This is a genomic window from Insolitispirillum peregrinum, assembly GCF_900156605.1.
In the GTDB taxonomy this organism is placed as follows: domain Bacteria; phylum Pseudomonadota; class Alphaproteobacteria; order Rhodospirillales; family Rhodospirillaceae; genus Insolitispirillum; species Insolitispirillum peregrinum.
In genome coordinates, this window is the sequence record NZ_FTOA01000001.1 from 1 (window position 1) to 115,343 (window position 115,343).

The 115,343-nt window shown below is 61.9% G+C and carries 96 protein-coding genes and 1 tRNA gene; 34 read left to right on the forward strand and 63 right to left on the reverse strand.

What is annotated here, in order from left to right; translation table 11 throughout:
• Positions 1-92: 92 nt before the first annotated feature.
• Positions 93-1,445, reverse strand: a complete 1,353-nt coding sequence (locus BW995_RS00005) for a lactate permease LctP family transporter (protein ID WP_084194453.1) — start codon at positions 1,443-1,445, stop codon at positions 93-95.
• A 618-nt stretch (positions 1,446-2,063) separates the two neighbouring features.
• On the opposite strand from BW995_RS00005, the gene BW995_RS00010 reads away from it, so the two are divergent.
• The 5 genes from BW995_RS00010 (at position 2,064) to BW995_RS00030 (ending at position 8,495) form a co-directional block, all read left to right on the forward strand.
• Positions 2,064-2,669 carry an FCD domain-containing protein gene (locus BW995_RS00010; protein ID WP_084194454.1) on the forward strand — a complete coding sequence of 202 codons (606 nt, stop codon included), beginning with the start codon at positions 2,064-2,066 and terminating at the stop codon, positions 2,667-2,669.
• A gap of 139 nt (positions 2,670-2,808) precedes the next feature.
• The gene (locus BW995_RS00015; protein ID WP_076397873.1) at positions 2,809-3,561 is read left to right on the forward strand and encodes a (Fe-S)-binding protein; all 753 of its coding nucleotides are present in this window, start codon (positions 2,809-2,811) and stop codon (positions 3,559-3,561) included.
• Positions 3,558-4,979 (forward strand): LutB/LldF family L-lactate oxidation iron-sulfur protein, encoded by a 1,422-nt coding sequence (locus BW995_RS00020; protein ID WP_076397875.1) that lies wholly within the window; start codon positions 3,558-3,560, stop codon positions 4,977-4,979. The genes BW995_RS00015 and BW995_RS00020 overlap by 4 nt, the downstream gene beginning before the upstream one ends.
• Complete coding sequence (locus tag BW995_RS00025) at positions 4,972-5,631, forward strand: LutC/YkgG family protein (protein ID WP_076397876.1); 660 nt, start codon at positions 4,972-4,974, stop codon at positions 5,629-5,631. Before BW995_RS00020 ends, BW995_RS00025 begins: the two co-directional genes overlap by 8 nt.
• A gap of 74 nt (positions 5,632-5,705) precedes the next feature.
• Positions 5,706-8,495 carry an FAD-binding and (Fe-S)-binding domain-containing protein gene (locus BW995_RS00030; RefSeq protein ID WP_076397878.1) on the forward strand — a complete coding sequence of 930 codons (2,790 nt, stop codon included), beginning with the start codon at positions 5,706-5,708 and terminating at the stop codon, positions 8,493-8,495.
• Between the two features lie 39 nt (positions 8,496-8,534).
• Here BW995_RS00030 and BW995_RS00035 read toward each other — a convergent pair whose 3' ends face one another.
• The 6 genes from BW995_RS00035 to BW995_RS00060 are packed head-to-tail and all read right to left on the reverse strand — an operon-like array spanning position 8,535 to position 13,691.
• A complete protein-coding gene (locus tag BW995_RS00035; protein WP_076397879.1) occupies positions 8,535-9,188 on the reverse strand; it encodes an HAD family hydrolase in 654 nt (217 codons plus the stop codon).
• A complete protein-coding gene (locus BW995_RS00040) occupies positions 9,189-10,187 on the reverse strand; it encodes an ABC transporter ATP-binding protein (RefSeq protein ID WP_076397881.1) in 999 nt (332 codons plus the stop codon).
• Positions 10,187-10,972 carry an ABC transporter permease gene (locus BW995_RS00045; protein ID WP_076397883.1) on the reverse strand — a complete coding sequence of 262 codons (786 nt, stop codon included), beginning with the start codon at positions 10,970-10,972 and terminating at the stop codon, positions 10,187-10,189. The genes BW995_RS00040 and BW995_RS00045 overlap by 1 nt, the downstream gene beginning before the upstream one ends.
• The gene (locus tag BW995_RS00050; RefSeq protein WP_076397885.1) at positions 10,962-11,822 is read right to left on the reverse strand and encodes an ABC transporter permease; all 861 of its coding nucleotides are present in this window, start codon (positions 11,820-11,822) and stop codon (positions 10,962-10,964) included. Before BW995_RS00050 ends, BW995_RS00045 begins: the two co-directional genes overlap by 11 nt.
• Entirely contained in the window at positions 11,819-12,628 is an 810-nt protein-coding gene (locus BW995_RS00055) for an alkaline phosphatase family protein (RefSeq protein ID WP_076397887.1), read from the reverse strand. Before BW995_RS00055 ends, BW995_RS00050 begins: the two co-directional genes overlap by 4 nt.
• Before the next feature lie 13 nt (positions 12,629-12,641).
• Positions 12,642-13,691: an ABC transporter substrate-binding protein gene (locus BW995_RS00060; protein ID WP_076397888.1), complete on the reverse strand. Its 1,050-nt coding sequence runs from the start codon at positions 13,689-13,691 to the stop codon at positions 12,642-12,644.
• Between the two features lie 212 nt (positions 13,692-13,903).
• Here BW995_RS00060 and BW995_RS00065 point away from each other — a divergent pair, with 212 nt between their 5' ends.
• A complete protein-coding gene (locus BW995_RS00065) occupies positions 13,904-14,650 on the forward strand; it encodes a UTRA domain-containing protein (protein ID WP_076397890.1) in 747 nt (248 codons plus the stop codon).
• Positions 14,651-14,709: 59 nt separating this feature from the next.
• Positions 14,710-16,080, forward strand: coding sequence for a TrpB-like pyridoxal phosphate-dependent enzyme (locus tag BW995_RS00070; RefSeq protein ID WP_076397891.1), 1,371 nt, complete (start codon positions 14,710-14,712; stop codon positions 16,078-16,080).
• 131 nt (positions 16,081-16,211) lie between these two features.
• Here the strand turns inward: BW995_RS00070 and BW995_RS20345 are convergent, their stop codons facing one another.
• On the reverse strand, positions 16,212-17,273 hold the full coding sequence (locus BW995_RS20345) for a hypothetical protein (RefSeq protein ID WP_139332697.1): 1,062 nt from the start codon (positions 17,271-17,273) through the stop codon (positions 16,212-16,214).
• A gap of 408 nt (positions 17,274-17,681) precedes the next feature.
• Between BW995_RS20345 and BW995_RS00080 the strand changes: the two genes are divergently transcribed.
• Together BW995_RS00080 and BW995_RS00085 are read left to right on the forward strand one after the other, a co-directional pair.
• The gene (locus tag BW995_RS00080; RefSeq protein WP_076397893.1) at positions 17,682-17,981 is read left to right on the forward strand and encodes a type II toxin-antitoxin system TacA family antitoxin; all 300 of its coding nucleotides are present in this window, start codon (positions 17,682-17,684) and stop codon (positions 17,979-17,981) included.
• Between the two features lie 3 nt (positions 17,982-17,984).
• Complete coding sequence (locus tag BW995_RS00085; protein ID WP_076397894.1) at positions 17,985-18,494, forward strand: GNAT family N-acetyltransferase; 510 nt, start codon at positions 17,985-17,987, stop codon at positions 18,492-18,494.
• 88 nt (positions 18,495-18,582) lie between these two features.
• Here the strand turns inward: BW995_RS00085 and BW995_RS00090 are convergent, their stop codons facing one another.
• On the reverse strand, positions 18,583-22,026 hold the full coding sequence (locus BW995_RS00090; RefSeq protein WP_076397896.1) for a pyruvate carboxylase: 3,444 nt from the start codon (positions 22,024-22,026) through the stop codon (positions 18,583-18,585).
• A 201-nt stretch (positions 22,027-22,227) separates the two neighbouring features.
• Here BW995_RS00090 and BW995_RS00095 point away from each other — a divergent pair, with 201 nt between their 5' ends.
• Positions 22,228-23,004 carry an FCD domain-containing protein gene (locus BW995_RS00095; protein WP_084194456.1) on the forward strand — a complete coding sequence of 259 codons (777 nt, stop codon included), beginning with the start codon at positions 22,228-22,230 and terminating at the stop codon, positions 23,002-23,004.
• A 10-nt stretch (positions 23,005-23,014) separates the two neighbouring features.
• Here the strand turns inward: BW995_RS00095 and BW995_RS00100 are convergent, their stop codons facing one another.
• Positions 23,015-26,299 (reverse strand): YhdP family protein, encoded by a 3,285-nt coding sequence (locus BW995_RS00100; protein WP_076397897.1) that lies wholly within the window; start codon positions 26,297-26,299, stop codon positions 23,015-23,017.
• Between the two features lie 129 nt (positions 26,300-26,428).
• On the opposite strand from BW995_RS00100, the gene BW995_RS00105 reads away from it, so the two are divergent.
• A complete protein-coding gene (locus tag BW995_RS00105) occupies positions 26,429-29,473 on the forward strand; it encodes a bifunctional [glutamine synthetase] adenylyltransferase/[glutamine synthetase]-adenylyl-L-tyrosine phosphorylase (protein ID WP_245821178.1) in 3,045 nt (1,014 codons plus the stop codon).
• A gap of 14 nt (positions 29,474-29,487) precedes the next feature.
• Positions 29,488-29,955, forward strand: coding sequence for a peroxiredoxin (locus tag BW995_RS00110; RefSeq protein ID WP_076397899.1), 468 nt, complete (start codon positions 29,488-29,490; stop codon positions 29,953-29,955).
• Between the two features lie 57 nt (positions 29,956-30,012).
• Here BW995_RS00110 and BW995_RS00115 read toward each other — a convergent pair whose 3' ends face one another.
• The gene (locus BW995_RS00115) at positions 30,013-32,094 is read right to left on the reverse strand and encodes a methyl-accepting chemotaxis protein (protein WP_076397900.1); all 2,082 of its coding nucleotides are present in this window, start codon (positions 32,092-32,094) and stop codon (positions 30,013-30,015) included.
• A gap of 379 nt (positions 32,095-32,473) precedes the next feature.
• On the opposite strand from BW995_RS00115, the gene BW995_RS00120 reads away from it, so the two are divergent.
• A complete protein-coding gene (locus BW995_RS00120) occupies positions 32,474-33,457 on the forward strand; it encodes an alpha/beta hydrolase family protein (protein WP_076398848.1) in 984 nt (327 codons plus the stop codon).
• A gap of 106 nt (positions 33,458-33,563) precedes the next feature.
• Here the strand turns inward: BW995_RS00120 and BW995_RS00125 are convergent, their stop codons facing one another.
• The 7 genes from BW995_RS00125 to BW995_RS00155 form a co-directional block, all read right to left on the reverse strand.
• Positions 33,564-33,980, reverse strand: a complete 417-nt coding sequence (locus BW995_RS00125; RefSeq protein WP_076397902.1) for a PACE efflux transporter — start codon at positions 33,978-33,980, stop codon at positions 33,564-33,566.
• A gap of 77 nt (positions 33,981-34,057) precedes the next feature.
• Positions 34,058-34,133: transfer RNA gene (locus BW995_RS00130), tRNA-Phe, on the reverse strand.
• 113 nt (positions 34,134-34,246) lie between these two features.
• A complete protein-coding gene (locus BW995_RS00135; protein WP_076397904.1) occupies positions 34,247-35,995 on the reverse strand; it encodes an SLC13 family permease in 1,749 nt (582 codons plus the stop codon).
• A gap of 85 nt (positions 35,996-36,080) precedes the next feature.
• A complete protein-coding gene (locus BW995_RS00140) occupies positions 36,081-37,154 on the reverse strand; it encodes a sulfate/molybdate ABC transporter ATP-binding protein (RefSeq protein ID WP_076397905.1) in 1,074 nt (357 codons plus the stop codon).
• Positions 37,155-37,192: 38 nt separating this feature from the next.
• Positions 37,193-38,053 (reverse strand): sulfate ABC transporter permease subunit CysW, encoded by an 861-nt coding sequence (gene cysW, locus BW995_RS00145; RefSeq protein ID WP_076397907.1) that lies wholly within the window; start codon positions 38,051-38,053, stop codon positions 37,193-37,195.
• Between the two features lie 3 nt (positions 38,054-38,056).
• Positions 38,057-38,902 carry a sulfate ABC transporter permease subunit CysT gene (gene cysT / locus BW995_RS00150; RefSeq protein ID WP_076397908.1) on the reverse strand — a complete coding sequence of 282 codons (846 nt, stop codon included), beginning with the start codon at positions 38,900-38,902 and terminating at the stop codon, positions 38,057-38,059.
• A gap of 75 nt (positions 38,903-38,977) precedes the next feature.
• On the reverse strand, positions 38,978-40,006 hold the full coding sequence (locus BW995_RS00155) for a sulfate ABC transporter substrate-binding protein (protein WP_076397910.1): 1,029 nt from the start codon (positions 40,004-40,006) through the stop codon (positions 38,978-38,980).
• 229 nt (positions 40,007-40,235) lie between these two features.
• Between BW995_RS00155 and BW995_RS00160 the strand changes: the two genes are divergently transcribed.
• On the forward strand, positions 40,236-40,676 hold the full coding sequence (locus tag BW995_RS00160; protein WP_076397911.1) for an RrF2 family transcriptional regulator: 441 nt from the start codon (positions 40,236-40,238) through the stop codon (positions 40,674-40,676).
• 66 nt (positions 40,677-40,742) lie between these two features.
• Here BW995_RS00160 and BW995_RS00165 read toward each other — a convergent pair whose 3' ends face one another.
• The 5 genes from BW995_RS00165 to BW995_RS00185 form a co-directional block, all read right to left on the reverse strand.
• Positions 40,743-42,245 (reverse strand): FAD/NAD(P)-binding protein, encoded by a 1,503-nt coding sequence (locus tag BW995_RS00165; protein ID WP_076397913.1) that lies wholly within the window; start codon positions 42,243-42,245, stop codon positions 40,743-40,745.
• Positions 42,246-42,276: 31 nt separating this feature from the next.
• A complete protein-coding gene (locus tag BW995_RS00170; RefSeq protein ID WP_076397914.1) occupies positions 42,277-43,167 on the reverse strand; it encodes an ATP-binding cassette domain-containing protein in 891 nt (296 codons plus the stop codon).
• A 46-nt stretch (positions 43,168-43,213) separates the two neighbouring features.
• A complete protein-coding gene (gene ssuC, locus BW995_RS00175; protein WP_217696028.1) occupies positions 43,214-43,993 on the reverse strand; it encodes an aliphatic sulfonate ABC transporter permease SsuC in 780 nt (259 codons plus the stop codon).
• 82 nt (positions 43,994-44,075) lie between these two features.
• On the reverse strand, positions 44,076-44,948 hold the full coding sequence (locus tag BW995_RS00180) for a TauD/TfdA dioxygenase family protein (protein WP_076397916.1): 873 nt from the start codon (positions 44,946-44,948) through the stop codon (positions 44,076-44,078).
• A 52-nt stretch (positions 44,949-45,000) separates the two neighbouring features.
• Positions 45,001-45,990: a sulfonate ABC transporter substrate-binding protein gene (locus BW995_RS00185; RefSeq protein ID WP_076397917.1), complete on the reverse strand. Its 990-nt coding sequence runs from the start codon at positions 45,988-45,990 to the stop codon at positions 45,001-45,003.
• Positions 45,991-46,187: 197 nt separating this feature from the next.
• Here BW995_RS00185 and BW995_RS00190 point away from each other — a divergent pair, with 197 nt between their 5' ends.
• Positions 46,188-47,105, forward strand: a complete 918-nt coding sequence (locus BW995_RS00190; protein WP_076397919.1) for a CysB family HTH-type transcriptional regulator — start codon at positions 46,188-46,190, stop codon at positions 47,103-47,105.
• 100 nt (positions 47,106-47,205) lie between these two features.
• On the opposite strand, the gene ndk is transcribed toward BW995_RS00190, so the two are convergent.
• Positions 47,206-47,628 (reverse strand): nucleoside-diphosphate kinase, encoded by a 423-nt coding sequence (gene ndk / locus BW995_RS00195; protein ID WP_076397920.1) that lies wholly within the window; start codon positions 47,626-47,628, stop codon positions 47,206-47,208.
• Between the two features lie 251 nt (positions 47,629-47,879).
• On the opposite strand from ndk, the gene BW995_RS00200 reads away from it, so the two are divergent.
• On the forward strand, positions 47,880-49,805 hold the full coding sequence (locus tag BW995_RS00200; RefSeq protein ID WP_076397922.1) for an ABC-F family ATP-binding cassette domain-containing protein: 1,926 nt from the start codon (positions 47,880-47,882) through the stop codon (positions 49,803-49,805).
• Positions 49,806-49,849: 44 nt separating this feature from the next.
• Here BW995_RS00200 and BW995_RS00205 read toward each other — a convergent pair whose 3' ends face one another.
• The 5 genes from BW995_RS00205 to aspA form a co-directional block, all read right to left on the reverse strand.
• Complete coding sequence (locus tag BW995_RS00205) at positions 49,850-51,202, reverse strand: sigma-54-dependent transcriptional regulator (RefSeq protein ID WP_076397923.1); 1,353 nt, start codon at positions 51,200-51,202, stop codon at positions 49,850-49,852.
• Positions 51,195-53,024 (reverse strand): sensor histidine kinase, encoded by a 1,830-nt coding sequence (locus tag BW995_RS00210; protein WP_245821180.1) that lies wholly within the window; start codon positions 53,022-53,024, stop codon positions 51,195-51,197. The genes BW995_RS00205 and BW995_RS00210 overlap by 8 nt, the downstream gene beginning before the upstream one ends.
• A 28-nt stretch (positions 53,025-53,052) precedes the next feature.
• A complete protein-coding gene (locus tag BW995_RS00215; protein ID WP_217696029.1) occupies positions 53,053-53,883 on the reverse strand; it encodes a sulfite exporter TauE/SafE family protein in 831 nt (276 codons plus the stop codon).
• A 58-nt stretch (positions 53,884-53,941) separates the two neighbouring features.
• Complete coding sequence (locus BW995_RS00220; RefSeq protein WP_076397925.1) at positions 53,942-55,264, reverse strand: dicarboxylate/amino acid:cation symporter; 1,323 nt, start codon at positions 55,262-55,264, stop codon at positions 53,942-53,944.
• Positions 55,265-55,357: 93 nt separating this feature from the next.
• The gene (aspA, locus tag BW995_RS00225; protein ID WP_076397927.1) at positions 55,358-56,779 is read right to left on the reverse strand and encodes an aspartate ammonia-lyase; all 1,422 of its coding nucleotides are present in this window, start codon (positions 56,777-56,779) and stop codon (positions 55,358-55,360) included.
• A gap of 220 nt (positions 56,780-56,999) precedes the next feature.
• On the opposite strand from aspA, the gene BW995_RS00230 reads away from it, so the two are divergent.
• Positions 57,000-57,704 (forward strand): hypothetical protein, encoded by a 705-nt coding sequence (locus BW995_RS00230; protein WP_139332698.1) that lies wholly within the window; start codon positions 57,000-57,002, stop codon positions 57,702-57,704.
• 127 nt (positions 57,705-57,831) lie between these two features.
• Positions 57,832-58,521: a hypothetical protein gene (locus BW995_RS00235; RefSeq protein WP_139332699.1), complete on the forward strand. Its 690-nt coding sequence runs from the start codon at positions 57,832-57,834 to the stop codon at positions 58,519-58,521.
• A 63-nt stretch (positions 58,522-58,584) separates the two neighbouring features.
• On the opposite strand, the gene rimO is transcribed toward BW995_RS00235, so the two are convergent.
• From rimO to BW995_RS00265, 6 genes are all read right to left on the reverse strand, one after another.
• Complete coding sequence (gene rimO, locus BW995_RS00240; protein WP_076397931.1) at positions 58,585-59,937, reverse strand: 30S ribosomal protein S12 methylthiotransferase RimO; 1,353 nt, start codon at positions 59,935-59,937, stop codon at positions 58,585-58,587.
• A gap of 342 nt (positions 59,938-60,279) precedes the next feature.
• Complete coding sequence (locus BW995_RS00245) at positions 60,280-61,002, reverse strand: copper resistance protein B (RefSeq protein WP_076397933.1); 723 nt, start codon at positions 61,000-61,002, stop codon at positions 60,280-60,282.
• Positions 60,995-62,986 carry a copper resistance system multicopper oxidase gene (locus tag BW995_RS21205; RefSeq protein WP_076397935.1) on the reverse strand — a complete coding sequence of 664 codons (1,992 nt, stop codon included), beginning with the start codon at positions 62,984-62,986 and terminating at the stop codon, positions 60,995-60,997. Before BW995_RS21205 ends, BW995_RS00245 begins: the two co-directional genes overlap by 8 nt.
• 62 nt (positions 62,987-63,048) lie before the next feature.
• Entirely contained in the window at positions 63,049-63,435 is a 387-nt protein-coding gene (locus BW995_RS00255; protein WP_076397937.1) for a hypothetical protein, read from the reverse strand.
• A gap of 34 nt (positions 63,436-63,469) precedes the next feature.
• Positions 63,470-64,207 (reverse strand): class I SAM-dependent methyltransferase, encoded by a 738-nt coding sequence (locus tag BW995_RS00260; RefSeq protein ID WP_076397938.1) that lies wholly within the window; start codon positions 64,205-64,207, stop codon positions 63,470-63,472.
• Between the two features lie 58 nt (positions 64,208-64,265).
• Positions 64,266-65,126 (reverse strand): hypothetical protein, encoded by an 861-nt coding sequence (locus BW995_RS00265; RefSeq protein WP_076397940.1) that lies wholly within the window; start codon positions 65,124-65,126, stop codon positions 64,266-64,268.
• Positions 65,127-65,280: 154 nt separating this feature from the next.
• On the opposite strand from BW995_RS00265, the gene BW995_RS00270 reads away from it, so the two are divergent.
• Entirely contained in the window at positions 65,281-65,850 is a 570-nt protein-coding gene (locus BW995_RS00270; RefSeq protein ID WP_076397942.1) for a YdcF family protein, read from the forward strand.
• Positions 65,851-66,141: 291 nt separating this feature from the next.
• The gene (gene acnB, locus BW995_RS00275) at positions 66,142-68,727 is read left to right on the forward strand and encodes a bifunctional aconitate hydratase 2/2-methylisocitrate dehydratase (protein ID WP_076398852.1); all 2,586 of its coding nucleotides are present in this window, start codon (positions 66,142-66,144) and stop codon (positions 68,725-68,727) included.
• Between the two features lie 302 nt (positions 68,728-69,029).
• On the opposite strand, the gene BW995_RS00280 is transcribed toward acnB, so the two are convergent.
• The 10 genes from BW995_RS00280 to BW995_RS00325 form a co-directional block, all read right to left on the reverse strand.
• Positions 69,030-69,413 carry a DUF2023 family protein gene (locus BW995_RS00280; protein WP_076397943.1) on the reverse strand — a complete coding sequence of 128 codons (384 nt, stop codon included), beginning with the start codon at positions 69,411-69,413 and terminating at the stop codon, positions 69,030-69,032.
• On the reverse strand, positions 69,392-69,874 hold the full coding sequence (fldA, locus tag BW995_RS00285) for a flavodoxin FldA (protein WP_076397945.1): 483 nt from the start codon (positions 69,872-69,874) through the stop codon (positions 69,392-69,394). The genes BW995_RS00280 and fldA overlap by 22 nt, the downstream gene beginning before the upstream one ends.
• Positions 69,875-70,142: 268 nt before the next feature.
• Complete coding sequence (locus BW995_RS00290) at positions 70,143-70,775, reverse strand: hypothetical protein (RefSeq protein ID WP_076397947.1); 633 nt, start codon at positions 70,773-70,775, stop codon at positions 70,143-70,145.
• A gap of 262 nt (positions 70,776-71,037) precedes the next feature.
• Positions 71,038-72,090 carry an ABC transporter substrate-binding protein gene (locus BW995_RS00295; RefSeq protein WP_245821182.1) on the reverse strand — a complete coding sequence of 351 codons (1,053 nt, stop codon included), beginning with the start codon at positions 72,088-72,090 and terminating at the stop codon, positions 71,038-71,040.
• 173 nt (positions 72,091-72,263) lie between these two features.
• On the reverse strand, positions 72,264-73,397 hold the full coding sequence (locus tag BW995_RS00300) for an NAD(P)/FAD-dependent oxidoreductase (protein ID WP_076397948.1): 1,134 nt from the start codon (positions 73,395-73,397) through the stop codon (positions 72,264-72,266).
• Positions 73,394-74,779 (reverse strand): FAD/NAD(P)-dependent oxidoreductase, encoded by a 1,386-nt coding sequence (locus BW995_RS00305; RefSeq protein ID WP_076397950.1) that lies wholly within the window; start codon positions 74,777-74,779, stop codon positions 73,394-73,396. Before BW995_RS00305 ends, BW995_RS00300 begins: the two co-directional genes overlap by 4 nt.
• Positions 74,776-75,102 (reverse strand): (2Fe-2S)-binding protein, encoded by a 327-nt coding sequence (locus BW995_RS00310; protein ID WP_076397952.1) that lies wholly within the window; start codon positions 75,100-75,102, stop codon positions 74,776-74,778. The genes BW995_RS00305 and BW995_RS00310 overlap by 4 nt, the downstream gene beginning before the upstream one ends.
• A 51-nt stretch (positions 75,103-75,153) precedes the next feature.
• A complete protein-coding gene (locus tag BW995_RS00315; protein WP_076398854.1) occupies positions 75,154-75,948 on the reverse strand; it encodes an ABC transporter permease in 795 nt (264 codons plus the stop codon).
• Positions 75,949-75,953: 5 nt separating this feature from the next.
• On the reverse strand, positions 75,954-76,811 hold the full coding sequence (locus BW995_RS00320; RefSeq protein ID WP_076397953.1) for an ABC transporter permease: 858 nt from the start codon (positions 76,809-76,811) through the stop codon (positions 75,954-75,956).
• Positions 76,808-77,788, reverse strand: coding sequence for an ABC transporter ATP-binding protein (locus tag BW995_RS00325; protein ID WP_076398855.1), 981 nt, complete (start codon positions 77,786-77,788; stop codon positions 76,808-76,810). Before BW995_RS00325 ends, BW995_RS00320 begins: the two co-directional genes overlap by 4 nt.
• A 243-nt stretch (positions 77,789-78,031) precedes the next feature.
• On the opposite strand from BW995_RS00325, the gene BW995_RS00330 reads away from it, so the two are divergent.
• Positions 78,032-78,874: an IclR family transcriptional regulator gene (locus BW995_RS00330; protein WP_076397955.1), complete on the forward strand. Its 843-nt coding sequence runs from the start codon at positions 78,032-78,034 to the stop codon at positions 78,872-78,874.
• 342 nt (positions 78,875-79,216) lie between these two features.
• Here the strand turns inward: BW995_RS00330 and BW995_RS00335 are convergent, their stop codons facing one another.
• From BW995_RS00335 to speE, 4 genes are all read right to left on the reverse strand, one after another.
• Positions 79,217-80,032, reverse strand: a complete 816-nt coding sequence (locus BW995_RS00335; protein WP_084194459.1) for a universal stress protein — start codon at positions 80,030-80,032, stop codon at positions 79,217-79,219.
• Between the two features lie 445 nt (positions 80,033-80,477).
• A complete protein-coding gene (locus tag BW995_RS00340) occupies positions 80,478-81,947 on the reverse strand; it encodes a CHASE domain-containing protein (protein WP_084194460.1) in 1,470 nt (489 codons plus the stop codon).
• A gap of 251 nt (positions 81,948-82,198) precedes the next feature.
• Positions 82,199-83,386: a type III PLP-dependent enzyme gene (locus BW995_RS00350; RefSeq protein WP_076397960.1), complete on the reverse strand. Its 1,188-nt coding sequence runs from the start codon at positions 83,384-83,386 to the stop codon at positions 82,199-82,201.
• Between the two features lie 317 nt (positions 83,387-83,703).
• Positions 83,704-84,558 carry a polyamine aminopropyltransferase gene (gene speE / locus BW995_RS00355; protein ID WP_076397961.1) on the reverse strand — a complete coding sequence of 285 codons (855 nt, stop codon included), beginning with the start codon at positions 84,556-84,558 and terminating at the stop codon, positions 83,704-83,706.
• A gap of 349 nt (positions 84,559-84,907) precedes the next feature.
• Between speE and BW995_RS00360 the strand changes: the two genes are divergently transcribed.
• Together BW995_RS00360 and BW995_RS00365 are read left to right on the forward strand one after the other, a co-directional pair.
• Positions 84,908-86,677 (forward strand): DnaJ domain-containing protein, encoded by a 1,770-nt coding sequence (locus tag BW995_RS00360; protein ID WP_076397963.1) that lies wholly within the window; start codon positions 84,908-84,910, stop codon positions 86,675-86,677.
• A 435-nt stretch (positions 86,678-87,112) separates the two neighbouring features.
• Entirely contained in the window at positions 87,113-87,385 is a 273-nt protein-coding gene (locus BW995_RS00365; RefSeq protein ID WP_076397964.1) for an HU family DNA-binding protein, read from the forward strand.
• A gap of 273 nt (positions 87,386-87,658) precedes the next feature.
• Here the strand turns inward: BW995_RS00365 and BW995_RS00370 are convergent, their stop codons facing one another.
• The 4 genes from BW995_RS00370 to BW995_RS00385 are packed head-to-tail and all read right to left on the reverse strand — an operon-like array spanning position 87,659 to position 91,868.
• Positions 87,659-88,741 (reverse strand): hypothetical protein, encoded by a 1,083-nt coding sequence (locus tag BW995_RS00370; RefSeq protein ID WP_076397966.1) that lies wholly within the window; start codon positions 88,739-88,741, stop codon positions 87,659-87,661.
• A gap of 5 nt (positions 88,742-88,746) precedes the next feature.
• On the reverse strand, positions 88,747-89,874 hold the full coding sequence (locus BW995_RS00375; protein WP_076397968.1) for an NAD(P)/FAD-dependent oxidoreductase: 1,128 nt from the start codon (positions 89,872-89,874) through the stop codon (positions 88,747-88,749).
• A 56-nt stretch (positions 89,875-89,930) separates the two neighbouring features.
• On the reverse strand, positions 89,931-91,331 hold the full coding sequence (locus BW995_RS00380) for a hypothetical protein (protein WP_139332700.1): 1,401 nt from the start codon (positions 91,329-91,331) through the stop codon (positions 89,931-89,933).
• Positions 91,332-91,868, reverse strand: coding sequence for a hypothetical protein (locus BW995_RS00385; RefSeq protein ID WP_076397971.1), 537 nt, complete (start codon positions 91,866-91,868; stop codon positions 91,332-91,334). It abuts the gene before it with no gap.
• Positions 91,869-92,314: 446 nt separating this feature from the next.
• On the opposite strand from BW995_RS00385, the gene BW995_RS00390 reads away from it, so the two are divergent.
• The 6 genes from BW995_RS00390 (at position 92,315) to BW995_RS00415 (ending at position 100,626) form a co-directional block, all read left to right on the forward strand.
• Positions 92,315-94,453, forward strand: a complete 2,139-nt coding sequence (locus tag BW995_RS00390) for a molybdopterin oxidoreductase family protein (protein WP_084194550.1) — start codon at positions 92,315-92,317, stop codon at positions 94,451-94,453.
• A 23-nt stretch (positions 94,454-94,476) separates the two neighbouring features.
• The gene (locus BW995_RS00395) at positions 94,477-95,325 is read left to right on the forward strand and encodes a division plane positioning ATPase MipZ (RefSeq protein ID WP_076397972.1); all 849 of its coding nucleotides are present in this window, start codon (positions 94,477-94,479) and stop codon (positions 95,323-95,325) included.
• Between the two features lie 243 nt (positions 95,326-95,568).
• The gene (locus BW995_RS00400) at positions 95,569-96,447 is read left to right on the forward strand and encodes a UTP--glucose-1-phosphate uridylyltransferase (protein ID WP_076397974.1); all 879 of its coding nucleotides are present in this window, start codon (positions 95,569-95,571) and stop codon (positions 96,445-96,447) included.
• Between the two features lie 125 nt (positions 96,448-96,572).
• Positions 96,573-97,892: a UDP-glucose dehydrogenase family protein gene (locus BW995_RS00405; RefSeq protein WP_076397975.1), complete on the forward strand. Its 1,320-nt coding sequence runs from the start codon at positions 96,573-96,575 to the stop codon at positions 97,890-97,892.
• A gap of 84 nt (positions 97,893-97,976) precedes the next feature.
• Positions 97,977-99,614: an alpha-D-glucose phosphate-specific phosphoglucomutase gene (locus BW995_RS00410; RefSeq protein ID WP_076398858.1), complete on the forward strand. Its 1,638-nt coding sequence runs from the start codon at positions 97,977-97,979 to the stop codon at positions 99,612-99,614.
• A 163-nt stretch (positions 99,615-99,777) separates the two neighbouring features.
• Positions 99,778-100,626: a GNAT family N-acetyltransferase gene (locus BW995_RS00415; protein WP_076397977.1), complete on the forward strand. Its 849-nt coding sequence runs from the start codon at positions 99,778-99,780 to the stop codon at positions 100,624-100,626.
• An 886-nt stretch (positions 100,627-101,512) separates the two neighbouring features.
• On the opposite strand, the gene glk is transcribed toward BW995_RS00415, so the two are convergent.
• From glk to BW995_RS00430, 3 genes are all read right to left on the reverse strand, one after another.
• Positions 101,513-102,472 (reverse strand): glucokinase, encoded by a 960-nt coding sequence (glk, locus tag BW995_RS00420; protein WP_076397978.1) that lies wholly within the window; start codon positions 102,470-102,472, stop codon positions 101,513-101,515.
• Between the two features lie 150 nt (positions 102,473-102,622).
• Positions 102,623-103,474: a transglycosylase SLT domain-containing protein gene (locus BW995_RS00425; RefSeq protein WP_175616939.1), complete on the reverse strand. Its 852-nt coding sequence runs from the start codon at positions 103,472-103,474 to the stop codon at positions 102,623-102,625.
• A gap of 326 nt (positions 103,475-103,800) precedes the next feature.
• Complete coding sequence (locus BW995_RS00430; protein ID WP_076397980.1) at positions 103,801-104,862, reverse strand: IS630 family transposase; 1,062 nt, start codon at positions 104,860-104,862, stop codon at positions 103,801-103,803.
• 347 nt (positions 104,863-105,209) lie between these two features.
• Here BW995_RS00430 and BW995_RS00435 point away from each other — a divergent pair, with 347 nt between their 5' ends.
• Both BW995_RS00435 and BW995_RS00440 read left to right on the forward strand, forming a co-directional pair.
• Positions 105,210-106,337, forward strand: coding sequence for a phosphoribosyltransferase-like protein (locus tag BW995_RS00435; protein WP_076397981.1), 1,128 nt, complete (start codon positions 105,210-105,212; stop codon positions 106,335-106,337).
• A gap of 35 nt (positions 106,338-106,372) precedes the next feature.
• Complete coding sequence (locus BW995_RS00440) at positions 106,373-106,969, forward strand: NADAR family protein (protein WP_084194551.1); 597 nt, start codon at positions 106,373-106,375, stop codon at positions 106,967-106,969.
• Between the two features lie 53 nt (positions 106,970-107,022).
• Here the strand turns inward: BW995_RS00440 and BW995_RS00445 are convergent, their stop codons facing one another.
• Both BW995_RS00445 and BW995_RS21300 read right to left on the reverse strand, forming a co-directional pair.
• Complete coding sequence (locus tag BW995_RS00445; protein ID WP_281251115.1) at positions 107,023-107,508, reverse strand: IS5 family transposase; 486 nt, start codon at positions 107,506-107,508, stop codon at positions 107,023-107,025.
• Complete coding sequence (locus tag BW995_RS21300) at positions 107,415-107,645, reverse strand: transposase (protein WP_084194552.1); 231 nt, start codon at positions 107,643-107,645, stop codon at positions 107,415-107,417. Before BW995_RS21300 ends, BW995_RS00445 begins: the two co-directional genes overlap by 94 nt.
• A 166-nt stretch (positions 107,646-107,811) precedes the next feature.
• Here BW995_RS21300 and BW995_RS00455 point away from each other — a divergent pair, with 166 nt between their 5' ends.
• From BW995_RS00455 to BW995_RS00465, 3 genes are read left to right on the forward strand one after another with little or no spacing between them, the layout of a single operon-like run.
• Complete coding sequence (locus BW995_RS00455; protein ID WP_076397986.1) at positions 107,812-108,549, forward strand: DUF6134 family protein; 738 nt, start codon at positions 107,812-107,814, stop codon at positions 108,547-108,549.
• Positions 108,546-109,304, forward strand: coding sequence for an SDR family NAD(P)-dependent oxidoreductase (locus tag BW995_RS00460; protein WP_076397987.1), 759 nt, complete (start codon positions 108,546-108,548; stop codon positions 109,302-109,304). Before BW995_RS00455 ends, BW995_RS00460 begins: the two co-directional genes overlap by 4 nt.
• A gap of 5 nt (positions 109,305-109,309) precedes the next feature.
• Positions 109,310-109,744: a nuclear transport factor 2 family protein gene (locus tag BW995_RS00465; protein ID WP_245821184.1), complete on the forward strand. Its 435-nt coding sequence runs from the start codon at positions 109,310-109,312 to the stop codon at positions 109,742-109,744.
• Here BW995_RS00465 and BW995_RS00470 read toward each other — a convergent pair whose 3' ends face one another.
• The 5 genes from BW995_RS00470 to BW995_RS00490 are packed head-to-tail and all read right to left on the reverse strand — an operon-like array spanning position 109,745 to position 115,109.
• Entirely contained in the window at positions 109,745-110,290 is a 546-nt protein-coding gene (locus BW995_RS00470) for a DUF3833 domain-containing protein (protein WP_076397989.1), read from the reverse strand.
• A gap of 25 nt (positions 110,291-110,315) precedes the next feature.
• Positions 110,316-111,722, reverse strand: a complete 1,407-nt coding sequence (locus BW995_RS00475; RefSeq protein ID WP_245821186.1) for an MFS transporter — start codon at positions 111,720-111,722, stop codon at positions 110,316-110,318.
• Positions 111,691-112,920 carry an SAM-dependent methyltransferase gene (locus BW995_RS00480; protein WP_076397990.1) on the reverse strand — a complete coding sequence of 410 codons (1,230 nt, stop codon included), beginning with the start codon at positions 112,918-112,920 and terminating at the stop codon, positions 111,691-111,693. Before BW995_RS00480 ends, BW995_RS00475 begins: the two co-directional genes overlap by 32 nt.
• An 18-nt stretch (positions 112,921-112,938) precedes the next feature.
• Positions 112,939-113,733, reverse strand: coding sequence for a DUF1365 domain-containing protein (locus BW995_RS00485; RefSeq protein WP_139332702.1), 795 nt, complete (start codon positions 113,731-113,733; stop codon positions 112,939-112,941).
• Positions 113,730-115,109, reverse strand: a complete 1,380-nt coding sequence (locus BW995_RS00490) for an NAD(P)/FAD-dependent oxidoreductase (protein ID WP_245821188.1) — start codon at positions 115,107-115,109, stop codon at positions 113,730-113,732. The genes BW995_RS00485 and BW995_RS00490 overlap by 4 nt, the downstream gene beginning before the upstream one ends.
• Positions 115,110-115,343 lie beyond the last annotated feature (234 nt).

The following is a 115,343-nucleotide window of genomic DNA, read 5'->3' on the forward strand; positions in this document are numbered from 1 at the left end:
CCGCGTTCATGCCCCGCAGATCAGTGGCCGTTTGCGCCGATCCGGCCATGCAATTTGATATGTGCCATCAGTGCTATTATTTCCTAACCCCCCTAGATCCAGCCGAGGATCGGCGAGAAGAACGGGAAGGCGGCACCGGTGCCAGCCAGCAGCAGGGCGAGCGTCGAGGACAGGCCCGAGTAGTTGGCGACAAAGGCAAAGCCCAGCACGGTACCGATGGTGTAGATCGGACGCTTCAGCTCGCTGACCGTTTCGACAAAGGTCTTCAGGCCTTGCGCCGGGCTCATCTTCAGCACGACCATCGAAATCAGGGCCGACAGCAGGATGGCGGTGCCGGTGGCCGAAATCAGATCCAGCTTGTAAACGGCATCCATCGCGGTGGCTTTGGCGACAATCGGGGTGGCCTTCATCACCAGCTTGTCGAGGCCGGAAATCGGGAAGCTGATCACCGTGCTGTACAGCGCGCCGTCCTTGGCGAACAGGTCCTTGAACGGCTTCAGGCTCCAGATGGTGACGACGGCGGTCAGGATCAGGAACGGCGACCACGCCTTGATGATCTGGCCGGTACCATAGACATGCGACGACTTTTCGATGTCGCTTTCCTGGCCTTCGTTGAACCGGAAGATCCGCTTGGGCTTCCATACCTTCAGGAACAGGGTCAGGCAGACCAGGCTCAGCAGGGCCGAGGTGATGTCCGGCAGCTCGGGGCCGATGTAGTTCGAGGTAAAGAACACCCCGAAGGCAAAGCTGCCACCGGCAACCAGAATGGCCGGCCAGGTTTCACGGATACCGCGCAGGCCGTCCATGATAAAGATGATCCAGAACGGCACGAACAGCGCCAGCAGCGGCAGCTGACGCCCGGCCATCTGACCGATCTTGAAGGCGTCGATGCCGGTCACCTTGCCCGCGACGATCATCGGAATACCCATCGCACCGAACGCCACCGGGGCGGTGTTGGCAATCAGGCACAGACCGGCGGCATACAGCGGGTTGAAGCCCAGACCGACCAGCAGGGCGGCGGTGATCGCCACCGGCGCGCCGAACCCGGCAGCACCTTCGAGGAAGGCTCCGAACGAAAAGCCGACCATCAGCATCTGCAGACGCTGGTCTTCGGTGATCGACACCACCGAGGCGCGGATGATGTCGAACTGGCCGGTCTTGACGGTGATCTTGTACAGGAACACCGCCGCAACGATGATCCACGAAATCGGCCACAGGCCGTACAGGAAGCCATAGCCTGCCGACGCCAGCGCCATGCCGACCGGCATCTTGTAAAAGGCGATGGCAACTGCCAGCGAGATCAGGACGGTGATCGTCCCGGCAATGTGGCCCTTCATGCGGAAGACGGCCAAAGCAACGAAGAAGAAGATGATGGGCAGGGCGGCGATCAGCGACGACAGCCAGATATTTCCTGCCGGATCATAAATTTGCGTCCAGGGCGACATGTTTCCTCCCGATATGCGGCCTGTGCCTGCTGGTAGGGCAGTGCGGCACAGGGTTTCAGCGACGGTGTGCCAGTTTTTTCACTGGGTGCGGCGCTGACCTGGTTGCTGGTGTGCGGAGCCATGCGGAAAACTGGAACCCCCTATCCGCATCCCGCTCTGGACCATCGCGCGCTAAACCTTAATCATGCGCAACGTTCCAGACCTCTCGTTTTGCAGCGTGGCCGGAAAACCGGGATCCGGTTTGCTGGCGGTGCTGTCGGCATTGTCCGGGACCGTTGACCGGCGTGCCGGATTGACATCCTGATGACTCGCGCCTAATTTGTTTCAAATGAAACTTATTGAGCCCGAGTATGAGCCCTGCGATTTTGCTGCCGCAGTTGATGGCTCGAACTGGTGGTTCGTTGGGGGCATTCGGTTGCAGAAAAATGGCCGGAAATCGCTAATGCTCTGCCGTACCTTGATTTTCCGAAACTTTCTTACCCCTGGAGCATGTTTGGTAAAAAAAATGACCACGCTTTCGGAACGGATAACTCGATTTCCCGTATTTTGTAAACTGGAAAATAATCCGTCCCACCCCAAAATAATGTTCATGTTCGCCACAACGCACGGCTCCACACCATGCCCAATACCCCTACCGCCCCGGAATCGCTCGCGATTGCGTCCGGGACTCCCCAACAGCATCGCGAGCCTTTTGCCCGTTTGCTGCACGCCCACCCGGAAACGGCGTTCGACTATCTGGAATTCCGCCGCCTGCTGGCCGGACAGATCACCGCCTTTGCCGCCGAACGGGGCAGCGAAGAGGACATGGTGCGACTCCAGCAGCGGATGCAGGAGCTTGAGGACGCCCACAGTCTGGATGATCCGGCGCAGGAAGCCGCTGCCGATGCGGCGTTTCATCAGGCGGTCTACCAGATGGCGGGCAATGCCATCATGACCCATGTGATGGGCACCCTGTTCCACATGCTGAAGGACGGAGTCTTCTACGACCGTTCGGACCTGTACCTGCGACGCGGGGTGCGGGATGGCTTCATGCGCCAGCACCGGGCGATTTACGCCGCGATTGTGGCGCGCAACCCCGAGGCGGCGCGGGCGGCGGCGGATGCCCACATTGCCTCGACCGCCGAGGCGCTGCGCGAGGCACAGCGGGCTGATCAGCGGCGCGAAGTGTCGGTGCGGCGGATGGAAGGGCTGGCGCTGACCCAGAAACCCCGGGGAGAGGAGTAAGCCTCGACCGAGAATCCCACAAGCGAGGAATAGCCCTCCCGATCTTGGACAATTAATTTTACCACTTCACTTCTTCGGTTAAATGATTTACCCATTGATTGCGGTCCCGGTAAGAGGGCCGAGATCATGAGGAGTCGTCATGACCGCACATCAGTCGTCAGGGAAACCGGATACCGTCTACTTCTTCGGTACCTGCATCATTGACCTGTTCTATCCCCGGGCGGGCCTGGCCGGGATGGAACTGCTGAAACGGCATGGCCTGCGCGTGGTCTTCCCTCCCGGGCAAAGCTGTTGTGGCCAACCGGCGCGCAATTCCGGTTATCTGGATGAAGCGCGTGCGGTGGCCCTTCAGCAAATTGACAGCTTCCCGCAGGACTGGCCGATTGTGGTGCCGTCGGGGTCTTGTGCGGGGATGATGAAAACCCACTATCCCGACCTGTTCGAAGGCCGTCCCGAACACGCCAAAGCGGTGGCCTTCTCGCAGCGGGTCCATGAACTGACCGATTTCCTCGTCACCGTGTTGCAGGTAAAACTGGAAGACAAGGGCGAGCCGGTGAAAGTCACCTGGCACGGCTCCTGCCACTCGATGCGCGAGATGGGGGTGGTCGATCAGCCGAAGGAACTGCTGCGGCAGTTGTCCAACGTCACCCTGATCGAAAACCCGCGCGAGAAAGAATGCTGCGGCTTTGGCGGCACCTTTGCCGTGCGCCAGCCGGAAATCTCGGCGGCGATGGTCGGCGACAAAGTGGCGGCCCTCGAAGAAACCGGTGCCAGCGAAGTGCTGTCCGGGGACTGTGGCTGCCTGATGAACATCACCGGCGCGATGGACAAGGCCAAAAAGCCGATGGGTGGCCGACACATTGCCGAGTTCCTGCTGGAGCGCTGCAAATGAGCGGAGATTTCACCCAACGCGCGCCGGGGGCGCTGAACGATCCGACCCTGCGGCGGAATTTCCGCCGGGCGATGGACGGCCTGATGACCAAGCGGGCGGCCCAGTTCCAGGACACCGCAGCGTGGAATGCCCTGCGTGCCCGTGGTGCGGCTGTCAAGGCGCGGGTGGTGTCAAAGCTGCCCGAGCTGCTGGAGCAACTGGAAGCCAACTGCACCGCCAACGGCATCACCGTCCACTGGGCGGAAAGCACCGCCGAAGCCAACGCCATCGTGCTGGAGATCCTGCAGGCCGCCGGGGCCAAAAAGGTGATCAAGGGCAAGTCGATGGTGTCCGAGGAAATGGAGCTGAACCATTACCTTGGCGACCATGGCATCAAGGCGGTCGAGTCCGATCTGGGCGAATACATCATCCAGTTGGCGGGCGAAGCACCGTCGCACATCGTGATGCCCTGCATCCACAAAAACAAAAGCGAAATTGCCGCGCTGTTTGCCGAGCATATCGACGGTCTGGGCTATACCGAGGACGTTGATACGCTGACCGCCGCCGCCCGCAAGGCATTGCGCAACGAATTTGCCACCGCCGACGCCGGGATTTCCGGGGTCAACTTTGCGGTGGCCGAAACCGGCACGCTGGTGCTGGTGGAAAACGAAGGCAATGGCCGTCTGTCCACCACCCTGCCGCCGCTGCACATCGCCCTGATGGGCATTGAAAAGCTGGCCGAAACGCTGGAAGACATTCCGCCGTTGCTGTCCCTGTTGCCGCGTTCGGCCACCGGGCAGGCGATCACCACCTACGTCAACATGATCTCCAGCCCGCGCAAGCCGGGCGAAAAGGACGGACCGGAACAGGTCCATCTGGTGCTGCTCGACAGTGGGCGGTCGCGGGTTTATGCCGATGAACAGTTGCGCGATACCCTGCGCTGCATTCGCTGTGGTGCCTGCATGAACCACTGCCCGGTCTATTCGCGCGTTGGCGGTCATACCTACAAGTTCGTCTATCCCGGCCCGATTGGCAAAATCCTGACCCCGCAACTCGAGGGTCTGGATTGCGCTGGCGATCAGCCGCACGCTTCGACCCTGTGCAATGCCTGCGTCGAAGTCTGCCCGGTGAAAATCCCGATTGCCGACCTGCTGGTGCGCCTGCGCGGCGAGTCGGTGCATTCCAGCGACAGTCCGGCGGTCAAGGGTGCCGGATCGCGGCACAACTGGCGCGAGGCGCTGGTGTGGCGCGGGTGGAAATTCATGTACTCGCACCCGCTGGCCTACGCGGCGGGAGCCAAGGTTCTCAGCCGTCTGGGCAACGCCATCCCCGATAGCGCGCCGATGATCCGGGAATGGACCTCGGTGCGCAATCGCCCGAAGTTTGCTGGCAAGACCCTGCACGAACTGGTCCGTGAAGAGGGCTATGACCATGAATAACAGCGCCACCGCCCGGGCCAACATTCTGGCCCGTCTGAAAGCCGCCCCGCGCACCGCCGTTCCCGAGCGTCCCGAGTGGCAGCCGCCGGTCTATGATGCCGATGAGCGGGTGAACCGCTTTGCCAGTGTGATCGAGGCCTCCCATGCCGAGGTCTATCACACCTCCGCCGACGCCTGGCCCGCCCTGCTGGCCGAGGTGATGCAGCGCCATGGTCTGGACTCGTTGATGTACGCGCCGGGCACCGTTGATGGTCAGCAGGTGGCGACGGCATGGGGGACGCTGGAGCAGGCTCCGGCGCTGGTGCCCTATGACCGCCCGGTCGAAGAGTTGAAGGACACCTTGGTCAACGGCGTTGCCGCTGGCCTGACCGCCACCCGCGCCGCCATTGCCGAAACCGGCTCGCTGGTGCTGTGGCCGACGGCGGAAGAACCCCGCCTGATGAGCCTGTTGCCGCCGGTTCATGTCGCGGTGGTGCGGGCGGAAACGGTGGTGGATACCCTGGCGGTCCTGATGGCCTCCCAGCACTGGGCACAGCAGATGCCGACCAACGTGGTGCTGGTTTCCGGGCCGTCCAAGACCGCTGACATTGAACAAACGCTCGCCTATGGCGTGCATGGCCCGAAAGAACTCATCGTCCTGATCGTGCACTGATCCTTTCATCATAACAGCAAGAACCGTCAAACCGGCTTTCAGTGCAGCTCCTGGCCCTACCCGAGAGTCTGTCCATGAACAGTATTGCCCCAGTCCCCCGCACCCGGCGCGATTATGACGCGCTGGCGCGCGAGATGTCCGCCTTCATTCCGTCCGAACGCCTGATCCGCGACCCGTTGCGGACGCTGGCCTATGGCACGGATGCCAGTTTCTATCGGTTGATCCCGCAAATCGTGGTCAAGGCGGACAGCGAGGCGGAGGTCTTGCGGCTGCTCGATCTGTGCCGCCAGTACGACGCGCCGCTGACCTTCCGCGCCGCCGGAACCAGCCTGTCCGGGCAGGCGGTAACCGATTCCGTCCTGCTGGTGCTGGGCGATCGCTGGAACGGGGTGGTGATCGAAGACGATGGCCGCCGCATCCGCCTGCAACCCGGTGTGATCGGGGCGGAAGCCAACCGCCGTCTGGCGGCCTTTGCCCGCAAGATCGGCCCTGATCCGGCCTCGATTGACTCGGCCAAAATCGGCGGGATTGCGGCGAACAACTCGTCGGGCATGTGCTGCGGAACCTCGGACAACAGCTATAAGACGCTGCTGTCGATGCGGCTGATTCTGGCCGATGGCACGCTGGTCGATACCGGCGACGCCGCCAGCGTGGCGGCGTTCCGGGTCAGCCATGCCGACTTGCTGAGCGAGCTGGCCACTCTGGGGCGGACCACCCGCGACACCCCGGCACTGGCCGAGCGTATTCGCAGCAAGTTTGCCATCAAGAACACCACCGGCTATGGCCTGAACGCCCTGGTGGACTTTGAAGACCCGATTGACATCCTGCAACACCTGCTGATCGGGTCGGAAGGGACACTGGGCTTCATTGCCGAGATCACCTATCGCACCGTCCCCGAACACGCCCACAAGGCCAGCGCCCTGTTGCTGTTCCCCGACATTGCCGAGGCCTGCCGGGCGGTGACGCTGCTGAAGCCGTCGCCGGTGTCGGCGGTCGAGCTGATGGACCGGGCGGCGCTGAAGTCGGTGGAAGACAAGCCGGGCATGCCGCCGGAGATCATCGGTGTGGCCGATGGGGTGACCGCGCTGCTGGTGGAAACCCGCGCCGAAGACGCCGCCGGTCTGGCCGCCAACATTGCGGCGATCAAACAGGTGCTGACCGCTGTCACCACCCTGCATCCGGCCTCGTTCACCAGCAACCCGGACGAATTCGGCACGCTGTGGAAAATCCGCAAGGGGTTGTTCCCGGCGGTCGGTGCGGTGCGCAAGACCGGCACCACGGTGATCATCGAAGACGTGGCGTTCAAGATTCCCGATCTGGCGCAGGCAACCCTTGATCTTCAGGCGCTGTTCCTCAAGCACGGCTATACCGAAGCGATCATTTTCGGCCACGCGCTGGACGGCAACCTGCACTTCGTGTTCACCCAGGACTTTGGCGACCGCGCCGAGGTCGAACGCTACGCCGCCTTTATGGATGACGTCTGCGCGCTGGTGGTGGAAAAGTACGACGGCTCGCTGAAGGCCGAACACGGGACGGGCCGCAACATGGCGCCGTTCGTCGAAATGGAATGGGGCCGTGACGCCTATGCCCTGATGGTGCGGATCAAGGAATTGCTCGATCCGGCGGTGTTGCTGAATCCGGGGGTGATCCTCGACCAGAACCCGCAGGCCCACCTGCAAAACCTGAAACCGCTGCCGCCCGCCGATCCGCTGGTTGACACCTGCATCGAATGCGGGTTCTGTGAACGCATGTGCCCCTCGCACGGGCTGACCCTGTCGCCGCGCCAGCGCATCACCGGCTGGCGCGAAATCTCCCGGCAGGCGGTGAACGGCAATCCGGCGACCGAACTGCGCGCGCTGTACGACTATCAGGGCATTGATACCTGCGCCGCCTGTGGCCTGTGTTCGATGGCCTGCCCGGTGGGGATCGAAACCGGCTTGCTGACCAAGGCGTTGCGTGGGCGGAAGCTGACCGCGACCCAAAAGACCGTTGGCGGGATAGCGGCAAAGCACTTTGGCACCGCCATGGGGCTGGCGCGGGTCGGACTGACGGCGGGCCGGGTGGCCCAGTCGCTGACCGGCGGGGCATTCCCCAAACTCGGCGCCTCGCTGCCGCGTCCCGGCCATGTCCCGGCGGCGTCAACGCAGGACGGGACGCCGGTGGTCTATGTCCCCAGTTGCGCCACCCGCACCCTCGGCCCGGCGGTTGATGCGCCGGAACAGGACGCGGTACCGGACCGGATGAAAGCCCTGCTGGAAAAGGCTGGCTTCCGGGTGATCTTCCCGGCGCGGCTGGGCGATCTGTGCTGTGGGCAGTCGTTTGAAACCAAGGGGATGATGGATCTGGCGAATGCCAAGTCCTCGGAAATGGAAGCGGCGTTGCTGGCGGCCTCGGACAACGGGCGTATCCCGGTGCTGATGGATGCCTCGGCCTGCACCATGCGGCTGAAGAAGGTGCTCGACACGCGGCTGACGGTGCTGGATTCGATTGAATTCCTGCATGATCAGGTGCTGCCGCGCCTGCACGTCACCCCGCAGGCCGAGCCGGTGCTGGTGCATCTGAACTGTTCGGCCCGCCGGATGGGGCTGGATGGCAAGATGGTGGCGCTGGCCAAGGCCTGCGCCCACGAGGTGGTGGTCCCCGAAGGCGTCGGCTGCTGCGGCTTTGCCGGTGACAAGGGCTTTACCCTGCCGGCGCTGAACGACCACGCCCTGCGGCGTCTGCCCGAAAGCGTCAGCGAGCGGGCCGAAGGCGGCTATTCGTCGAACCGCACCTGCGAAATCGGCCTGTCGGACCACTCCGGCAAGCCCTATCGCTCGATTGCCTACCTGCTCGACCGGGTGTCGGTGGCAAGGAAGGGTTGATGAAACGATGGGGGGTCTGACAACAGGCCCCCCGATTGTTTACAGGCTCCAGTCCAGCGTCAGCCAGCCGTGCGCCTGCGCATGGTCGGCAAGGCGGGGGTCGGGGTTGACCACAAACGCCCGTTCGGTGGCGGTCAACAGCGGCACGTCGTTGATGCTGTCGCTGTAGCCGTGGCTACCGGCCAGTGTCTCGCCCTGCTCGGCCAGCCAGGCGTGCAGGCGGTCAACCTTGCCCTGCTGATAGGTCAGAATGCCGGTAGTGTCGCCGCTGTAACGCTCGCCGTCCTGTTCCAACTGGATGGCGAGGGCTTCGCTGACCCCCAGATGGGCGGCGATGCGCTGGACCAGATGCTCGCCGGTGGCGGAAATCACCACACAGCGCCAGCCGTCCTGTTGATAACGGGCCAGTGTCTCCCGCGCCTGCGGATAGACGATCGGGCTGATCTCCTGCGCAATGAAACGCTCAACCCATCCGTCCACCTCGTCCTGTCTGCGCCCGGCCAGCGGTTGCAGGGTAAAGCGCATGTAGTCTTCCATCTTCAGCGCGCCCTCGCGGTAGGCGCGCATCATTTCGGCTTCCTGCGGCAACATGGCGGCATCGGCCAGCCCTTCGGCGACCAGAAAGCGCAGCCACAGGGTGGCGCTGTCGCCAGCAATCAGGGTGTCATCAAGATCAAAAAGCGCCAGCGGCATTTATTGCACCTCTCGCAGGGTGTCACGGGCGATACGCAGGAACACCGCCGCGCCGTCGGCCAGCAGGGCCTCGGCGGAACGGTTCAGGCAGTCCACCGACAGGGCAACGCCCTGACAATCCACCTGATAGCGGATGACGTTGCCCAACAGTTGGTGGCTTTTGATCACCGCAGGCAGGGTGTCGGTCTCGGGGCTGGTCAACAGCTCCATCGCTTCCGGGCGCAGGGTCAGATGGCCGCGCGGGGTGATCCCCAGCAGGCTCTGGCTCTGGGCGGCGGTCAGCAGGTTGTAACTGCCCATGAAGCGGGCAACGAACTCGGTCGCTGGTTGGGTATAGACCGTCTCGGCGCTGCCTTCCTGCTCCACCCGGCCCTGATTCATCACGAAAATGCGGTCGGATAGGGTCAGGGCTTCTTCCTGATCGTGGGTGACAAAGATGGTGGTCAGCCCCAGACGGCGCTGAATGTCGCGGATTTGCTCGCGCAGGGTTTTGCGGATGCGGGCATCCAGCGCCGACAGCGGTTCATCCAGCAACAGGATGCGCGGTTCAACCACCAGCGCCCGCGCCAGGGCCACCCGCTGGCGCTGGCCGCCGGATAGCTGGTGCGGGTACTGCTGCTCGCGGCCGTCCAGCTCGACCAGCTTGACCACCGCCGCCACCTTGTCGGCAATCTCGGCGGCGGTCAGCTTTTGCATCTTCAGGCCAAAGGCGATGTTTTGCGCCGCCGTCATGTTGGGGAACAGGGCATAGGACTGGAACACCATCCCGATGCCGCGCTTTTGTGGCGCGGTGTGGGTGATGTCGCTGCCATCAACGCTGATGGTCCCCTGATCGACCCCGGTCAGGCCGGAAATACAGCGCAACAGCGTAGACTTGCCGCAGCCCGACGGACCCAGCAACGTGACGAACTCGCCCGACCGCAAGGTGAACGAGATGTCGGTAAAGATGGTGCTGCTGCCATAGCGTTTGGCGAAATTGGAGACGGTAACGACGCTCATCAGGCCCCCCGGTCGGATTTGCCCAGCCGCGCGGCGAGCCACGTCAAGGCCAGGGTAAAGGCGAAATAGCTGAGAACAACGGCGCTGGTGAAATGGCCGCTGGTCTGGCGGATGCTGTACAGATAGACCTGCAAGGTTTCATGGCGGGTGCCGACCAGAATGTTGGCGAACACGAATTCCCCCAGCAGGAACGAAAACGACAGGAACAGCGACGCCATCAGCGACTTTTTCAGGTTGGGCAAAATCACCAGCAAAAAGGCCCGGCCGGTGCTGGCCCCCAGCAGGTGGGCGGCATCCATCAGGTCGTGCAGGTTCATGGTCCCCAGGGTGTTGGCGAGTGCCCGGTACATGAACGGCAGGGCGACGGTGAAGTAACAGCCGACCAGAATCCACGGCGTGCCGACCATCGCCAGCGGCCCGTCGGCATACAGTTGCAGCAGGCCGACCGAGGACACCACCGGCGGCACGGCAAAGGGGATCAGGATCAGCAGGTTCATCCACTTGGCCAGCGACGGAAAGCGGTAAAACACCACAAAGGCCGCAGGAACGATCAGCACGGTTCCCAGCACCAGCGTGCCGATGCAGATCGCCAGCGAGTTGCCAAAGGCGGCCAGAAAGCGCGGGTCTTGCCATAGGGTCAGGTACCACGACAGGGTCAGGCCATCGGGCAGGATGGTGGCGCCCCAGCGGCTGGACAGCGAATAGAGCAGGGTCGCCGCCACCGGCAGCCCCAGCACCGCCATCAGCAGCAGGACCACCACCCGGTGATAGAGGTTAGCGCGCATGATAGGACCTCTTCAGCAGCCACTGATTGACAGCCGTCACCAGCACCATCAGCAAAACCAGCAACACCGACAGCGCGGCGGCCATATTGGGATCAAGGAACACGTTGCCTGCGACCAGACTGCCAATGCGGATGGTGACCAGATTGTAGTTGCCGGTGGTCAGCGCATAGGCGCTGGTATAGGCCCCCATGGCGTTGGCAAACAGCAGGATGAAGGTGCCGAGAATGGCCGGAGTCAGCACCGGCAGGGCCACCCGCAGCCAGTATTGCCACAGTCTGGCCCCCAGCAGGGCGGCGGCGTCCTGCCAGTCATCATCCAGCGCGTCAAAGGCCGGATAGAGCAGCAGCACGCCGAGCGGAATCTGGAAATAGGTGTACAGCAGGATCAGCCCCGAGCTGGAATAGAGGTAAAAGTCCTGCAACAGCCCGGCCTGCCGCAGCAGCAGGGTCAGGGCACCATTGGCCCCGACGATGATGATGAAGGCAAAGGCCAGCGGTACCCCGGTCAGGTTGCTGGTCATGTTGACAAAGGCCACCACCAGATCACGGAACCGCCCCGGCACCCGCCGCAGCGAGGCCGCCGCGACCAGCGACAGCAGCAGGCCGAGGATGCTCGACCACAGCGAAATCGACAGGCTGTTGGAAAAGGCCTGCAGGTAAAAGGCCGACGACAGGATTTCACGGTAATGGTCCAGACCGACCCAGCCGTCTTCGCCATACAGGCTGTGGACGGCCACCCACCACAGCGGGGCCAGACAAAACAGCGCCAGCACCACCAGCATCGGCAGCAGGAACAGGGCGGCCTGCCAGTGCCGTCGCCAGACGGACGCGGCGGGGGGAGAGGTGCTCATCGCCGGATCAGCTCCTGATTACGGGGTTTGTCGTGCGACAGGCCCAACAGATCGGCGGCCAGCCCGCACAGCTCGACCTGCCGCACCGCCACTTCGGGGGCGTGGCTGAAGGCCGATCCGAGGGTAAACAGCGGCACCTGCCGTTCTTCCGGTAAGATGCCGCCGTGGCTGCGGTCGTCGTTCATGCCGTGGTCGCTGGTGACGATCACCTGATAGCCAGCGTCCAGCCAGCCCGGCAGGTGATCGGACAGGAAAATGTCCATCCGGCGGGCGGCATTGCGGTACTGCGGGCTGTCATAGCCAGCGTGATGACCGGCATCATCGACATTCATTGAATGGATCAGCAGCAGGTCCGGGTCATGGCGCTGGCGCAGGTATTCGCCATCCAGCAACAGGTGATCATCGGGGTAGCTGTCGGCATGGTAAAAGATGCCGTGCTGGATCGGCAGCGCCGGATCATCGGTAAAGCGGTCGCGCACCGCCAGATAGGGCGAGCGGTTATAAAGCTCGCTGATCCAGTGATAGGAGGCGGCGGCGGTGGTCAGCCTGGCGGCGCGGGCCAGATGGAACAGGCTGGTCTGGGTGGACAGGCGGGTGATCTGGTTGTGGACGACGCCGCTGTCCACTGGCGGAACTCCGGTCAGCAGGCATTCGTACAGCGGGCGCGACAGCGACGGCAGGGCGGAGTTCAGGCGGTACAGGCTGGCCCGGCCAGCCTCGCACAAGCCCTGCAGGTGACCCATGCAGTCATGGGCCACCTGCCACGCCAAGCCATCAATCAGAACAAAGATGACCTTGTGCGGCATCGGGCCTGATCCTTTATTGCAGGTTGACCATCACCTGTTCCTGCCACAGGCGGGGCAGGGCCTTGGAGGTCTTTTCCCACGCCGCAAAATCCTTGATCGGGTGGACCGAGGTGTATTGCGAGGCGGGCAGCAGTTTGGCCTGCACATCGGCGGGCAGGGTGACGTTGGCGCGGATCGGGCGGGCATAGCCGCGCGCCAGATTGATCTGGCCTTCGTCGCTGAAGATGTACTCACGGGCCAGCTTGGCGGCATTCGGATGCTGGGCGTACTTGTTGATGATGGTGGTATAGCCCGCCACCACCGAGCCGTCAGAGGGGATCAGCACGGTAAAGCGCTTGGGGTCGATCTTGTCGCGATAGCTGAGCGCGTTGAAATCCCACAGCACGCCGACTTCGATTTCGCCCTTTTCCAGATTGGCGATATCGACGTTGTTCAGCGACAGGCGCTTTTGCTTGGCCAGCTCGCCAAAGAAGCCCAGCGCCGGGGTGAGGTTCTTTTCATCGCCGCCCATGGCAAAGGCCGCTGCCAGTACGCCGTTGTTGGCCTGCGAGGCGACGCCGACATCGCCCAGAGTGACGCGGTACTTGCCCTTCAGCAGCTCGGACCACGATTTCGGGGCGTCGGGAACCAGTTGGTTGTTGACGATGAAGGCGATGGTGCCAGTGTAGGCCAGCATCCAGTGACCATCGGCGTCCTTGGCCCAGTCGGGAACGTCGCCCCAGGTGGTCGGCTTGTAGGGCTGGGTGATGCCCTTTTGCACCGCAACGGCGGCAAAGGCATGGCCGACGTCACCGATATCGGCGGTGGCATTGGTCTTTTCGGCTTCGAACTTGGCGATTTCTTGCGCCGAGCTCATGTCGGTGTCCTGATGGGTCAGGCCATACTTGGAGGAAATCTGTGCCCAGGTGTCTTTCCAGTTCGCCCAGTCGTCGGGCATGCCGACGCTGTTGACGGTGCCTTCTTTTTTGGCTGACTGGATCAGGGTATCAAGGGATTCAGCATGGACTTGCAGAGCCGTCAGGCTCAGGACGCCGGCGAGAACGCCAGCCATTACCTTGTTCATGGGTCTCATCCTTTGGACTATGCCAGTTTCCCGGCCTTGGCGATCAAGAGTGAGCAGCAGGTGAACCAACAACACAAGTTACCCTTTTGTGGCACCATTTCGGGGCACCGGGAATTCTCTGGCATTCTCCCGACAGACGCGGCAGTGTGCACAAGACGGATGCTAACACCGTTTTGCCGAAAAAATAGACATAAAAATGGACTAGTCCAGAAATGACTACAGAACAGGCATTTACCCATGCGGCCCTGATCCGGCAGGCGATCGAGCAGCAGATATCCAGTGGTCTGCTGCGTCCGGGCCACAAGCTGCCGTCTGAACGCGACCTGAGCGAGCTGTTCGCCACCACCCGCATCACGCTGAAAGAGGCCTTGCAGGCCCTTGAGGCGGAAGGGAAAATCTATCGCGAGGATCGGCGCGGCTGGTTCGTGGCCCCGCCGCGTCTGCTGTACAATCCGCAGTACAAATCCCACTTCCACCAGATGGTGACCGCCCAGCAGCGACAGGTGGAAACGGCGGTGCTGTCAGCGCAAACGGTGTTGGCAACCCCGGCCCTGTGTCAGGAGCTGGAGCTACCGGCGCTGTCGCGCCTGCACGAAATCCAGCGCCTGCGCCGGATCGACGGGCGGGTGGTGCTGTTCGTCCGCCACTACCTGAAGCCGGAGATCTTCCCCGGCATTCTGGCGATGGACCTGACGCAATCGCTGACCCTGATTTACGAAACGCACTATGGCCTGAGCTATGGCCGCTCGCGCTTTGACATCATCCCGACCGCAGCCCGTGGCGAGGTGGCGCAGGCGTTGATGCTGGGCGAGGGCAGTCCGATCCTGCTGATTTCGCGCGTCAACTTTGATCAGGACGGGCGGCTCATCGACTGCGATCAGGAATACTGGCGGCATGATGCCATCCGCATTTCGATCGACAGTTCGCTTGTTACACCCCCTTTTCCCCTTGAGAAATAAGGGGTAAAACAGGGGCTTCTGATGTTCATCCTTCCCCCTATGCCCTCAGGAGCCCGCCGATGTCCGATCAAACCGTCAAATACCTGCTGCCCGAAGATCGCATGCCGAAAAGCTGGTACAACATCGCGGCTGACCTGCCGCCGATGGCACCGGTTCTGCATCCGGCGACCGGCCAGCCGGTTGGCCCGTCGGACCTCGAACCGCTGTTTCCGCGTGAAGTGATCCTGCAGGAAGTCTCCACCGAACGGGAGATCGAAATCCCCGAGCCGGTGCGGGACATCTATCGCCAGTGGCGTCCGGCGCCGCTGTTCCGTGCCCGCCGTCTGGAAAAGGCCCTCGGCACCCCGGCGCGCATTTACTACAAGTACGAAGGCGTCAGCCCGTCCGGCTCGCACAAGCCGAACTCGGCGGTGGCGCAGGCGTTCTACAACAAGGAAGCGGGTGTCAAGCGGCTGACCACCGAAACCGGCGCCGGTCAGTGGGGCTGTAGCCTGGCCTTCGCTGGCTCGTTGTTCGGGCTGGAAGTGAACATCTACATGGTCAAGGTGTCCTATCAGCAAAAGCCCTATCGCCGGGCGCTGATGGAAACCTATGGCGCGCGCTGTGTCGCCAGCCCGTCAGTGGAAACCAGCGCAGGCCGGGCGGTGCTGGAAAAGGACCCGGACTCGCGCGGGTCGCTGGGGATCGCCATTTCCGAAGCGGTCGAAATGGCCGTTCAGCGCGAAGACACCAAGTACGCACTGGGCAGCGTGCTGAATCATGTCTGCCTGCACCAGACCATCATCGGTCAGGAAGCAATGGCACAGATGGAAATGGCCGGTGACGAGCCGGACGTGGTGATCGGCTGCGCGGGTGGTGGCTCGAACTTTGCCGGGATTGCCTTCCCCTATCTGGGGCGGAACCTGCGCGAGGGCACCAAAACCCGCCTGCTGGCGGTGGAACCGGCGGCTTGCCCGACGCTGACCCGTGGGCGCTTTGCCTATGATTACGGCGATCTGGCCCACCTGACCCCGCTGTCAAAGATGTACACGCTGGGTGCCGACTTCATGCCGCCGGGCCTGCATGCCGGTGGCCTGCGCTATCACGGCATGAGCCCGCAGGTCAGTCAGGCCCGCCATCTGGGTCTGATCGAAGCCCGTTCCTATCAGCAGCTTGAGTGCTTTGAAGCGGCGGTGACTTTCGCCCGCGCCGAAGGCATCGTTCCGGCCCCGGAAAGCAGCCACGCCGTCCGCGCCGCCATCGACGAAGCCCTGCGCTGCAAGGCCGAGGGCAAGGCCGAGGTGATCCTGTTCAACCTGTCCGGCCATGGTCATTTCGACATGCAGGCCTACACCGATTTCTTTGGCGGCAAGCTGGAAGACCTGACCTACGAAGACTCCCTGCTGGCCGACAGTCTGGCCCGCCTGCCGCAGGTGAGCGAACCGGCGTAAGGCTGGTTCAAGAAAAACGGGGGAGCCGTTGATGGGCGGCTCCCCCGTTTTCGGTGGGCTGTATGCCTTTTTAGCAAAAAAGTCGCAGGTGCACACTCGTTGAGTCGGGTAGCTGCTCTTGCGTGAGCTGGTTACTGCTTTGGCCCTTCGATTTGTGGCGGAACTAAGGTTGACATCGCTAGTTGTGCTATTGATGGGGGCAAATCGCCTTGCTTCACCTTGCCATCAAGGTACTTTGCGAATTTACCACCTTCTAGATATACATTTTGTAGCCATTCTCGATAGTGCCCAAGAGATGCCAACGGGTAACACCACGACTCCTGTGGATTCGATTTTGCTTGAGGGTGATCATCCGGATAGCGATGAGCATATTTTCTGCGTATTCCAAACTCATGTTCAAGTTTATTTGCATCCCAGTATTTAGACCAATGTAATCCAATAGATATATCAACAACAAATTTTTCATCTATATTTGCACCTGCGACGATTAATTCATATATTATTGTGTGTGCCTCATTGAAGACGTGAAAATAACCCTTTGGAGCTGAGTGATAATTGAGTGCAATGCGTTCATGCCACTTGTTAAAGCGCTTACTCTGGGCTCCGCTTGGATCATAGCCGACTTGACTGTAGATGAGTTCGCGGAGTTTTGACCCGGCAAGGAGGCGAAAATTATTTCGTGCTTCGGTCTGACAGTTCACTCCTGCATCAAATGCATAGTATTCTAGTATGGAGAGGCATATTTCTGCTGGATAGCAATAGTGAACGCGCCCTTTGTGTATGACTTCGATGTGGGGATATGGAATGGAGGAACCTGACTTTTCAAGTATATCCTTGATCGCCTTGATGCGTGGCTTTATATCTAATTCGTTCCACTGGCTACTTATTGTTCCAATGTGCGCATTCTGAACTCCGCAGAGGGCTGCGAGACCACGTTGATTGAGGTATGGGGTACCGTCGGAAAGTACACCCATACCGATTTCGCCGAACTCGGCATCCACCTCAATTCCAAGGTCTAGGCTACCTTGAACTTGACTGATTTCCTTAGTGGTTGCTTTTGATGATAAGATGTTGATTCTATTTGGAGAAAGACTGATTTCCTTTGGCGCAGGCGGGCCAGCCTGAACCAGGGCCGTCGAGACCTTGTCTAGTGTCCCTTTAACCGGATTGATGATATGTTTGCCCTTGGCCATGCATGAACTCCTCCTAGTGGACGAAATGATCTGCTGTGATTGTAAATGTTGTATTTGCAAAATCCAGCATTGAAATTCTGTGTCTATTTTACCAAGTAGAAAAATATTTTACATGTTTATGCAAGGCGTTCGCATTTATGTAATGGAGTTCATGCTTCAGTGAAGTGAAAAAGCTCGGAGCTTCGTTTGTATTATTTTGCATATGTAGGTATTTTCCGAATATGGAGATGCAAAGTAGAGTACAGTGACGCCATAAGAGTGGGATGCCGTCTAAATTTGTTCGGGAATAACGCCTCACGATACTGTTTCTTTGTGCCTCTCTTATCATGACAAGGAGGGGCGCAGGATCGAGAGTGATATATTGCATTTGGCACTACAGATTGCTATCCTGTGCCCAAGGAGAGAACCATGGCCGCCACTGTCGAACGCAAGGAATATCCGATCTCGATGCGCCTGCCCGAGGCAGACGTTGCGATGATTGACCGTGCTGCGACCCTGCGCGGTCGTTCCCGCACCGAGTTTGTCCGCGACGCTGCTGTGCGCGCCGCCGAGGAGGTGGTGATGGAGCAGGGGTTGATCCGTATGAGCCCCGAGGGCTTTGCCGATTTCATGGAAGTCCTCTGCCAGCCCCCGTCGATCGTTCCCGAAATGGCGGATGTGCTCCGTCGGCCCGCTCCGTGGGAAGCCGGTTACGAGCCGAAGGGCTGATCGGTGGCTTTATCTGTTCCGGAAACCCTCACCGCAGTCCATGATGTTTCGGCATTTTCCTGCGGCAAGCCGGTGCTTGACCACTGGCTGAAAACGCGCGCCTTGTCCAATCAGCTCAAGGGGTTTACGGCGGTTATCGTTGTTCACGACGCCGGGCGGGTTGTCGGGTACTATGGACTGGCACCGACGGCGGTGGTTCCTGCTGTTTTGCCGCGCTCGATCCGCACCGGACAACCACCTGATCCTGTGCCCTGCCTGCTGCTCGGACAACTTGCGACGGATACCGCCTGGGCCGGGCAAGGAATTGGCACCGGTTTGGTGAAACATGCCCTTCAGCGGTGTGTTCTTGCTGCGCGTCTGATCGGTGGCCGGGCCTTGATGGTCAATGCTGTTGATGACGAGGCCGCCCGGTTCTGGCGGCGACGTGGCTTTATGGCCACAAAGGATGATCCGTTGATCCTGTTCCGGTCAATCGCTGATATTGCCGCGACGGTGGCGGATACTCGGTCTTGAAGCGGAACGGCCCCCATTTCTTTGATAATCAAAGAAAAATGGGGGCTTGGGGGCATTGGCCCCCAAGCGGGTGCGGGCGGCAGCCTGCCTATTCCAGCACGATCAGCAGGTCCTTCATCTCCACCGGCTGGCGGGGGGTGACGGCGATGCGCTTGACGGTTCCGGCCCGTTCGGCGCGGACGGCGGTTTCCATCTTCATCGCTTCGAGGGACAGCAACAGCTCGCCCTTTTCGACCTTCTGGCCTTCGGTGACGGCGATGCTGACCACCAGACCCGGCATCGGGGCCGGAACGTGGTCCGGGTTGCCGTCTTCGGCCTTGGGTTGGGCCGGGCGGGCCGGGGCGACGGCCTTGTCGGCAATCTGCACCGTGCGCGGCTGGCCGTTCAGTTCAAAGAACACCTTGCGGCGGCCCTGTTCGTCGGCCTCGCTGATCGCCAGCAGGCGGACGATCAGGGCTTTGCCGCGTTCCAGCTCGATGGCGACTTCTTCGCCCGGCTGCATGCCGTAGAAGAACACCGCCGTCGGCAGGGTCGAGACATCGCCATAGTCGCGCAGATGGGCGGCGAAGTCGGTGAACACCTTGGGGTACATCAGATAGGACGCCAGTTCGTCGTCGCTGATCGGGCGACCGACGGCGGCTTCGGCCTTGGCGCGCACAGCGGCCAGATCGGCGGGCGGCATGATCGCGCCCGGACGGTCGGTGAACGGCTGCACGCTTTTCAGCACCTTGGCTTGCAGGTCAGCAGGCCAGCCCCCCGGCGGCTGGCCCAGCTCGCCACGGAACAACTGCACCACTGAATCCGGGAAGGCGATTTCCTTGTCCGGGTTGGTGACATCCGACGGCGTCAGGCCGCTGGTGACCATCATCAGCGCCATGTCACCGACCACCTTCGAGGTCGGCGTCACCTTGACGATATCGCCGAACAGCTCGTTGACATCGACATAGGCGTGGGCCACCTGATCCCACTTTTCCTCGATCCCCAGCGAGCGCGCCTGTTGCCGCAGGTTGGTGTACTGACCGCCGGGCATTTCGTGCAGATAGACTTCGGCGGTACCGGACTTGATATCGGCCTCGAACGGGGCATAGGTCGCCCGCACCCGTTCCCAGTACACCGAGACGCGGTTGAGGGTTTCCTGATCCAGCCCCGGATCGCGCGGATGACCCTTCAGCGCCGCCGCCAGCGAGCCGAGCGGCGGTTGCGAGGTGGTGCCGCTCATCGCGTCCATCGCCGCATCGACCACATCAACCCCGGCATCGACCGCCGCCAGCACGCTGGCCGACGACAGGCCCGAGGTGTCGTGGGTGTGGAAGTGGATCGGAATGCCGACTTCTTCCTTCAGCGCCTTGAACAGCATCGCGGCGGCACGCGGCTTGACCAGACCGGCCATGTCCTTGACGCCCAGAATGTTGGCTCCGGCCTTTTCCAGTTGCTTGGCCAGATCAACGTAATACTTCAGGTCGTACTTTGAGCGGGCCGGGTTGCCGATGTCGCCGGTGTAGCAAATGGCCGCTTCGCACAGGGCACCGGTTTCGCGCACCGCGTCGATGGCAAAGCGCATGTTGTCGACCCAGTTCAGGCAGTCGAACACCCGGAACACGTCGATCCCGCCCTTGGCGGCGCGTTCGATGAAATAGCGCACCACGTTGTCAGGGTAGTTGGTATAGCCGACCGCATTGGCCGAGCGCAGCAGCATTTGCAGCAGCAGGTTCGGCATCGCCTGCCGCAGCCCGGCCAGCCGTTCCCACGGGTCTTCCTTCAGGAAGCGCATCGCCACGTCAAAGGTTGCCCCGCCCCAGCATTCGACCGAGAACAGGTTCGGCAGCAGGCGGGCATAGGCCGGAGCCACCGCCAGCAGGTCATGGCTGCGCACGCGGGTGGCCAGCAGTGACTGATGGGCATCGCGGAAAGTGGTGTCGGTGATCATCACCTGCGGCTGGTCGCGCAGCCAGCGCGCAAAGCCTTCGGCCCCCAGCTCGTCGAGCTTTTGCTTGGTGCCTGCCTGCGGCTCGCTGGCCGGATAGGGCAGGGGCTCGCAGACCGGCATGTGGGCCGGGTGCTTCAGACCGGCCACTTCGGGGTTGCCGTTGACCATCACCTCGCCGACGAACTTCAGCAGGCGGGTGGCGCGGTCCTTGCGGGCCTGATGGGCAAACAGCTCGGGCGTTTCGTCGATGAAGCGGGTGGTGTAGGCGCACGAGGCAAACAGCGGGTGACCAATGACCGACTCAAGGAAGGTCAGGTTGGTCGCCACCCCACGGATGCGGAATTCGCGTAGGGCGCGGTCCATGCGCTTGATCGCCTCTTCCGGCGACGGCGCCCAGGCGGTGACCTTTTCCAGCAGCGAGTCATAGTGGCGGGTGATCAGCGCGCCGGAAAAGGCGGTGCCGCCGTCCAGACGAATCCCGAAGCCGTTGGCCCCGCGATAGGCGGTGATGCGGCCATAGTCGGGGATGAAGTTGTTTGACGGGTCTTCGGTGGTGATGCGGCACTGGATGGCGTGGCCGTTCAGGCGCAGGCCGTCCTGCTGCGGGACGCCGGTTTCCGCCGAGCCGATCAGCGCGCCGCCTGCGATCTGGATCTGGGCCTTGACGATATCAATGCCGGTGACCACTTCGGTGACGGTGTGTTCGACCTGGACGCGCGGGTTGACTTCGATGAAGTAGAACAGGCCGCTGTCGGCATCCATCAGGAATTCGACCGTCCCGGCGTTCTCGTAGCGTACGGCTCGCGCCAGCCGCAGGGCGGCATCGCACAGACCCGCCCGCTGCCCGGCATCAAGGTACGGAGCGGGAGCACGTTCGACCACTTTCTGGTTGCGGCGCTGCACGGTGCAGTCGCGTTCAAACAGGTGGACCAGATTGCCCTGGCTGTCGCCCAGAATCTGCACTTCGACGTGACGGGCGCGACGGACCAGCTTTTCCAGATAGACTTCATCGTTGCCAAAGGCGGCCTTGGCTTCGCGGCGGGCGGTGGCGACCAGATCGGGCAGCGTCTCGGGGCCTTCGACCACCCGCATGCCGCGCCCGCCGCCGCCCCAACTGGCCTTCAGCATCAGCGGATAGCCGATGGCGGCGGCCATCGCCAGACACTGATCCATCTCGGCGGGCAGCGGGCCGGTGGCGGGCATCACCGGAACGTCGGCCTGTACGGCGGCCTGACGGGCGGCGACCTTGTTGCCCAGCACCCGCATCACATGCGAGCTGGGACCAACGAAAATCAGCCCGGCGGCGCGACAGGCATCGGCAAACTCGGGGTTTTCCGACAGCAGGCCATAGCCGGGATGCACCGCATCGGCACCGGTTTCCACCGCCACCCGCACGATTTCGTCAATCGACAGATAGGCTTCGATCGGGCCTTTGCCCTTGCCGATCTGATAGCTCTCATCCGCCTTGAAGCGGTGCAGGGCAAAGCGGTCTTCCTGCGAATAGACCGCCACGGTGGACATGCCCAGTTCGGTGGCGGCACGACAGATACGAATGGCAATTTCGCCGCGGTTGGCGACCAGCAGCTTGCGGATGGGCCTGGACATCTGCGAACATCTCCAAGAGAATGGACCAAAGCATGCTTGATTGGATAACTTTTTTTACCAATATTGTAAATGCAGTCATTTTAATTTTCCACCGGCCCCGGTCTAGACAAACCGGGTCGCCATACCCCATAAACCCCGTGTTGTTTTTCGGCGGGGCTTTCCCCGGTTGTCCCGTCTTTCCCAGTTGTACGGTGTGCTGTCATGACCGATCCTATCCGCCCGGCCAAACTGGCCGATACCATCGCCGATCATCTGGAGCAGTTGATTCTGGAAGGAAGCCTGCGCCCCGGCGAGCGCCTGCTGCCCGAGCGGGAACTGGCGGCCAAGTTCGATGTTTCCCGGCCATCCCTGCGCGAGGCGCTGGACAAGCTGGAACGCAAGGGGCTGGTCTATTCCGGCAAGGGCGGCGGAACGCACGTCGCCCCCCTGCTGGGAGAGGGCTTTACCACGCCGTTATCCACGGTGTTGCAACAGCATCCGGAAACCACCTTCGAGTATCTGGAATTTCGCGCCATTGTCGAGGGCTCTGCGGCCTATCTCGCCGCTTTGCGGGGGACGGATGTTGACCGCGATGTTCTCAAAGAGTGTTTCGAGCGGATGGAACAGGCCCATGGCGAGGAAGACCCGACCCACGAAGCCGACTCCGATGCCGATTTCCATCTGGCGATCTACGAGGCGTCGCACAACGTGGTGATGCTGCACATCATGCGCTCGCTGTCCGACATGCTGCGCAATGACGTGTTTTACAATCGCGCCAAGCTGTACCTGCGCAAAGGGGTGCGCGAGCTGTTGCTGGAGCAGCACCGCAACGTCTATCTGGCGATCATGAATGGCGACCCGCAGGCCGCCCGCATCGCTGCCGAGGCGCACATCAACTTTACCCGTGATGCGCTGATGGAAATCGCCCGTGCCGATGCGCGGCTGGAAGTGTCGTTGCGGCGGATTGCCCGCACCGAGATCGTCGCCGAGCGTCGCTGACGTCTCTGGATCACTCGGGAACCGGTTTATCCGGTTCCCCCATCCCGAACAGGGTCTTGAGGAACCCCGGTGCCAGTGCCGACAGGGCATTGACCGAAATGTCCGGCTCTTCGATCTTGCCGCGCACGCTGTAGGTGGCGGCAATCAGGCCGCCGCCTTCGGTAAAGCCGGACAACAGACCGCCCAGCAGGGGGATTTTGCCTACCAGACTGTTGACGGCATAGGCGGGCACGACGGTGCCGCCGACATCGACCTCATCGCGGGTCAGGTCAACGCGGCCCGAGCCGGTGATCCCCAGCGCCGCGCCGCTGGTCTGGAAGTCACGCAGCAGCAGCAGATCATCACTGAGGGTAAACGGCGCGGTCAGGTGGTCAAAGCCGATGCCTTCGCCGCGCAGGCTGTCGAGGATGCCGGTCAGAGCGGCGACCGACAGGACGCGGGCCAGAATGGGGGCATTGACCAGCCGGTAATCGTTGATTTCGAGAGTACCGGTCGAAATGCCTTCCGGGGTGACGGTTCCCGAGGCCTTCAGGGTGCCGCCCTGCATGGTCCCCAGCATCCCCAGCGAGCGCAGCAGCCCCCCGGCATTGCTGCTTTCGACCTTGAAAGACCGCTTGTCCGGCAGGGTGCCGCGATTGGTGCGTGGGGTCAGGCTATACTGAAAGCTGTCGTTGCCTTCGACCTGCCCGGACACCTCGGCCCAGCGCCACACGCCATCCACGCGGCGGGCCTGCGCGTCGATCAGGTCCAGCGTTCCGTCTTCGGCCATCCATACCGTGTCAAAGCGGGCCTTGATGGTCAGCGGTGGCAGAGTCTCCGGCTCGGGTTTGCTGGCAGGAGTTCCGGCGGCAGCCGTCGCAGCGGGCTTGCGGCGCATGAACGGGACCAGATCAAAGGCCGATCCGTGCAGGTCCACCAGATAGCCGCCATCATCCTGCCGGGTCAGCGAACCGGCAAAGTCGCTGGCATCAATGCGGGCCCGGTTGATGTCCAGCCGTTGCAGGCCGCTTTTCTCGTCCAGATCCACCCGGCCTTCCAGCGCCAGCCTGTCGCCCGAGGTAACCTTGAAGCTGGGGACTTCGCGCACCGAACTGCCTGCCATCCGCACCGCCACCGACGCCTGCGCCGGGGTGCCAGCGGCCTTGTGCCAGTCAAGGCCGGGAATGTTCAGTCCGGCATTTTTCAGGTCAACCTCGGCCTGCAGGGTGCTGAGGGTGGAATTGACAATCGTCAGGTCAATGTCGGCGGTGGCCGGGCCGCTGATATAGCGCGGGGTAAACGGTGGGAAGGTCAGGCCGAAAATGCCGCGCTTGTCTTCCTCGACCACCGCATGGACCTTGTAGCGGCTGCGATAGGGGCGGCCGGAAAAGACCTCTTTCCAGACGAATGACGCCGGGACGCCGCCAATCCCTGCCTGTCCCTTGGCATTCAGGGCCTTGGTGTCCACATCCAGCGTCAGGTCGCCGTCGGTCAGGTCCTGCCCGAACACCGCCCCGGTGAGCGAGACGCCGCTGAGCTTGCCATGGGCCTTGACGTCGATCTGGTCCAGCTTCAGGTCGGCCAGTGGCGGAAAGCGCATCTGCAGGGTGGTTTCGGCCTTGCCCCGGGCCTGAGAAGGCTTCAGGCCCAGCTTGCTGGCGTAGCCCAGCGGCGGGCTGTCGATCACCATCAGGGCGGCGGGCAGGGCACCGTCGATTTGCAGGGAAATGTCGGTCATCTGTTCGGGAGCATCGAGACCGGTCATCAGGACTGTCCCCTTTTGCACCTGCAACGGCTCTTGCCCCGGCAAGGGAACCGCACCGCTGTGGACGGTGATGTCCAGCGTGTCGAGGGCAAAGGCGACATCGGCCACCCCATCGCGCACCGCCGGCATCGGGGGCAGATAATCGACGGTCATGCCGGTGGCATGCAGCAGGCCTTTCAGGTGAACCGGTTCCAGACTGGCAAGGTCCGCCCCCTTCAGGGCCAGATCCCAGCGACCTTTTTCGGCGATGCCATCGCGCAGGTGAGTGATCACCCAGTCGCGGGGGTTGGGGGCCACCACCTGCGGCCACCATGCCGCCAGTGCTGCCACCGGCACGGCTTCGGTTTCTGCGATCACCTGCCCTTGCAGGCCACCGGCATCGGCGGGGCGCAGATGGGCGGTGACCGAGACGCGCGACGTGCCTGTTCCCTGTGGTGGGGTCAGCAGGATGTTCAGTTTGCTGAGAGCCAGTTCACGCAGGGCCGCCGGGTGATCGGCCACATCCAGCAGGTCCTGGCCGGGTTGGGCCTCGGCATGGGCGGCCAGCTCCAGCCCCTTGACGGTGTAATCGGCTCCGACGCCGGTTTCCGCAGGCAAGTGGACCTGCCCATGATCGGCGATCAGGGTGGCAGCCAGCCGGTCCAGCCGCAGGTGCTGTGGGGTGATGGTCAGGGCGGCGCTGAGGGTGCCCCCCAGCGGCAGGTCGATCCCGGCCAGTGGAGCCAGTTGGGGCAGAACCTCGGCGAATTCGTTGGGCTCGATCCCGGCCATGCTCAGATCAAGAGTCAGGGACTGGGTGGCGGCGACATAATGGCCTTGCAGATCAAGGCGCAACGGGTCGGGGTCGGGTTGCCCGGCCAGTGGAGTGATGTCAACCGCCATCGAGGCGGTCAGGGCAATCCCCGCCTGTCCTTCTCGCTGCAGATCGGCTGACGCTTGCGGGACGTGCCAGGTGACGCCAAGCTGGCGATCCTCGATTTCCGCATCGGCGTCAACCAGCCGTACCCGTCGCAGTTCGGCCAGCGGACCGGCCTTTTCAGTGTCGCCAGCGAGGGCGGCCAGCAGGATGCCCAGCATGTCATTGCCGCGCTGGTCTGGCTCGGGGGGCAGACTGGCCGGGTCGGCCTTGGGCTGGGCAAACAGGCCCAGATTGACCGCGCCATCGCTGCCCCGGACCAGTTTCAGGTGCGGGCGGACGATATCCAGACTGCGCAGGCGGAGCTGTCCGCGGATCAGCCAGCGGGGGGAGACTTCGACGGCGGCTTCGGGCAGGCTGGCGACCAGGGTGCCGTTGCTGTCTTCGGCGCGGACGCCGGTCACCTGCAAGGCTAACGGGTGATCGCCGCCGGACCATGCCACCAGCACGTCGCCCAGCCGCAACCGCAAGGGTGCACCGTCAACGTTGACTGCGTCTTCCATGGACGGGGTCAAGGCACTCAGTGAAATCGGGCCCTGCGACAACCGCCACGCGGTCAGCCCCAGGCACAGCAAGATCAGCAGGGCAAAACCGCCAAGCACATGAAACAGGACTCTAACGGCGCCATGCACCACCGGTGACCGAACTCCGGCTAAAAGGAAAACACCAACCGGACATTGACCGTACCCCCTGAAGTGGGTCAGTCTTGCCAGATAAAACCGGCCGCAGTTTGCGCTAAAAAACAGAAATAGGGAACGCCTGATTTGACCCTCGCTTCTTCCGCTCTTCCCCTGCATGCCAGCTTTGGCTCGTTCCCCCATCCGCTGCCGCCCCATCGTGGACTGCGGGCGGGATTGCCGCTTCCCCACGCGGCGGCGTCGCTGGCGGTGGCGCTGGAACGCTGGCTGGAAAATGCCACCCGCAGCGATGATCCGGCGGTGCAGTCACTGCTGCAGGCCGCCGTTGCCGACGGCTCGCCGTATCTGCCGTATCTGGCCGCCCTGTTCGGCAACAGCCCCTATCTGACCCTGTGTGCGCTGAAAGACCCGGCCTATCTGTGCGAGGTACTGGCACAAGGACCGGATGCGGCGTGGCAGGATCTGCAGACAAACGTTCGCAATACCCTGTTCGGGGAAAAGGACATCGCCCGCCTGATGAAGGGCCTGCGGGTCGGCAAGCGGCGGCTGGCGTTGCTGAGCGGTCTGGCCGACATCTCGCATGCCTGGAGCCTGGAGCAGGTGACGGGCGCGCTGTCCACCTATGCCGCGCTGGCACTGGATCTGGCGGCAACGCACCTGCTGCGCGACGGGGCCGAGGGTGGGCATATCGTGCTGCCTCATCCTGACCAGCCGTGCAAGGACAGCGGTTTTGTGGTGCTGGGGATGGGCAAGCTGGGGGCGGGCGAACTGAATTATTCGTCCGACATTGATATCATTTGCTTGTATGACTACGATAAAATCACCTATGTCGGGCGCAAGTCAGTCAGCGAATTTTTTGTCCGCCTGACCAAAACGCTGGTGCGGATCATGGACGAGCGCACCGCTGACGGCTATGTGTTCCGCACCGATCTGCGCTTGCGCCCTGATCCCGGTTCAACGGCGGTCTGCATTTCGACCGTTGCCGCCGAAGCCTATTACGAGAGCTTTGGCCAGAACTGGGAACGGGCGGCGATGATCAAGGTGCGCGCTCTGGCCGGGGATCTGGAACGGGGGGACGAATTCGTCCGCCATCTGCGGCCCTTTGTCTGGCGCAAGTCGCTGGATTTCTATGCCATTCAGGACATCCATTCAATCAAGCGCCAGATCAACGCCCACAAGGGATGCGGGGTGGTGGCGGTGGCCGGTCACAACATCAAACTGGGGCGGGGCGGCATTCGTGAAATCGAGTTCTTTGCCCAGACCCAGCAATTGATCTGGGGCGGGCGTGAGCCGGGAACCCGCACCTCGCGCACGCTGGAAGCCTTGCAGGCGCTGGTCGAGCACAGCCACGTCAAGCCGCAGGTGGCCGCCGAACTGACCGTTGCCTATCGCTTCCTGCGCACCCTCGAACATCGTTTGCAGATGATCGACGACGCCCAGACCCAGACCTTGCCCGCCGACCCGGACCGGCTGCTGCATCTGGCGGCCTTTATGGGCTTTGAAGACCTCGACAGCTTTGATCAGGCGGTGCGCTCCACGCTGTGTCTGGTCGAAAGCCATTATGCCGATTTGTTTGAAGAAGCCCCCGACCTGTCGAGCGATGTCGGCAATCTGGTGTTTACCGGGGCGGAAGATGATCCCGATACCCTGCGGACGCTGGGCGAAATGGGGTTCAGCAATGTGGCGGGCATTGCGGCCACCGTGCGCGGCTGGCACCATGGCCGCTATCGGGCTCTGCGCTCGACCCGCGCCAAGGAGCTGTTGACCGAGCTGTTGCCATCCTTGCTGAAGGCGCTGGGCAAGACCTCGCAGCCCGATCAGGCGTTCATGCATTTTGACGATTTCCTCGGCCAGCTTCCCGCCGGAGTGCAGATTTTCTCGGTGTTCCACGCCAATCCCAGTCTGCTGGATCTGGTGGCGGTGATCATGGGCGATGCGCCGCGTCTGGCCCACATTCTGGCCCGCCGCAGCAATACCCTGGATGCGGTGATGGCGCCGGGGTTCTTTGATACTCCGCTTGGCCGTGACGATCTGGCCACCGAACTCGATCAACTGGTGGCACAGTCGGCAGCCTATGAAGAAACGCTGGACCTGTGTCGCCTGTGGGCCAACAGCCACAAGTTCCAGATCGGCGTGCAGACCCTGCAACAACTGTTGACCGCCCGACAGGCCGGGGAAGCCCTGACCGCAGTGGCCGATGTGGTGCTGTCGCGCCTGTTGACCGCCACCAGTGCCGAATTTGCCCGTACCCATGGCGAAATTCCCGGCGGCGGGTTCTGTGTGATTGCGATGGGCAAGATGGGCGGGCGGGAAATGACTGCCACCTCGGACCTTGACCTGATCACCGTCTATGAGGTGAGCGGCGATGCCGAGCAGTCCGATGGCCGGCGTCCGCTGTCACGGGCGGATTATTACATCCGTCTGACCCAGCGGTTCATCAACGGCATCACCGCCCTGACCCGCGAGGGATCATTGTACGAGGTGGACATGCGCCTGCGTCCGTCGGGGTCCAAGGGGCCGCTGGCGGTCAGCCTGACCTCGTTCATCAAGTACAACAACGAAGACGCCTGGACGTGGGAACATCTGGCGCTGACCCGCGCGCGGGTGGTCTGTGGCGATCCGCTGCTCCAGGGCAGGATCGAGGCTGCGGTGCAGGAGGTGCTGTGCCGTCCGCGCGACCCGGACAAGCTGCTGGTCGATGTCGCCAACATGCGCGCCCTGATGGCGCGGGAACGCAAACCGGCGAGTATCTTTGACGTCAAGCTGACCCGTGGCGGTCTGGTCGATATCGAGTTTCTGGTGCAGTACCTGATCCTGCGCCATGGCACGCAGCACCCGGCGATTGCGCGGGCCAATGTGGCTGATGCGCTGCTGGCCCTGCGGGAGGCCGGGTTGTTGACCGCCGACCAGCTCGCGGTGCTGGATCAGGCGCATTGCCTGTGGCTGGAACTGCAAGGGATCATCCGCCACATGGTCGAAGGCGCGTTTGATCCGGCGCAAGCTTCGGACGGGCTGCGTCACCGGCTGGCACAGGCGGCGAGCCTCGCCAGTTTTGAGCAATTGCAGCAGCACATGGAGCAGACGTATGGTGCGGTATACGCTGTCTTTGGCGCGCTGATCGAAACCCCCGCCGACGCTGCCCGTCTTCGTACCGACAGCGCGACTGCATAAAGGAGTTTGCAAACATGGCGATAGAGATCGGGGCTGCGGCTCCTTCCTTTGACCTGCCAGTCAATGGCGGCGGACGTTTTGCCCTGGCCGAGCAGCTGGGCAAGCCGGTGGTGCTGTATTTTTACCCCAAGGATTTGACCTCGGGCTGCATCAAGGAAGCCGAAAGCTTCCGTGATCTGCACGCCGAGTTTCAGGCCGCAGGCGCGGTGGTGGTGGGGGCCTCGCGCGATCCGGTCAAAAAGCATGACCAGTTCGTCAGCAAGTACGATCTGCCGTTCCCGCTGCTGGCCGACGAAGAGGGCAGCCTGTGCGAAGCCTATGGCGTGTGGGTGGAAAAGTCGATGTATGGCCGCAGCTATATGGGCATCGAGCGCACCACGGTGCTGATTGGCCGTGACGGGCGGGTGGCACAGGTCTGGCCGAAGGTAAAGGTCGCCGGACACGCTGCCGCAGTGCTGGAAGCGGTCAAGTCACTGGGGTAAAAAAGAAAAAGGGCGTTTTCAGGCTGTCTGACCAACCGGAAAACGCCCTTTTTGTTGTTATGCCGCCTGCAGGTTGGCGAGGAACGAGTCCACCTGCGCCGACAGGGCGCGGGCATCCTGCGCCAGCCGCTGCGAGGCTTCGAGCACCGTTTCCGCCCCGTGATGGCTGTCGGCGGCGCGGTCCTTCACGCTGCTGATGGCACTGGAAACTTCGCTGGTGCCGTCGGCCACCTGACAGATGCTGCGGCTGATTTCCTCGGTCGCACTCTTCTGCTGCTCCACCGCTTGTGCGATTTCCTGGCAGATTTCACTGATTTCGCTGATGGTTTCCCCGATCGAGCCAATGGCCTGAATGGCTTCGCTGGACGACTGCTGCACCGCTTCCACCTGTGCGCTGATTTCGCCGGTGGCGCTGGCGGTCTGGCTGGCCAGTTGCTTGACCTCGTTGGCCACCACGGCAAAGCCCTTGCCGGCATCTCCGGCGCGGGCGGCTTCGATGGTGGCGTTCAGGGCCAGCAGGTTGGTCTGGCTGGCGATGGCGTTGATCAGGGTGATGGCTTCGCCAATCTTGCTGGCCGCGCTGGACAGCCGTTCCATGGTGACCTGATTGCGGTTGACCTGCTCGACCGCCTGATTGGCGATGTCGGCGGAAACCGACACCTGTTCCCGGATGATGGCAATCGAGCGGGCCATTTCCGTACTGGCGGCGGTCACTGTCTGCACGTTGGTGCTGGCCTGCCCGGCGGCATACGAAGCGGTGGAGGAGTCCTGCGATACCGAGGTGGCGCTTTCCGCCATCTGGCCTGCCTGTGACTGCATGGCGTGGGCACTGTTGGCAACCGATCCGACCAGTTCGCCGACGTGGCGGCGGAAGGTTTCGGCCATCGACACCAGCAGACGCTTGCGGTCTTCGCTGGCTTTCTGTTCCTGCTGGCGGGTCTGTTCTTCCATCGCACGCACGGCGAGGGCATGACTTTTGAATACTTCGACGGCGCGGGCCATGGCGCCCATTTCATCGCCGCGCTTGCTGCCGCGAATTTCGGTGGTGAGATCGCCTTCGGCCAGCCGCTTCATGGCGGCGGTCATTTGCAGCACCGGCACCGAAATCCGCCTGCCGAGGAACATGGTCAGGGCGGCAGCGATCAGCAGGATCACTCCGCCGGTGCCAATCAGCAACCAGCGGGTCTGGCGGGCATTGGCCAGAATGGTGTCTTCGGGGACCACCACCGCAAAGCCCCAAATGCCGCTGTTTTCGCTGAATTTGACCGGGATCATTTGCAGGACGTAGTTATCGCCCTTGCTGTCGGGCAGGATTGTTTCGACGGTTTCGCCTTTCTGGGTACGGGCGAAAATGTCGAGGATGTCCTTGTCGGCGACGGGTGTTCCCAGCTTGCTTTTATCCGGGGTGGCAATCCACTGGCCATTGGCCGAAATCAGCATCAGGTAACCGCTATCCAGCGGCTTGATTTTCCCCAGCATGGTGTGCAGGCGGTTCAGTCCGAGGTCAACGGTGATCACCCCGACCGATTTGCCATCAATCACCACCGGCGAAACGGCAGAGGTCATCAGCACCGTTTCCCCGCCGACCAGATCGGCGTAAGGGGCGGTGAAGGTGTCCTTCTGGCTTTTCATCGGGGTGTTGTACCACTCGTCTTCGGCAGCATCACCGGTCATGGGGGAAATTTCGACCTGAGTGTGGCCGCTGTCATCACGGGTGGCGTACATCAGATAACGCCCGTTTTCGTCCCCCAGCGGGGTACCGCGGGCGGCGGCGTCCTGACCGTCGAAATTCGGTTCGAAGCCACCGTAAAAACCGGTCAGTTCCTTGTGGTCTTCGAGGGTATTGAGCAGGACGCGCGAGAAGATCTGTCGGTCAAAGGCCTTTTCCTTCAGCAGGGTGGCGGTCATCACCGACGCCTGCCGGGCCATGTGCGAGGCTTCTTCGAAATAGCGGATAACCGAGGCGACTTCGCTGGTGGCAAGTCCTCGCATTTGCTGAGAAGCCGAATGACGGGCTTCGTTGAACTGAATGGTGCTGGTCACACCAATCAGCACTAATAACCCTAAAATAATCACGCTCAGCATCGGCAAGGCGATCTGAAGCCGGATTGGCAGACGTTCAGCAAATTGGGACAACATGATCACTCCCCACCCATCGCAGTTCAGGCGAGAGTGGGAGATTGCTTTTAAAGGTGCAATAGAGATTTATACCAATAAGGGTAAAAAAATGACGAAAATTACCCATAAATGGGGATTTTTCAGCGATGTCTGATTGAGGTGCCTTGATAATGTGATCAAAATTTTGGGGCTGGGATGCAGGATTACTGCTCTTGTGCTTTTGGAGTATTGTGTACAGTATAGATAATTATAACCAAGATTGTTGTGGTTCAACGCTTTCTGTGATCGTCATCACAGTATGCTGGAATGTTCTTCTTTTGCAGGAACATTTTGACGTGCCACAGTGGGTGTGGCCAAAATCGTGCCCCTGTTTTGCGCTCGCTGCTCCGGGGTCCTGTCCATGCGTTGTCTGCTTTGCCTGCTGGCATTCTGGGGTGTTCTGTGCAGCGCTGATGTGTCGGCATCGCCGTTTCACGCTGGCATCGCCAAGCTGGGTAGGGCTGATGCGGCAGGATCGGCTGACGTCATTGTGTGGTATCCCTCGGAAGCAGAGGAAAGCCGCTGGCAGGCTGGTCCTTTTGAGATCGCGGCCAGTCTGGATGCTCCGGTGGCAGGGGGGCGATTTCCGGTTGTTCTGCTGTCCCACGGCCGACAGGGCGGTCCCCTGAATCACCGTCAACTGGCGGTATCGCTGGCGCGCGAGGGATTTGTCGTTGTTGCCCCGACGCATATGGGTGACGCTGCGGGCAAGCCGTTGGCCAGCAGTCAGGCTCAGGTGCTGATGGACCGCCCACAGCAAGCAATTGCCGCCCTGGATGCGCTCCTGCACGACGACCGTTTTGCATCCCGCGCGGACCCTGATCGTGTCGGGATGATTGGCTATTCTGCAGGGGGCTATACCGCTCTTGTGCTTGCTGGCGCACGGCCGGATTTTGTCCTTGCGGATATCTATTGCGAGACCCCACCCGGTACAGAAGACGGAGCCTGCCGGGCCGGGGGGTCGGCGCCTGTATCGGCGGATCTGGCTGCGTGGATTGCCCCCACCGAGCCGCGTCTGAAGGCGCTGGTTTTGTTGGACCCGCTGGCAATCATGTTCGATGCCGCTGGTCTTGCCCCTGTTGGCATCCCCATCCTGCTGTATCGGCCTCAGGACGACAGCTATATGGCGGCGGCGGGCAATGCGCTGATGCTGGCCCATGCCTTGCCGACCTCGCCACAGGTCGCCGTGGTACCGGGACAGCATTTTGTGTTTGTCGATCCCTGCCCGGAGGCCATCACCGCCGAGGTGCCTTTGGTCTGCCGTGATCAGCCCGACGTTGACCGGGCTGCGATCCATCGCAGGCTGGAGCGCGAGATTGCCGCATTTCTGGCCGAGACTCTCTGATGGCGGACAGTATGCGACAGTTCCTGAAAAAGAGTGGGCTATCGCAGCGCTCCACGTCCTTGTTCCCAAACTGTCGTCTCTTGTGACCTGACGCAGGCAGGCTGCTTCAGGCCGCCGAGGCAGGCAGGCCGAACATCTTGTCAAAGGCCAGATTGAACACAAAGGTGTAGACCAGAAACAGCATCAGCAGGGAAATGTCCATCATCAGGGCTTCCCACAGGGAAACCTGCAACAGCCAGGCGAACAGGGGTACGAGGAAAAAGGTCAGGCCGCCTTCAAAGCCGATGGCGTGGACGACCCGCCGCAGCAGGCTGCGCCCGCGCACGGTTTGACGGGATTCCCATCGTTCAAAGGCCGAGGTGAACACCCAGTTCCATGCCAGTGCAATGGCCGAAGACAGGACGGCGGTCAGTCCCGATGTCTCGCTTTCATGGCCGAGGGCGATCATGGCGGCGGAGGTCATGGCAATGGCGATGATCTCGTACAGGATGACATAGACGATACGGCGAACGCGCGGGGACATGACAAAACCTCGCTCAATTGGCTGATCGGCAGCCAAATGGAAAACCCTCGAGACCTTTCGGTTTCGAGGGTTTAAAGTGGTGCCCCGGGGCGGATTCGAACCACCGACACTGCGATTTTCAGTCGCATGCTCTACCAACTGAGCTACCAGGGCCCGTTTCGACTGTCGCTGTCGCGTCATCGTCGGGAGCCCAGCTTATAAAGACTTCGGCACTGGCTGACAATAGCTAAAATGCAGAAATGTGAACTTTTTTTTCCGGGCCTGGGTCAGAAGGGAAAAGCCAGTGGAATCAACCACAGTGACAGGCCGAAAACGATCAGGGTCAGCGGCCAGCCAGCCCGGCTGTAGTCGCGGAACTGGTATCCGCCCAGCCCCATGACGATGGTGTTGTTGTGGTGACCAAAGGGGGTGAGAAAGTCGGTTGATGCTCCGATGGCGACCGCCACCAGCAGCGGTGTGGGCGAAATGTGGCCTGCCTCGGCCAGACTGATGACGATTGGTCCCAGCATCAGGACGGTGGCAACATTGTTCAGGATCGGGGTGATGGCAATGGCCAGCAGCAAGGCCAGCGCCAGCAGGCCATAGGGGGTCTGGCTGAGGGGCAGCGAGGCAAGGCCTCGGGCCAGCCAGTCAGCGGTCCCGGTGCTGGCAAAGGCATCACCGAGCGGGATCAGCGCCGCCAGCAGGACCAGCACCGACCAGTCAATGCGGCGGTACAGGCTGGGCAGGTCCAGGGCTCCGATCAGAACCATGGCGACCACCGCCGCCATCAGGGCCACCGACGGGGTGGTCAGATGCAGGGTGCTGGCGAGGACCGCGAGGGCAAAGCAGGCGGTGGCCCACAGCGGGTGGCGGGGGCGAATGGCGGGATCACGCGGTGCCAGACGCAGCAGGCCGAGGTCCTCGCTGACCTTGTTCAGCGCCGGGGCCGAGCCGGACAGCATCAGCACATCGCCGGTCCCGAGGCGCATTTGCGACAGGCTGCCTTCAAAGCGGTGTCCCTGCCGCGAGATTGCCAGCAGCGACACCGCGAACCGCTGCTGCAGGTGCAGACTGTCGGCGGTGCTGCCCAGCGCGAGGCTTTGCGGCGGCAAGGTCATTTCGCAGACCTCTTCCGGCTCGCCAGCCAGATGGACAGGCGAAAACCGCACCGCGCCGGTCGCCAGCAGGGTATCAAGGACAGAGGCTTCGGCATCCAGCAGCAGGATGTCCCCGGCCTGACAGGACCAGTCTTCCCGGCGGCCAAACAGGTGCCGTCCATCCCGCACCACGCCGTGGACCCGCACCGGGTGGCGGTGCTCGAGCTGGGGCAGAGGCAGCCCGTCCAGCGGGCTACCGGCACTGATGATGACTTCGCTGTGATAGCGTCCCAGACCGGCGCCGCCACTTGGCTCTGCGGGGGGCATGCGCTCGGGCAGGTGATGCCAGCCGACAAGGACGAGGTAGGCAATCCCGACCAAAGCAATCGGTCCACCAACCACCGCCAGATCAAACATGTCCAGCGTCTGGCCGCCGCTGTGCCGGATCATCTGGGCAATTACCAGATTGGGCGGTGTGCCGATCAGGGTGACCATTCCGCCCAGCAGGGTGGCAAAGGACAACGGGATCAGCAGCAGGGACGGCGACAGGCCCCGACGGTTGGCGATGGCAAGGGTGGCGGGCAACAGCAGGGCCAGCGCCCCGGCGTTGTTGAGCATCGTTGACACCAGCCCGCCGCACCCACAGGTCAGGGCCAGCAGGGCGGTGGTGCCTCCCGGCAGGCGATCCAGCCACAGGGTCGCCCGGTCCAGCAAGCCGCTGCTGCCGAGAGTGCGCCCGATCACCAGAACGGCAGCGACGCTGATCACTGCCGGATTGGCAAAGCCGGAAAAGGCGGCTTCGGTCGGGACCAGACCGGCAAGGACGGCTGTCAGCAGGGCGGTCATCGCCACCAGATCATGCCGCCAGCGTCCCCAGGCAAAGCACAGCAGGGTCAACAGCAGGATGGCACAGATGGTGAGCTGGGAGGCGGTCATGGCGGCGGAACCCTGAAATGAGCAAGGCCTGCCCGTCCATGATCAGAACGGGCAGGCCGGAACGGGTCCACTGTCAGGAATGATCTCAGGCAGCTTGGGGAAACAGATGGAACCGGTCAGCGGCAATTGCCAGTTTGTCACCTTTTTTCCAGTCGCTCCAGCGCGGATCGGACACCGGCAGTTCGACTTCGATCGGGCGGGCAATCAGGTCCAGCTTCAGGTCCAGCCGCACCAGCCCGCCAGACAGGCGGACGTTTTGCAGCACGCCCAGTGCCCCGCTGCCCGGAGTGCGCTGTTCGGACAGGCGCAGGTCGTGCGGGCGAACGTACATGCGATAGGCTCCGGCGTCGGTGCCCTGGGCGGCATCGGCCAGCGGAACCGGGCAGCCGTCAAGGAAGGCCTTGCCGTCGCGCACATCGACCGGCAACACGTTTACCGAGCCGAGGAATTCATAAACGAAGGGCGTGGCGGGCGAGCGGTACAGCGCCAGCGGCGGGGCAATCTGTTCAATCTGGCCCCGGTTGACAATCGCCACCCGGTCGGCCAGCTCAAGGGCTTCTTCCTGATCGTGGGTGACGAACACCGTGGTATGGCCGGTGCGGTCGTGCAGGTCGCGCAGCCAGGCACGCAGATCCTTGCGCACCTTGGCATCAAGGGCACCGAACGGCTCGTCGAGGAGCAGGACGCTCGGCTCGATGGCCAGCGCACGAGCGAGGGCGACGCGCTGGCGCTGGCCACCGGACAGCTGCGACGGATAGCGGCCTTCCAGCCCGTCGAGCTGGACCAGAGCCAGCAGTTCGCGGGCGCGGCGGTCGATTTCACTGGCCGCTGGGCGGCGGTTGCGCGGGCGGACACTCAGCCCGAAGCCGACGTTATCGAGCACCGTCATGTGACGGAACAGGGCGTAATGCTGAAACACAAAGCCGACGTTGCGATCGCGGACATCCTGATGCAGGGCATCCTGACCGTCGAACAGGATCGCGCCCGAGGTCGGGCTTTCAAGACCGGCGATCGAGCGCAGCAAGGTGGTCTTGCCGGACCCCGATGGCCCCAGCAACGCTACCAGTTCGCCGTGTTCGATGGTCAGATTGACGCCGTTCAGGGCGGGAACACCGCTGCCGTTGTAGTCCTTGTGAAGGTTCCGGATGTCGATTTTCATAGTGTAAACCCTTGAGATTTCACAAAAATTACAATGAGTCAGTGTTTGTTGGAACCGTTTCCGGCTCCTTGGGATTCCAGCCAGGTTTTCAGCACCAGCGTCAGCAACGCCAGAATGGCCAGCAGGGAGGCAACGGCAAAGGCGGCGGCAAAGTTGTATTCGTTGTACAGGATCTCGACGTGCAGCGGCATGGTGTTGGTGACACCGCGGATGTGCCCGGACACTACCGAAACGGCCCCGAATTCTCCCATTGCCCGAGCATTACACAGAAGTACGCCGTACAACAGCCCCCATTTTACATTTGGAAGCGTCACGCGGAAAAAAATCTTCAGGCCACCAGCGCCCAGCGTGCGGGCGGCTTCCTCGTCGGTGGTACCTTGCTGCTCCATCAGCGGGATCAGTTCGCGGGCGACAAACGGCAGGGTGACAAAGATCGTCGCCAGCACAATGCCCGGAATGGCAAAGACGATTTCAATGTTGTGCGCACTCAGCCACGGCCCCAGCCAGCCCCGGCTGCCGAACAGCAGCACGTAAATCAGCCCGGCAATCACCGGCGAGACGGAAAAGGGCAAATCGATCAGGGTGATCAGCAGGCTTTTGCCGGGGAACGAGAATTTGGCAATCGCCCACGCCGCCGCCAGCCCGAAAATCAGGTTGAGGGGAACGGAAATGACCGCCACCAGCAGGGTCAGTTTCAAGGCAGCCCAGGCATCAGGTTCAATCAGGGCGGCGAAATAGGCCCCGAGGCCGGACGACAGCGCCTGAGCAAACACCAGCACCAGCGGCATAAACAGGAACAGGGCCAGAAAGGCTACCCCGACCAGCACGATAACTGTGCGGATCAGGGCGCTTTCGGCAATCAGGGCACCGCGATTGGCGGCAATCAACGAGGACTTCATCGCTTATTCTCCCCCGGTGCGGCGGCGGTTCCAGGCTTGCAGCAGGTTGATCGCCAGCAGGCCGAGGAAGGAAATCGCCAGCATCAGGGCGGCGATGGCGGTGGCGCCGGCATAGTTGAATTCTTCAAGGCGGATGACGATCAGCAGCGGGGCGATTTCCGACACTTTTGGCAGGTTGCCCGCAATGAAGATCACCGAGCCGTATTCTCCGACGCCACGGGCAAAGGCCAGCGCAAAGCCGGTCAGCAACGACGGCAGGGCAGCAGGCAGGATCACCCGGCTGAAGGTATGCCAACGGGTGGCCCCCAGCGTGGCGGCGGCTTCCTCGACATCAAGATTGAGGTCTTCCAGCACCGGCTGCACCGAGCGGACCACGAACGGCAGGCCGATGAACACCAGCGCCACCACGATCCCGACCGGGGTATAAGCCACCTTCAGCCCCAGACCGTGGAGGATGCTGCCGATCCAGCCGTTATCGGCATAAAGGGCGGTCAGGGCAATCCCGGCAACGGCGGTGGGCAGGGCAAACGGCAGATCAACGGCGGCGTCAATCAGGCGGCGGCCGGGGAAGGTGTAGCGGACCAGCATCCAGGCAATCAGCAGGCCAAAGACGGCATTGACCAGCGCCGCAATCAGGGCGGTGCCAAAGCTGAGATACAGGGCATGCTGGGTGCGCGGATCGGTCAGGACACCCCAAAAGCCGCTCCACCCCATGTCAATGGTTTTAAAGGCGACGGTCGACAGCGGGATCAGCACAAATAACGACAGATAGGCTAGTGTAAAGCCAAGGGTGATCCCGAAGCCGGGAATGACTCTGGCGGGCCTGCGGGCGCTGGCGAGGACGCTCATCCGCTGCTCTCCTGTTAACCTCGGGCCCCGCCCGGCGGAAACCGGGCAGGGCGCAGGAATGGGCTGATACTCAGCTTACTTCGGCTGATAAATCTGGTCAAAGACGCCGCCATCGCTGAAATGGGTCTTCTGGGCCTTTTGCCAGCCACCAAACAGCGGGTCGTCGATCTTCACCAGATCAATCGCCGGGAACCGCTTCAGGTCCTGCGGATCGGCGTATTGCGGACTGATCGGGCGATAGTAGTTTTTCGCGGCGATCTTTTGTCCGGTCGGCGAGTAGAGATAATTCAGATAGGCTTCGGCCACCTTGCGCGTGCCGCGCTTGTCGACCACCTTGTCAACCACCGCCACCGGCGGTTCGGCCAGAATGCTGAACGGCGGGACGACGATTTCAAACTTGTCCGGCCCCAGTTCTTCAATGGCGAGGAAGGCTTCGTTTTCCCACGCCAGCAGCACATCGCCCAGTTCGCGCTGCACAAAGGTGGTGGTGGCCCCACGGGCACCGGTATCGAGCACCGGCACGTTGTTGAACAGGTCACGCATATAGCCGCGCACCTTGGCGTCATCGCCGTTATAGGCCTTTTCCGCCCAGCCCCACGCCGCCAGATAATTCCAGCGCGCCCCGCCCGAGGTCTTGGGATTCGGGGTGATCACCTGCACGCCCTGCCGGGTCAGGTCGGACCAGTCGTGGATGGCCTTCGGGTTGCCCTTGCGGACCAGAAACACAATCGTCGAGGTGTAGGGCGAGCTGTTGGAGGCAAACTTGTTCTGCCAGTCAGCGCCCAGCAGGCCGCCATTTTCCACCAGCGCATCAATGTCATAGGCCAGCGCCAGCGTCACCACGTCGGCTTCGAGGCCATCAATCACCGACCGGGCCTGTTTGCCGGAACCGCCGTGTGACATGCGCAGGGTGACGGTTTCGCCGGTCTGCTTTTTGTAGTCTTCGGCAAAGGCGGCGTTAAACTCTTTGTACAGCTCACGGGTCGGGTCATAGGACACGTTCAGCAGGGTGGTATCGGCCTGCGCCACGCTGCTGGCGGCTCCGCCTGCGATCAGGACCGAGGTCAAGGCCGCATAAAAGGTCTGTTTTGCGCTGAAAGCCATTTTTGCCAATCCTTGATGTGAATTGATTTCCATATACATTATCACTACAAGTTAGGTAGTGATTGCAAGGGGGAATTTTCACCGTGTGTCCGGGATGGCCGATTTCGCCACCCCGAAACGGCAAACAGGCTGAAAAAGAGCCCCGATGGAATTGACGAAGCCTGTACAGGCGCGTATGCGTGAGCGTCCCGTTGACATGAAACCCCCAGACCCACGGCGATCGTCGGCAATGCTGTCCCAAAAAGCCAAATACGCCTTGCGTGCCCTGTTGATGCTGGCGTCGCATCCCGGCGATCAGCCGCTGCTGATTTCCGACATTGCGGAAAGCCAGCGCATCCCGAAAAAGTTTCTCGAACAGATTCTGCTGGACCTGAAATTTCACGGGCTGGTGACCAGCCGCCGAGGCAAACACGGCGGCTATGTCCTGTTGAAACCGGCGGACCTGATCACGCTGGCCGATGTGATGCGCCTGATTGATGGACCGATTGCGCCGCTGCCGTGCCTCAGTCGCACCGCCTATCAGCGGTGCGATGATTGCGATGGCGAAGAGTGTCTGTTGCGGCAATCGTTTGCCGAGGCCCATCAGGCGCATGTGCGGGTGCTGGAAAGCACCACGCTGGCACTGATTCTGCAGCGTCAGGCGCAGGGGCAACAGCGGGTGTCGCTGTGATGAGGCCAAAAACCCCGGACAACCAGCAGGCCGTCCGGGGTTTTGCAGTTGTGATTCGGTGAGGGGTTACAGACTCGGCGACAGTTGCGCCCGCAGCCAGGCAACCGTATTGCGGCGCGGGCTTTGGCCGCCCTGATGCCGCAACAGGCTGGTGGCAAGGCGGGCCGCCTGCACCCGGATATCCGGCATGGCGGTGGTTTCCCACTGCCGCCCACGGGCCAGCGGCCCGATCAGGTACAGGCCGCCGTGCTCACTGCCGACGCAGCCGCTGGTGTTGACGTCAACCCCCAGCCCCGCCGGGCCTTGCTGGAGCAGGCCCCTTTGCCACAGCCGCCAGATCAGCGGCGAGTCCGGCTTTGAAATGTCGAACGAGGCACCGGTGCAATTGTACACCCAATCGACGGTCAGGTGCTCGACAGTCCCTTTGCCGCGCGGGGTGAATTCGGCCTTGATGCCGAGGGGCCGACCGGTTTGACGTTCAACCGCCGACAGACCATGCAGGCGGCCCTTGTGGCTGTGCAGGCGTCCTTCCTGTCGCAAGGCATTCAGGGTTTCGACATGCTGTTCCGGCAGACGGTGGCGGTGGATCGACCAGTAGGGCAGGCCATGGCGCAAAAAGCGCCGCTTGTCATCATCGGACAGCACTGGCCACAGGGCGGGCAGGTGATGGCGCACGGCCTCGATGATGTCGCGCCAGTCGCCGCCATTGCCCTGATGCTGGCGAATCAGGTGGCGGATGCCCTGCCACAGGCGGGACAGCGGTTTGCCCTGCCGCGCCGACAGCGCCCACAGCTTCACCGCCGTCGCCATTTCGGGGGGCAGGGGCGAGGATGTGCCATAGGGCAGGGGCCACAGTCCCCGCCGCGACAGCACATGGATATCGCCTGCCGCCCGTGCCTGCCGCAGGGACAGCACCATGTCAATCATGGTCAGGCCGCTGCCGACGATCAGCACCGGGCCAGAGGTCGGGACCAGCCGGGCCGACAGCGAGGAAATCCAGCGGTCATCGCCGTCGCTGTACAGCGGCCACGGATCATCAATCAGGGTGTTGGGGCGACTGTCCGCCGAGCCGCTCCACGGCAGGGGAGCCGACGCCGGACCGCCGACCGCCAGCACCACCGCCCCGGCGCGGAACCGGCGCTGGTCGTTCAGCGTCACCAGCCAGCAGGCTCCGGTCGGCTGAACATCAACCGCTTCGCCGCGCAGGTGGCTCCAGTTGACCGAGGAGGTCACCAGATGCGACGACAGGTACGAGCCATACAGGCGGCGGGGCAGAAAGTCCTCGGCTTGCGCCTTGACTCCGTGCGCCCGCGCCCACTGCAGGAAGTCGGCGGGATTGTGGATGCTCAGGCCCATGCGCCCGGCAGGAACGTTCAGCAGATGGGTCGAGCGGGCTGCGCCATAGGCCACGCCCTGCCCCAGACTGAGGCGCGACGCCGGATCAACGATCGCCACCGAGCCACGGAAGTCGCCGGTTTCTTCCAGAGCGACCAGCACGGCGACCGCCGATGCGCCGCCGCCGATCACCACCACATCGTAATAGGCCTGGCTGAAAGGATAGACTGGCATGGACGGTCTCCTTTTGCGGGGTCTGTTGGGCTTACAGGGACGGATAGGCCGCCCACTGTGCCGCCGACAACGACGCATCGCCGCGCTGCTGTCTGGTCGGCTGTGCGGGGGGCGTAACCGGGGCTGCCTGATGGTCCTGTCGCAGCACCCGGTTGAGGACGGTCTGTTCCAGATCGGCAAAGGCCGGTTCGCCGCGTTCGCGCGGGCGGGCCAGCGCCACCGGCTGGTCAAGGGTAATGGCACCGTCCTCGATCAGGATCACCCGGTCGGCCAGCGCCACCGCTTCGGTGACATCGTGGGTCACCAGCACGGCGGTAAAGCCATGGCGCAGCCACAGGCGTTCGATCAGGCCCTGCATCTCGATCCGGGTCAGCGCATCCAGCGCCCCCAGAGGTTCGTCGAGCAGCAGCAGGCGCGGCTTGTGGATCAGGGCGCGGGCCAAAGCCACCCGCTGACGCTGACCGCCGGACAACTGGCCGGGCCAGTCATCGGCGCGTTCGGCGAGACCGACGCTGTTCAGGGCTTCCAGCGCCTGACGACGAAGGTCCGCCCGCGAGCCTTTCAGGCCAAGGGTGACATTGGCCCAGACGCTTTTCCACGGCAGCAGGCGGGCGTCCTGAAACATCAGGCGCAGGTCTTCCTGCTGACGGGCGACCGGCGTTCCATCCAGCAGAATGCTGCCACTGCTGGCGGGATCGAGGTTGGCCAGCAGGCGCAGCAGGGTGCTTTTGCCGCATCCGCTGTGCCCGACGATGGCGAGGAATTCGCCGGGGCGGATGGTCAGGTCCAGATCGTGCAGCACACGGCGGGCACCAAAGGATTTTTGCAGGGCGGCAACCGAGACCGCCACCCCGCTGGACGCATCGGGCGTGCTGTTGCTGTCAAGGTCGGTCGGCTGGGGACGGGTCGAAGGACTGTACATGCCTTGGCTCCTGGGATGAGTGTAACGGGGCAGGGGTGGCAGATGGTCAGGCGTAGGCCGGGTTCCAGCGCAACAGGCGCTGTTCCAGCCAGCGGGCGGCCAGATCGGCGACCTTGCCGAGCAGGGCGTACAGCAGGATCGCCACCACCACCACGTCGGTCTGGAAGAACTCGCGGGCATTCATCGCCATGTAGCCAATACCGCTGGAGGCGGCGATGGTTTCCGACACGATCAGCGTCAGCCAGGTAAAGCCGAGGGCAAAGCGCACCCCGACCAGAATGGACGGCAGGGCTCCGGGCAGAATCACCTGGGTAAAAATGCCAATCGGACCCAGACCATAGGATTTCCCCATCTCAATCAGTCCCTTGTCGACGGCGCGAATGCCGTGAAAGGTATTGAGGTAAACGGGAAACAGCACCCCGAGGGCGACCAGAAACAGCTTGCCGGTTTCATCAATGCCAAACCACAGGATCACCAGCGGGATCAGCGCCAGATGCGGGACGTTGCGGATCATCTGGACGGTGGTATCAAACAGCAACTCAAAGCTGCGGATGCTGCCACTCAGCAGGCCGAGCGCAAATCCCAGCCCGCCGCCGATCAGGAACCCGATGCTGGCGCGCTGAAAGCTGGACCACAGATGATGCAGCAGCTCGCCGGAGATCAGCAGCGCATAGGCCGAGGCCGCCACCGCCGACGGGGCCGGGGCAATGCGGGAGGACACAAAGCCGCTTTGGGTTGCCGCCTGCCACACGGCCAGCAGCAGCAACGGCACAAGCCAGGGAACCAGCGGGCGGGCGAGGGCAGACAGACGGGGAAAGGCCATCATCGGGACTCCTGCGGCGATGGAAACGGTTTCTGCTCACCGCCCGGAGAGAGGGGGGCTCTCCGGGCGAGAGGGGGCAGACCGATCAGAACGCCTGATCTTCGCCAAAGGTCACCCGGTGCAGCAGGCGGTATTCGCCGATGTAATCGGACACCGCATAGTGCAGGGTGGCGCGGTTGTCCCAGATGGCGACGGTGTTCGGTTGCCAGCGCAGGCGCACCTGCACGTCGGGCTTGTTGAACAGGCTGAACAGGTAGCTCAGCAGGGCGTCGCTTTGCGGGCGTTGCAGACCCTTGATGTGGCTGGTGAAGTTCGGATTGACATACAGGATCTTGCGGCCGGTGACCGGGTGGGTGCGCACCACCGGGTGGACGGTCGGCAGCCGTTCGGCGCGCGCCTGACGGTACAGCTCTTCACCGTTCGGCTTGGCGAGGAAATGGTCCGGCCAGCCGCTGTGTTCGATCGAATGCACCGCTTGCAGGGTTTCAAGATAAGCCTGCAATTCCGGCGCGATCAGGTCATAGGCGCGGGTGGCGCTGGCCCACAGGGTGTCACCGCCCAGCGGAGGCAGTTCACGGGCATAGAGGACGGTACCGGTCGGCGGGTTGTCCGAGAAAGTGATGTCGGCGTGCCACTGGTCGGTGCGGGCCGGACGGGCGCCCGGAATGGCTTCGATCAGTTCGATCACTGATTTCTGCTCGTGGCGCTTGAAATAGGCTTTGGCCTTGTCGGGGTCGCCAAACACGCGGGCCACATCAATCTGCTGGTCGGTGGTCAGCGTCTGGTCGCGGAAGAACAGCACCTGATAGTCGGCCAGCGCCGCTTTCAAGGCTTCACGCAGCAACGGATTGCTGACATCGGCCAGATCGACATCGTTCACATAGGCGCCGATGGTCGGGGTCAGCCGTTCGATGTTGAGGATCGAAGCCTTGGCAGAAACGGTAGAAATCCTGGTCATGGGGTCACCTGTCGGGAAGAGGGGATAAGGACGGGAGGAGGGAGAGAAGGATTTAGTTGGTCAGACCGGGCCGCCAGACCACCGGCGAGACCTCGACCTTTTTCGGGATCAGTTTCAGGTCGTAAAAGGCATCAGCAATTTTCTGCTGGCGCTGGGTGACATCCTCGTTGACCAGTTTGGCGCCATAGCCGTAATGGCCAAACGCGGTGCGGGTGATGTCGAAGCTCAGGCCGATCTGGGGGGCGACAATGGCCGCCGCTTCGTCCAGATGGGTGGTGATCCAGCCGCCCTCTTTGGCGATTTCATCCAGCGTCTGTTTCAGAACCACCGGATGCTGCTCGGCAAAGGGACGACGGGCGATGTAAAAGTTGTGATTGTCGGCCAGCCCGGTGGCATCGGCCAGACGAACGGCACCGCTCTGGGCTTCGGCAGCCGAGGCGAACGGGTCCCAGATTACCCACGCATCCACCGCACCCTTTTCAAAGGCGGCGCGGGCATCGGCGGGCGGCAGGTAGGACACGGTGATGTCGCTGTATTGCAACCCGGCCTTTTTCAGCGCCTGCACCAGCAGGTAATGGACGTTCGACCCCTTGTTCAGCACCACCCGCTTGCCCTTCAGGTCGGCCAGCGTTTTGATGTCGGACCCTTTCGGCACCAGAATGGCCTCGGCCTGCGGCGATGCCGGTTCGTTGGCGACATACAGCAGGTCGGCACCGGCGGCCTGGGCAAACACCGGCGGGGTCTCGCCGACCACCCCCAGGTCAATGCTGCCGACATTCAGGGCTTCGAGCATTTGCGGCCCGGCGGGGAATTCGTTCCAGGTGACGGTGATCCCCTGCGCCTTCAGGTTCTTTTCGAAATCGCCCCGACCCTTGATCACCGCCAGCGCGCCGCCTTTCTGCCAGCCAATGCGCAGGGTGGTGGCGGTCGCTGCCGGAGTTTCGGCGGCACTCAGCGGCAGGGGAGCACTGGCGACAACCAGCGGGGCGGTCAGGGTCAGGGCCAGCAGACTGCGGCGGGTCAGGCGGGATAACAGGCTCATGGACGCTCTCCGAAATCGTGGGGGTGGCCCGACATCGTGGGGTGGGCCGCCGTCGTTGAAATCAGGTTAGGCAGGAGCGCATCGGAACCAAACCAACAAAAACAGCTTTTCTTATCAGAATAAGTGTTAAATGGTTTTCTAATAACGTCTGTATGGTGTTCAATATGGAAGCGTGATGAAAATCCTCTGGAGAGAGCATGAATTTTCAGCAGTTGAGGATCATTCAGGAAACGGTCCGGCGTAATTTCAACCTGACCGAGGTCGCCGCTGCGCTGTTCACCTCGCAGTCCGGGGTGTCTAAGCATGTGCGCGATCTGGAGGAAGAGCTGGGCGTTGACCTGTTCATTCGCAAGGGGAAACGCTTTCTGGGGCTGACCGAGCCGGGAAAGGATGTTGCGATGGTGGTTGATCGTATTCTGCTGGAAGTCGGCAACCTGAAAACCGTGGCAGCGCAGTTTTCCGATACCGACAGCGGTACCCTGACGGTGGCGGCAACCCATACGCAGGCCCGCTATGCCTTGCCGCCCGCAGTGGCCGAGTTCAAGCGGCAGTTTCCGCGCGTGCATTTGACGCTGACCCAGGCCAGCCCGGCGGAAATCTCAACCATGCTGCTGGAGGGGGCGGCGGATATCGGGGTGGCAACGGAATCACTCGCTGATACCGACGACCTGATCGCCATTCCCTATTACACCTGGCACCACGCGGTGATCGTGCCGGAAGGTCATCCGCTGACCGCCCACGACAGCCTGTCGCTGACCGAACTGGCCCAGTGGCCGATCATCACCTATCACGATGGCTTCACCGGTCGCCCGCGCATTGATCAGGCCTTTGCCGAGGCGAACCTGTCGTGGGATCTGGTGATGGCGGCGATGGATGCCGACGTGATCAAGACCTATGTCCAGTTGGGGCTGGGGATCGGCATTATCGCCTCGATGGCCTTTGATGCTCAGCGGGATCAGGGGCTGGTGCTGCTGGACAGTGCGAGCCTGTTTCCGGCCAGCACCTCCTATCTGGCGGTACGCAAGGGGCGGCTGTTGCGCGGCTATGCCCGCAGTTTTTTGCAGTCCTGCGTTCCCAGCCGCAAGAGCCTGCTGGAGCGGTTGGGGCAGGGGTAAACACGGGGTACCTGACTGGGATAAAATACAAAAACGCCAGAGCCCGTTACAGGCTCTGGCGTTTTGCATATCGTCCCGAAGACCGGAACGCCGGGCCAGATTAGCCGGCGATTTCGATTTCAGAGAAGAAGAACGAGACTTCGCGGTTGGCGTTTTCCAGCGAGTCCGAACCGTGCACCGAGTTGGCTTCGATCGACTCAGCGAAATCGGCGCGGATGGTGCCGGGCTCGGCGTTGGCCGGGTTGGTGGCGCCCATGATTTCACGGTTGGCGAGGACGGCGTTTTCGCCTTCCAGAACCTGCACGACCACCGGGCCGGAGATCATGAAATCGACCAGTTCGCCAAAGAACGAACGCTCACGGTGCACGCCGTAGAACGCTTCGGCCTGGGCGCGGGTCAGCTGCAGACGCTTCTGGCCAACGATACGCAGGCCCTTTTCTTCGAAACGGGCGTTGATCTTGCCGGTCAGATTGCGGCGGGTGGCGTCGGGCTTAATGATCGAAAGAGTACGTTCCACGGCCATGATGGTTCCCTCTGGCTGTATCGCCTTCCGGCTTTGGTGAATCAAAATCGGCTGCGGTTCGGAGACCGACAGTCCGGAGTTAGGTGGGCGGTCTTATATCGCCAACGCGGGCTGATGGCAACCGGGTCCTTTGGCATACGTCCGATGAGACGTTCTTTTGCTGCACATTTCCTCGCCGTCAGAGGCAAAAGCGGGGTAAAAGGCGCTGTTGCCCCATTTTCAGGGGCGGTCGTCCGTGCTATCTCAGGGTCATGCTACACATTAACGACCTCACCTATCGGATCAGTGGCCGGCTGTTGATTGAGGCTGCCACGGTTCACATCCCGCAAGGCGCCCGCGTCGGTCTGGTTGGCCGCAACGGGGCCGGTAAATCAACGCTGCTGAAGCTGATCATGGGCGACATCGCCAGTGATGGCGGCGACATCCGCCTGCGCCCGCGCGCGTCGCTGGGCAAGCTGTCGCAGGAAGCCCCCGAAGGCCCGACGCCGCTGATTGACTGCGTGCTGGCGGCGGATACCGAGCGCTCTGCCCTGCTGGCCGAGCTGGAGGCTGACCCGCACCACCAGATGCCGCCCGAGCGGATGAGCGAAATCCACGAGCGGCTGAACGCCATCAACGCCCATTCGGCTCCGGCACGGGCGGCGGCGATCCTGTCCGGTCTGGGCTTTCCGTCCGAGCACCACATGCGGGCGGTGGGCGACTATTCCGGTGGCTGGCGGATGCGTGTGGCGCTGGCGGCGGCGCTGTTTGCCAGCCCTGACCTGTTGCTGCTGGACGAACCGACCAACCACCTTGACCTCGAAGCGGTGGTCTGGCTGGAAGGCCACCTTGCCAACTATCCGGGCACGCTGGTGATCGTCAGCCATGACCGGGGCCTGCTGAACACGGTCTGCAACCGGATCATCCATCTGGAAAACCTCAAGCTGGTGTCCTATGGCGGCAACTATGGCGCCTTTGAACGGACCCGGCGCGAGAAAATGGACCTGCAAGCCAAGTCCTACGCCAAGCAGATGGAACAGCGGCGCAAGATCGAAGGCTTCATTGAACGCTTCCGCGCCAAGGCCACCAAGGCCCGGCAGGCGCAGAGCCGCATGAAGATGCTCGAACGGATGGAGCCGGTGGTCAGCGTGATCGAGGAACGCCCGATCAGCTTTGAATTCCCCGACCCCGAGCCGCTGCCGCCGCCGTTGATGGTGGCGGAAAACGTCACCATCGGCTACGGCGAGACGCCGATCCTGAAAAAGGTGTCGTTCCGTCTGGACATGGACGATCGCATCGCCCTGCTGGGGGCCAACGGCAACGGCAAATCGACGCTGGCCAAGCTGTTGACCGGACGGCTTGAGGCGATGAGCGGCACCCTGCGCAAGTCGGCCAAACTGCGGGTGGGCTATTTCGCCCAGCACCAGAGCGACGAGCTGAATCCGGCGGATACCCCGCTGGGGCACATGACCCGCGCCCTGACCGTCAACGGCATCGTGCCGCCGGAAAGCAAGGTGCGCGCTCATCTGGGCCGGTTCGGCTTTGGGGTCGAGCATGCGACGACCAGGGTGGCCCAGTTGTCCGGCGGCGAAAAGGCCCGACTGCTGATCGCGCTGATGTGCAAGGAACAGCCGCACCTGATGGTGCTGGACGAACCGACCAACCACCTCGACATCGACACCCGCGAAGCTCTGGTGGCGGCGCTGAACGTCTTTGAAGGGGCGGTGGTGCTGATTTCGCATGATCCGCATCTGGTGGAAATGGTCGCCGACCGCCTGTGGCTGGTCAATGGCGGCGGCGTGGCCCCCTTTGATGGCGACATGGAGGAATACCGCAAGCTGCTGCTGAAGGAAGCCCGCGAGGCCCGCCGCGAGCAGAAAGCCGACAGCACCAACGGCGCGGTGGCGGCAGGCTCGGCGGCGGCGCGCAAGGAAGACCGCCGTAGCGCCGCCGAAAACCGCCAACGGTTGGCCCCACTGAAAAAAGCCGCCGAAAAGGCCGAAAAAGAGGTCGAACGCCTGACCGCCGCCAAGGCAGTGCTGGAAAAGAAAATGGCCGATCCCAAGCTGTACGACGGCCCCAGCACCAAGGTCGCCGCCCTGCAAAAGGAACTCGGCGATGCCTCGCGGGCGCTGGAAGAGGCCGAACTGCAGTGGATGGAGGCGCTGGAAGCCTACGAAGAGGCTGCGGCGGAGTAAGGGGAAGGGGAAGGGGGCTTGAGGGAGACTTCCCCCGCCCCCCGTCAGTCGTTCAGCCCGTACTTGCGGATTTTGTCGTGCAGGGTGGTCTTGGCCACCTGCAAATCTTCGCTGGTGCGGGCCAGACTGTTGTCGTTGCGGCGCAGGGCCTCGGTGATCAGGGCGCGCTCAAAGGCTTCGACGGTTTCGGCCAGCGGGCGCGAGGCGTTGGCCTGCTGTGATGGCGCAAAGGGCGGGAACCCGCTGTCGATGCCCAGCACGCAGCGGTCGGCGACGTTGCGCAGTTCGCGGACGTTGCCCGGCCAGTGATAGGCCATCATCTGGCGGTTACGCTCGCGGCTGGCTGGCGGTACCGGGCGGCCATGGCGGGCGGCGGCCTGTACGGCGAAATGTTCAAACAGCAGGGCAATGTCTTCCCGCCGTTCGCGCAGTGGCGGCAGCGGCAGGGTGACCACGTTCAGGCGGTAATACAGGTCGGCGCGGAATTGCCCCTGATCGGACAGCTCGCGCAGGTCGGCCTTGGTGGCGGCGATCACCCGGCAATTGACCGGGATGGCGGTGTTGGACCCCAGCCGCTCGACCACCCGTTCCTGCAATACCCGCAACAGCTTGATCTGCATCGGGATCGGCATGGATTCGATTTCGTCGAGGAACAGGGTGCCACCATTGGCGTGTTCGATCTTGCCGATGCGCTTTTTGGCCGCGCCGGTGAAGGCTCCGGCTTCGTGGCCGAAGATCTCGCTCTCGAACAGGCTTTCCGGCAGGCCGCCGCAGTTGATGGCGACGAAGTTGCCCTTGCGGTTGGGGCTGACATCATGCAGGCAGCGGGCGACCAGTTCCTTGCCGGTGCCGGTTTCGCCGTGGATCAGCACGTCCGCCGAGGTATCGCCCAGCTCGCTGATCAGCGAGCGGACTGCTTCGATGCTGGCCGAGGTGCCGATCAGGCGGGCTTCGAGGTTGTCGCGGGTGTTGAGGCGGGCGCGCAGGGATTGCACTTCCAGCACCAGATGGCGGCGTTCCAGCGCCCGCCGCACCACTCCGACCAGATAATCGGGCGAGAACGGCTTTTCGATGAAATCATGCGCCCCCAGCTTCATCGCCTGCACCGCCATCGCCACGTCACCGTGGCCGGTCATCAGCACCACCGGCAGGTCACTGTCCAGATCATGCAGGTGGCGCAGCAGCTCCATGCCATCCATCCCCGGCAGGCGGATGTCGGTGACGACGATGCCGGGAAAGCCGGGGCCAATCATCTTGCGCGCCAGATCGGCCGATCCGACCGCTTCGGTCAGGATGCCTTCCAGTTGCAGGGCCTGCTGGCAGCCGATACGGACGTTTTCATCGTCTTCGACAATCAGGACCTTCAGGCTTTCGAGGGCGGGCAGCAGGTCAGACATGGGGCATGGTCTCCGCTGGGGCTGCAGGCAGATGAAGAAGGAAGACGGCACCGCCGTCGGGGTGGTTTTCGCCCAGCAGGCTACCGCCGAAGTCGCGGACAATTCCGGCTGAAATGGCAAGCCCCAACCCCAGACCACCGCCGCCTTCCTTGCCTGCGGGCAGGTCTTTGGTGGTGAAGAACGGCTCGAACAGGTGCTTTTGGGCTTCGTCGGACAGGCCGGGGCCGTTGTCGTGAACGGTCAGCAGAATCTGCTCTCCCTGATGGCTGGCGCTGATGGTCAGGCGGGGAGACGGATGGTTCTGCAGGGCATCAAGGGCATTGCCAACCAGATTGACCAGCACCTGTTCCAGCCGGATCGGATCGCACAGGGCCAGCAACTGCGGCGAGGCAAAATGCACGCTGGGGGTAACAGCGGTGTGGCGCAGGCGCTGTTCCAGCAGGAACAGGGCGTTGTCCAGCGCCCGCCGGATATCGACCGGCTGTGGTGCGCCAGAGGATTTGCGGGCAAAGGATTTCAACTGGCTGGTCAGCGCCCCCATGGTATCCACCAGTTGGGCGATGCGGTCGAGATTGCCCTGTGCCGAAGCGAGGTCGCCCCGTTCCATGAACTTGATGGTGTTGCCGGACAGGGTGCGCAGGGCGGCTAGCGGCTGGTTCAGTTCGTGTGCCAGACCGGCGGACAGTTGCCCGACCACCGCCATCTTGCCTGCATGGACCAGCTCGTCCTGGGCCGCCTGCAGGGTGCGGGTGCGCTCCTCGACCTTGCGTTCCAGTTCATCGTGGGCCTGTTGCAGGGCTTGCTGGGCCTTGATCTGGGCGTGCAGGTGCTGGCGGCGCTGGTACCACAGCAACAGCAGGCTGTAAAGCAGCGCCATGCCACTGGCCGCCACCAGCGCGCGGGTCAGTGCCATGCTGTCGATATGCTTGATCGGTGACAGGACGGTCATCGTCCAGTGATTGCTGCGCAACGGTGTTGACTGGGCGATAAAGGCCCCGGACACCGGAAAGACGCTGGTCATGCTGTGCGCTGCCTGATGGTGCAGGCGGACGATACGGGCAGTGTCGTTCAGCTTGCGGCCTTCGATCAGGCCCAGCGGTGACAGCAGGCGGGCATTGTATTGCAGGGTCTGTTCAAAGTACTGGCGTTGCTGGTTGTCCATCGGGCGGACGGTGGTGAATTTCCACGATGGCACCGAGGCCAGAATCACCACGCCGTTTTCATCGGAAACCAGCACTGGCGCTTCGACAGTGGCCCATGACTGTTCCAGTTGCTCAAGGCTGACCTTCACCACCGCCACCCCGACGATTTCGTTGTTTTTGAGCAAGGGCGAGGACAGGTAATAGCCCGGCTCGTTGCGGGTGGTGCCAATGCCGAAAAAGCGGCCGTTTTCCCCCTGCGAGGCCGCAACGAAATAGGGGCGATAGGACAGGTCTTCGCCAATGAAGCTGTCGGGGCGGCGCCAGTTGCTGCTGGCCACCACATGGCCCGCCCGGTTCAGCACATAGATCACCAGCGTTCCGGCGCTGTTGTTCAACTGTTCCAGATACTCGTTGACGTCTTCGCTGGGGACATCCCCGGCACTCAGCAGGCTGATGACATCGCGTTCCAGTCCCAGCGTGGCGGGGAAATAGGCGTATTTGTCAATTTCGCGGTCAAGGCTGGCGGAATACAGGTCCAGACGGTGGGTGCCGGTGGCTTCGACTTCCGCGAGGCCCATTTCTTCGCTGATGGCATAGGCGATGCTGCCGCCCAGCAGGGCGAGCAGGATCAGGCCCAGAAGCCGCAAGGTGTATCGCTGGAAGAATGTGCGCAGTCCCACCGTCTTTCCTTGTTGTTGTCATCCCCCCTTACAGCAGGGAGGGTATCCACGGGCGTATCACGTCCAGCGCCATCTTGCCAATCAGGATCACCACCACCAGCAGGAACGCCTTGCGGATGAAGCCCGAGCCGTGGCGCAGGGCCATCATGGTGCCGATCTGCGAGCCGATCAGATTGCAGATTGCCATGCCGATACCGATTTCCCACAGCAGCGGTCCGGTGTTGGCAAAAAAGGCAATCGCCGAGATGTTGGTGGCGACGTTGAGCACCTTGGCGCTGGCCGTGGCGCGCAAAAAGTCCATCCCGAACAGACGGACATAGGCAAACAGCAGGAAGCTGCCGGTGCCGGGACCGAAAAAGCCGTCATACAGGCCGATGGTCAGCCCCAGCAGCAACCCCCACCAGCGGTCGGCCGGGCGCAGATCACGGGTCGAGGTATGACCGAATTTCTTGTTCTTGAAGGTATAGAGGGCCGCACCGATCATCAGGATCAGCACCAGCGGGCGCATCGCATCACGTGGCAGCCACGCCACCAGCGCCGCCCCCATCGCCGAGCCGATCAGGGCCGCGACAGTTCCGGGCAACACCACCGCCCACGGAATTTGCACCTTGCGGCCATATTTCCACATCGCCATGGCGGTCCCGGCGATGCTGGAAACCTTGTTGGTGCCGAACAGGGTCGGGATGGCGGTATGAGGGAACTGGCTGAGCAGAACGGGGATCTGGATCAGGCCACCGCCACCGACCACGGCATCAACCATACCGGCAAAGAACGCCGCTGCCGCCAGCACAACCAGCGTGGTTGCGAGGGAAAAGCCGTCCAGGGCCATGCCTTCCAGACCGGGAATTTCGAAACCCATCATACCTCCAGAAACGCAACCCCGCCCGGCAAGGCGGGCGGGGTGTCGGGGTCAGTCGTTATTCGGCAGCGGTAATGACCGTCTTGCCCTTTTGGTCGTCGGCGGGCAGGTCGGTGGCAAGGCCTGCTTCCAGATCATCGTCGCTCTGGGCTGGCCCGATGGCATTTTCCCATTTGGCCACCACCGCAGTGGCAATCGAGTTCCCCAGAACGTTGGTGGCAGTGCGCCCCATATCGAGGAAATGGTCAATCCCCATAATCAGGAGCAAACCGGCCTCGGGCAGGTTGAACATCGGCAGCACGGCGGCAATCACCACCAGCGAGGCCCGCGGCACGCCAGCAATGCCCTTGCTGGACACCATCAGCACCAGCAACATGGTGATCTGCTGGTCAAGGGTCATCGGCAGGTTGAACGCCTGCGAAATGAACAGCGCCGCAAAGGTGGTGTAGATCATCGAGCCGTCGAGGTTGAACGAATACCCCAGCGGCAGCACAAAGCCGGTCACCCGGTCCTTGACGCCAAAGCGTTCGAGGGCTTCCATCACCCGCGGATAGGCGGACTCGCTGGAGGCGGTGGAGAAGCCCAGCAGCATCGGCTGGCGGACGGCACGCAGCAGGCGGAACACGTCGCCGCGCAGCACCACGTACCCGGCACCAATCAGCACCACCCACAGCACGAACAGGGTGACATAGAACCCGCCCATGAACTTGCCATAGACCATCAGCACGTTCAGGCCCTGGGTGGTGATGGCGTTGGCGACGGCGGCAAACACCCCGATCGGGGCAAAGCGCATCACATAGTCGGTGACTTTCAGCATCACCGGCACGATGGCATCAACGGCTTCGACCAGCGGACGGGCCTTGGTGTCGCGCAACTGGCCCATGGCGATGCCGATGAACACCGAGAACACCAGAATTTGCAGGATTTCGTTGTTCGCCATCGCTTCAAAGAAGTTGCGCGGGAACACGTGAGTGAGGAAATCCTTCAGGTTCAGCGAAGCGGTCTTCAGCCCGGTGGTGGCCGAGGCATCCGGCAGGGCGGCGTTCATGCCGGCGCCGGGTTGCAGCAGGTTGGCAAACAGCAGGCCGATCAGCAGCGAGGAAACCGACGCCATCAGGAACCAGCCGATGGCCTTGCCACCGATGCGACCCACCGCACGGGCATCCCCCATGCCGGCCATGCCCGAGACGAGAGTGGCGAAAATCAGCGGGGCGATGATCATCTTGATCAGGCGCAGGAAGATGTCGGTGATCATCGAGAAGTACCCGGCGATCTCTTTGGCAGCTTCGGGCGAGCCAGCCAGCGTGTTGCAGGCATAGCCGACGACAACGCCAAGAACCATCCCGCTGATGATCAGCCCGGTTTGCGTGTTGAGTTTCATTCCATCCTCTCCTCCCGACCCACCGCACGGGGCGGGTCGGGGTATCTCTCTCAAGGGGTGGGGAACCTGTTCGGTGCAGGTTTTGGTGTTTGGTCAGGAGGCCAGGGTGCTGAGGGTCGGTTGGGTCAGGGTTTCCGGCCGCAGGGCTTCGGTCAGGGCCTCGGCGGTCATCAGACCGCGCGCCAGCACCACTTCGGCCACACCCTTGCCGCTGCGATGCGCTTCGGCGGCGACTTCGGTGGCATTGGCATAGCCAATGATCGGGTTCAGGGCGGTGACAATGCCGATGGAATCCCGCACGCTGGCCGCCAGATGCTCGTGGTTGGCGGTGATGCCGTCAACGCAGCGGTCGGCCAGCACCAGACAGCCCTGGCGCAGGTGGGTGATGCTCTTGAACAGGCTGTGGGCAATGATCGGCTCAAAGGCGTTGAGCTGAAGCTGCCCGGCTTCGGCGGCAAAGGTCACCGTCATGTCGTTGCCGATCACTTCAAAAGCAATCTGGTTGACCACTTCGGGGATCACCGGGTTGACCTTGCCCGGCATGATCGACGAGCCAGCCTGACGCGGCGGCAGGTTGATTTCGCCCAGACCGGCGCGCGGGCCGCTGGACAGCAGGCGCAGGTCGTTGCAGACCTTCGACAGCTTGACCGCCACCCGCTTCAGCACGCCGGACAACTGCACAAAGCTGCCGCAGTCTTGCGTGGCTTCGATCAGGTTGGGGGCGGTCACCACCGGCACGCCGCTGATTTCGGCCAGATGGCGGCAGACCAGTGGAGCATAATCCGGGTGAGCGGTAATGCCGGTGCCGATGGCGGTGGCGCCCAGATTGATTTCACGGATCAACAGGGCGGCTTCCTTCAGCCGCTCTTCGTCTTCGGCCAGCATCACCGCATAGGTGGAAAATTCCTGCCCCAGCGTCATCGGCACCGCATCCTGCAACTGGGTGCGGCCCATCTTCAGCACATCGCGGAATTCAACCGCCTTGCGCTGGAACGCCGCCCGCAGGTAGGCCATCGCCTCGACCAGCCGGAAGATGCTGTGGTAGGTGGCCAGCTTCAGCGCCGACGGATAGACGTCGTTGGTTGACTGGCTCATGTTGACGTGTTCGTTCGGGTGCAGATAGCGATACTCGCCGCGCTGATGGCCGAGGATTTCCAGCGCCCGGTTGGCAATCACTTCGTTGGCGTTCATGTTGGTCGAGGTCCCAGCCCCGCCCTGAATCACGTCAACCACAAAGTGGTCGTGCAGCTTGCCGCCCTGCACGTCGCGGCAGGCGGCAACAATCGCCTCCATCCGCTCGGACGACAGCAGGCCAAGCTCGGCGTTGGTGCGGGCGGCGGCCATCTTGATTTCGGCCAGAGCGCGGATCAGGTCGGGATAATGCGCAATCGGCGTGCCGGTGATCGGGAAATTTTCGACCGCGCGCAGGGTGTGCACCCCGTAATAGGCCGACTGCGGGACATCGCGGTCGCCCAACAGGTCGTGCTCGCTGCGGGTCGCGGGGGTGGTGGTCATTGGTGTTTGCTCCCTGGTGTCGCCTTGATGGGCGTGTTGGGGGAGCTAAGAGCAACAGGCATGCCAGCTATCTGCGTGGCGCAATGTTTGTTAGTGATTTGATATGATGGTGGTTTTTGAAACTGTTTCGGGGGAGCGTTCGGAAAGCCGGATGGTCCCTTTTGGCGCGTGTTCGGAAAACCGACGGATTGCGGCGCGGTCCCTTGCCGGGTAACGGTGAGTGAAGCACCATGATCGGTGGATGGCGATGGATGGGATTGATCGAACCATGAAATGGATAACGCTGAAAACGGTCAGTCTTGCCGTTGTCGTGTGCTGCCTGACGTTTCTGGGATGGTACAACTGGTACATCCGCCACACCTTTTCCGAGATTCTGCCGACGGGATGGTATGGGGGAGATTATCTGCCTCCGCCATGGAGGGCGGATTTTGAGCAGGCTTTCCAGAGTGAAGTGAGCAGATTCTATGATGTGATGCAGAGAAGTGGGCCCGATCCTACCTTCGTGAAGATCAATGGGAAAATTTACGCAAGGAATTACTATCACTTCTTCGGCAATAATCAGCAGTACCAAATCTATCAGGCTGCCGCAGCGTGTGTCGTTGCTGCCGAAGTGAATCGTTCGGTCGGTTTGCCTGCGCCCCCGGTGGATGTCTGTATACAGTATGATTATGGCGATCTTCTGGATGAACTGGTTACAAAATATTGTCCTGCGGATAGGCTATGTGTATACAAGACGAATGATGATTTTTGGATGTATAGAAGAAGTATAAAATTTTACGATAATGAAGACTATGTAAGGTGGTTTTGGTTTGGTGTTGAGGATGAATATAGTGGAAAATACACATGGGTTGGCAGACTGTTTTCACTCTTCCCTGATGTGGACCCGGAAAGCCCGTTTGGAGACTTCATCCGGTCGATGGAGTAGGGCACTGTTGCACTCACTGCTATAAAGGCCCCAGCGAGGTGTGGAGCAGCGCCCCACATCCTTGTTTCCTTTGTGTCGCGTGATTTGACGCAGGCCCGCTGGTCTCATCCTTGGGTGTGTCGCAGCGATGGATGGGATTGATCGAACCATGAAATGGATAACGCTGAAAACGACCAGCCTTGCCGTTGCCGTGTGCTGCCTGACGTTTCTGGGATGGTACAACTGGTACATTCGCCACACCTTTTCCGAGCTTTTACCAACCGTGTGGTATGGAGGGGACTGGGTGATTTTGTACCTGCCTCCGCCATGGCGAACGGATTTTGAGCAGGCTTACCAGAGCGAAATGAACAGATTCTATGACTTTCCGCAGGGAAGCTGGAGCAATTCTGTTTTCAGGAAAATCAATGGGAGGTTTTACGTAAAGAATTACTATCGCTTCTTTGATGATAATCTGCCGTACCATATGTATCAGGCTGTGGCCGCCTGTGTTGTTACCGCCGAGATGAAGCGCTCGGTCGGCTTGCCTGCACCCCCGATGACGGACTGTACAACGTATGAGTATGGGAACCGACTGGATGAACTTATTTGGAAGTACTGCCCTGCCGATAAGGTGTGTGCTTACAAAAGTAGTGATGACTTTATGAAGTATAGCAAAAAAAGGAGGTTCTACGATAATGAGGACTACATAGAGTGGTTCGGATTTGGTGTTGAGGGTGAGGCACGGGGAGAATACACATGGATTGGCAGATTGTTTTCACTCTTCCCTGATGTTGACCCGGAAAGTCAGTTCGGAGATTTCATCCGGTCGATGGAGTAGAGTTCCACGGCCCCTGAAGGCAACGGGGCGTGCGGAGCAGTGCTCCACACGCCCTTTCTCGCCTTATTCCGTGACCTTGCTGGCCCACAGGTCGTATTCGTCGGCATGGTCGATTTCGACCCGCACGATATCACCGACCTTCAGTTCGGTTTCGCCGTTCAGGTAAACGTTGCCGTCGATTTCCGGCGCATCGGCGGGCGAGCGGCCAACGGCGCCTTCGTCGTCCACGTCGTCGATCAGCACATCCATCACCTTGCCGACCTTGGCCGCCATCCGCTCTTCGCTGATCTGGCGTTGAAGCTCCATCAGGCGGTGATAGCGCTCTTCCTTGTCGTCTTCATCGACCGGGTTGGCCAGCGCGTTGGCCGGGGCACCGTCAACGGCTTCGTACTTGAAGCAGCCGACGCGGTCGAGCTGGGCTTCGTCGAGGAAGTCGAGCAGGGTCTCAAAGTCTTCTTCGGTTTCGCCGGGGAAGCCGACGATGAAGGTCGAGCGAATGGTCAGGTCGGGGCAGATGTCGCGCCAGCGCTTGATGCGCTCCAGCACCTTGTCCTGGCTGGCCGGGCGTTTCATGGCGCGCAGCACCGGCGTGCTGGCGTGCTGGAACGGAATGTCGAGGTACGGCAGGATTTTGCCCTGTGCCATCAACGGGATCAGCTCGTCAACGTGCGGATAGGGGTAGACGTAGTGCATGCGCACCCACACCCCCAGATCGCCCAGTGCCTCGGCCATTTCGGTCATGCGGGTTTTCACCGGACGGCCGCGCCAGTCGTAGGATTCATAGCCCAGATCGACGCCATAGGCCCCGGTGTCCTGCGACACCACCAGCAATTCCTTCACACCGGCGTTGACCAGCCGTTCGGCTTCGGCCAGCACCTTGTTTACCGGACGGCTGACCAGACGGCCCCGCAGCGACGGGATGATGCAGAACGAGCACGAGTGGTTGCAGCCCTCGGAAATCTTGAGGTACGAGTAATGGCGCGGGGTCAGCTTGATGCCTTCGGGCGGCACCAGATCGACGAACGGGTTGGCCTGCGGCGGCACCACCGCGTGGACCGCTTCGACCACCGCTTCGTACTGGTGCGGGCCAGTGACCGACAGCACGCCGGGATGGACTTCGCGGATCGACTTTTCGTCGGCCCCCATGCAGCCGGTGACGATCACCTTGCCGTTTTCGGCCAGCGCCTCGCCGATCGCTTCCAGGCTTTCGGCCTTGGCGGAATCAAGAAAGCCGCAGGTGTTGACGATCACCGCATCGGCACCGTCATAGGTCGCCGAAATCTCGTATCCTTCGGCCCGCAGGCGGGTGAGGATGCGCTCGGAATCCACCAGCGCCTTGGGGCAGCCGAGGCTGACGATACCGACACGCGGCGAACCGGCGCGCGAGGAAGAGGAAGTCAAAGTGCTGTTGCTCATGGGGACAGGGGCTTGATCTCGTGGATACTGACCGCTCGCCCTGTCGGGACTGTTGCCGATCCTGACCGGGACCGCAGGGCGAGAATGGAAATGCGGAGCCGCACACCGGTCAGGGTGGGACTCCGCAATGGCACACTAGCATGGTCTGATGAAAAACAGCAGCCTTAATCTAGCGGGCTGTGCAGTACATGACAGTAAGGGAAGCAGAGTGGGCTACCGCCCAGACCCGTTCGGGAGCGATGCCCCCGAACCCCCCTTGAGTATCAAATCAATGGGGTCCGGGGCCTCAAGGCCCCGGCGAGGTGTGGAGCAGCGCTCCACGATCCTGCTTCATACTGACGTTTAAAACATCAGCTTCAGTCCGACCAGCAGGCTGGTGGTTTCGTCGTCATGGCGATGGCTGTCGCCCCGGCCATTGGTTTCCCCCAGCGCCCGTTCCCAACTGACCCCGACATAGGGGGCAACGGTGGGCGTGACCTCATAGCGCAGCCGCAGGCCACCTTCGAGGCTGGTCAGGCCGCCATAGCTTTCGCGCTGGCGGTCGTCCTTGCTGGTGGCGTTCAGCTCCAGCGATGGCTGTAAAATCAGCCGGGTGGTCAGGGCAAGGTCGGTATCGGCCTCCAGCCGCACACCAACATCGCCACGGGTACCGACGAACAGCGAGGCGCTGGTTTCGATCCAGTACGGCGCCAGCCCACTGATTCCGAACACCCACGCGGTGCGTTCCGGGTCGGGGGCCAGATCGCCGCGCACGCCGGTGCGAACATCAAAGAAGTCGCTGATGGCGTGGCTCCACAGAACTTGTACCTCGGCGCTGTCAAAGTCACCGTCTTCGGCCATCGTGCCCCGGCTGAGCAGCACCGCCTTGTCCTCGTCGCCGCCCAGCGAGGCCTTGCCTTCCCAGTGCAGGGCGGCAACACCCTTGCTGCTGGTCCATTCCAGCCGGTCGAGCGCGGCTTTGGCGAACAGGCCGTCGTGGTCGTGGCCGTCGCCTGCCTGTGCCGTCAGCGGGGCGGCACTCAGTAAGGCTGCCACAGCAAGGCTGCGGGGGAAAAGGTTAACCATGGGAGCCTCCGCTGTGCTGGCTGTGGCTGTTGTGGTCGCCGGGGAAGGCCACCGGATCGGGGGTAGCGGGCTGGCCACTGCTGGCGGGGGGATCGACAATCACCCGGCGCATCATGCCGGTGGCCATGTGATACATGAAATGGCAGTGGAACGGCCATTGCCCGAGGGCGTCGGCCAGAATGTCCAGCGTCACCGACTGGCCGGGCGGGACGTTCAGCACATGCTTCAGCGGGCCATCCTGTCCGTCGCTGCGTACCACCTGAAACCACATGCCGTGCAGGTGGATCGGGTGGTTCATCATCGTTTCGTTGACCAGCGTGACCCTGATGCGTTCGCCCTGGGTCATGCGGATGGGGGCGGCGGTGGAGAACTTTTCTCCGTCGATGGTCCAGAAGTAACGCTCCATGTTGCCGCCCAGCCGGAAGGTCATCGCCCGGTCGGGGGCGGTCTGCGGGCGGGGGGTGAGGGGCAACAGGTCGGCGTACTGCAACATGCGGCCCCCATTGGCGGCGCTGGGGACCAGCCCGCTGGAGGCTTTGAAATCGGCGCTGACGGTGCCGGGGGCGGCAGGCGGTGGCGAGGATGGCTGTTGCATGGCGCTGTGGTCCATGCCCGCCATGTCTTTCATGTCGTGACCCATGGCGCTGTGGTCCATGCCCGCCATGTCTTTCATGTCGTGACCCATGGCGCTGTGGTCCATGCCCGCCATGCCCTTCATGTCGTGGCCCATGGCGCTGTGGTCCATGCCCGCCATGCCCTTCATGTCGTGGCCCATGGCGCTGTGGTCCATCCCGGCCATGTCCTTCATGTCGTGGCCCATGGCGCTGTGATCCATGCCCGCCATGTCTTTCATGTCGTGACCCATGGCGCTATGGTCCATGCCCGGCATCTCGCCCGAGCCATGATCCATGCTGCCATGGTCCATCCCCATGTCGGTCATGGTCAGCAGGGGACGCGGACGCACGGGCGGCACCGGGCCGTCTTCGCCGTCGCGCGGGGTCAGGGTGCCACGGGCATAGCCGCTGCGGTCCAGCGGCTCGGCAAAGATGGTATAGGGCTGGTCTTCGGTTGGCGTCACCAGCACGTCATAGGTTTCACCAACGGCCATGCGGAATTCATCGACCGCCACCGGCTTGACCGGGTTGCCGTCGGCGGCGACCACCGTCAGTTTCAGGCCGGGAATGCGAACATCGAAATAGGTCATTGCCGCGCCGTTGATAAAGCGCAGCCGCACCGTTTCACCCGGCTTGAACAGCGACCGCCACGGTTGCCCCGGAGGCTGGCCGTTGATCAGGAAGGTATAGCCGCTGATGTCTGAAATATCGCTCGGAGCCATCCGCATGGCGCCCCACTCCAGCCGGTCCTGCACCGTGGCGGCCAGCCCGTTTTTCCCGGCATCGTCGATCAGCGTGCCAGCCGTCCGGCGGGCGGCAGTGTTGTAATAGCCGCTGTCTTTTTTCAGGTTGGCGAGGATGTCGTTCGGGGCGTCGGGGTGGAAGTCCGACAGCATCACCACCGCTTCACGGTCGGCCTTGATCGGGTCGGGGTCTTTCGGCTCGATGACGATCGGGGCCAGCATCCCGGCCTGTTCCTGCAAGCCGGAATGGCTGTGGTACCAATAGGTGCCGCTTTGCACCACCGGGAAGCGGTAAGTCACCGTCTCGCCCGGCTTGATGCCCTGGAACGAAAAGCCCGGAACGCCGTCTTGCTGATAGGGCAGGATCAGGCCGTGCCAGTGGATGGAGCTGTCTTCTTTCAGGGTGTTGGTGACGGCGATTTCCGCCATCTCGCCTTCTTTCAGGCGCAGGGTCGGGCCGGGGCTTTGGCCGTTGAGGGTCATGGTCTTTTGCGGCGCGCCGGTCACCGAGGTTTCGGTTTCACCGATCACGATCGAATATTGCCCGGCGCTGGCGATGGTGGGCAGTGCCCAGCCGACGCAGCTTAGGGCCAGCACCGCAGCGGTGCCGGAAAAAGAAAAGCGCATGATGAATGCCTGATCTCAGGGGACTCCGAAGGGAGCCCGGTTGCTGATGAGTCCGGAAGGAATCACAGCAGCAGGCGGGGAGGGCGTTCCTGCGGGGTGATGGTCTGGCCCTGCAACCGCTCTTGCGCCTGAGGCAGCAAGGGGGTGGTGGCAACCGTGTGCTGCGGTGGCCCGCCGAGGGTGTGGGGCAGAGGCGAGGCAACGCTACAGCAGGGGGCGGCAGCGGTCATGCCGACCGGAGGATGGGGTTTGTCCGACCGGGCCGGGTCTGCTGGCCAGTCGTGGCAGGGCGGCAGGGCCGAGGCCGACAGGTCTTCACCCTCCATTGCCATCGCGGCGGCAGCCTGAGCCAGAGCCTGAGCAGGGGCGGGCAGGACATGGGTCAGGGTGGTGGCCAGCAGGGCCACCATTACCATCACCGTTATCAGTCCTGTCTTCAGTGCCCCCATCGGGGAAAAATCCTTGCTTGATGCGATGGCTCGCTCACCCGGTCTTGCGGAAGGTCAGGGCGATGGAGGGTTGGTCAAAGCTGACGGACTCACCCGTTGCTGTCGCGGTCTGCGCAAAGGCGGTGCGAAGGTCGGCTTCGTGCTGGTCGAACAGCGCCTCACGCTCGACATTAGCCGAAACCAGCCGCTCGCGGAATGCCTCAAACGAGGCCATCACGACAGTGTGACAGTACTGGTATTCGTTGAGCGCCTCCAGCCCCAGCGGTGCCAGCGTGGTCAGGGCCTGCTGGGCGGTGGCGCGGACGGTGGTTTCATCATCCACCAGTCGGCACAGGTCAAAGAACGGGCCGTAGGCAATCGGCTCGTTGACGTACAGAATGCCACCGGGGGCCAGAACGCGCGCCACTTCGGCCAATGCTTGCGGCATGACCTCGTGGGGGACGTGGTGCAGGCTGTTGAAAAAGATCACCACGTCGGCGCTGGCGTCGGGCAGCGGCATCGACTGGGCCACCCCCTCGATGATGGTGACGTTGGCAAGGGCAGGCAGGCTGCGGGCCTTGGCCAGTTGGCGGGGGGAACATTCCAGCCCGATCCCGCTGGCGGCACCGGCCTCATGGACCAGCCAGCGCACCAGCCTGCCGTCGCCACAGCCAACATCAACCACCCGCTGCCCTTGTACGGCCAAGGCCTGCAACAGGGTATCGCGGCTGCCCTGACGGGGCCACAGGGGATAGGACTGGGCATAGACCGAGGGCGGAACGGTAACGGGCATGGGCTATCCTTTGTTCATTGGCAGACAAGGAATGATGCCCGTACCCGACCTGTTGTGATCAGAAAAACTCTGGCCGTTCCGGGCGGTAGGTGATCTTGTTGGCCCGTTCATAGGCCACGATGAACTGCATCAGGTCGCGCTTGCGTCCCATCGCGCCCGCCACCTGCGCCGGAGTCACCACCGGCCCGGTGATGCGGTTTTCTTCGACCATCTGCTTGATGCGGTCGAGGAACACCTTCAGGTTCAGGGCTTCGATGGTGTCGGCGCAGAAATTGATGAAGCCGGAATAGCGGACCGGTTTCTTCGGCTTGACCGGATGATGGGCCGAGACGGCGAACGAACCGGTACGGCCACCACGACGTTCCAGAATGGCGGCGCGGTGATAGTCCTTGAACGGCGTGAACACCACGGCGGTCTGGCTGTCGTGCTGGGTGACGACATCGGCGTCTTCGCCCAGCAGGCGCTGGGTGACTTCACGGATGGTGCTGTCGTTCACGTCCCCGCCCAAGGCAATCCGCTCGATTTCTTCGATCTGGTTTGACGGGTTGGTGGTAAAGACAGTTTCACCTTCGTAGTGCAGTGAAACCCAGGATTCACGCTGAAATTGCTTTTCATAGCTGGAGGTGCGCTGTTTCCACAGCTCTGACCAGTCGGTGGTGTCCGTACCAAGGTTGGAGAACATGGCCGGGTTCTGGTTAAAACGTTCCAGGACCATCGACGTCAGACGCAGGGTACTGGGGATGTTTTGTCCGCGCACGACGAGGTTTTCGGTAAACCCGTCAGCCTTGAGTTGCATGCTGACACGGTTCGACCGAATCTGGAACACCGCGTCATCGTCGGCGTGTTGTCCGCCGAACCCGAAGCGATGTACGGTGCTTTTCTCGCGGAAAAGCGTTATCCCTGAGATGACAACGGCCATTTCTTGGCTTCAATTACCCTAAATTATCCCCTGGAAGGCCGCAAAGCCCAGTGAAGCAAAGGCATTCTGCAAGCAAAATCATCCGTTGTCTATCATGGTTTGCGATCTGATGATGCACCGTAGCATTTAAAAGCCATAGCCGAAAGAGAGACATATGCACCACGAAGACCTCTTTCCTGGCAACAATGACATGAATGCCGTTCCGTTAGCGAAAACGGTTGTTGTCCTGGGCGCGCGTATTCATGACGACGGGACGCTCAGTCCTGCTCTGGTGCGACGTTTGCAGCGACTGGTTCTATTGTGGCAGCGGGACAGGGGGCGTCCCGGGGCCATCGGGACCATCGTCCTGTCGGGTGGGCGTCCGAAAGGCTATCCGGGGGAAATGGCCGAGGCGGAGGCGATGGCCGAATGGCTGGTGGCAGCCGGGGTGCCAGGACAGATGATGGTGCTGGAGGATGTCTCGCGCACAACCCGCGAGAATGCCCTCTACAGCCTGATGTGGGCGCGCCGGTGCGGGGTGCGGAAAATCCATGTGCTGACCGACTGGGCCCACCTGCCACGGGCGATGCTGGTGTTCCTGATCATCGGGCGGGGATGGGGGATCCGTGTGCGTGGGGTGGCGGCACCGCTGTCATGGTCATGGTCATCGCTGCGCGCGATCGGTCGGGAATGTGCGGCCATTGCGGCCGACGCGATTCGAGCCTGGCGTGTTTCACGCCCCTGATAATGATTCCGTTCGGGTGGGGATGATCCACTGACGGGAACGGCACCGCGGAAACAGATTGCTGCCGGTGCTTTGGAGTGGCTTTATTCCTGCATTTCCACAGCCTGACAGGCAAAACGGGTGGTGCCTTCCCTGCCCGAACGGATAGTAAGGACTGGACAAAAGCGGTGTTTTGTGGTGTAAGCAGGGACAACCCTGACCGTCTGTGATCGCTGTGCGATGCCTTGGGCAGAGCATGTCGGTGCGCGGTGTCAGGACGCCCTCTTACATACAGCCCTGCGGAGGATGTCCGTGCTTGAAGCCTATCGCCAGCATGCCGCCGAGCGTGCCGCCCTCGGGATCCCACCCCTGCCGCTCTCTGCCCAGCAAACCGAACAGCTGATCACCCTGCTGGAGAACCCGCCGAAGGGCGAGGAAGAAACTCTGGTTGATCTGCTGACCCACCGCGTTCCCGCCGGTGTGGATGATGCCGCCAAGGTGAAGGCCGGCTTCCTGGCCGCCGTTGCCAAGGGGCTGGAAAGCTCGCCGCTGATCAGCCGGGTCAAGGCCACCGAACTGCTCGGCACCATGCTGGGCGGTTTCAACATCCACCCGCTGATCGAGCTGCTCGACGACGCCGAAGTCGGTGCCGCCGCCGCCGAGGGTCTGAAAAAGACCCTGCTGATGTTCGATTACTTCCATGACGTCAAGGAACTGGCCGACAAGGGCAGCGCCAACGCCAAGGCGGTGATCCAGTCGTGGGCCGATGCCGAGTGGTTCACCTCGCGCCCGGAAGTGCCGGAATCGCTGACCGTCACCATTTTCAAGGTGACCGGCGAAACCAACACCGACGACCTGTCGCCCGCCCCGGATGCCTGGAGCCGTCCTGACATCCCGCTGCACGCGCTGGCGATGCTGAAGAACCCGCGTCCGGGCATCGAGCCGGAAGACGCCGGTGTTCGCGGCCCGATCCGCTTCCTCGAAGAGCTGCGGGCCAAGGGCAATCTGGTGGCCTACGTCGGTGACGTGGTCGGCACCGGCTCGTCGCGCAAGTCCGCCACCAACTCGGTGCTGTGGTTCACTGGCGAAGACATTCCGTTCGTCCCGAACAAGCGGTTCGGGGGCGTCTGCCTCGGTACCAAGATCGCCCCGATCTTCTACAACACCATGGAAGATGCCGGTGCGCTGCCGATCGAGCTGGACGTCAACCAGATGGACATGGGCGACGTGGTCGAGCTGCGTCCCTACGAAGGCAAGGCCCTGAAGAACGGCGCGGTGATCGCCGAATTCAAGGTCAAGTCCGACGTGATCTTTGACGAAGTGCGCGCCGGTGGCCGCATTCCGCTGATCATTGGTCGCGGTCTGACCACCAAGGCCCGTGAATCGCTGGGCCTGCCGCCGAGCACCCTGTTCCGTCTGCCGGGCGTGCCGGAAGACAGCGGCAAGGGTTTCAGCCTGGCGCAGAAGATGGTTGGCCGTGCTTGCGGTCTCGCCGAAGGTCTGGGCGTCCGTCCGGGCACCTATTGCGAGCCCAAGATGACCACCGTCGGGTCGCAGGACACCACTGGTCCGATGACCCGCGACGAACTGAAGGATCTGGCCTGCCTCGGCTTCTCGGCCGACATGGTGATGCAGTCGTTCTGCCATACCGCCGCCTATCCCAAGCTGGTCGACGTCAAGACCCACCGCGAACTGCCGGCCTTCATCTCCACCCGTGGCGGCGTTGCCCTGCGTCCGGGCGACGGGGTGATCCACTCGTGGCTGAACCGCCTGCTGATGCCCGATACCGTCGGCACCGGCGGTGACTCGCACACCCGCTTCCCGATCGGCATTTCCTTCCCGGCTGGCTCGGGTCTGGTGGCCTTTGCGGCGGCGACCGGCGTGATGCCGCTCGACATGCCGGAATCGGTGCTGGTCCGCTTCAAGGGCGAGCTGCAGCCGGGCGTGACCCTGCGCGATCTGGTCAATGCCATTCCGCTGTACGCCATCCGTCAGGGCCTGCTGACCGTCGAGAAGAAGGGCAAGAAGAACATCTTCTCTGGCCGTATTCTCGAAATCGAAGGTCTGCCGGACCTGAAGGTCGAACAGGCCTTCGAACTGACCGACGCCTCGGCGGAACGGTCGGCGGCGGCGTGCACCGTGCGTCTGAGCAAAGAGCCGATCATCGAGTACATGACCTCGAACATCACCCTGATGAAGTGGATGATCGCCGAGGGCTATGCCGATGCCCGCACTCTGGGCCGTCGCATCAAGGCGATGGAAGCGTGGATTGCCAATCCGCAGCTGCTGGAGCCCGATGCCGATGCCGAATACGCCGCGGTGATCGATATCGATCTGGCCGACATCAAGGAACCGATCGTCGCCTGCCCGAACGACCCGGACGACGTGAAGCTGCTGTCCGACGTCGCTGGCGACAAGATCGACGAAGTGTTCATCGGCTCGTGCATGACCAACATCGGTCACTTCCGCGCTGCCGGGAAGGTGCTGGACGGCAAGTCCGACATCCCGACCCGTCTGTGGATTGCCCCGCCGACCAAGATGGACGCCGCCATCCTGAACGAAGAAGGCTATTACAGCGTTCTCGGCAAGGCGGGTGCGCGGATGGAAATGCCGGGCTGTAGCTTGTGCATGGGCAACCAGGCGCAGATCCGCAAGGGCTCGACCGCCATGTCCACCTCCACCCGTAACTTCCCGAACCGTCTGGGTATTGATACCCGCGTGTATCTGGGGTCGGCCGAGCTGGCGGCGGTGTGCGCCCTGATGGGCAAGATCCCCACCCCGGCCGAGTATCTGGAGCAGGTGATGGTCGTCAACGCCAAGGCTGCTGACGTTTACCGCTACATGAACTTCGACCAGATCGAAGCTTTCCGTTCGGTGGCCGATACGGTCACTGTCTAAGGAAAGACCCGCCATCGGGACATGGCCCTTGTCTAGCCATGAACCGGTGATCCGGGACGATTGCACGCATCCTTGTGCCCCTGCCAGCCACGCTGGCAGGGGTCTTTTTTCGGCCTTGGCAGATGGCTGGCAGAAAGATCGTGGAGCGCTGCTCCACACCTCGCAGGGGCCTTGAGGCCCCTGACCCCATTCTTTTGATAGTGAAAGAAAAAATGGGGGTTTGGGGGCATCGCACCCAAACGGGTTCGGGCGGTAGCCCGTTCTCTTCCACTGACTGTCGTGTCCTGTAGCGTCACACAACGTTAATGGGCCGCCGCACGGATCGCCACTGGCCTGCCAGTCTGGTGCATGGCGAGGAAACGCAGGCACTGCTGTTCGCGGTCATAGCCCAACAGGGTTCCAAGGATGAAATCCTCTTCGGGGGTCAGACAACACAGCGGTTTGGTGACGATCCGGCGGACGGTTTCGATGCAGGCCGGGCGACCAAAAAACAGGTTGGTCTTGCTGGTACCGGCGGCGTGCAGGTAACAGGGAATGCTGTCCTGTTCCAGCCGGGCCTGCGCCCGGGCGGCATCGCCCGGACAGAGGGTGAGCATGAACAGGTGGCGGACCCCCTTGTGGAATTCATAGAGGTACTGCGGCAGGACGCCCAGACATCCGGCGCTTACACCAACTGTTTGATCCATTCGGTGATCCGTCCTTCGGTTTTCGAGGATTGATTGTCTTCGTCCAGCGCCAGCCCGACGAACTTGCCGTCGCGCAGGGCCTGCGAGCCGCTGAAGTCATAGCCCTTGGTGTCGGTAAAGCCGACCACGGTCGCGCCCTTGGCAACCACGGTGTCATACAGGATGCCGACCGCATCAATGAACGAATCGGGATAAGTGACCTGATCGCCGGTGCCGAAAATGGCGACTTTCGTGTTGCTGAGATCGGCTTCTTCCAGAACCCCCAACCGCTCTTCCCAATCGGCCTGCAAGTCACCGACGCCATAGGTCGGACAGCCCAGCACCAGCAGCGAGCAGTCTTCAAAGTCTGCGGTTTTGGCCTTGGTGATGTTGAGGACCGTTGCATTGAGCTTTTTGCCGATGCGGGTGGCAATTGCCTTGGTGCAGCCGGAATCCGAGCCGAAAACAACCGTGATGCTCATTGTGCTTCCTCGTATGTGTCATGGGACGGGTGCCCGAGAGCAGGGGCCGGTCTCCCCGGGGGAGCAAAGGGAGCGGCTGGCCTCTCGATGGGAGGAATGTTAATGCTAATGAGAATTGATTGCAACAGATGATGATGCAGTATCTGTATGTTTGTGATGACAAGAGGTTTTGGCTGGGCCGTCAGCCTCACCGATTAGGCAGTCAAGGAAGGAATGGGGCTGACGGCTGGTGGAGGCGGCTGTCGGCGCTCCTCACTGAAAGACGGTGTCACCAGTAGCCTTCACCGCGAAGCTCTTTGGTATTTTTGTCCAAATGGTATTCACAGTGAAAGTTTATTCCTGGAAGTGTCCATTGGTTGTCTTGCGTTATTGTGTATAATATATTGCTCCATGAAGAGAGTTCTCTTACTGAGTCTCCATATTGCTCCGTTCCGAGCAGGTATCTATAGACATTATCCCTTGATCGCATATCTTTCATTTTTCCAAAAACACTTTGATTGGCGTTCATCTTCTCCACTTCTGTTGCTGTACCCTCTTCTATCGCACCGGATTTGGCGAGGAATGCCAATTCTCTGGCGATAAGGCCTTGATTATAGTGGGCATTAATCTCGGTGGCCCCAATCATTGCTTTTTTTGCTTCTGAACGGGTGATTCCCCAGAACGCCATATCGAGGCAATGAGTAAGTTCGTGCATCAGAATGCAGGCCTGATGCGGAGCAGCAAGAGTAAACGTCGGTAAATGAATTGTATCTTTATCAATGGCAGAGCCATAGGCATTCAGGCCTGCGTCAGCTATGCCTTGAACATTCGCCAGCTCTTGTCTTGCGAGTAGCGCCAATCCCGACGGGCATTTCTGGAGAAGTTTGTAGCCTTCAGAGAAATTATGCGGAACCGTGATCATGATGGTATCCTTTGATGACTAAAATCAATAATGGATAAAATTCATTGTATTCTATCTCAGGTTTATCTGTAGGCCGATGGTGTTGAATGTCTCTGTCCAGGCACTTTCATGGTTTGCCCTGTGGGGGACGGCGTTGTATGGCGCGGTGCGCGAAAAAAAAGCGGGACAGATCTGCTGATCCATCCCGCCTTTGACAACCCGTTCAACAGAACGAGTCTGGGGTGTGGAGCAGCGCTCCACATCCCTGTTTTCCCCTTGCTGATTACCGTTCGATCTCGCGGTTCCAGCGGTCGTTCCACTCGGTGCGCTTTTCGTTGATCACGTCCCAGTCCACCAGCTTGGCGTTTTCCATGTTGGCCTGGAAGGTGCGCAGCTCGGCTTCCTTGTCCTTGGTGGCCTTGGCGGTGGTGTTCGACGGGATCTGGCTGCCGTATTGCAGGGCGGCTTCCTGCGCCGGGGCCGACAGCAGGAATTCGGCCAGCTTCTGGGTCAGGTCGGGTTCGCTGTTGTTCTTGATCACGCATTCGCCGACCATCAGCACCACCGAGCCTTCTTTCGGCTGGGCGTATTCGACCTGAACGCCCTTTTCCTTCAGCGCGCCGACGCCGGTCGGGGTCAGCGGGAAGATGGCGGCTTCGCCGGTCTGCACCATTTCGGAAATCTTCGACGAGCTGGGGATGTATTCCAGCACGTTCGGGCCGACCTTCGGCTTCCAGTTCTTGAAGCCCGGCTCGACGTCGCTTTCATTGCCGCCCTGGGTGCGGTTGAACATCAGGAAGGCGTGCAGGCCAAAGCTGGACGACGGGGCGGACTGCACCACCACCTTGCCCTTGTACTTGGGATCGGTCAGGGCCAGCCACGAGTCCGGGGCGCTCCAGCCGTTTTCTTCGAACATCTTCTTGTTATAGGCCAGGCCGACCATGCCCATGTTGACGGCGGCGGCCATGTTGTCCTTGAACTGGGCGACTGGGTAGAGCTGCTTCATGGTGGCCGACTGGTTGATCGGCGCGCACATGCCCATGCCGATGGCGCGGAACATCAGGCCGTCATCAAGGAAGGCGATGTGCATCTGCGGCGCGTCTTTCTGTGCCTGCATCTTGGCCAGAATGTCGGTTGAGGTGCCGGGAACGACCACCACCTTGATGCCGGTCTCTTTTTCAAACAGCGGGAAGACGTGCTCGGTGTAGGTCTTTTCCATCGTGCCGCCGTTCATCCCGACGTACAGGGTCTTGTCGGCAGCCAGTGCTGCCGAAGACGCCATCGAGGTCAGGGCGGTAGCCGCAATCAGAATCTTTTTCAGCATCGCAGTCATCATCTGGTGTCCTTCCTGAGAGGGGAAAATGGCAGTACTGGAGCAAATCCCGAGCAGATGACTTCATCTGCGACGACGTATTTGCTAAAACGTTGGCAATTAGAGCAAATCCCGAGCAGATGGCCTCATCTGCGACGACGTATTTGCTAAAACGGTTGTAAGGAAAAGAGTAAAGGTTAACGGAACCGGTCGGCGCTGAAGGCGGCAATCGGCGTAACGGACTGACCGGACATCACCAGATCGGCAAGTACGGCGCCGACGGCGGGGCCAGTCTGGAACCCGGCACCTGAAAATCCACAGGCGTGGAACAGGCCGGGAATGGTGGAGCTGGGGCCAATGATCGGTTCGTGGTCGGGAGTATAGGCTTCGACCCCGCTCCAGCTTCGGATGATGGTGGCCCCGGCGAGATCGGGGAACAGCTCGGCGGCTTGCTGCAGCAGATTGACCAGAGCGCCGCGCTCGGGGCGGGCAAAGTCTGGCACTGGCGCGTTGCCGCTGACCGGGTGGGGAATACCGCGCCCGCCGCCGAAAATGAAGTTGCCGCGCGTCACCTGACGGCCATAGACGCCGCCGCCTTCGACCCCGATGCTGACTGGCAGGAAAGCGGGCAGCGGCTCGGTGACCGCCATCAGCGGATGGGCGGCGCTGATCGGCAGGGTTTCGCCCAGCCGGGCGGCCAGCGCCCCGCTCCATGCCCCGGCGCAATTCAGCAATACCGGTGCGGTGACGGTCAGGTCTTGCGCCACACTGCGCAGGCGAAAGCCGGAACTGGTCTGCTCGACCTCGCTGACCGGAGCACCTTCGATGATGGTGGCACCGGCGGCGGTGGCGGCACGGGAAAAGGCCGGAGACACCAGACGGGGGTTGGCGTGACCGTCTTCCGGGCACAGCGAACCACCGACCGCCTTGTCGCCGATCATCGGGAACATCTGGCGCAGCTCGTGGGCTGACAGCAACTGTAACCCAAGCCCATAATCTGCCACCTGCGCGGCATAGGCTTCGAGCACCGCCATGTCCTGCGGCGAGCGGGCCAGCTTCAGGTGGCCAGAGCGGACGTATTCCCCGTCTTCGCCAATCAGGTCAGGCAATTGCCCCCACAGGGCATGCGAGCGTTGCGCCAGCGGCAACTGCTGCGGGGCGCGGCCCTGACGGCGGACACCGCCATAGTTCACCCCGCTGGCCCGGCTGCCGCAGCGGTCGCGTTCCAGCAGAACCACTTTCTTTCCGGCGCGGGCCAGAAACAGCGCCGCCGAGCCGCCGACGATCCCGCCGCCGACAATCGCCACATCGGCTTCGATCAGGCGGCTCATGGTGTGTTCTCCGGGGTCACGCCAATCGGGATCGGCTTGATGGGGGTTTGCGGACGGATGCGGGCGATGTCGTTGACCGCGCAGCCATGCTGATGGGCCAGCAATTCGGCGGCGGCGGCCCCGCACATCCGGCCCTGACAGCGGCCCATGCCGATCCGGCTCAGCGCCTTCAGGCGGTTCAGGTCGCGCGGCTGATCCTTGCGCACGGTGGCGCGCAGGTCGCCAGCGGTGATTTCCTCGCACCGGCACAGCACCAGATCATCGCTGACGGTTTCAGCCCAGCGGGCGGCAGGCAACGGAAAGGCTTGCAGCAGGGCCGTGCGGAAGCGGACAAACGCCGCCATGCGTTTTTCGAGAACGGCAACCCGTGACGGGTCGATGGTCGCGCCCTGATCCTGCAACAGGGCCAGTGCCGCCCGCTCGCCGCCGACTTCGGCGGCATCGGCCCCGGTGATCCCGGCACCGTCGCCCGCCAGATAGACCCCGGCCAGCGACGAGCGTCCGGCGCTGTCCCGATCCGGCAGCCAGGCACGATCGAGCGGGTTGAAGGAAAAGGCACATCCGGCCATGTCGGCCAGTTGGGTTTCCGGGCGCAGGCCATAACCGATGCCCAGCCCGTCGCAGGCGGTGTGCTGCTGGCGTCCGGCGCTGTCCTGCCAGATCACCGACGCCACCCGCTCGTTGCCTTCGGCACGAACAGGGGTGATACCCGTGTAGACCGGCACGCCGTAGGCCTTCAGCCAGGCGGTATAATACAGCCCCTTGGCCAGCACTTTCGGTAGGGCCAGCAGGCCGGGCAAGTGCTTTATCCGCAGCCCGAAGGCCGAGGTATCGAGCACGGCGGCCACGGTGGCTCCGGCTTTGGCATACTGATAGGCAATCAGGTACAGCAACGGGCCAGTGCCGAGGAACACCACCGTCGATCCAATGCCGCACCCTTGCGCCTTCAGCGCAATCTGCGCCCCGCCGAGGGTAAACACGCCGGGCATCGTCCAGCCGGGCATCGGCAGCACGCGGTCGGTAGCGCCGGTGGCAAAGATCAGGCTGTGGTAGGCAAGGGTGGCTGTCCGCCCGTTGCTCAACAGGTCGAGGGCACCGCGCTCGACGTTCCACACCAGCGTATCGGGGCGATAGTCGATACGGTCAGCGTAGGGGGCCAGTGCCTGATGGATGGCGGTGGCCTTGGCGGCCTCGAAACCGTACAGCTCGCTGGCCGACCGCTGGCCGGGACCGGCGGGGGGTTGGCGGTAAATCTGGCCGCCGGGGCGGGGGGATTCGTCGAGCAGGATCGGCGACAGGCCGTGTCGGGCCAGGGTCACCGCCGCCCGGATGCCTGCCGGACCGGCACCGATAACGACAGGGGGGAGGGGCGACTGGCTCATGGCTTGGGCTCCTCGGCGATCACTGGCGGCGGGGCGCTGGTGGTGGACAGGCTCATGTCTGCCTCCAGCAGGGTCGAGCAGGCGCGCAGGCGCTGCACCGGGCCATCGCCGCGACGGACCTGCACCCAGCAATCCTGACAGGCTCCCATCATGCAGAACCCTGCACGCGGGCTGCCGGTGAACTCGGTGGTGCGCAGACGCTCGCGGACGGTCAGGACGGCGGTCAGCAGGGTATCCCCCGCCAGGGCGCTGACCGCCTGACCATCCAGAAAAAAGCGCACAGAGGGGCGGGACTGCTCCGCATACCGGATCAGCAGACTCATGACACACTCGCAAGACAGGGAAAGGGCGCAGACAGGCGATGGGACAGGCTGTTACCGCTGACCAACCAGCACCCGGTCCAGACCATAGATGCGGTCAAGGATCAGGGCCGTGGTGGCTGTCAGGGCGACAATCAGGGCCGAAACCGCCGCCATCATCGGGTCGATGGATTCCGTGGCGTACATGTACATCCGCACCGGCAGGGTGATGGTCGACGGCGCGGTGATGAAGATCGACATGGTCAGTTCATCAAAGCTGTTGATGAAGCACAGCAGCCAGCCACCGGTCACGCCGGGCAGGATCATCGGCAGGGTGACGCGGACAAACATCGTCCACCGGCTGGCCCCCAGCGACAGGGCGGCATGTTCCACCGTCCGGTCATAGCCGGTCATGGCCGAGATCAGCAAGCGCATGGCATAGGGGGTGATGATCAGCACGTGGGCCAGCATCAGCCAGAAGAAGCTGCCGGTGGCCCCGATGTGCGAGAACAGTTGCAGCAGGGCCACCCCCAACACCAGATGCGGGATCACCAGCGGCGACAGGAACAGGGCTTCCAGTGCCCCACGCCCACGGAATTCGCCACGGGTGATCGCCATTGCCGACGGTACGGCCAGCGCCACTGACAGGGTGGCCGAGGTGCTGGCCAGCCACAGGCTGTTGACGAACGAGGTCATGAAGTCCGGGTGGTGGAACACCTTTTCAAACCAGCGCAGGGACCAGCTCCAGCCCGGCAGGGACAGGGTGTTTTCGGGGGTAAAGGCAACCAGACAGACAATCACCAGCGGGGCCAGCATGAATACGACCACCAGAGCGTTGAACGTCAGGGCGAGGGCTCCGTTACGAGGCATGGTCATCATCCTAAACGACGGCGGTACTGGCCTTCCACCACCCGGTGGCACGTCAGCATCACGACAAGATTGGCAAGCAGCAGGATCACGGCAATCGAGGCGCCCATCGGCCAGTTCAGTTCGTGCAGATACTGGTCATAGACGGTGGTGGCGACCATTTTCAGGCGGCGACCGCCCAGCAGGCCGGGGATGGCGAACGAACTGGCCGCCAGACCGAACACGATCAGGCCACCGGACAGGATGCCGGGCATGATCTGGGGCAGGACGACGCGGGTGATGGCGGTCAGGCGCGAGGCTCCGAACGACAGGGCGGCCTGTTCCACCTGCGGATCGAGCTTTTGCAGCGAGGTCCACACCGGGATGATCATGAACGGCAGCATCACATGGACCAGCGCGGCGATGACGGCACCTTCGGTGTACAGCAGGCGGCTTTTGCCCCAGCCGAGCGCCACAAACAGCTGGTTGATCGGGCCTTCAAAGCCCAGCAGCATCGACCAGCCAAAGGTGCGCACCACCACCGACACCAGCAACGGGGTCAGCACGATCATCAGGAACAGCGAGCGCCATGGGCGGTTCATCCGGCTGAGGATATAGGCTTCGGGGACGCCGACAACCACGCAGATCAGGGTGGTCAGCAGGCCGATTTTCAGCGTGCGCCAAAAGATTTCCAGATAGAACCCGTCGCTGATCACTTTCCAGTAGTGATCAAGGGTAAAGCCGCCAACTGCGCCCTTCATGTTGTCGTATTCGTTGAACGACAGCAGCAGGGTCAGGGTCAGCGGGGTCATCAGCATGACCAGAAACAGCGCCAGCGACGGCAGGGTCAGCCACACCGGCGAAAACTTTTTCGCGGCTGCCATCATGCCCGCCCTTCTGCCAGAGTGCGCATGTTGGCCTCATCCCACTGCACCCCGACCACCGTACCGGGGGCCTGCGGCGCGCTGCCGTCGTTGGGAATGGTGACGGTCAGCTCGCCCAGGTCCGAGGTCAGGTGATAGAACCACTGGCTGCCGAGGAAAAACCGTTCGGCGACGGTGGCATTCACCCGGCCCGATCCGGCAGCGACCAGACGCAGCTTTTCCGGGCGGATGTGGCGTTGCGGATGGCCGGGGGCCGACGGGATCATGTTGGTCTTGCCGACAAAGCGGGAAATGAAGTCGGTCGCCGGATGCTCGTACACCTGATAGGGGGTGTCAATCTGCATCACCTTGCCGCTTTGCATCACCACCACCCGGTCGCTGACCGAAAAGGCTTCGGCCTGATCGTGGGTAACCATGATGGTGGTGGTGCCGACCTGCTGCTGAATGTTGCGCAGCTCGAACTGCATCGCTTCGCGCAGCTTGGCATCGAGGTTCGACAGCGGCTCGTCGAGCAGCAGCAGCGGCGGCTGGATCACCAGTGCGCGGGCCAGGGCAACGCGCTGGCGCTGACCACCGGACAGTTCGCGCGGATAGCGGTCGGCGTAGGCATCCAGATGGACCAGCGTCAGGGCATGGTCAACCCGCCGGGCGCGCTCGGCCTTCGAGACCTTTTGCATTTCCAGCCCGAAGCTGACATTCCCGGCAACGGTCATGTGCGGGAACAGCGCATAGCTCTGGAACACGATCCCCAGCCCGCGGCTGTTGGCCGGGGCATGGGTGATGTCGCGGCCTTGCAGGCGGATGGCTCCGGCGGTGGCTTCGACGAAGCCGGCGATCATTTGCAGGGTGGTGGTTTTCCCGCAGCCAGACGGCCCCAACAGCGAAATGAACTCGCCCTGTTCAACCGTCAGCGAGACGTTCTCGACGGCATACAGGTGTCCATACTGTTTTGTCAGATTATCAAGTTCCAAAAAGGGCACGACCGAGCACTCCCGCAAGACTTCCACTATGTGGAAGAAACATTCATTTTCTTTACCATCTGCCGCAACCCTCGTTCCCGGATCACTTGCGGCATATGCCTTGTTGGCTTGTTGTCCCTAGGGTTCCCTGAACCACAACAGGCGTCAACGATCAATTCTATCAGATGAGAAGAAACTATGGATTTTTCCAACATACGGAATATGATCGGCTGAAGGTTCTGTGGCTTTGTCAGGATGGGAATGATGTGCGCTGCACAAAATGAGGGCGTTGATCAGCAAAGCCCAAAAACTAGCCTCCAGCGTGGGCTGGCGATTCTGCGGGCTGTGGCTGGTCATGGGGCCGATGGGGCGCGGCTGAGTGATATTGCCCGCGACCTCGGCATGACCCCGCCGACCACCCACCGTCTGCTAAAGGTGCTGGTGGCCGACCGGATGGTCGATTACGACGGGACATCGAAACGCTACCGGCTGGGGCTGGACCTGTTTGTGATGGCGGCACAGGCCGGGGCTTGTGGCTCGTTGCGCGATATCAGCCGCCCGATCCTGCTCCGGCTGTCGGCGACCTTGCGCGATACGGTGTTTTTGCTGGTGCGCAGCGGCTTTGATGCCGTCTGCCTCGACCGGGCCGACGGGCCGTTTCCGATCAGCTCGTTTACCGGCGATGTCGGCGGGCGGGTGATGTTGGGGGTGGGGCAGGGCAGTCTGGCCATTCTTTCCCATCTGCCGGAAGAAGAGCAGCAGGAGGTCATCCGCTTTAACCTGCCACGGATGCAGGGAATGGGGCTGCTGGACGAGGTTTATCTGCACACCGCCATAGCACGCACCCGGCGACAGGGCTTTGCCAATCAGCCCTCCGGCATGTTGCCGGGGGTGTCCGGGGTGGGGGTGCCGATCTTTGACCATCAGGGGCGGGCGGTGGCGGCCCTGTCGATCGGGACGCTGACCGAGCGGCTGACCGAGGAGCGTCTGGGGGTGGTGGTCAGCATCCTGCAACGCGAGGCCGCCAGCATTTCCCGCCAGATCAACCCGTTTGACAAGGCACTGACCCGTCCGGCCACCACCTTTGGCAGTCAGGCTCCGCAGTAAAGGCACTTCAGGGACGGGAAAAGCGGTCTTTTTTCCCGTCCCTGCCGTCAGGTTAGAGCAGCGTGCGTTAAACCGGACGCCACAGTACACGACAGTTTGAAAACAAAAGCGGGCTGCCGCCCGGACCCGCTCGGGGCCTGAGGCCCCGAACCCTCATTTTTTCTTTGAATAACAAAGGAATGGGGTCTGGGGCCGACTGGCCCCAGCGAGGTGTGGAGCAGCGCTCCACGTCCTTGCTTTCCGACTGTCGTGTACTGTGACCGGACGCAGGCACGCTGCTCTAACTTTTTGTTTTGTCGCATTGTTATTGCGAAAACCGGTTCCCACTTTTCTCACAATGCTCTAGTGCGACATCAGCACCGGAACGGTCATGTGGCGCAGGATGTGGCGGGTGCCGCCGTGGCGTTTGAAGTTGGCAAAGCCGGTATTGCCCGATGCCCCCATCACCAGCAGGTCGGCGCTGAGGTCGGCGGCCTGATTGAGCAGCATGTCCATGATGCCAATGCCTTCGGCCTGAATGTAGTCAGGTTCGGCGGTGACGCCATGGTCAGCCAGATGGGCGCAGAGATCGCCCACGCTCTGTTCCAGTTCCGGTGATGGCTTGGCAAAGCAGAGGATGCGGGCGCTGCTGCATCCCTGCATCAGCGGCAAGGCATCATTGACCGCCCGCACGGATTCCCGGCTGCCGTTCCAGGCGATCAGCGGACGCTGGCCGAGGCTGGTGTTCTTGTAGGCGTAGGGGATGATCAGGCCCGGTCGCCCGGCATTCAGCACCACTTGTTCGGGCAGGTCACGCGGCACCACCTGCGCGGCGGCTTCGTCGTCCTGACTGAGCAGGACCAGATCAACATGGTGGGCTGCCTCGATCAGTGCGCGCGAGACTTCCAGGGCGCTGCCCCGGTTGGCATCACGCCAGCTGTACGAGCGCAGGTGGCCGGAACAGGCGGCTTCGAATTTCTGGCGGCTCTGTTCGGCAGCTTCGACATAGGCCGGGCTGGGCCAGCTGGCGACCATGCCGATCATCTGGGCCTGCGCCAACTGCCCGAACAGGCCGATCAGGCGGGCTCCATGCTGTTCAGCGAGGGCAATGGCCAGTGACAGGCGGTCTGCGCACAAGGGGCCAGAATCGAGATGCACAAGGATATTTTTCAAGGACATCGGTTGCCTTCCTCCTTGGACCGTCGTGCGCCATATCCGGGGAGGCGCGACGGTCCAGCCTTTTGATTTGTCGCATTGTTTTTTTGCGTAAAACCGGTTCCCACCTTTACGCATCAACGATGCGCCTTGCCGTTCATGCACCCGGAGCCATTTCGCCTGCCCCCAAGCGATGGTCCGGTTGTTCCGGGTTTTCTGCCTCCGTGTTTTTGACAGCCTTAGCGCAAGGTCGGTCAAAAGTGATCCGGCAGCAGGCAAACCTGTCGCGCATGGTATCATTTGCCTCCGTGCTGTCGCGCATTTTTGTCGGCCCGGCTCAAGAACGGGAAAGCCCACCTGATCGGGTAGCGACGGCAGTGCGGTTGAGCCGGTATCCATAGAACTCATAGATACCCCAACGGAAAGCAATACTTTTTTGGGTGGGGTGCAGGGGGCGGGCAAAATGGCCCTACAGGGCAACGCCGTCGCTGTGGCTGCTCTGCCAGCCACGCAGGCGTTCGGCTGCACGATTCAGGGCCGATGTGGCATCAAGGTCGCCATCACGGACCACCGCCGCGCCGATGCTGGCCGTCAGCGGTGTGCTCGACAGGTCGGTCGGCGAGGGGATGGCCTTGACGGCGCGGCGCACGCGGTCGGCGGCCATGATCGCTCCGTCGCGGTTGGCACCAATCAGCAGGGCGGCAAAATGGCCAAAGGCGGTTTCGGTCAATAAATCCGTTGGACGCAATGCATTACGGCAGGCAGCCATCATGCGGGCCTGTACGTCTTTCTGCTGGGCGGGAGTCCAGTTTTTCTGGTGTTCCTGATGGCAATCCAGCGCGATCACCAAAAAACCAACGGCGCGGCGATAGCGCAGGCTGGTGGCCATTTCGGCCTCGGCAGCCTTGAAGAACGTGGTCAGGGGGAGCAGCGAGACATCCCCATCCAGCGAGGAGGCGGTCTTTTTGTGCTCATGGGCAGACACTCTGGCATGGCGGGTGAGCAGATATCCGGTCAGGGCCAGCAACAAGGCCATCGCCACACCGGTGGCCCGCAGCGTCCAGATGTCCTGATTGATCGGCGACCAGCCATCAACCGGGGTTGCGGCGATCTGCCACGAGCCATTGGGAAGGGGGAGGTCGATGGTTTCCGGGGCGCGGGAATAGACCGAGTCAGAGCCAAAGAAGGTCTTGCCGCTGGCGCCATTGCCGTCATGTCCGCGCAGGGCAATATCCAGTGTCAGGCCCTGCCGCCGCTCTTCGCCGGTCGTGCTGCCTGCAATCAGCGGGGTGATGATTCCTGCCTTGGTCAGCATGGCGGAAAAATCAATCGGCATTGAAACCAGCCCCCAGTAGCGGGCTCCCTGACCGTTGCGGGCCGGAACGGCGATCGGGAACCGGGCAATCACCGCTATCCCGCCCTGTATGCGCTGCACCGGGCCGTTGAGGACGGCATGGCCGGTGCTGATGACCTCTTCGATGCTGGGCCACTGATCGGGGATGGTGCGATAGTCGATGCCGATGACCGAGGTATTGCCATTCAAGGGGTAGACGTGGGTAATGCGGGTGCCCTGGGCCAGCGCGATGTTCAGGACCTGTGAGCGGTGGCTGAGCAGGCTGCGGGCCATGGTGTAGAAATCATCGTCGCGCAGGGCCGGGTTGGCGGCAACAAAGGCTGCCATGCCTTGTCCCACCAGCAGATTGGCGGTCAGGGTGGCGTCCAGTCGGGCGCGGATGGCGACCAGTGTTTCGCGAACCGTACTGTGACGGGCCGCCGCCCGTTCCCGGATCATCCAGTTTTCGATCGCAGCCGTTGTCCCCAGTGTGGCAAGGGCAAGAAGCAGGGCGACCAGAAGCGGAAGCCTGTGGAACTGCCACCATGACGTTTCTGCCGGGGCGGATGCGGATGAAGACTCACCGGCTGGAAAAGAGATGGTCATTCCGGGACATCTCCCTCGGAACGGCGGGCCACGGGGTCGAGCAGAGCGGGAAGCACGGGGGTACGATGTGCATTAACCACTTTCATGCAGAAAGGATGTCGTATTTGGCAGGGCTTGTAAATCCTCTCCACCGGATCATAGCCGCAGAGCCATAAAGGGTCATGAGGGGCCAGGCAGGGGCGCAACGACAATCCCCCCTGCCGGGGGGCGAGGGGGGATTGCCGGGTAAAACGGGGTGGCAGGGGGAGCGGTCAGGCCGCCGAGCGCATGGTGGGCAGGCTGTAAACAATCGCCGGAGCCATCACGTCTTCGTCGATCACTGTCACCCAGCCATGGCCATCAAAGCCGTTAAAGCCGGTGCGCAGCGAGTTGGAATAGGCCCCGATCAGGCCGATTTCCACCCAGTCGCCTTCCCGTACGTCGGATGGCAGGTAATGCGGGCCGGGCATGCTGTCGACGGAATCACAGGTCGGGCCGTAGAAGTCAAAGCCGATCCGCTTGCCGGTGGCAGCCGTTTCCCCGCTGGGGCGGAGCACCCGTTGCGGGAAGCAGTTGCCGAGATACTTCAGCTCGGCCAGACCGCCATAGGTGCCATCGTTGAGGAACAGCGCGGTGTCACGGCGCAGTTCAACGCGGGCAATCACCGAAACGCCATCGGCAACCAGCGCCCGACCGGGTTCGCACTGCAAACGGCAGGTCTTCGGCAGGTTGATGGCGGCGCAGGCTTCGGTCACGGCCTGCACAAAGGCCACGAAGGCTGGTTCTTCGCCGGTATATTCACCGGGGAAACCGCCGCCTACGTCCAGAACGTCAATGGCTACGCCTGACAGGCGGATCACTTCGCCGCACTGTTCAATGGCATAGGAAAAAGCTGACGGATCAACACATTGTGATCCGACATGAAAGGTCAGACCACTTTTGCAGCCGGTGGCGACCACCTGTTGCAGCAGGTTGACAGCCTCGTCAATGCTGGTGCCGAACTTGCCCGCCAGGCACATTTTGGCCTGACCACGCGGCATGTCCAGACGGCAAACCAGCGTCAGGTCACGGGCATTGCGGGTGACTTCGAGAATTTTGTCCAGTTCGTCCTGATGGTCAAAGACGAACGAGCGGACCCCGAACTTGTAATAGGCTTCGGCAATGGCTTCGCGGCTTTTGACCGGATGCATGAAATGACAGGTCGCGCCCGGGTAACGGGCGGAAATCTGACGGACTTCTGCAATCGAAGCTGTGTCGAAATGTCGAACCCCACCCTGATAAAGCGCGTCAATCACCAGATCATGATCGTTGCATTTTACCGCGTAGAGGACGTCACCGGGAAAAGCCTTCAGCATCGCCTGGGTCCGGGTGGTGATCACGCGGGGACGGACGAGGTGAACGGGTTCACGGGGACGAAGGGTATCGACGACTTCCTGCGCGGAAGCAAACAGCTGCGTCATGGCAACAACTCCCTACCAAACCGTACCGCCGGAAAATTTTTCCAGACGATATGCGATCGATAAGAGAGCCGGTCGCCGTGCGTACTCGGTGGGAACGAAGGGGATGTTCTCGATGAGCCGCCGTGCTTAGGGCAATCTTTCGAGCCGGAGTTATGCCCCCTGCAGGCCCCTGCCGTAAAGTGAATTTTCCCCTTTTGTCGAAAAAAGATAGTCGAGACAGAGGGTTGACAGGGTGTCCGCCTTGTCTTTCAACCGGGAAAGGGCAGCCGTAGGGGGTTGGAATCATTGCCCTATCCCCCCACGGCTTCCGCTGTGCCTCAGGCCATCAGGCGGGCGATCCATTGCGGCAGGGCAAAGGCACCAGAGTGGATGGCAGCGTTGTAATAGTCCGTTTGCAGGCTGATGTCGCCGATCCGGCGGGCGATGTCATCGCTGCCGAGCTGGTTCAGGCTGGTGCCCTTCGAGCCCCAGGTCAGGGCCATGAAGCCGCCGATATAGCTGGGGGTGACGGTCAGGTAGCAGCCGCTGTGGGCAAAGACGCCGCGCAGCTGACCCATGGTGTCGGTCAGCTCTTCCGGCTGGTAGAACGGAGCGCCATTCTGGAACACCACCACCCCGCGTTCGGTCAGGGCGTCACGGATCAGTTCGTAAAAGGTGGTTTCAAACAGAACCTGCGCCGGGCCGACCGGGTCGGGGCGGTCGGCAATGATCAGGTCAAAACGACCCTTGTTGGCTGGATCCTTCATGAATTCGAAGGCATCCTGAATGTGCAGGGTAAAGCGCGGGTGATCAAAGGCTCCGTGGTGGATGTGCTGCAGGTGCTGTTTGCAGGCTTCGACCACCTCGCCGTCGATTTCACACATTTCTACCTGCGCCTGCGGATGCTTCAGCGCTTCTTCGGCTACCGCACCGTCACCGCCGCCGATGATCAGCACACGCTGGACATCACCGATCTCGATCATCGGAACATGGGTCAGCATTTCGGAATAGCTGGCCTCGTCACGGTCGGAAATCTGCACGATGCCATCCAGCGCCATCACCCGGCCATTGCGGACGGTGTCGAAAATCTGGATGTGCTGGAACGCTGACCGCTGATCCACCAGCATCGGGCCGGTAATGTCCATGGTCTGGGCAAAGCCCGGGTGCAAAACTTCGGCGAAGGTCCGAGGCATCGGCGTCTCCTGCTCCTTGGTCGTTTCTGGCTATAGGGGTTTCCGGGGGCAGGTATAAGCGGCACTGGCGGTAAAGAAAACCCCCTGTGGTGATGGCAATGGCAATTGACACAAAACGGTGATCCTGCCGATGGCGGGGTCGCATCCTCTCGCCAAGCGTCGCCAGAGAGGGTACTGTCCGTTAACCGTTTGTTTGCAGGCTCCTTCCTATAGTTGCGCCATGATCACGTCGTCATCCCCTTGTTCCCGCCTCTGCGCCGCCGTGGTGATGGAGAAGACGGGCCTCTGTGCTGCCCCGGTGCGTTCGGGGTGGGTGCCTGTCTGTCTGCCCGGCGCGGAGGCGTAAGGGATGGCCCGCCACCTGCGCGACCCCAAAGGATACTATGCGACGCTGGGTGTGCCCCATACCGCCGATGCGGCGGCGGTGAAGGCCGCCTATCGCAAGCTGGCCAAGGTGCTGCATCCCGATCACAACAAAAGCCCCAATGCCCAGGTCGATTTTCAGCGCCTGTCCGAAGCCTATCAAATCCTGTCCGATGAGCAGAAACGCCGTCGCTATGATGCGATGGGGGCCAGACTGGCGGCGGCAACGGCGGCACATCCGTCGTCCGGGGCCTCGTCTGGCGCGGGCTCTGCCGGGGCTGCGGCCCCGGGGCAGGGGGGAGCCGAGCGCACCCGCTCTGCGCCGCCACCGCCACCGCCACGCCAGCAGGGCACCGCCCGCAGCGGCGCATCGGCCTATGGGCAGGCCGCCGCCTATGCCACCCGACCACGGACGGCCGCCCGCAGCACCCGGGGGCCCTTTGATCCGCCGCAGGCCTGCCAATGCTGTGGCAAGGTGACCGCCCAGCCGCGCTATGTGGTCTTTCCCACTGTGCGCGGACGCCTGTTCAAAAGCGTACGCAGCACCGTCGAAGGCATTCTGTGCCGTCAGTGCGCTGACCGTATCGCGTTGAAAGCGGCATGGAAAAACTGGCTGTTGGGCTGGTGGTCGCTACCTTGGGGGCCGTTTCATACCATTTCGGCGCTGGTGACCATCGCGCGGGGGGGATTTTATCCCCGGGACCGCAATTTTGCCCTGCTGCTGAAGCAGTCGCGGGCCTTTTTGATGCGCAACGATGCGGCGGTTGCCCATGGTCTGGCGGTGCAGGCGCGCGGCTATGCCGATGGGCCGAATGAAAAGGCGCTGGCCGACGGGCTGATCAAGGCCGCTCCGGCACCGCAAGGCAAGGCGTTGCGCAACAAGTGGTCGGAGGGAAGCTGGTTGCGGGCCATGCAGGCGGTGCCGCTGATGCTGGCCTGCGGGTTGGTGTTGCTGGCGGTGAACCAGTGGACCACGGTCACTTTGTGGGGACCACGGTCGGCGCCGGTGGTGACCGAAGCGCTGATGCCGCCTCCGGCGTTGCAGCCGCCGTCCGCCCTGCAACAGTCGTTGCTGGTCGAAGGACTGGACCGGCCCCTGTTGTTGCGCACTGGCCGACTGTACGAAGTTACCGCACCGCTGCTGCCGTTGCGCACCGGGCCGGGCACCAGCTATACCACCCTCAGCAAGCTGGAAGCCGGGACGACGGTTCTGGTGACCGAAAACGCCCCCGAAGGTGGATGGGTGCGGGTTCTGACCGCCGAAGGGCAGTCCGGCTTTGTGGCCGGGCGCTATCTGACGCCGGGCCTGGCCGGGCGCGGACTGGACGACAGCCTGACCCCACCGGCAGCCACCAGCGAACCAGCCCGCAAGGAGCCGGCGGCACCTGCCCCGCGCCCGGCCCCGACCGGGCCGCCGACCTCGCTGTTGCCAGCCGCGCCCCCCCCTGCTGCGTCGCCCGCACCGGACAAGGGGAGCGATGCCTCGCATGTGGTTCCGGCTCCCCGGCCCTCTCCCCCGCTGCGGGTGACCCCGCCGCAAGTGATTTCCCCGCAGGCAAGCACCGAAACGGCGGCTCCGGTGAATGCTCCGCTGCCATCGGTGTTGTCCCCGTCTCCGGTGGGCAGTAACGGAAGCCGGAAAAGCGGCGCAGTCTTGCCGGTGGCCGAGGATGACGGCGAGGCAAGCCTCAATGGTTTGGGCAATCCGGGGTCGATCGGGGTCTTTACGCCGATCTCTCCCGGTTCGCGCAATTAAGCAGGCAGGCCATGTTCCTGATGGCCCATATGTCTGCTAATCGAATGAAAATAAATGGTGTTTTTGCAAAGGTGGCGGTGTTTTCCGTGCGCGATATCGCGCTGACTGCTTTTGTCATACCGTCATATTGATACCTGTGGGTGATGTGCCTGTTTCACTGTCCGCCGTCTGGTCGCGCTCTGTGCCGGAAAGACAAGGGGGCGGCTTTCCAGCCACGGCAAAGGGGCATGGCATCCTGCACCCCCGGTTCCCATAGGGCAGTCAAGTAAAAAAAACGCGGTTTTGTGCGGGTTTCAGAGGCTTTTGCGGTTGACAGACAGGGGCTTGCCGGGCTTTCTCCTGTCGGGGATGTTGCCCGGTTTTATCCGGGCGACGCGGGATGTTTTTTGAAAAGTCCGTTCCACCGAAACGTACTGTCCAAGGAGACTTTGTAATATGAACAAGAGCGATCTCGTCGATGCCGTCGCTGCTGAGTCCGGCCTGACGAAGGCGGATGCCGCCAAGGCTGTGGACGCTCTCTTCGACGCCATCACCGGCGCCCTGAAGCAGGGTGACGAAGTGCGCCTCGTCGGTTTCGGCACCTTCGCCGTTTCCGAACGGGCTGCCCGCACCGGCAAGAACCCGCGCACCGGCGAAGAGATCACCATCGAAGCTTCCAAGCAGCCGAAGTTCAAGCCCGGCAAGGGCCTGAAGGACGCTCTGAAGTAAGACGGGGGCTGGTGGGCTTTTCAGGCTCATAGCTCTGGAGCATTGTGCGAAAAGTGGAAACCGGTTTTCGCAACAACAATGCGGCAAAACAAAAATCCAGAGCTGTGAGCATGGTTTATTCCAAGGCTCACAGCTCTGGAGTTTGTCTGAAAGGCCAATGGCAGGGACCGTCGGCCTTTGTTTCAGGACAGACCATGAAAACGGCACCGCCCCATGGGAGCGGTGCCGTTTTTGTTGGTGCAGGGGCTTGTTCCTTGCCGCAGTGCCTGAGCCTTACAGGTTGAGCGGAATACGGGCCTCCAGCGGCTTGTAGGCATCGACGCCTTCAAGGACCACGCCGTCAAAGCCAAGGTCCATCAGGGCGGCAAAGGTCTTGCCGACCAGCGCCCGCCATTCGGCGTCCCAGAACTTGACGTCATACTCGCCGGGGACAGCCACCACCGGCGAGGCAATCCAGTCCGGCGAGCCGACTTTCCAGTCATTCTTCCAGTAATAGCGGGTATCGCGGGCGTGGGCGATGTCCAGCCGGGCGAGGATCAGCCGCCGGGTGCCTACTTTCTTTTGGTGCAGTGATCTGACGTCGGCGTAGGTCAACGGGGTGCGGTCGCGGTGAAAGGCGTCCATCACCACCATGTCCCAGTTGGTCTGCCCCAGCGCAACCACCAGATCGTCCTTGGTGGTATAACCGGCGTTGCCATCCAGGAACAGGACGTTGCGGGCTTCGCCAAGGCCGTTGATGTTGTTGGAGTTCTCTCCTGTCGGAGGGTCGGCCGGGACGCGATCAAGGCCACGGGGGGACATGTCGACATGGGCCAGCACGCCGTTCTTGCGGCTTTCGGCCAGCGCCGTGCCGACCATCTGGCGGGTTTCGCAATGATCAACCGACAGGACGCTCAGGCCATTGTCCTGCAACATGCGGATGAAGCCGACCGAGGCGGTTGAATCGACCACCGGCACGCAATACTGGTCGTTCATCACCACGCCGTCGATGGCCTTGACGTAGCGCCGGTGGGGGGAGCCCAGCGGCGTGGTGGCGACAGGAATACGCGGGTCCGGGTTGGGGTTGAGCAGGGCCTCCATTTTGACTTCCCGCTCTTCCTTGACGGTCAGGCCGAGGCCTTCGCGGGTGAGCACGATAAAGCGGGCGTTGCGGCCTTTGGCGTAATCGGACAGGCCGGTCACCAGATCGCGCAGGCTGCCGCGATAATCGGGGATTTTCATCGGCGGTGCCAAAGGTGCGGGCGCGGGCGCAGCGGTCGGAGCCTTGCTGCTTTGGGCCAGAGCAGGCAGAACCGGGGCAGCAGCCCCGAGCAGGATGGCCGTGGCAAGCAGGGCAGACGTGGCGAAAGAGGGCATGGTGATTACAACCATTCAACCAGAAGACGGGCTACATGGTCGGCCAAAGGCAAGGACGACGTCAAGCCGGGAGACTCTATTCCGTACAAAGTAAACAGACCATCAATGCCACAGTCGGTCGGGGTCTGGATCATGAAGTCGGCAGCCCCCCCCGCCAGCGCCGGTATTTTGGGCCGGACGCCACTATAGGCCGGTTGCAGAGCCTGATCCGGCAGGCCGGGCCAGTATCGGCGGATGGCGGCATAAAAGGCGTCTCCCCGGCGGGGATCAACGCGATAGTCAATCCGTGCCGGGTCGGCGTGATCCAGCCATTCGACATCGGGGCCGAACCGTCCGCGACCGGCCATGTCAACGGTATAATGGACACCCAGCCCGCCATTGACCGGCACCGGATAGACCAGGGTTTGGAATGGCGGAGAGGTGGCAAGGTCGAAATAGTTTCCCTTGGCCAGCGTTAGCGGAGGGATATGGTCCGGGGCCAGCCCGGCAATGGTGGCGTTGACCTTTTGCGCTGACAGCCCGGCGGCATTGACCACCACCCGGCAGCGCAAGGTCATCGGCTCGGCGCCGCCGCACTCGAGTTCCAGCCCGCCAGAGGGCAGGGGACGCCCCCCCAGCACCGGGGTTTGCACAACCAGAGAGGCGCCATGCTGCTCGGCTTCGCCTAGACAGGCCAGCATCAGGCCGTGGCTGTCGATGATGGCGGTGGTCGGCGACCACAGGGCGGCAGCACAGGACAGGGCGGGTTCCCGCGCCATTGCCTGTGCGCCGTCCAGCCATTCCAGCATCACGCCATTGGCCGCGGCGGCGGCCTGAATGCTGCCCAGCCGTTCGGCTTCGGCGTCGTTGGTGGCAACGATCAGCTTGCCGGTCACACGGTACTCAACGCCATGGTCGGCACACCATTGCGGCAGGCGACGGTTCCCTTCGACGCACAGGCGGGCTTTCAGGCTGCCAGCGGGGTAATAGATCCCGGCATGGGAAACCTCGGAATTGCGGGCACTGGTGATGGTCCCAAAGGCGCTTTCGGCCTCCAGACACAGCACACCGTACCCGGCTCGGGCGAGGGCTGCCGAGCAGGCAAGGCCGACCACACCGGCACCGATGACGGCGACGTCAATATCCCAGCTCATCAATGGCGTTCCTGTACGATGCAAGGCAGGGGACGGCAGGCGCAACGAAAGGGTAATTACAGTTTTTCGGCGCGCCCGTTCCGCAAGGATTCAAAAAGGCCTTCGCAGACGGTGCGCAGGTTGTCAAAGTTGCGGATTGAACCGGAATCCGCCGGTGCATCCGCCTGATAGTTGTAGTTGTTGTTGAATTTGGCAGGCAGTTCAAACCAGATCGCCCGCCGGTCTTCGGCCGTAAAGAACCGTTCCAGGTCCGCGCGCGGGAACGTCTCCATCGCCAGCGTCAGGATATCGCGGGTGATGTCCTTGTTCTGGATATGGGTCAGGCTGGCGGCCAGTTCGGGGGGCAGGGCGCGGGCGGAAACGCCGATCACCCGCATGATGAAATCGGGACAGTTGACGGCATTGCTCAGTTCCTTTTCATCGCGGAACAGGGCGAACACGTCCTCGCCAAATACCGGGGTCAGGCGGCGAATGGTGGTTTCAGCACCCGTGCCGGCTTTTTTGAGGGCGGCGAAGCAATCAAGGTAGCGGGTCAGCAGCAGGTCAAAAATCCGCCGCTCTTCCTGTGGCAGTTGTTTCAGTTTGGCCTGTTCGGCAGCCTCCTCGGCCGGGTCCCGCTGCTGCTTGCTGGCCGGGCGTTGTTGCGCCATCCGGTTGGGCGAACGGGAAACCCCCAGCCTGGCTTCGGCGTAAACGCGGGCAAAGCCCTTGGCCTGGGCAATGTCTTCGGCATTCAGGCGGATCAGGTTTTCCAGATCGCGCGGTTCGGTGAAATAGGCCAGCAGGTCCCCCAGAGCCTCGACCTGACGGGTTTGCAACTGGCCGTACAGCGGGATCAGGCGGAACTGCCTGTCGCTGTTCAGCAAGGGCTTGATCAGCTCGTACAGGCCGTGACCGGGGTATTCGTCGCGGAACTGGTCGGGGGTAAAGGTCGGTGTGCCCGAGGTCAGTTCCTTGATGCTGCCCAGCAGGCGACCGGTCAGCGATTGCCGCTTTTTTTCTTCTTCCTGCTGGTACTCGGCGGTGGCCTGACGGGCGCGGGCGGTGGCCCAGCGGCGTTCCTGCCGTTCCATGTACAGGCGGGCCGATCCATACAGATGGGCCATGATCACTTCGTCATAGGTGCGGCCACAGGGGCCGATCGGCTGCGTGCGGTCGCTGACCAGTTCGCCGGTTTCCTGATGCAGGAACAGGTCGCGGAACTGCTTTTCGCCGCGCAGTTCCCAGGCCGCCGTCAACAGGGTGGCGACCACTTCGGGGTGGCGGCGCAGAACGTCATCGACGGTGTCCAGTCCCTTGATTGGCTCGATGACCGCACCATGGCCTGCGCGTTGCAACAGGGAGCAGAGGATTTCATAGCCGATCTGGCACTGTTCACGCAGACGGGGGATGCGGCGTTCACGGCCTGAGGGGGTCTTGGCAGGCTTGCTTTCTTTGACCATCGGACTAACTCTCATCTATCCCAGCTCCAGCAGGGCCGGTGCCCGATCAATGATGGTGGACAAAATGCGTTCGGCCTGACGCTGTTTGGCCTGCATGTCCTCACTGATCAGTCCTTCGTAGCGTGGATCGCTTAACCAGCGATTTGCGTCATAAAGGTTTTTTATCTCGCGGACAAACACTTCACGCGATCCGAGCGGCAGATTCGTCTCGCGAGAGAGAGCGTCCAGAAATTTCAGCGAACAGTCAAGTAATGTTGCCCAGATCTTGACTGTCAGGCCAGTAAACCGCCTTCTGAACGGAGTTTCCGGGTCTTCGGGCAACTGTTCGAGCCGCCGTTCAATAACGATCGAAAAGGCCCAGCACTCGGAAATAAGGTCGCGGTTTTTCATGTATTGCGAGAAGTGTGACGCCATTCCTCCCTGCTTTGAGTTGTGGAGGGACAGCATCAGGCGGTCAGTGCTGGTGTTCAGGTCCTGGACTTTATACTCCAGAATATCAAGGAAACGGCCAATTTCTGCCGTTACCTTGTTATATGCCGGAGAATGGGTCACCTTGTCGTGTCCTCGAATGATGAGACAGGGGGGAGTTGTCTGTACTCTGACAGATTGCCAGTCCCTTACGGCCCGGCGACGCTTTGAAATAGGGAGTCAATCGCCCTGGGGGCAGGGGGGAGGCGACTGATGGATCACATTTTAGGATGTATACCTTATTTTTAAGGAGAGTAAAAAAGGAATACCATGTGCCCACCATCACAGCGTCATTTTGCCTCTGATGTATCTCCTTGGGTTGATCTGTTTTTATTTGTGAAGCGCATAAGGTGTGCATTCTTATACTTAGGGGCCAATATTGTGCCTTTGGTGTAGGTTTCTGGTCTATGTCTGGAATGGTTGATGGCAGAGAGAATGGTATCCGTTGCCCTGACGGCAGGTTAAGGATAAGAAAAAAGGACCGAACTGAAAGGCAGGCTGTGGTGATGATGTCTTTGGCATTCCCTGTGATGTGCTGGGCTCCGGATGGCGCAAATGCAGCGCCGACGCAGGCGGAGGCGAAAAACGGGGTGAGCATTCACCATTCCGTCTGCCCCCACGATTGTCCCAGTGTGTGCGCACTGGATGTCGAGGTGGTCAACGGGGAGCGTATCGGGCGCGTGCGCGGTGCGCCGCAGGCCTATACCGACGGAGTGATCTGCGCCAAGGTTGCCCGCTATGCCGAACGGGCCAATCATCCTGATCGCCTGACGGTGCCGCTGAAGCGCGTCGGGCCGAAGGGGAGCGGTGAATTTACGCCGATCTCGTGGGACGAGGCGCTGGATACGGTGGCTGAGGCGTTCCGGTCAGCGGCGGACCGGCATGGCCCGGAAACCGTCTGGCCCTATTTCTACGCCGGGACCATGGGACTGGTGCAGCGGGACGGCATCGAGCGCCTGCGGCACGTGATGGGCTATTCCGAGCAGCACAAGACCTATTGCACCGCGCTGGCGACGGCAGGCTGGATGGCGGCGGCGGGCCACCGTCTGGGAACCGACGCGCGCGAAATGGCAGAGTCCGAGGTGATTGTCGTCTGGGGCGGCAACCCGGTCCATACCCAGGTGCAGGTGATGAACTGGGTGGCGCGGGCCAAAAAGAACAACGGTGCCAGGCTGGTGGTGGTCGATCCCTACCGCACGCCGACGGCGGAAAAGGCAGACCTGCATGTGATGCTGCGACCGGGTACCGATGGGGCGCTGGCCTGTGCGGTGATGCATGTCCTGTTCCGTGATGGTTTGGCCGACCGCGACTGGATGGCTCGCTTTACCGACGAACCCGAGGCACTGGAACAGCATCTTGCTACCCGTACCCCGGAGTGGGCCGAGGCCATCACCGGCGTTCCGGCAGCGACAATTGTTGAATTTGCCCGTCTGTACGGTGGTACCAAAAAGAGCTTCCTGCGCGTCGGCTATGGCTTTACCCGCTCGCGCAACGGGGCGGTCAACATGCATGCGGTGGCCTGTCTGCCGTCGGTGACCGGTGCATGGGCCCATTATGGCGGCGGGGCGTTGTGGGGCAATGGCGGCGTGTTTGGCATCAGCAAGACCCTGATCGAGGGTCTGGACCGGCGCAGGCCGGGGGTGCGCTCGCTGGACATGAGCCGGATCGGGCCGGTGCTGGCCGGAAATCCGCAGGATCTGGGCGATGGGCCACCAGTGACGGCCATGCTGGTGCAAAGCTGCAACCCGGCGGCAGTGGCCCCGGAAACGGCGCTGGTCCGGCAGGGCTTGCTGCGCGACGACCTGTTCCTGTGCGTCCACGAACAGTTCATGACCGATACCGCCCGCTATGCCGACATTGTGCTGCCCGCCACCATGTTCACCGAACATGACGATCTGTATGTGGCCAGTGGTCATACCTTCCTGCAATGCCATCGTGCGGTGGTTCCGCCGCTGGGCGAATGCCGGTCGAACCATGAGGTGATTTGTGCGCTGGCCGAACGGCTGGGGGCCGATCATCCGGGATTCCGCATGAGCGCGTGGGAGATGATTGATACCACCCTGAAAACTTCGGGCTATGAGGGGGCGGACGCCCTGCTGACGGCCCGCTGGCAGGACAAGGCCCGCACCGGCGACGATGCCCGCTTCCTGAATGGCTTTGGTCATGCGGATGGCAAGTTCCATTTCCGCGCCGACTGGGCGGCACAGGGACCGGCCCATCACGGTCTGCCGACCCTGCCGGACCACGCGGCGGTGATCGACGAGGCCAGCGCGGAGCATCCGTTCCGTCTGGTGGCAGCGCCAGCCCGCAATTTCCTCAACAGCACCTTTACCGAAACCCCCACCAGCCAAAAGCTGGAAAAGGAACCAACCGCCCTGATCCATCCCGATGATGCCGCCGGTCTGGGGTTGGTGGAAGGCCAGCCGGTTTCGCTGGGCAACAGTCGGGGGGTGGTTGTGGTGGCGTGGAAGCCCTTTGCCGGGCTGTGCAAGGGCGTGGTGGTGGTGGAAAGCATCTGGCCCAATAAAAATTTTGCTGGCGGGTTGGGAATCAATACGCTTATTTCCGCAGAGGCAGGTTATCCCAATGGTGGTGGCGTCTTCCACGATACCGCCATCTGGGTTCGTCCCGGTCTGGTGCCGTTTTCTTCGCTCTCGGCGTCGTCGTAAACAGTTCAGGAAGGGGAAAACCCATGGAACAACAGACTCCCCCGCATGGGCAGGGCGCCAAAAACCCCGGCAAGGCCCATGTGATTGTTGTCGGCAACGAAAAGGGTGGGTCGGGCAAGTCCACGGTGGCGATGCACCTGATTGTCAGCTTGCTGCGTGGTGGCCTGACCGTCGGGTCGGTGGACCTTGATGCCCGACAGGCCACGTTGTCGCGTTATGTGGAAAACCGCACCGCCTACGCAGAGAAACACCAGATCCGCCTGCCGATGTCGGTCCATTATTCCATTCTGCCGTCGGGGACACAGGCCAGTGACGAACAGAACCTGCGCGAGGTGATGGAGTACCTGAACGGGTTCTGCGACACCATCGTCATTGACACGCCGGGTGCCGATACCTTCCTCAGCCGGGCCGGGCATTCCTATGCCGATACGCTGATTACCCCGCTGAACGACAGCTTTATTGATCTGGACGTTCTGGCCCGCGTTGACCCGGAAACAATGAAGGTTCTGGGCGGCAGCCACTACACCCAGATGGTGTTCGATGTGCGCAAGCGGCGGCAGTTCCGCGATGGCGGCTCGATTGCCTGGGTGGTGCTGCGCAACCGCTTGTCGCACCTGTCGGCGCGCAGCAAGCACGAAATGGAGCGGCTGATTGGTGATCTGGCCCAGCGGCAGGGCTTTGTGCACATTCAGGGGCTGGGCGAGCGGGTGATTTACCGCGAGCTGTTCTTTTCCGGCCTGACCCTGCTGGACCTGAACAAGGACGGGGTGCAGGTGGACATGAACATGTCGCATGTGGCCGCCCGGCAGGAATTGCGGGTGTTGCTGGATGCGATCAGCAAGGCCCAGGCGGGCGGGCACCGGGCGGCGTAAATCGGACGTTCGTTTTTTTTCTGTCCCGCGGCCCGACAAGACGGCGATTCTGTGACATTGTGACCAAAACCGGGCACTTGCCCGCCAGCCGTCAGCCAGAAGCCACGGAAAGCTTGGGGCCTTTGTGTCAGCATTGTGATGGCTTGCAGAGGCCGTCTGTCCGTGGCACAAAAAGAACAGCGGAGATCCGGTCCGCATCGTCTTCGGCAGGCCGAGCGTCTGTCATTCTTTCAAGAGGTTCTTATGACCCGTCGTGTCCGCAAAGCCGTCTTCCCCGTTGCCGGGCTGGGGACGCGCTTCCTTCCCGCCACCAAGCTGGTCGCCAAGGAAATGTTGCCGGTGGTTGACAAGCCGCTGATCCAGTACGCGGTGGAAGAATGCCGGAAGGCTGGCATCGAATATTTCATTTTCATCACCGGCCGTGGCAAGGCCGTTCTGGTCGATCATTTTGACCACGCGCCCGAGCTGGAATCCCTGCTGCGTGATCGCGGCAAGCGCGAGCCGCTCGACGAGCTGCTGGGTGGCCTGCCCAAGCCGGGCACCATCGTTGCCACCCGTCAGCAGGAGCCGCTGGGTCTGGGCCACGCCGTGCATTGCGCCCGCGCCTTTATCGGTGACGAGCCGTTTGCCGTCGTTCTGCCCGACGACATGGTGATGTCGGATCGTCCCTGCATCGGCCAGCTGATCGAAGCCTGGAACGATGTTGGCGGCAACGTGGTGGCGGTGGAAAACGTCCCGGCTGACCAGACCGACAAGTACGGCATTCTGGATGTGCAGGGGCAGCAGGGCAACCTGTTCAGCGCCAAGGGGCTGGTGGAAAAGCCGGCGGTCGGAACCGCTCCGTCGACGATGGCGATCATCGGTCGCTATGTGCTCGACCCGCTGGTGATGGACGAACTGGGCCGCACCAAGCCGGGCTCGGGCGGGGAAATCCAGTTGACCGACGCGATGAATGCCACCATCGGCAAGGTGCCGTTCCACGGCCTGCAATTCGACGGCGAGCGTTTCGATTGTGGCGACAAGGTCGGCTTCCTGAAGGCCAACATCCGCTTTGCCCTGGAACGCCCGAACATGCGGGACAAGGTTGCCAGCCTGATCAAGGATATTGCGGCAACCTTGTAAGCCTGCTACCCAATCCGGGGCCACTGCTGTCGGTGGCCCCGGTTTCGTCTGTACGACGGCACTCGCGAGCGGGGGTTCCGTGGGGGAGTGCTGTCGTTTCCTCATTACGGCTTTAGGGGTTTTCCATGCGTATTGCCATGATCGGCACGGGCTATGTTGGGTTGGTGTCCGGTGCCTGCTTCTCGGAATTTGGCGTCGAAGTCGTGTGCGTCGACAAGGACGAGAGCAAGATTGAGCGGTTGTTGCGTGGTGAAATCCCGATCTATGAACCGGGCCTCGACAAGCTGGTCACCAGCAATGCCGAAGCCGGTCGCCTGTCCTTTACCACCGACCTGAAAGAGGCGGTCAAGGGGGCCGATGCGGTGTTCATCGCTGTCGGCACGCCGACCCGTCGTGGTGGTGGTCATGCCGACCTCAGCTATGTCTATGCCGCCGCCAGGGAAATTGCCGAGGCGATGGACGGCTACACCGTGGTGGTCACCAAGTCCACCGTGCCGGTGGGCACTGGCCGTGAAGTCGAACGGGTCATTCGTGAAACCCGTCCCGATGCCGAATTCGATGTGGTGTCGAACCCCGAATTCCTGCGCGAAGGCTCGGCGATCAATGATTTCATGCGCCCGGACCGGGTGGTGATCGGGGCGGAAACCGATCGCGCGCGCGAGGTCATGCGCACCCTTTATCGCCCGCTGTTCCTGATCGAAACCCCGATCCTGTTCACCAGCCTGGAAACCAGCGAGCTGACCAAGTACGCCGCCAACACCTTCCTGGCTGCCAAGATCACCTTCATCAACGAAATGGCCGATCTGTGCGAAAAGGTCGGGGCCGACGTGCATGACGTTGCCAAGGGCATCGGTCTTGATGGCCGTATTGGCAAAAAGTTCCTGCATCCGGGGCCGGGTTACGGCGGGTCGTGCTTCCCCAAGGATACGCTGGCGCTGGTGCAGACTGCCCGTGACTCTGGTGCTCCGCTGCGGATCATCGAAACGGTGGTGGATATCAACGCCAAGCGCAAGCGCCAGATGGCCGATCGTATCGTCGAGTTCTGCGGTGGTTCGATGCAGGGCAAGACGGTGGCCATTCTGGGCCTGACCTTCAAGCCGAACACCGACGACATGCGCGACAGCCCGTCGCTGGACATCGTTCCGGCCCTGATCGACGCCGGTGCCACCGTGCGCGCCTATGATCCGGAAGGGATGGACGAAGCCAAAAAGCACCTTGATGGTGTGGTCTATTGCTCGGGTGCCTACGAGGCGATGGATGGCGCCGATGCGCTGGTGATCCTGACCGAATGGAATGAATTCCGTTCGCTGAACCTGACCCGGGTCAAGTCGTTGCTGAAGGAACCGGCGATGGTTGACCTGCGCAACATCTATGACCCGAAGCAGATGGCCGATCAGGGTTTCCGTTACCAGTGTGTTGGCCGCCCGCTGCGCAAGGCTGACTGATCAGGTGTTTGCTATAAAGAGGCTGCCTTGCTGGTGGCCTCTTTGTGTCTGCTGTGTACTGTTGATGCTTGGGGGGAAGCTGCCATGGCCGTCGTTCAGATCATTCCGACCACGCCCTTTGACGGGCAAAAGCCGGGCACGTCGGGGCTGCGCAAGAAAGTCAAAGTCTTTGCCCAGCCGCACTATCTGGAAAATTTCGTTCAGTCGATCTTTGACAGCCTGAGCGACTTTGCCGGGCAGACGCTGGTGGTGGGTGGTGATGGCCGCTACCATAACCGGGTGGCCATTCAGACCATCCTGCACATGGCGGCGGCGAACGGTTTTGGCCGGGTGCTGGTCGGGCAGGGCGGTATCCTGTCCACTCCGGCGGCATCCTGCGTGATCCGCAAGCATCAGGCCTATGGTGGCATCATCCTGTCGGCCAGCCACAATCCCGGCGGCCCGGACGAAGATTTTGGCATCAAGTACAACATCGGTGCCGGTGGCCCGGCGCCGGAAAGCATCACCGACGCCATCTATCTGCGCACCCAGACCATCGACAGCTATAAAATCCTGCCAGCAGAGGCGGTTGATCTCGATGTGATCGGCTCGCAGACGCTGGGCGGAATGGTGGTGGAGGTGATCGACCCGGTTGCCGATTACGCCGACCTGATGGCCTCGCTGTTTGATTTCGATGCCATCGGGGCCATGCTGCGTGATGGTGCGTTCCGCATGCGCTTTGATGCCATGCACGCGGTGACCGGTCCTTACGCCACCCGCATTCTGGAAGGGATGCTGGGCGCTCCGGCGGGGACAGTGATTAACGGCACGCCGCTGGAAGACTTTGGCGGTGGTCACCCGGACCCCAATCTGGTCTATGCCCATGATCTGGTCGCCGAAATGTTTGGTGCCAATGCGCCCGATTTCGGGGCGGCATCGGACGGGGACGGCGACCGCAACATGATTTTGGGCGGCAACTTCTTTGTCACCCCGTCGGACAGTCTGGCGGTGCTGGCGGCAAACGCCACCCTGTGCCCCGGCTATGCCGCTGGCCTGAAGGGCATTGCCCGCTCGATGCCGACCAGCAGGGCCGCTGATCTGGTGGCCGCCCGGCTGGGCATTCCGGCGTGGGAAACCCCGACCGGCTGGAAATTCTTTGGCACGTTGCTGGACGCTGGTAAGGCGACCCTGTGTGGCGAAGAAAGCTTTGGCACCGGCTCTGACCACGTGCGGGAAAAGGATGGCCTGTGGGCGGTGCTGATGTGGCTGAACGTGCTGGCCTGTCGCCGGGAACCGGTGTCGGCGATCGTCACCGCCCACTGGGCCGACTATGGCCGCACCTATTATTCGCGCCATGACTACGAAGCGATCGACAGCGCCGCCGCCGAATGCCTGATGGCCCACCTGCGCAGCGAAGGCCCCAAGCTGGCCGGGCAGGTTCTGGAAGGATTCACCGTCGCCGCCTGCGATGACTTTGCCTATACAGACCCGGTGGATGGCTCGGTCTCGACCAAGCAGGGCGTGCGGCTGATGTTCACCGATGGCTCGCGGGTGGTGTTCCGCCTGTCGGGGACCGGCACCGCCGGGGCCACCCTGCGCGTCTATCTGGAACGCCACGAGCCAAACCCGGCCCTGCACCAGCAAGATACGCAACAGGCTCTGGCTCCGTTGATTGCCATCGCCCAGCAGGTGGCCGACATTCGTGGCCGCAGCGGTCGTGACGCTCCGACGGTGATTACCTGATCGGGCGATCCTGTTCAGGATCGGCAAGAGCGCAGGGGCTGGCTGGCCTCTGCGCTCTTTTTCTGGGGAGAGGATCGCCTGCCCGGTTGCTGTCCTCAGAGGGACTGGGTAGTCTTGCAGATTGACCGGGTGCAGACTGTCGCAAGGAAAGGGAGGGTGACACATGCGCGTCGATGATCTGATCATTGATACGATGCAGATGTCCGATCTTCCGGCGCTGCACGGGCTGTCTGCCAGCATGGGATGGCCGCACCGGGCCGAGGACTGGGCGCTGAACTTGCGCAGTGGTCATGGTCTGGTGGCCCGCGATGCCATTGGGCGGCTGCATGGTTCGGCGATGTATTTTCCGATGGCGCAGGATCGCACCTCGCTGGGGATGGTGATTGCCCATCCTCGCCTTGAGCGGTCCGGCCTGCTGGAGCTGTTGACCCGCGAGGCGATGGAGCGCGCGGGAAGCTATGCGACGTTCCTGAATGCCTGCAGTGAAGTGCAAGTGGCCTGTCAGGGGATCGGCGCGCTGGGGCACAGTCTGGTCTATCAGACACAAGGCTATGTGGCCTCGGTGCCGATGGCGGCGGTCAGTGTCAAAACACGCGCAGCCCGGCCCGAAGACATGGCGGATATTCTGGCCTGTGACACCCGCGCCTATTCTGCTGATCGCCACGATGTGCTGGAACCGCTGTTTGCCGCCTCTGCGGCGGTGCGGGTGCTGACCCGGCGCGGCGAGATTCAGGGCTATGCCTGCGCCCGCCGGTTTGGTCGCGGGCAGGTGATCGGCCCGGTGATTGCCCGCAGCGAAGACGATGCCATCAGCCTGATTGCCCCGCTGCTGGACCGCTTTGTCGGTGAGTTCGTCCGCTTTGATACCCGTCTGGAAGACGGGCCGCTGCGGCGCTTTCTGCTGGCGTGTGGCCTGCATCCGGTGGGGACGGTGGTCACCATGACCTTCGGAGATGTCCCGCGTGGCGGTCCCGAGCGCGTTTACGGTCTGTCCAGCCATTCGCACGGCTGACGCTGGCGTCGTTCTTCTCAGGACAAGACAGTTGAGAAGCAATGATGGGCTACCGCCCATGCCCGTTCGGGGACGATGCCCCCGAACCCCCCTTTTTTCTTTGATGATCAAAAGAGCGGGGTCCGGGGCCTGAAGGCCCCGGCGAGGTATGGAGCAGCGCTCCATGATCCTGTTGTCTGTTTGTCGTGTTTCTGTGGGGAGCGAGGGCGAACAGGCAATCACCCGTTTTAAAGAAAACGAAGCTTCAATCCACGCCCCCGTGAGGGGGCGACACACAACCATCGTCACCGCCGCAGGCCGGGCCGCCGTTTCAATCCACGCCCCCGTGAGGGGGCGACCCACGCCAAGGGCGAGACGGTCTTTTACGAGGCCGTTTCAATCCACGCCCCCGTGAGGGGGCGACTTCCATGTAAAGTCCCTTCTTTGTGGATGATTTTGTTTCAATCCACGCCCCCGTGAGGGGGCGACGGCACCCACTGTACCAGACTGTTTTTACTCAGGGAAAGACGCATGTTGCGCGAACCTCTGGAATTCCAGTGCATAAATATATGCGTACATATAAAGTGAAAAAGAGAATCATGTCTTTTCAACAGATTACGCTGGCGCGAACCTCCCCGGAAATGCCGACACGCTTGAGGTTCGCGCTGTGCGCCCACCGGGCGGCCTTTCGAGCATTGTGCGAAAAGCGGGAACCGGCTTTCGCAAAAACAGTGCGACAAACCAAAAGGTCAGACCAGAACCCCCATTTCTTCTTTGAATTCAAAGGAATGGGGTCTGGGGCCTCAAGGCCCCAGCGAGGTGTGGAGCAGCGCTCCACGTCCTTGCTGTCCTGCTGTCGTGTACAGTGACGTCAGATTGAACGCACGGCGCAACGCCACAGACATGGTCAGCCGATCACCCCGCGCAGCCCCACCAGTGCCGGATAAGGGTGGACGACCACGTCACAGCGGACATCGTGCAGATAGGAGCGGAAGCGGCCCTTGTCCTCAAAGGCAGCGCGAAACGGGCTGGCCTGAAAGAACGGTAGAATGCGCGGCAGAATTCCCCCCATCAGCACCACGCCGCCCAGAGCACCGCTGCTGAGGGCCAGATTGCCCGCCACCGACCCGAGAAAGCTGCAAAACAGGGTCAGCGCCTGCTGGGCATGGGGGTCTGACCCGGCCAGCGCACGGGCAGTGACCTCGGCGGGGGCCAGGGCGTTTTCCATACCGCTCAGGGTTTGATGCAACAGGGCCAGACCGCTGCCGCACAGCAGATGCTCGGCGGAGACATGATCATCCTGCCCCTTGGCGCGCAGGTCGGCGCGGATGCGGGCCAGAATGTCGGCCTCGTCGTCGGTGCGGGCGGCCAAGGTGACGTGGCCGCCTTCGGTGGCGACCGGCAGCCAGTGGCTATCCGGGGTCGGCACCAGCAGGGCGACCCCCAGACCGGTACCGGGGCCGAGCACCGCAACCGGGAATCCGGCCACGCTGGAGCCCTCGCCAATGCTGACCCGGTCGGCGGCGGTCAGGTGCGGGCAGGCAAGGGCATTACCGACGAAATCATTGACCACCGTCAGCCGGTCCCAGCCCATCTGTTGCCGCAGGGCCTGCTGCGAAAAGGTCCATGGGCTGTTGGTCAGGGCGACCTGATCCCCCAGCACCGGGCAGGCAACGCACAGGGCTGCACGGCTGGGCGCGCTCGGGAGGGAGAGGCCGCCAAGATAAGCGGTCAGGGCATCGGCCAGCGACGGATGGTCTCGCACGGCCAGCGTTTGCTCGTGGTGCCAGCCGGGCTGTTGGTCGAAAACGATGGCAAAGCGCGCATTGGTTCCCCCAATGTCGCCAATGACGGCGCAGGTGCTCATGGGCTATCGATGATCCTTATCTGGTTAGGGCAAATCCCGAGCAGATGGGTTCATCTGCGGCGACGTATTTGCTTAAAATACAAGACATTATAGCATTTGAAGTGATCCAGGGAGAACGTAAAATGCTCTAGAGAAACGTGTCGGTGATGGTCAACCGTCGTTGCCGTTGCGCTCACGTTTTTCCTTCATGTATTGCGCCAGCTTTTCGGCCCGCCAACTGGTGGCAAAGGCCTTGGCGGCGACACGTTGCCGCTCCATCTCGATCCGGTTCTGCTCGGTCTGCTGGCGGCGCTGTTCGACGGCTGCCATTTGGGCGGGCGAGGGGGCATAGGGGCGAATCTGGGTGTTCAGACCAGCGGGGGAGCCCATCGGAACGCGCGCCTGCGCAAAAGCCTGCGGCACCGATGGGCCGCCGGTTGGGTTGGCGATGTTCAGGGCATTCCATTCTTCGGCAATCTTGACCCGATAGCGGTTGGCGTACTCGGGAGTCGCGGAGTGATAACGGACGGCGGCAGCCTGCCACGAGCCGGTTTCCTTGAACAGATTTTGCAGGAAATTCATCGCATAGCCGACATTGACCGCCGGGTCAAAGGCCGCTTCGAGGCTGGGGAAGGCGTCGCCGTGGTAATACAGGTTGATCTGCATGCAGCCGACGTCAATATTGCGCACGCCGCGCCGTTGCAGGCGGTGGACTTCGGCTACCGCCTCTTGCTTGCTGGCGAAATAGCGGCCTTGCCCTTCGGCCATCACCGTCCACGGCCAGGCGGTTTTTTCCTGCCGGGCTTTATCGTAACGACCGGATTCAACAAATGAAATGGCTGTCAGCAGGTTGGCAGGCAGCCCGCCCATCACCCCCAGACGGTCGGTTTGCAACCGGCACAGCATGCCGTCAGACCCCAACGGCAAGGGTTGCTGCTGAGCGCGCACCGGGCTCGCCGTCAGCGCCAGAAAGGCACCAAGCACGGCAGCAGAGACGGCAACAAGGGACAAACGACGACGCATGGGCTGTCCTTCGGAATGCCTCGGGCTAGGGGGAGGCTCGACTCCTGATGATCGGTATCCCGCAATTATGTCCAACTGTCCATGCCAAACCGTTAACAGTCCGGGGGCAGGGGTAAAAAACCTGCGGGCGATCAGGGGGTGCGGATTTGCACAAAAATGTAACATGGCTGAAAAATGTGCTTGCAGGGCAGGGTGAAAACCATTACATTGTGCATTGCAGCAACACGGCGTCTCTGGCCGCTGCGTTGTCTGCCTTTCTTGGACGTTTCCTCCCTAAACTTTCAGGGGCCGCCATCTGTGCGGCCCTCTTTTTTCATATACTCTGTCTACGCCAAAACCCGGAAATCGTCAGGGTTTATGATGTGAAATGCATCTGAGACGAAATCGCGGATTCGGCCCCACTTTGACGGCAATGTGCGTCGAAAAAAGCCCGGAACGGCATCAACGAAGTCATTGAATGTCGGATAGAATTTGTTGTGCGTTACCGTTTTGTGGAGAACGGCCCATAATCGTTCGATGGGATTAAGGTTCGGCGCATAGGGCGGAAGGAAAATCAGATTAATCCTCTTTCCCTGTGTATCGAGCCATTCCCGAACCATTTTTGCATGGTGATATCGGGCATTATCGAGGATCACATGGATTTTTCGCGCCTCGGGATAGGCGTTGAGCAGGCGTGACAGCAAGGTGACGGTGGTCTCGGCATTCATTGCTTCGGCCTCGACCAGATGACAGGCACCGCTTTCCAGATTCAATGCCCCGTGCAGGTTCAGCCGCTGTCGGCCAGTTGTGCGCGACACCGCCACCGGATCGCCTTTTTTGATCCAGCCACGAGCGGGACGTGTCTGGTACTCAGGATGAACCGCATCGCAGAAAACAACCCGATCCCTAGCATCCAGACCATTGAGCAGCTTTTCGTAAGCCGTCACAAAGGCTTCCTGCTCCGCCACAGAGGGAAGGCGCGGTAAAGCCTTGGGATTGCGGTATTCAAACCCAAGGCGGGACAAGAGCTTTATCATCCCCGAGCGGCTGTAGCTGACCCCGCACCGGCTTTCCACAAGAGCGATAATCTCTGCTGTCGTGGTGTAAAGGCGCTCGGTCAGCGCATGGACGAGGGCAGACTTATCGGCGCAAGACAGCCGGGGGCTTGAGCCTTTCCAGCCAAATTCCGACAATCGTGCCGCCCCACCTTCGCACCATCGACGATGCCACTGGTAAACGGTGTCATCGTCCACATACATGATCCGGGCAACTTCCGGGACCGAAAGCCCGTCATCAAGCAACACGATCGCATGCGCTCTGCGCGCTGGACCGTGCACCCCGGAGGGACGACGGACCAACGCCAGCAATTCCTTACGCTCTGATGCGGTGAGAAAACCTGCCTTGTTCATCCTGATACTCGAATCCTTTTCCGCCGATCAGGCAACAGTTTTCTCTCAGGCAGGACCGCTTTCCGGGTTTCCAAGGAGGAAGGGTATATTGTGTGATGGATTAGTAATGTGATGGGTGGGTACAGCCACTACGTTACCGCCTTTACGTTACCGCCTTGGCCCATACTCGTAGTCGCGCGGCTGCCTCATAGCGGATACATTTTCCCTTGCTGACGGAGCACACATTGGTTTGTCGTAAGAAGCGATGCAGGCGGAAGGGCGTGATTATGTGATAAACACTTTAGAGTTGTTTTGGTCAGATATTTTAGCTATGCAGTATATTCTAATAAGGGGAATGGAGCCGTATTATGCCCGTCGCCGCCATTGCTGCTGAGAGCGAAGATGATATCGCAGATAGTATCGCGGATAAGATCAAAGACTATCGTGAGGGGGAGATTGATGTCCCGACCGGCGAACACGTTCGCCGCTGGGCCGGCCAATTTGATCCTCTTGTGCAGCGAAGCATTCTCGTGGAAACGCGGCATTTTCTGGAAAAGCGTTATATTTCAAAGGGTATTGCTGAAAATTTCATTTCTGGATTGAGTCGCAACAGTAATCTTGCAGGTAGAAACCCGGCAACATTCTGGGCTGGTGTCGGTTTTCTCAGGCTTCAAGAGCGAAGCCAGAGCCAGTGCGACATGTTGGCTATCTTGTCCGACGTGTTGTGCAATGCCTTCGGCGTGACCTGCGCGCGCCAGACGGCTGCCAATGGGGTGTACGTTTACATTGATGACGCTATCTTCTCCGGCAGGCAAGTGCTGGATGACCTGCGACGTTGGATCAATGGCTGGGATATTTCGGACTGCACCGTTCATGTGATCTGTATTGGCTCGCACAAGAGCGGACGATGGTATGCGGCACGCGAACTGGGAAGAATCGCGGGGCTTCGTCAGATCGACATTCGTTGGTGGTTTGACGCCGAGATTGAGGACTGGAGAAAAGAGGGGAACGGGGAAAAAGTTGATGTTCTCTGGCCGACCTATCCGCCTGGTAAGTGGTGTCTTTCCAAGAATAAGGGTGTTTATCAATATGTTCCCAGTGATCAGTATGTTAATAACTGGTGGACAAAATGCCCGGATGACGCCAAGAAGTTTAACCCTCGGCCGCCATTCAATGGTGAGCGAAACTTGGGCTTCGAGAGCGAAGCTGGCCGAGGGATTCTGGAACAGGCGTTCTTGCAGCGAGGTGCCTATATCTGTTCGCTTTCGGAAAATCCCAATAAAAATATGCACCCTCTCGGTTACCATAAGCTCAATGGCCCCGGTTGCGGTACCCTGCTGACCACATATCGGAATTGTCCCAATAATGCGCCGCTAGTCCTCTGGTGGGGTGACCAGGACGCCAGTTACCCGCTGAACCAGTGGTACCCTTTGATGCCGCGCAGAACACGTACCGCTAACCGGGTAGATGACCTTCCCGAGGAGAATGCTTTTTGATCGACGCGCATGGGAACGTCCGGTGCTATAAACGAATGGAATCCGCTACATTCCGGAAAGTCTCCGAGAAATTTGGTGGGCTGTCGAACATGGCCGGAGGTTTTCCGCTATCGGTTGAAGGCGTTCCCGTTGCGACAAGTGAGGCTTTATACCAAGCGTGCCGTTTCCCTCACAGGCCAGAAATACAAGAGCTTATATTGGCCTCTTCTAGTCCGATGACTGCCAAGATGAAGTCTAAGCCGCACCGGCGAGAAACTCGCCCTGATTGGAGCCTTGTTCGGGTGCCCATCATGAAGTGGTGCCTTCGCGTAAAGCTGGCCCAGAACTGGAAACGGTTCTCGGAACTGCTTTTGTCCACGGGTGATGTCCCAATTGTTGAGGACTCTCGAACGGATTCTTTCTGGGGGGCGAAGCCCGACGGGGGCGATTTTTTGGTTGGGGAAAACGCTTTGGGCCGCTTGTTGATGGAGTTGAGGCTGAAACTGCACGACGCACCGGAAGAGCTTTATGAAGTTCCACCTCTCCCCATAGCTCATTTCATGTTGCTGGGGCGGCAAATTGGTGTAGTTGGCCGGAAAGTTTACCCACCGGTAAATGAGATTCCGGTGCCACAGGGAACACTGTTCGGGTGATGGGAGTCTATGTCGGCTGACAACACGTGATAGACACTAGCAATTGTTGACATTCATCTTGTTCGGATGACGGTTGCTGCAATCTGGATCATGGCAGTGAATCTCTGGTCTGTCTTACAGGTGCGAGTGGCGATCCGCTTGAATTCTTTCAGTTTCTGAAAGAAATTCTCGATGAAATGCAGCAGCTTGTACTTGTCGGCATCGTGAGGGGCCGGGTTGAGACGCTTGGCTCTGGCTGGAATAACCACCTCGATTCCGCGCTCGCGCAGAATGTCACGCAACCAGTCAGCATCATAGGCTTTGTCGTCCAGAACGGCGCCGAAGCTCAGGCTGTCAATCAAGGCGGCCACACCGGTCGTTTCACCTCGTTGTCCCGGCATCAGGGAGAAGCGCACCAACTGGCCCGATTCATCAGTCAAAGCAAGAATTTTGGTGATCATGCCGCCTATACTTTTACCGATCGCCTGATTTTGGGTCCCCCTTTTGCGCCTTGACCGTGGCGATGAACCAGGACAATAGTGCCATCGACCATGACGTATTCGAAATCCGTATCCCCGGATAATTCTTTGGAAATACGGTCAAAGGCTCCATCCTTGATCCAGCGACGGAACCGCTTGAAGACTGAATTCCACGCCCCGAATTCTGCAGGAAGATCGCACCAATCCGCAGGGTTTATGCGGGGGGCGGGGAGAAAGACGTTTCCTCCCTAAATTTTCATGGGCCGCCATCTGTGCGGTCCTCTTTTTTTATTTTCAATAGTATACGCCTATAACCGCCCCGCCGGATGATCCAAACGCGGCCCGGCTGCGTAAACGAAGGAAAGACAATCTGGGAGATCGGCAATGTCCCTTCGTTTCCTGTTTACCGTGGTCCTGTTGACGGTGCTGCCGCTCAGCCCGACCCATGCACAGACTGATGCTTCCCCGGTGGCCCCAATCCCGCTGGCAAGAATCGTTGATCCTCTTGCCCTGTATGGCGATACGATCAGCTTTTCCGTTTGGCGTGACGGGCGTCAGGTCGGTTCTCACGTGACCCGCTTTACCGATACCGGCGCGGGTGTGCGGGTGGACAGCCAGCTCTCCCTCGAAATCCCGTTCCTGATGATCACCGCCTACCGCTATGACTACCGTTCATCGGCGCTGTGGCGTGACGGGGTGTTGGATCAGTTGAGCGCATCGGTCGATGACGACGGGGCGCTGTCGGCGTTTGAAGCGCACCGGGACGGGGAGAGTCTGGTGGTGGTCCGGGACGGCGCGACGGAGCGTTTTCCGCTGCCGCTCTATCCGACCGATCACTGGAATCCGCATGTTCTGGGGGCGACGGCGGTTCTCAATACCCTGACGGGTCGGCTCAATCAGGTGGCGATCGTTGACCGTGGGGAGGAGACGGTGGAGACCGCCCACGGCCCCCGCCCGGCCCGCCGCTATGAGTACACCGGCGATCTTCAGGCCGAGGTTTGGTATGATGAAGGCGGGCGGTGGGTGAAGCTGCGCTTTCAGGGGCGGGATGGATCGACCATTGACTATCGCTGCGAGCGGTGCCGTGTGGGCGATGCCCGGGCTGCGGAGGACAAGTCATGAGCAGCCGGATTGCGTGGGTCACCGGGGCCGGAAAGGGGATCGGGGCGGCGGTCGCTGTTGCGTTGGCCCGTGAGGGATGGACTGTTGCGGTATCGGCGCGGACGGCGGACGATCTTGAACGTCTGGCTCGGCAGGTGGGCGATGTGCCCGGCGGCATTCACCCGGTTCCCCTTGATGTCACCGACGAGGACGCTGTAGCGCGTGCGGTGGCCGTCATCGAGCAGACGCTGGGGCCGATTGAGCTGGCCATTCTCAACGCTGGAACCCATTGTCCGATGGATGTCGATGATTTTTCCTGCGCCACCCTGCGGCGCTTGTGGGAGGTCAACGTGATGGGCACCAGCCATTGTCTGGCCGCAGTGATGCCCCGACTGACCGCCCGGCGGCGCGGGCGGATCATGATGGTGGCCTCGGTGGCCGGGTACATTGGGCTGCCGACTGCTGCCGCCTATGGGCCCGGCAAGGCGGCCCTGATCAATCTGGCCGAGAGCCTGCATCCGGGGCTGAAAGAGCGCGGTGTGACCCTGCAACTGGTCAACCCCGGCTTTGTCAAAACCCCCCTGACCGACAAAAACGATTTTCCGATGCCGTTCCTGATATCGGCGGACACCGCTGCTGCCCGCATCATCGCCGCCACCCGCTCGCACAGCTTCGAGGTGACCTTTCCGCGCCGCTTTACCTGGATGCTGAAGGTGATCCGCTGTCTGCCCTATGGCCTGTCGTTACCGTTGATCAAAGCCATCACCAGAGGGTGACTGCCATGCACGCCGAGATGTCATCCCGCCTTGCCGTCTATGCCCGCGCCTTTGAAACCCTGTCACCGGGCACGGTGGCGGACCTGCTGGCTCTGGTTGATCCGGCGGTTCGTTTCAAGGACCCGTTCAACGATGTGACGGGCCGCGCCGCGATGGGGCGGATTTTACAGCACATGTTTGACACCACCGATCAGCCGCGCTTTGTCGTCCATCATCAGGCTCTCGACGGCTCAACCGGATACCTGCGCTGGACCTTCCACGCCCGCATCAAGGGAATCGGCGACTGGTCCGTCGAAGGCATGAGCGAGGTCAGGCTGTCCGGGGACGGGCTGGTCCTCGCCCATGTCGATTACTGGGATGCGGCGGAACAGTTTTACGAGCGCCTGCCTCTGCTGGGGGCGGTCCTGCGGTGGATCAAACGGCGCCTGACCGCGCGGTGATTATTCCTTCACCTGCCGGAAGACGAGGGTAACCTCCCCGATCTTCAGCCCCCATTTCGAGACTGTGGCCTTGTTCATCAGGATGCCGTCGTCCATCAGGATCATCCAGTCGTCAAAGGCGACCTGCCAGGTGCGGCCAGAGATCGGCAGATCAAGGTCATAGGTCCAGCGCAACACCGCCCCGGCCAGCTCGCCCCGCGCGGTCCCCACCACGTCATCGGCGCGTCCTTCATACAGGCCGTCGTCGGCCTTGCGGATGGTCCAGACGCGCTGCTGGGTTTCTCCGTCCGCATAGGAAAACCGCTCGTCAAGGACCAGCGCGCCCTCGTTGTTGAGGGTGCCGGTGATATCAACGGTGAACCGCCGCTGAAGGGTGCCAAAGCGGTCATGGAACAGGCCATAGGCCTTGGTTTTGCCGACAAAGTACTCTTCCAGCGACAACGCCGGGGTGGTTGAGGCGAAATCCTGAGGTGACATGGTGGTGCATCCTGTAACGATGGACAGGGTGGCGAAGATGACGGCGAAACGCCTGAGAGCACGAAACATGGGGTACTCCTGTATCGGTCAGCGCTTATTGATCACGGCTTGCAGAACCCTCTCCGGACAGACCGGACTGCCGCCGTGCCAGGCGTGAGACGATGGCCCGGTGGCGGCGGGGGGTGAGGGGGTGGTGCCAGATCAGCACGATGGCGGCGGTTTTCAGCACCACCGGCAGACCGGCATAGATCGCCAGCAAGGGCCAGACAGGGTCCGGCCCGTCCTCGATCGAGGGGGTGAAGCCCAGTGCCTCCAGCAGTGGCAGGCCGAGGCCGACAGCCAGCGCCAGCGACAGTTTGCTGGCCATCGACCACAGGGCAAAATAGATCCCGGCCCGCCGCTCGCCGGTCCGCCAGGTATCAAAATCAACCACATCGGCCTGCATCGCCGGGGGCAAGGCCAGATCGGCCCCCAAAGCTGCCCCGGTCAGCAGGCAGATCACCAGAAAGGCCAGGTCGTCTCCCGGTGCCAGAAACGGCACGACGGCAAAGGCCAGCACTGCCACGGCCATCGCCGCCGACCAGCTTCGCGGCTTCCCCCAGCGGGCCGCCGCCGCTGCCCACAGGGGCAGGGCCAGAATGGCGGCCAGAAAGTAGGCAAACAGCAATCCGTTGCGAGTCATCTCGTCGGTTTGCAGTCCATGGTCGAGGTACAGCAGAAAGGTTGCCGCCGGCAGACCGTTGGCCAGACCGTTGATGCACCAGGCGATCAGCAGGCGCATGAACGGGCCGTTGGTCCACAGGCTGAGGATACTCTGCCACCGACGCAGCGGAGGCCGGGCGGAGGTCTGGTTCCGGTCAGGCCCGGCGTCGGGCACCATCCATACCAGTGTCGCAAGGGTCACGCCGCCCAGCATCAGGGCCAGCCAGGCGATGGCCTGCATCGGCTCGACCTGATCGGCTCCGAACGCCTCCAGCAACACCGGCAGCAGACCCGCCAGCAGGATGCCTGCGACCATGCTGCCTTCCCGCCAGCCGGTAATGCGGGTGCGTTCCCGCTGATCACGGCTGAGGTCGGCCCCCCAGGCGGTGTAGGGAACGGCAATCAGGGTCCAGCCGAGGTAGAGCAGCAGGCTCCACAGTGCCAGATACATCTGCCCGGCGCCGGGCGGCGGAGAAACCAGCGCGACCAGCGCGGGCGCAGCGATCATGCCGCCCAGTACCATCCACGGCTTGCGTTGCCCCCAGCGGGTGGGGACGCGGTCGCTGAGATAGCCGACGACCGGATCGGTCACCACGTCAAACACGCGCGCCAGCATCAACGCGGCACCGGTTGCCGCCAGCCCCAATCCCACCGTTTGCGCATAGTAGGCCGGCAGGAAGACATAAACCGGCAGGGTCGGCATGGCGAGGGCGAGGGCCGGTGCGGCATAGGCGAACAGATGACGATGAGGCAGGGCGTTCATCACCTTATGGCCGTTCCAGCAGGAAATGGCCGACATCAATGGTTCCGGCCCGGAATCCTGCCTCGCAGTAGGCCAGATAATAGCGCCACAGCCGTTTGAAGCGGTCGTCATACCCTTGGGTGGCAATCACCGGCCACGCCCGTTCAAAGCTCTCGGCCCATGCCTGCAGGGTGCGGGCGTAGTCGAGGCCGAAGAACTGTTCTGCGGTGATGCGGAATCCTCCGCGGCTTGCCGCCTGCCGCAGTGCCTCCGGCGACGGTAACAGGCCACCGGGGAAGACGTATCGCTGAATGAAATCACAGCCCTTGCGATAGCTCTGGAAACGGTGATCGTCGATGGTGATCACCTGCAGGGCGGCCTTTCCGCCGGGGCGCAGGCGGGCTTGAAGGCTATCGAAATAAGTGGGCCAGTATTTTTCCCCCACCGCCTCGAACATCTCGATCGAGGCAATGGCGTCGTAAGTGCCGGTTTCATCGCGGTAATCGCGCAAGGCAATCTCGACCTGACCGGACAGGCCGTTTCGGGCCATCCGCTCGCTGGCATAGGCGTGTTGTTCGGTGGACAGGGTCAGCCCGGTCACCCGGCAGCCGAAATCCTGCGCGGCGATTTCGGCAAAGCCGCCCCAGCCACAGCCGATTTCCAGCACCCGCTGGCCGGGCTTCAGCTCCAGCATCCGGGCCAGACGCCGGTACTTTTCGCGCTGCGCATCGGCGAGGGTTGCCGTGTCGGGGGTAAAGCAGGCCGCCGAATAGCTCATGGTTTCATCCAGCCATTGCCGGTAAAAGGCGTTGCCCAGATCATAATGGGCCGAGATGTTCCGGCGGCTGCCCGCACGGCTGTTGGGCCGCACCAGATGCCACAGGCGGTTGACCACCCGGCTGAGCAGGCTGCCCGCCAGCGTTTCCTGCAGGGCTGCTTCGTTGAGGGTTGCCAGAGACAGCAAGCTGGTCAGGTCCGGGCTGTCCCAGTCGCCGTCCATGTAGCTTTCGGCCAGCCCGATGTCGCCGCCGAACAGCAGGCGGCGCGCCACCCGGTCGCTGTTGAGGGTCATGTGCCCATGGGGTCCGTCCTCGCTCCCGGCAAAGGTCATCGCCTGCCCATTCGGCAGGATCAGACGCAACCGTCCGTGCCGCAGGCGGTCAGCGGCGGCGATCAGGCTGCGCAGGGCTCGGGAAAGATCGGGGCTGACCGGTTCAGCCGACAAGGCAGAGGGTGAGCGGGTGTCAATCGGCATGGCGGATCACTCCGGCAGTCAGGGCTGTGGGGACCGAGGCACGATGGTAACGGCCTCTGGTGGCGGCGAGGGACGGGAGAAAAAGGGCATGCCCTTGCGCCACAGCTTCAGCGCCTCCCAGTGGATGCCGGCGACGACTTTCAGGGTCATCAGCGGATGGGTCAAAAGCAGACCGATCAGGGTCCGGTCGGTCAGGTCGCGCCGGTGGCCGATGAACCGGGCGTCGAGCAAGGCGCCCCCGGCGTTGGTTTCATGGATGGCGAGGATGGTTTTTTCTCCCGGCACCAGAATGCGGAAGTCGTAATGGGCGTCCATGGAGATGAAGGGCGAGACGTAAAACCGCTTGTCGCAGCCGTGGCGCACCACGCTGGACGCGGGATCGCTGACCGGCAACAGGTAGGTGTGGCGTTGCCCAAAGGTGTTGCGCACCTCGTAAAGAACCGCCGTCAGACGGTCGTCGGCGTCATGACAGAAAAAGACGGTCAGCGGATTGAAAACAAAGCCAAACAGACGGGGATAACACAGCATTCCGATCCGTCCGCCGGTGGCGCTGATGCCTGCCATGTTCAACTGTTCTTCCACCCACGGCCTCAGCGCCGAGCCGTCTGCGGCCCCATGGTCGCGGTCGAACAGGGAAAACAGATTGAACCGGTTGTGGGAAAACCAGCGCAGGGTGCGGTCAAGCTGCCCCAGTTCATCAATGTCCAGATAGAGGGAAAACACCCGGTATTGCAGGCGGTGAGCGGTGGGCTGGTGGCGCTGGTGCATCACCGACCCGACATAGGCACCTGATCGCAACGGCTCTGACATCATCGGGCCTCCGCCGTGGGGCGCCGGACGGGAATGCGGCCGGACTCGTTGTCTACTGACCATGGCCGCCGGACATCGCCCAGTTGCTCGGCGACGGCCAGACCGGATTGCAGGCCGTCTTCGTGGAAACCCGACCCGAAATAGGCACCACAGAACCAGGTGTTCCGCACCCCTTGCAAATCCCACAGGTGGTGCTGGGCTTCCAGTGCGGCGGTATCAAACATCGGGTGCATATAGTCAAAGGTGCGCTCGACGCGCTGCGGATCAGGCTCGATCACCGGGTTGAGGGTGACAAAATAGTCCCGCTCCGTTTCCAGCGGCTGCAGCTTGTTCATCCAGTAGGTCACGCAGACGTGGTTTCTGTCCGCGCCGTCCCGGCGGGTCAGATAATTCCAGCTCGACCAGGCATTCCGGCGTTTGGGCATCAGCCGGGGGTCGCGGTGCAGGACCGCCCTGTTTGCCTGATAACGAAAGGCCCCCAGCCGTTGTCGTTCCTGATCGGACGGGTCGGCAAGCAGGGACAGGGCATCATCGGCATGGGTGGCAATCACCACCGCGTCGAACCGGTGCTCGCGGCCTTGGCTGTCTGTTACCATCACTCCGCCGGTGACCCGGCGGATGGAGGTAACGGCATCGGCGAGGCGCAGCCCCAACCCTTGCCCGGACGCAGACCCGGCGATCAGGCGGTCAAGATAACGACGGCTGCCATGGCGCACGGTGCGCCACTGCGGGCGGTTGGTCAGTTGCAGCAGGCCATGGTTGACAAAGAACCGTAAAAACGACGTCACGGGATAGGCGCGCATGTCCATCGCCGGAGACGACCAGATCGCCGCTGCCATCGGCAACAGGTGGTGATCAACAAAGGCTGCCGAGTAGCCACGGGTGTCAAGGTAGGTGCCCAGCGTCATGACGTCAGGCAGGCGACCGGCGGCAAGATCACGCGGCGCTTCCTTGTAAAAGCGCAGCAGGTCGCGGGTCATGCGCCAGAACCGTGGACGCACCAGGTTGCTGCGCTGGGCGAACAGGCCGTTGATGTCCGACCCGGCGTATTCAAAGCCGCCATCGTCCGCCGACACGGCAAAGGACATGTCACTGGCGGCGGTTTCCAGATCAAGGTGATCGAACAGCGCGCACAGATTGGGATAGGTGGCCAGATTGTAAACGATGAACCCGGTATCCACCGGCACCGGCTTTTTCCCGTCGTCAACCATCACGGTGTTGGTGTGCCCACCGGCACGGCCCTCCTGTTCAAAAACCGTCACATCGTGCTTTTGCGACAGCAGCCAGGCGGCACTGATGCCCGAAATGCCGCTGCCGACGACCGCGATGGACTGGCGGCGGGGCTGTCCCGGGGGGAGTGGATCGGTCATCGCAGTCATCGGACAATCCTTCTGTGGCCTTTTTTGGTGTATTCAGCGTTTCTACGGCAGCCCGAAGACGCTGGATCACCACTTGCCGCTCTTTTTTTACGCCCCCATAGTCAGGGATGCGGCAGACGCTGCCGCCGCTCGGTCTTTTGACCAGCCGGATAAAAAAGTGCCGGTGAGTGATCCAGCGACCGCTGTGTCGCGTAAAGGACGGTATGAATGCGCCCCATACCCCATGCCCGCCCG

Coding starts and splice junctions, on each gene's coding strand:
- BW995_RS00015 (WP_076397873.1), top strand. CDS start 2,809: ATGACCGCACATCAGTCGTCAGGGAAACCGGATACCGTCTACTTCTTC.
- BW995_RS00340 (WP_084194460.1), bottom strand. CDS start 81,947: ATGACCATCTCTTTTCCAGCCGGTGAGTCTTCATCCGCATCCGCCCCG.
- BW995_RS00350 (WP_076397960.1), bottom strand. CDS start 83,386: ATGACGCAGCTGTTTGCTTCCGCGCAGGAAGTCGTCGATACCCTTCGT.
- BW995_RS00160 (WP_076397911.1), top strand. CDS start 40,236: ATGCTGTCCCAAAAAGCCAAATACGCCTTGCGTGCCCTGTTGATGCTG.
- BW995_RS00070 (WP_076397891.1), top strand. CDS start 14,710: ATGTCCGATCAAACCGTCAAATACCTGCTGCCCGAAGATCGCATGCCG.
- BW995_RS00215 (WP_217696029.1), bottom strand. CDS start 53,883: ATGGGTTTCGAAATTCCCGGTCTGGAAGGCATGGCCCTGGACGGCTTT.
- BW995_RS00380 (WP_139332700.1), bottom strand. CDS start 91,331: ATGAGAGTTAGTCCGATGGTCAAAGAAAGCAAGCCTGCCAAGACCCCC.
- BW995_RS00080 (WP_076397893.1), top strand. CDS start 17,682: ATGGCCGCCACTGTCGAACGCAAGGAATATCCGATCTCGATGCGCCTG.
- BW995_RS00095 (WP_084194456.1), top strand. CDS start 22,228: ATGACCGATCCTATCCGCCCGGCCAAACTGGCCGATACCATCGCCGAT.
- BW995_RS00265 (WP_076397940.1), bottom strand. CDS start 65,126: ATGGCCGTTGTCATCTCAGGGATAACGCTTTTCCGCGAGAAAAGCACC.
- BW995_RS00320 (WP_076397953.1), bottom strand. CDS start 76,811: ATGATGGCAGCCGCGAAAAAGTTTTCGCCGGTGTGGCTGACCCTGCCG.
- ndk (WP_076397920.1), bottom strand. CDS start 47,628: ATGGCCGTGGAACGTACTCTTTCGATCATTAAGCCCGACGCCACCCGC.
- BW995_RS00460 (WP_076397987.1), top strand. CDS start 108,546: ATGAGCAGCCGGATTGCGTGGGTCACCGGGGCCGGAAAGGGGATCGGG.
- BW995_RS00400 (WP_076397974.1), top strand. CDS start 95,569: ATGACCCGTCGTGTCCGCAAAGCCGTCTTCCCCGTTGCCGGGCTGGGG.
- BW995_RS00030 (WP_076397878.1), top strand. CDS start 5,706: ATGAACAGTATTGCCCCAGTCCCCCGCACCCGGCGCGATTATGACGCG.
- BW995_RS00190 (WP_076397919.1), top strand. CDS start 46,188: ATGAATTTTCAGCAGTTGAGGATCATTCAGGAAACGGTCCGGCGTAAT.
- BW995_RS00405 (WP_076397975.1), top strand. CDS start 96,573: ATGCGTATTGCCATGATCGGCACGGGCTATGTTGGGTTGGTGTCCGGT.
- aspA (WP_076397927.1), bottom strand. CDS start 56,779: ATGACCACCACCCCCGCGACCCGCAGCGAGCACGACCTGTTGGGCGAC.
- BW995_RS00465 (WP_245821184.1), top strand. CDS start 109,310: ATGCACGCCGAGATGTCATCCCGCCTTGCCGTCTATGCCCGCGCCTTT.
- BW995_RS00310 (WP_076397952.1), bottom strand. CDS start 75,102: ATGAGTCTGCTGATCCGGTATGCGGAGCAGTCCCGCCCCTCTGTGCGC.
- BW995_RS00180 (WP_076397916.1), bottom strand. CDS start 44,948: ATGACCAGGATTTCTACCGTTTCTGCCAAGGCTTCGATCCTCAACATC.
- BW995_RS00115 (WP_076397900.1), bottom strand. CDS start 32,094: ATGTTGTCCCAATTTGCTGAACGTCTGCCAATCCGGCTTCAGATCGCC.
- BW995_RS00260 (WP_076397938.1), bottom strand. CDS start 64,207: ATGCCCGTTACCGTTCCGCCCTCGGTCTATGCCCAGTCCTATCCCCTG.
- BW995_RS00110 (WP_076397899.1), top strand. CDS start 29,488: ATGGCGATAGAGATCGGGGCTGCGGCTCCTTCCTTTGACCTGCCAGTC.
- BW995_RS00245 (WP_076397933.1), bottom strand. CDS start 61,002: ATGGTTAACCTTTTCCCCCGCAGCCTTGCTGTGGCAGCCTTACTGAGT.
- BW995_RS00220 (WP_076397925.1), bottom strand. CDS start 55,264: ATGAAACTCAACACGCAAACCGGGCTGATCATCAGCGGGATGGTTCTT.
- BW995_RS00040 (WP_076397881.1), bottom strand. CDS start 10,187: ATGAGCGTCGTTACCGTCTCCAATTTCGCCAAACGCTATGGCAGCAGC.
- rimO (WP_076397931.1), bottom strand. CDS start 59,937: ATGAGCAACAGCACTTTGACTTCCTCTTCCTCGCGCGCCGGTTCGCCG.
- BW995_RS00485 (WP_139332702.1), bottom strand. CDS start 113,733: ATGATGTCAGAGCCGTTGCGATCAGGTGCCTATGTCGGGTCGGTGATG.
- BW995_RS00235 (WP_139332699.1), top strand. CDS start 57,832: ATGGATGGGATTGATCGAACCATGAAATGGATAACGCTGAAAACGACC.
- BW995_RS00120 (WP_076398848.1), top strand. CDS start 32,474: ATGCGTTGTCTGCTTTGCCTGCTGGCATTCTGGGGTGTTCTGTGCAGC.
- BW995_RS00010 (WP_084194454.1), top strand. CDS start 2,064: ATGCCCAATACCCCTACCGCCCCGGAATCGCTCGCGATTGCGTCCGGG.
- BW995_RS00440 (WP_084194551.1), top strand. CDS start 106,373: ATGGAATCCGCTACATTCCGGAAAGTCTCCGAGAAATTTGGTGGGCTG.
- BW995_RS00140 (WP_076397905.1), bottom strand. CDS start 37,154: ATGAAAATCGACATCCGGAACCTTCACAAGGACTACAACGGCAGCGGT.
- BW995_RS00315 (WP_076398854.1), bottom strand. CDS start 75,948: ATGCCTCGTAACGGAGCCCTCGCCCTGACGTTCAACGCTCTGGTGGTC.
- BW995_RS00330 (WP_076397955.1), top strand. CDS start 78,032: ATGTGCGCTGCACAAAATGAGGGCGTTGATCAGCAAAGCCCAAAAACT.
- BW995_RS00280 (WP_076397943.1), bottom strand. CDS start 69,413: ATGGATCAAACAGTTGGTGTAAGCGCCGGATGTCTGGGCGTCCTGCCG.
- BW995_RS00055 (WP_076397887.1), bottom strand. CDS start 12,628: ATGCCGCACAAGGTCATCTTTGTTCTGATTGATGGCTTGGCGTGGCAG.
- BW995_RS00170 (WP_076397914.1), bottom strand. CDS start 43,167: ATGTACAGTCCTTCGACCCGTCCCCAGCCGACCGACCTTGACAGCAAC.
- BW995_RS00205 (WP_076397923.1), bottom strand. CDS start 51,202: ATGTCTGACCTGCTGCCCGCCCTCGAAAGCCTGAAGGTCCTGATTGTC.
- BW995_RS00200 (WP_076397922.1), top strand. CDS start 47,880: ATGCTACACATTAACGACCTCACCTATCGGATCAGTGGCCGGCTGTTG.
- cysW (WP_076397907.1), bottom strand. CDS start 38,053: ATGAAGTCCTCGTTGATTGCCGCCAATCGCGGTGCCCTGATTGCCGAA.
- BW995_RS00375 (WP_076397968.1), bottom strand. CDS start 89,874: ATGAGCTGGGATATTGACGTCGCCGTCATCGGTGCCGGTGTGGTCGGC.
- BW995_RS00390 (WP_084194550.1), top strand. CDS start 92,315: ATGTGCTGGGCTCCGGATGGCGCAAATGCAGCGCCGACGCAGGCGGAG.
- BW995_RS00065 (WP_076397890.1), top strand. CDS start 13,904: ATGACTACAGAACAGGCATTTACCCATGCGGCCCTGATCCGGCAGGCG.
- BW995_RS00155 (WP_076397910.1), bottom strand. CDS start 40,006: ATGGCTTTCAGCGCAAAACAGACCTTTTATGCGGCCTTGACCTCGGTC.
- BW995_RS00255 (WP_076397937.1), bottom strand. CDS start 63,435: ATGGGGGCACTGAAGACAGGACTGATAACGGTGATGGTAATGGTGGCC.
- BW995_RS00270 (WP_076397942.1), top strand. CDS start 65,281: ATGCACCACGAAGACCTCTTTCCTGGCAACAATGACATGAATGCCGTT.
- fldA (WP_076397945.1), bottom strand. CDS start 69,874: ATGAGCATCACGGTTGTTTTCGGCTCGGATTCCGGCTGCACCAAGGCA.
- BW995_RS00045 (WP_076397883.1), bottom strand. CDS start 10,972: ATGCGCGCTAACCTCTATCACCGGGTGGTGGTCCTGCTGCTGATGGCG.
- BW995_RS00300 (WP_076397948.1), bottom strand. CDS start 73,397: ATGAGCCGCCTGATCGAAGCCGATGTGGCGATTGTCGGCGGCGGGATC.
- BW995_RS00470 (WP_076397989.1), bottom strand. CDS start 110,290: ATGTTTCGTGCTCTCAGGCGTTTCGCCGTCATCTTCGCCACCCTGTCC.
- BW995_RS00185 (WP_076397917.1), bottom strand. CDS start 45,990: ATGAGCCTGTTATCCCGCCTGACCCGCCGCAGTCTGCTGGCCCTGACC.
- BW995_RS00415 (WP_076397977.1), top strand. CDS start 99,778: ATGCGCGTCGATGATCTGATCATTGATACGATGCAGATGTCCGATCTT.
- BW995_RS00035 (WP_076397879.1), bottom strand. CDS start 9,188: ATGCCGCTGGCGCTTTTTGATCTTGATGACACCCTGATTGCTGGCGAC.
- BW995_RS21205 (WP_076397935.1), bottom strand. CDS start 62,986: ATGCGCTTTTCTTTTTCCGGCACCGCTGCGGTGCTGGCCCTAAGCTGC.
- BW995_RS00295 (WP_245821182.1), bottom strand. CDS start 72,090: ATGATGACTGCGATGCTGAAAAAGATTCTGATTGCGGCTACCGCCCTG.
- BW995_RS00290 (WP_076397947.1), bottom strand. CDS start 70,775: ATGATCACGGTTCCGCATAATTTCTCTGAAGGCTACAAACTTCTCCAG.
- BW995_RS00050 (WP_076397885.1), bottom strand. CDS start 11,822: ATGAGCACCTCTCCCCCCGCCGCGTCCGTCTGGCGACGGCACTGGCAG.
- ssuC (WP_217696028.1), bottom strand. CDS start 43,993: ATGATGGCCTTTCCCCGTCTGTCTGCCCTCGCCCGCCCGCTGGTTCCC.
- BW995_RS00410 (WP_076398858.1), top strand. CDS start 97,977: ATGGCCGTCGTTCAGATCATTCCGACCACGCCCTTTGACGGGCAAAAG.
- BW995_RS00435 (WP_076397981.1), top strand. CDS start 105,210: ATGCCCGTCGCCGCCATTGCTGCTGAGAGCGAAGATGATATCGCAGAT.
- BW995_RS00020 (WP_076397875.1), top strand. CDS start 3,558: ATGAGCGGAGATTTCACCCAACGCGCGCCGGGGGCGCTGAACGATCCG.
- BW995_RS00490 (WP_245821188.1), bottom strand. CDS start 115,109: ATGACTGCGATGACCGATCCACTCCCCCCGGGACAGCCCCGCCGCCAG.
- BW995_RS00365 (WP_076397964.1), top strand. CDS start 87,113: ATGAACAAGAGCGATCTCGTCGATGCCGTCGCTGCTGAGTCCGGCCTG.
- BW995_RS00425 (WP_175616939.1), bottom strand. CDS start 103,474: ATGCGTCGTCGTTTGTCCCTTGTTGCCGTCTCTGCTGCCGTGCTTGGT.
- BW995_RS00370 (WP_076397966.1), bottom strand. CDS start 88,741: ATGCCCTCTTTCGCCACGTCTGCCCTGCTTGCCACGGCCATCCTGCTC.
- speE (WP_076397961.1), bottom strand. CDS start 84,558: ATGCCTCGGACCTTCGCCGAAGTTTTGCACCCGGGCTTTGCCCAGACC.
- BW995_RS00335 (WP_084194459.1), bottom strand. CDS start 80,032: ATGTCCTTGAAAAATATCCTTGTGCATCTCGATTCTGGCCCCTTGTGC.
- BW995_RS00060 (WP_076397888.1), bottom strand. CDS start 13,691: ATGAACAAGGTAATGGCTGGCGTTCTCGCCGGCGTCCTGAGCCTGACG.
- BW995_RS20345 (WP_139332697.1), bottom strand. CDS start 17,273: ATGGCCAAGGGCAAACATATCATCAATCCGGTTAAAGGGACACTAGAC.
- BW995_RS00165 (WP_076397913.1), bottom strand. CDS start 42,245: ATGCCAGTCTATCCTTTCAGCCAGGCCTATTACGATGTGGTGGTGATC.
- BW995_RS00475 (WP_245821186.1), bottom strand. CDS start 111,722: ATGTCGGCCATTTCCTGCTGGAACGGCCATAAGGTGATGAACGCCCTG.
- BW995_RS00090 (WP_076397896.1), bottom strand. CDS start 22,026: ATGTCCAGGCCCATCCGCAAGCTGCTGGTCGCCAACCGCGGCGAAATT.
- BW995_RS00430 (WP_076397980.1), bottom strand. CDS start 104,862: ATGAACAAGGCAGGTTTTCTCACCGCATCAGAGCGTAAGGAATTGCTG.
- BW995_RS00125 (WP_076397902.1), bottom strand. CDS start 33,980: ATGTCCCCGCGCGTTCGCCGTATCGTCTATGTCATCCTGTACGAGATC.
- BW995_RS00360 (WP_076397963.1), top strand. CDS start 84,908: ATGGCCCGCCACCTGCGCGACCCCAAAGGATACTATGCGACGCTGGGT.
- cysT (WP_076397908.1), bottom strand. CDS start 38,902: ATGAGCGTCCTCGCCAGCGCCCGCAGGCCCGCCAGAGTCATTCCCGGC.
- BW995_RS00025 (WP_076397876.1), top strand. CDS start 4,972: ATGAATAACAGCGCCACCGCCCGGGCCAACATTCTGGCCCGTCTGAAA.
- BW995_RS00135 (WP_076397904.1), bottom strand. CDS start 35,995: ATGACCGCCTCCCAGCTCACCATCTGTGCCATCCTGCTGTTGACCCTG.
- BW995_RS00395 (WP_076397972.1), top strand. CDS start 94,477: ATGGAACAACAGACTCCCCCGCATGGGCAGGGCGCCAAAAACCCCGGC.
- glk (WP_076397978.1), bottom strand. CDS start 102,472: ATGAGCACCTGCGCCGTCATTGGCGACATTGGGGGAACCAATGCGCGC.
- BW995_RS00305 (WP_076397950.1), bottom strand. CDS start 74,779: ATGAGCCAGTCGCCCCTCCCCCCTGTCGTTATCGGTGCCGGTCCGGCA.
- BW995_RS00455 (WP_076397986.1), top strand. CDS start 107,812: ATGTCCCTTCGTTTCCTGTTTACCGTGGTCCTGTTGACGGTGCTGCCG.
- BW995_RS00480 (WP_076397990.1), bottom strand. CDS start 112,920: ATGCCGATTGACACCCGCTCACCCTCTGCCTTGTCGGCTGAACCGGTC.
- BW995_RS00005 (WP_084194453.1), bottom strand. CDS start 1,445: ATGTCGCCCTGGACGCAAATTTATGATCCGGCAGGAAATATCTGGCTG.